Below are 115,343 nucleotides of genomic sequence, written 5' to 3'. Positions count from 1 at the left end.
CAGGTATGCCGCCTGGGACTCCTGTTCGCTGAAGATCGCCACCAACACGTTGGCACCGCTCACTTCGCTCCGGCCGGAGGACTGCACGTGGAATACCGCACGCTGCAGTACACGCTGGAAGCTGAGCGTCGGCTGAGTATCGCGCTCCTCTTCGCTGGTGGGCAGCGTTGGTGTGGTTTGTTCGATAAAGGCTTCCAGCTCCTGGCGTAACGCGGCCAGATCCACCGTACAAGCCTCGAGCGCTTCGCGCGCGGCAGGGTTGCTGAGTAACGCCAGCAACAGGTGCTCCACGGTCATAAACTCATGTCTGTGCTCGCGCGCTCTGGCGAAAGCCATGTTGAGACTGAGTTCCAATTCTTGATTGAGCATAGGCACCTCCCCAATAGATTGCCTTTTCAGGCTTTTTCCAGCGTACAGAGCAACGGATGCTCATTCTCCCTTGCGTAACGGTTCACATGGACCACCTTGGTTTCCGCGACCTCAGCGGTGAAAACACCGCAGATCGCCTTGCCTTGATAGTGGACCGTGAGCATCAGTTGCGTTGCACGTTCAATATCATAAGAAAAGAACTTTTGCAGAACGTCAATCACAAATTCCATCGGTGTGTAATCGTCGTTGTTAAGTATAACTTTATACATTGACGGCGGTTTTACCGCATCGATTTGTTTTTCTTCAGCCAAGTGTTCAATATTTAGCCAATCGTTGCTATTGCCCATTGCTGCTCATCTTCTCTGCCATGCCTCAGTATATGGGGCCATGTTCGGGTTATTCAAACGGGAGTATCAAGACTATTTTACCATCTTCGCGGTTAACGTGCCGCAGCACAACGCGATTAATCACCCTTATCGCGGCCACAATCTGTTACCAAACCATGTCAATAGCGTTAACTACTTCAAACTTTGGTGAACTGCCCGACGCGGTCATTGGCCGATCCCTTGACGTGTTGATCATTTGCTCTAGAGTGTAATTTTGTGAGTTGTTGGTCTTTTGACCAGTTGGTACTCACCTGGATCAGTTATTCATCTCATTTTAAAAATAGCATTGCGAGGGATGTAGCAACATGGAGACGGGTACTGTTAAATGGTTCAATAACGCCAAAGGGTTCGGCTTTATCTGCCCGGAAGGCGGCGGTGAAGATATCTTCGCGCATTATTCAACAATTAAAATGGATGGCTACCGAACGTTGAAAGCGGGCCAACAGGTCAGGTTCGACGTACATCAAGGGCCGAAAGGGAACCACGCGAGCCTGATTATGCCGCTGGAAAGCGAGGCAATGGCCTAAACGCTCCCCTTCAGCCACTTCTGCACTGTCAACTCAAAATGCCAGCCGCCATACGGCTGGCATTTTATTTTTGCCGTTACTCGCGCGCCAAGGCGTCAATCGGATTCAAGCGAGCAGCACTGCGTGCCGGCAGATAGCCGAACACCACGCCAATACCGGTGGAACACAAGAACGCACTTAGCAAGGCGACCGGCGGGAAGCTGATCTGCCAGCCCGGCATCACCAATTGCACCAGCAGGCCAATCGCGAACGACAGCGCGATCCCCAGCGCGCCCCCCACCAGGCAGACCAGCACCGCCTCGATCAGGAACTGTTGCAGGACATCGCCAGAGCGCGCCCCCACCGCCATGCGAATGCCGATTTCACGCGTCCTTTCCGTTACCGAGACCAGCATGATATTCATCACCCCAATCCCGCCAACCACCAGCGAAATCACCGCCACCAGGGTCAGGAACAGTTGCAGCGTGCGGGTGGTTTTCTCCGCGGTTTGCACCAGGCTGTCCATGTTGTAGGTGAAGAAGTCTTTCTTGCCGTGGCGCAGCGTCAGCAACCGCGTCAACTGCTGTTCCGCTTCCTGGCTGTTATAGCCCTCACGGATACGCACGGTGATCGAGTCAAAATAGTCATTGCCCATCAGGCGATTGGCCATCGTGCTATAGGGCACCCATACGCTCAGCGCCTTGCTGCTGCCGAACATCGACTGCTTTTCCTTGGCCACACCAACCACCGTGGCTGGCATATTGCCGATCAGGATCACCTCACCCACCACGTTTTTTTTATGCGGGAACAGCCGCCGCTGGGTATTGGCGTCGATCACCACCACCTGCGCCTGGGATTGCACCTGTAGGGCATCGATGCCTACCCCCTGGGAAAGCGTCATGCCGTAAACTCGGAAAAATTGTTCACCGACGCCCGCGACGTTGGCGGCCACATCAATATTGCCAAACCGTAGCCGCATGCTGCTGCTGATATTCGGCGAAAGCGCACTGACATAGGGTTGTTCACGCAACGCGCTTAGATCGCCATACTTCAACGCCTGGCGGAAGCTGGGATCGTCATCACCAAAGTCTTTGCCGGGATAGATGTCCACGGTGTTGGTGCCAATGGATTTGATGTCTGCCAGGATCATCTGCTTGGCCGCGTCGCCGATCACCAGGATTGAGACCACCGAGGCAATGCCGATGATGATCCCCAACATGGTTAACGCCGTGCGCATCTTGTTGGCTGCCATAGCACGCCAAGCCATCACCAACGCCTCACGGAAACGGCCAGCTACCTGCTGCCAGGAAGGCGCTGGCGCAGCCATATCCAGCATTTTGGCCTGCGGGTTACCCTGCGCCTGTGGCCGAGAGTCGGCGATGATTTCACCGTCGCGGATTTCGATAATCCGCTCTGCCTGCTGCGCTACCGCCGGATCGTGCGTGACGATAATCACCGTGTGCCCCTGCTCGCGCAGTTGCTTGAGGATCGTCATCACCTCTTCACCGGAATGGCTGTCGAGCGCACCGGTCGGTTCATCCGCCAGGATCACCTGACCACCGTTCATCAAAGCCCGCGCAATACTGACACGCTGCTGCTGCCCCCCCGAAAGCTGGCTTGGCCGGTAGGTGATACGTTCCCCCAGCCCCAGACGTTGCAACAAGGCCGCCGCCCTTTCGCGCCGTGCTGCCTTGCCCAGCCCGGCATAAACCGCAGGCACCTCCACGTTATGCGCCGCACTCAGATGGGGTAGCAGATGATAGCGTTGGAAGATAAAGCCAAAGTGCTCGCGCCGTAGCTGGGCCAGCGCATCGCCATCAAGCGTTGCCACATCCTGCCCGGCCACACGGTAAGTCCCGGCGCTGGGCTTGTCCAGGCAGCCGAGAATGTTCATCAGCGTCGATTTACCGGAGCCAGAAGCCCCCATAATCGCCACCATCTCACCAGCGTTGATGCGCAGACTGACGTTTTTCAGCACGTCTATGGTCTGGTCGCCGGAGAGGTAGCTACGCCGGATATCACTCAGTTCTAACAGTGCCGTCATCAGCTGGCCTCCGCGCCGCCGCGGCTGACAATCACTTCTTCACCGGCCTGCAACCCACTGACAATCTGCACATCCACATTGTTGCGAATGCCGATCGTAACTTCGCGCTTCTCTTCCTTGCCCTGTTTCAGTACCGAAATGTGGTAACGGTTATCGGCGATCTGATCCCCCAATGCCGCCAGCGGGATCACCAGCGCATCGCTGACGCCAGCCAGCTGAATATGCACCTGCGCGGTCATTTGCAGACGCAGCAAGCCCTGTGGGTTTGGCACTTCGAAACGCGCATAATAGAAAATGGCATTGTTGACCTTCTCTGGCGTGGGCTGAATGTCTTTCAGCTCGCCGTCAAACCGTTTGCTCGGATCGCCCAGCACGGTAAACCAGGCTTTCAACCCCGGCTTGAGGTGGATCACGTCCGCCTCGGAAACCTGGGCCTTCACCATCATGCTACTCATGTCTGCCAACGTCAGAATGTTGGGCGCTTGCTGCGCGGCGATCACCGTCTGGCCCTGCAAGGTGGTGATCTGAACCACATCACCGTCCATCGGCGCTTCGATACGGGTATAAGCGAGATTGATCTTGGCGGTATCCAGGCTGGCCTGATTTTTGGCGATCTGTGCTCTGGTGGTTTCAACCTGCGCTTTTTTTACCGCCAGCTCAGTGGTGAATTTATCCAAATCCTGGCGCGACACCGCCTGCACCTTGGCCAGTTCGCGGTTACGCTGCAAGGTCACCGCCGCAAGTTGTTGCTCTGCCAAAGCCTGTTGCAGCTGGGCTTGCAGTTGCTGCAGCGTGGCTTCGCCTTCGCGAATGCTGTTTTGTGCCTGTTCGGGATCGATAATGCCGAGCAGTTGGCCTTTTTGCACCTTATCGCCAATCTCGACCTTCAGGCTCTCCAACTGTCCGCTGACCTGAGCCCCCACATCAACCTTACGCACCGCGTCCAGTTGGCCGGTTGCCAATACGCTTTGCTCCAGATCGCGTTTAGCGACCTTGACGGTTTTAAACTCCACCGGAGCCGGATGGCTAAAGTGCCAATAAGCCACAACGGCAAGCACCACCAGAACGGCGCACACCAGCAACCCACGTTTCTTACTTTTGAATAACCACGTCAATGTTTGTTCCTACCTATTTCCTGTCATTCTCAGGCTGCCAACCATGGCAACCCAAGTAAATTAGCATGTTGCGTTTCCGATAACTAAACCAAGGCTCAACGTATTTCGAGCAAGGCAATTTTGCCGTACCGTATTGAACTTCTGTTTAGTGAAGCCTTGATGAAATAGTCATTTAGACACAGACCAGGATTTCATCATGTCTCAGCTCAGCTATCCACTCATATCGGCCAAACCGGCCAGCCAACTGATGACGGCACTGATCAACGGCGAGAAAGTGCCCAGCAATGCCTGGAAAAAAACGTCATTCCGCCTTAAGTTTCTTGGCCGTTCGCTACTGTGCTGGCCCACGACTCGCAGCCTGCTCAATACGCTGGCCGCCAACCCGCTGCTGGATGAGATTTTAAGCGCACAACCCAATCTACCCTGCAAACTGCATCGCCCCTATCTGGCGAACAACATGAGCCGCATCGACCGTCTTTTTGCCCTGCGTGATCACTACGATCTGCTCTCTCAACGCATGCCGCTGAAGGTGCACCTCGGCCAACTGGGTAGCCATCCCTTTACCTTAAGCCGTGCACAGGACAAAAATGGCGAGCAGATCTGCCTGCAACTGGCCTCTCTGGACCACTTGAATAAAGAGGGTGAAACGACCCTGCTGTTGCGCAATAGCCAAGGGATCATGCTGGCTGAAATGACCTTCACCTTGATGAATTACCAGCAACAACCCACGTTATTTATCGGCGGTATGCAAGGCGCCAACTCCACGGTGCCGCACGCTGAGATCCAGAATACGACCAAAGCCTGCCACGGCCTGTTTCCAAAACGCCTGGTGTTGGAAGGCATTTGCCACCTGGCCCAACAGCTGGGGATCCGGCAGTTGATCGCGGTAGGCAACACCACCCATATTTACCAGAACTGGCGCTACCACCACAAAAAGAAAAGCCAGCTGCATGCCGATTACGATCAGTTCTGGCTTTCCATGGGCGGCAAGCAACTCGATAACGGCTATTTCCTGTTACCCGAGCACATTGGCCGCAAGCCGATGGAAACCATCGCCAGCAAAAAACGCGCGGAATATCGCCGCCGTTACCAGTTACTGGATGAGCTTCAAGAGGGGATTAGCAAACACTTTTGTTAATCCGCCCGGCCCCGCGCCAGCCACATCACGCGGGAGAACATTTTCTTCAACAACGGTGGCACCGAGTCGGTGCCCCACGCCCCGGCCTGCATGGCCACCTCAATCGCCAGATCGGGTTTTGAAGTGTGATGCACCGCCTTGAGGATCACCTTACGCACCGGCATCTGTACCTTTAGCGGTACCGAAGCCACCCGGTGATAAACCGAGCTGAATCCTTCCCGATACATGAAATGTTCCATATCCGGCGCAGGCAGTGCGGTCAAACGATCGCGCTCGTTATCCTCGTGGTTATCCAGCATGCTGCGCACGGCATTGGCATATTTCTTCCCGGCTTCGTCGCCATCCACCAGGGCGTGCCATTCAATGCCCATGCGCCGGGCAAACTTCAGCAAGGGTTTCAGCCCGCATTGGGCAAACTCAATGACCCGCACACCTTCGGACTCGAAACGATAGCCACACTGGCGCGCCAGTTCGTTAAGCAGCCAGACCTCGGTTTCCCCTTCCACCAGCAGCCAGCAGCGGGCAAACAGCGAGGCGGGCCGGTTAAAGCGGATATGGAACGCTATGCGCCGCCCATCCTCCGCACTTAGCCCCTTTGGCCCGAGGCGATAGGTGGCAACCCGGGCCGATTCGCGCACCAGGCGGCAAATATGCTCCACCGGCACCAGCGACACCAGCTCGCTGGAGTTGGTGGTGGTAATACGTTGCAACGGCATCTGGTTGAGCAACCCCCAGGCTACCGACAGCATGATGGGATGCAAGCGCGTTTCCGGGTCTTCTACCAGCAATAATGGCCGTGCATGGGGATCGAGTTTTACGTTTCCCTTGGCCTGCAGTAACGTAGAGAACATCCCCAGCAGGATCAGTCGCATGCTGCGGCTGTTAGGTTCGGCAATCATGCGGTTGATGCTGTCTAGCGATCGCCACGCCTGTTGTTCCGGCTGGCGACGATGGCGAGGCCCGGCAATCTGCGAACCTTGCTCGGCAAAATAGTGTTCAAGCAGTTGCTGCATCGCCGCCAGGCCCTGCCGTAGTTCGGCGTTAGTCAACTTTTGCGGATTGCGCACCAGTTCGCGCGTCAGTTGATCCAACTGCTGTGCCAAGGCTTCGTTATCGGCAGGGAGACGATCGCTGAGTGAGCTGGGCCGCAGGCGGCGAATAAAGCGCGCATCACGCAGCCGCAGCACCGGATGAATACGGATCAGGGCGTGCACCAGTTGATCGATATGGTGCAGGTGCAATGCGTTGCCCTCGGCATCAAGAAAACGCCGCCAGGTGCATACCGTGCCATCATCGTCTAATTCCCCCACGCAGCAGTAGTGGATGCGGCTCAGGTTATCTTCCCCCTTCGACCACAGCGGCGAAAGATGGCGATAGCGCGGCAGATGCGCATGGCCGGTATCCTTTTCACAAAAGGTGAAGATAATCTGCAAATGGCGATCTTTGGCCGCCTCGTCGCCAGGTGGGAAGTAGAAATCTTTGGCTTCAAAGCGGTACAGCGTCTGTTCGGGGGCCAGCAAAAAGGTCATGGCGTCCAGCAGGCTGGACTTGCCCCAGGCATTTTCCCCAAGTAGCACGGTATTATCATCCAGCGTCAATGAAAGCCGGTTGATACCGCGGAATCCTACAATCTCAATACGCTCCAGGTACATCTGCTGACTCCTTTATTCGCCTGATACCTTGAGGATGAGCAATAAAGCCATTACAGGTCAAGCAGACATTGCCACCGCGTGCTGCAAACCGCGTAAATCCGCCACTTTACTCCGCCGCCCATTTTGGTTAGCGTGTTAGGTTTGCCGTATTCCCTCCAGATTAAAGGACGCTTGTTTCACATGTATTCAGGACTGCTGATTATACTGATACCGCTAATTGTCGGTTATCTTGTCCCCTTGCGTAGCGTCACCCTGATCCGGGCCATTAACCGGCTGCTGAGCTGGATGGTGTATGTGATCCTGTTCATTATGGGGATCAGCCTGGCATTCCTGGAAAACCTCAGCAGCAACCTGATGCTGATCTTTCAGTACACCCTGGTGTTTTTTCTGTGCATTTTCTGCGCCAATCTTCTGTGGTTATCGCTGTTTGAACGCCGCCGCCCCTGGCACAGTACTCACAAGCAAGAAACATTGCCTTCACGCCTGCATATGGCGTTGGAATCCCTGAAGCTCTGTGGGGTGGTGGTGGGTGGCTTTGCCTTGGGACTCACCCAGTGGCACTGGCTGCAATTTGCTGGCCAAGGCAGTGAATACGCCCTGCTGTTTCTGTTGCTTCTGGTGGGCGCACAGTTACGCAACAGTGGGATGACGCTACGCCAGATTGCCCTCAATCGCCGTGGCATGATGGTCGCCGTGGTGGTGGCGCTCAGTTCGCTGGCGGGTGGTGCAGTGGCCGCACTGCTGCTGGGGTTGCCGCTGAAAGCCGGTTTGGCGATGGCTTCGGGTTTTGGCTGGTACTCCCTTTCCGGCATCCTGATCACCGACGCCTATGGCCCAGTGATGGGCAGCGCCGCCTTCTTCAACGATCTGGCTCGTGAGCTGGTGGCAATAATGCTGCTCCCTACGCTGGTGCGCCGTAGTCGCTCCTCTGCGTTAGGTTTATGTGGTGCCACTTCGATGGATTTCACCCTGCCGGTTCTGCAACGCAGCGGCGGGATAGAAATGGTGCCTCCCGCCATCGTGCACGGATTCTTGCTGAGCCTGTTGGCTCCGGTGTTAATCGCCCTGTTCTCCTGATACCCACGGGCGCGGCTCGCCGCGCCTGCTGTCAAAGCGTAATAATTCCCATCCGCACGCCAACTTGTTCTAAATCAAACTTTGTTAAAGTTGTATCACAAAAGCCTTTTTAAGGTTGCGTCATCGATCTATGCTTCAAAACAAGCATTATAAATGCAACTTTAAAAAAGGAAGCGATTATGTTCTGTGTGCAATGTGAACAAACCATCCGGACACCGGCAGGTAACGGCTGCTCCTACGCTCAAGGGATGTGCGGCAAAACGGCAGAAACCTCCGACCTGCAGGATCTGTTGATAGCGGCGCTGCAAGGGCTCTCTGCCTGGGCCTTGCAGGCGCGTGCATTGGGTATTATCGATCATGATGTCGACAGTTTCTCCCCACGCGCCTTCTTCTCTACGCTGACCAACGTTAACTTCGATTCCGAACGCATTATCGGCTATGCACGTGACACCATTGCCCTGCGTGACTCGCTGGCGGTTCGCTGCCGCCTGCTCGACGCCAGCGTGCAGGTCGATCATCCGCTGGCCCAGCTGCAACTGGCTGGTAACGATATGCCTGCGCTGTTACAACAGGCCGCGCAGTTTGCCCTCAATAAAGATAAAGCCGAGGTAGGCGACGATATCCACGGCCTGCGGATGCTGTGCCTGTACGGCCTGAAAGGGGCCGCCGCCTATATGGAACATGCCCATGTGCTGGGCCAGTTCGACAACCAGATCTATGCCGATTACCACGCCTTCATGGCCTGGCTGGGTACCCAACCGAGCGATCTGGACACCCTGCTGAACAACTCGATGGCCATCGGCAAAATGAACTTCAGCGTGATGGCTATTCTGGATCGCGGCGAAACCGGTGCCTTCGGCGATCCGCAGCCGACCACGGTCAACGTGCGTCCAGTGGCAGGCAAGGCGATCCTGATCTCCGGCCACGATCTGAAAGATCTGCGCTTGCTGCTGGAACAGACCGCAGGCACCGGCGTCAACGTTTATACCCACGGCGAAATGTTACCGGCCCATGGCTATCCAGAGCTGAAAAAATTCCCGCACCTGGTGGGTAACTACGGCAGTGGCTGGCAAAATCAGCAGACCGAATTTGCCAAATTCCCGGGTTCGATCGTCATGACCTCCAACTGCATTATCGATCCGAACGTCGGCAACTATGGCGATCGCATCTGGACGCGTAGCATCGTTGGCTGGCCTGGTGTCAACCATCTGGAAGGGGATGATTTCAGCACCGTGATCGCTCAAGCTCAGCAGTTGGCTGGCTTCCCTTACAGCGAAATCGAACAACTGATCACCGTCGGTTTTGGCCGCCAGGTACTGCTCAGCGCCGCCGATACCGTGGTTGATCTGGTAGTACAGAAAAAACTGCGCCACGTATTTCTGGTGGGTGGCTGTGACGGCAGCCGTGACGAACGCAGCTATTTCACCGATTTTGCCCGCAGCGTGCCGCAAGATTGCCTGATCATGACGCTGGGGTGCGGTAAATACCGCTTCAACAAGCTGGACTTCGGCACGCTGGAAGGGCTACCGCGCCTGCTGGACGTTGGCCAATGTAACGATGCCTACTCCGCCGTGATGCTGGCGGTCAAACTCGCCGAGAAAGTCGGTGGCACGGTCAACGATCTGCCGCTCAGCCTGGTGCTGTCGTGGTTCGAGCAGAAAGCGATCGTCATTCTGCTGACGCTGCTGTCGCTAGGGGTGAAAAATATCGTCACCGGCCCAAGCGCCCCGGCCTTCCTGACCGACAATCTGTTGGCGGTGCTGAATGAAAAATTCGGCCTGCGTTCGGTCACCACCGTAGAGCAGGATATGCAAACCCTTCTCGGCTAAGGCCGTTGTTCCGGGGCTGCCCATCGCGGCGGCCCCGTTTGTTTTGAGGTGCCCCATGAGCCAACCCAGCCCACTTTGCCCCAACCCGATGCAGGTGCACTCGCTGCAACAGGAAACCGCCGACGTCTGGACGCTGAACCTGATCAATAACGACTTTTATCCTTATCAGCCCGGTCAGTTTGCATTGGTCAGCATTCGCGACAGTGCAGACACGCTGCGAGCCTATACCCTCTCCTCTTCGCCCGGCCTGAGTCCTTTTATCAGCATCAGCGTACGTTGTCTGGCGGATGGCCTCGGCTCACGCTGGCTGACGCAAGAGGTCAAACCTGGCCAAACGCTCTGGTTATCAGACGCCCAGGGAGAATTCAGCTGCGTGCAACACCCCAGCGATCGTTACCTGATGCTGGCTGCCGGCTGTGGCGTCACGCCGATCATGTCGATGTGCCGCTGGCTGGTGGTGAACAAGCCGCAATGCGATATCCGGGTGATCTTTAACGTCCGCACCCCGGCCGATGTGATTTTTGCCGAACAGTGGCAACGGCTATGCGCCGCCCATCCGCAATTGCAACTGACATTGATGGCTGAGCAGGATGCACTGCCCGGCTTCCTGTCTGGCCGCATCAATGAACAGGTGCTGCAACAGGCCGCGCCGGATATCGCCTCACGTACCGTGATGACCTGCGGCCCGGCCCCATACATGCAACAGGTTGAGCAGCTTTGTCTGGCGCTCGGTGTCCCCGCTGCCAACTTCCATCAGGAACAGTTCCACACCTCGGCAAAGCTGGATGATGGGAAAAACGAACAATTAACATTGCGCATCGGTCAGCCGCTGCGTGAATTCCGCGTACCGGTCGGCAGCACCTTGCTCGCCGCTTTAGAAGCCCATAAATTACCGGTCAATGCCGCCTGCCGGGCTGGCGTTTGCGGCTCGTGCAAAACCCGTATTATCGACGGCCAATACACCACCACCAGCACCATGACGTTAACCCCGGCGGAAATCGAGCAGGGTTACGTGCTAGCCTGTAGCTGCCAGCTACAAAGTGACGTCACCCTCGCCTGAAGCTTTGCCCCATCTTCCCGATGGGGCACATATCGGTAAGCGTATTCCCTGATGCCCTTCTACACTTTCTGTTTGCCTTTAATCGGGCGAGTACCCCTCATTTTGGATAATGACAGGAGGAACTATGAAGCAAACAGTAGCCACGCTGATCGCCAAAACGTTGGAACAGGCCGGGGTAAAACGGATCTGGGGCGTCACCGGCGATTCGCTCAACGGCTTGAGTGACAGCCTGCACCGGATGGGAACCATCGCCTGGATGGGCACCCGCCACGAAGAAGTCGCCGCCTTTGCCGCCGGTGCCGAAGCGCAGCTCACCGGCCAACTGGCGGTCTGCGCAGGCTCCTGCGGCCCGGGCAACCTGCACCTGATCAACGGCCTGTTCGATTGCCACCGCAATCACGTTCCGGTGCTGGCTATCGCTGCCCATATTCCTTCCAGCGAGATCGGCAGCGGCTACTTCCAGGAGACTCACCCGCAAGAGCTGTTCCGCGAATGCAGCCACTACTGCGAGCTGGTGTCCAATCCAGAGCAACTGCCGCGAGTGCTTGAGATCGCCATGCGCAAAGCGATCCTCAACCGGGGTGTCTCAGTGATCGTGCTGCCTGGAGATGTCGCCCTGCAAATGGCGCCAGAAGATGCCAGCATGGTGTGGCATACGCCTGCGCACCCACTGATGCAGCCACCGATGAGCGAACTACAAAAGCTGGCAGAAACGCTGAACAGCGCCAAAAATATCACCCTGATGTGCGGCAGCGGTTGCGCCGGATCGCATGACGAAGTCGTCAAACTGGCCGAACTGCTGCAGGCCCCGATTGTGCACGCCCTACGCGGTAAAGAGCACATCGAATGGGATAACCCTTACAGCGTCGGCATGACCGGGCTGATCGGTTTCTCCTCCGGCTACCACGCCATGATGAACGCGGATACCTTGGTGCTGCTAGGCACTCAGTTCCCTTATCGGGCGTTTTATCCTGGCAATGCCAATATCATTCAGATCGATATCAACCCCGGCAGCATAGGCGCTCATTGTCCGGTTAATATGGCGCTAATGGGCGATATCAAAACGACGCTCAGCGCCTTGCTGCCGCAGCTGCAAGCCAAGAGCGACCGCAAGTTCCTGGATAAAGCGCTGGAGCATTACCGGGAAGCGCGTAAAGATCTCGACGGATTGGCTACAGCTAACGATGACCAGCCGATCCACCCACAATATCTGGCACAGCAAATCAGCAACTCAGCCACGGATGACGCCATCTTCACCTGCGATGTCGGCACGCCGACGGTGTGGGCAGCTCGGTATTTGAAAATGAACGGCAAACGCCGCCTGCTCGGTTCGTTCAACCATGGCTCAATGGCCAACGCCATGCCGCAGGCGATTGGTGCCCAGGCCACCGAACCGGATAAGCAAGTGATCGCCATGTGCGGTGACGGTGGCTTCACCATGCTGATGGGGGATTTTCTGTCGCTGGCGCAGTTGCAGCTGCCGGTCAAGGTGGTGGTATTCAATAACAGCGTGCTGGGCTTTGTGGCAATGGAGATGAAGGCCGGTGGCTACCTTACCGACGGCACCGATCTGCACAACCCGGATTTTGCCGCTATCGCCAATGCGGCAGGCATCAAAGGCATTCGGGTAGAAAAGGCCTCCGAGCTGGACGCGGCATTGCAGGAAATGCTGGCCCATCCTGGCCCGGCCTTGCTCGACGTGGTCACTGCCAAACAAGAGCTGGCGATGCCGCCGCAGATTAAATTCGAACAGGCTAAAGGGTTCAGCCTGTATATGCTGCGCGCCATCATCAATGGCCGGGGTGATGAAGTTGTCGAACTGGCTAAAACCAACTGGCTGCGTTAATCGCTTCTGGGGGCAATGAAGTTGGTTGTCCCCTGCATTTTCCGCTTTTGCCCCGCGCTAATCCGGTTATGATGAAAGCCACTTCCTCATCAGCTACCAAGGACCCGTATGCTTATCGATTTACGCAGTGACACCGTTACCCAACCTAGCGCAGAGATGCGCACCGCCATGGCTCAGGCTGACGTCGGCGACGACGTGTATGGCGACGATCCCACCGTCAACGCCCTCCAGGCTGAAGCGGTCAGACTCTCTGGCAAAGAGGCGGCATTATTCCTGCCTACCGGCACCCAGGCCAACCTGGTAGCCCTGCTGAGCCATTGCCAGCGTGGTGAGGAATATATCGTTGGCCAGCAGGCGCATAACTACAAATATGAAGCCGGTGGTGCCGCCGTACTGGGCAGCATTCAGCCACAGCCGATCGAAGCCAATCCCGATGGCACGCTGCCGTTAGATAAAGTCGCCGCCGCCATCAAGCCTGATGATATTCACTTCGCCAAGACTCGTCTGCTAAGCCTGGAAAACACCATCAGCGGCCGCGTGCTGCCGCTGGAATATCTGCAACAGGCCTGGCAGTTCACCCGTGAACACAAACTTGCTCTGCACATTGACGGCGCGCGCATTTTCAACGCGGCGGTGGCACTTAACGTACCGCTGAAAACCCTCGCCCAGTATTGCGACACCTTCACCATTTGTCTGTCGAAAGGCCTGGGTGCACCGGTCGGCTCCCTGCTATGCGGTAGCGAAGAGTTTATTCAACGTGCCAACCGCTGGCGTAAGATGACCGGCGGCGGTATGCGCCAGGCCGGTATTCTGGCGGCGGCCGGGCTCTATGCGCTGGAGCACAACGTCGAGCGGCTGAAAGAAGATCATGACAACGCCAAATGGCTCGAACAACAGCTACGTGACATTGGCGTGGATATTGCCGAACCGGGCGCACAAACCAACGTGCTGTACCTACGCCAATCCCCGGAGCTGGCGGCCAAGCTCGGCCCCTGGATGCGCGAACGTGGTGTGTTGATCAGCGCCGGGCCGTTAACCCGTATCCTGACGCATCTGAACGTTAGCCGCCAGGATCTGCAAAAAGTCGTCGATCTATGGCGGGAGTTCTTGCAGCAGCACGCTTGATTTTTTGCAGTAACACCGGGAGGCCCCGCTTCCCGGTTCTCGCCAAACCCGTTATCTCAGCCTAGTTTCAAAACCTGAAGGGATATCATCTATGAGTCATAAATTGCGCCAGACGTTATTAGCTCTCACCCTCGCTAGCAGTGGAATGATGTTTACCTTGCCAGCCAGCGCCGCCTCAGCGCCGGCCCAACAGCAGACACAGGCTCCCGGCTATTACCGCATGATGTTGGGTAACCTGGAGGTGACAGCGCTGTACGACGGCTATGTCAAACTGGACGCCAAGCTGTTCCATGGTGTCAGCGAGCCGGATATGCAAAAGCTGTTCGCCCGCATGTTTACCGACAGCAAGTCGGGCATACAGACGGCGGTTAACGCGTTTCTGGTGAATACCGGTACGCATCTGGTTTTGGTCGATGCCGGTACCTCGCAGTGTTTTGGACCGACGTTGGGTGCTATCAAAAACAACCTGCGCGCGGCAGGTTATCAGCCAGAGCAGGTTGATATGATATTGCTGACGCACCTGCACCCCGATCACGCCTGCGGCATCACCGATCAGGGCAAAGCCGCCTTCCCTAACGCTACTGTCTATGCCTCCAAGGCCGATGGCGATTATTGGCTGAGTAAAGAGATAGCGTCCAAAGCCCCGAAAGACACGCAGCCGATGTTCAAAATGGCCCAGGACGCCGTGGCCCCTTATGCCGAACAGGGCAAGCTGAAACTTTATAGCCCTGGGGAGCAGTTACTTCCTGAGTTGGAGGTGATAGCGACACCGGGCCATACGCCTGGGCATACCTCATACCTGTTCAGCTCCGGCGGCCAGAAACTGCTGTTGTGGGGGGATATCGTCCACAGCCACTCTTTGCAGTTTGCCAAACCTGAAGTCGCGGTGGACTTTGACACGGACTCCAAACAGGCGATCGCTACCCGGCAGAAGGTGTTTGCCGATGCGGCTGAAAACAAGCTGTGGGTTGGCGGAGCGCACTTACCGTTCCCTGGCCTGGGCCACGTACGCGTCGAAGGCAAAGGCTATGCGTGGGTGCCGGTTGAATATGCGCCGGTGGTCGTTGGCGAGAAGAAACCTTAACGTAGATTGTTGACAACGGGCGGCGCATGCGGCGCCCGTTTAATGACGCATAGTGCGGTAACTCAAACCACCATCCGGCCATAGAGCCAGTAACCCACAACCAGTATCAGCAGCAGGTTCAGCACTACGCTGAGAATAAAATAGGTTTTGAACGGCTGTTTCTGTGTTTTATGACGGAACATCCGTTGCCCGATAATGGCCCCTATCCAACCGCCCAGCACGCCGAACAGCAGCAGGGTGATTTCCGGCACCCGTTGCCAGCCTTTGCAGGCGGCCAGCTTATCGACGCCGTAGATCAGCAGGGTTAGCAAGTTTACCAGCAGCAGCCACGTCCACAGCGGAGCGGGAAAACACAGGCTGCCAGCCAGAGCAATTAGCAGCAGCAAATAACACAGGGAATTGATTTTCATCGGGCATGGGCTCGTTGCTTGATCGCCGCGTAGTGTGAACCGCCCTCCGTGCAGATGCAACTATTGATACTCATACATAAAGTGCATTTATCCCGCTAATTTGGCATCCTGTCGTTCATGCTCACATTAACATCAATAAACTAAGGCAGCGCAATGACCTCCCAACGTATTCTGGTTCTTGGAGCCAGCGGTTATATTGGCCAACACCTGATCCCCCGTTTGACCGAGCAGGGCCACGAAATCACCGCCGCAGCACGCCGTATAGAATGGTTGGAAGAGCAAAACTGGCCGCACGTAAGCTGCCGCTACGTGGATGTCTATCGCCCAGAAACGCTAACGGCGGCGCTATGGCAGATCGATGCCGTTTACTACCTGATCCACGGCATGGGCGATGGCGATGATTTTATCGAAAAGGAGCGCCAGGCGGCGGAGAACCTGCGCGATGCCTTGCGAGGATCCAACGTTAAACAGGTTATTTTCCTTGGTGCACTGCAACCAGAGGGCAATAGCTCCCCCCACCTCATCGCCCGTAAACTGACCGGCGAAATCCTGCGTCAAAGCGGCATTCCCGTCACCGAATTGCGCGCCAGTATCGTGGTTGGCCCTGGTTCAGCCGCGTTCGAAATTATGCGCGATATGGTCTATAACCTGCCGATCCTGACGCCACCGCGTTGGGTGCGGTCAAAATCGTCCCCGGTCGCACTGGATAACCTGCTCACTTACCTGACCGAGCTACTGCAACATCCGGCGCAGGAAAACCGGATTTTTGACGTGGCCGGGCCGGAGTACATCAGTTACCAAACCCTGTTCGAGCGCTTTATCAAGATCAGCGGCAAAAAGCGCTGGCTGATCCCGGTGCCGCTGCCGACACGCTTTATCTCGGTATGGTTTATCAGCATGATCACGTCTGTGCCAACCTCGATTGCCAGCGCGCTCATTCAGGGGCTGAACCATGACTTACCTGCCGATGGCAAACCGCTGCAATCCTTGATCCCACAGCCACTACAAACCTTTGATGAGGCCGTGAAGGAAACGCTACGCCGCGAAGACGAGGTGGTCGACTCTGCCGACTGGGGTTACGATCCTGAAGCCCGAGCCCGCTGGCGCCCCGGTTACGGTTTCTACCCCAAACATGCAGGCTGTGAACTGGATACCCAGGCCTCCAGTGAAGCGCTATGGCACGTCGTGCAGCAGTTGGGCGGCAAAGAGGGATACTTCTACGCCAACATTCTGTGGCAAATCCGTGCCCGCATGGACGATATGTTCGGCAACGGCGTCGTTTATGGCCGACCGCAGCGTGACACCCTGGAAATCGGCGATCTGGTCGATGGCTGGAAGGTGATCACCAAGAAGCCATTACGGCAGCTGGCATTAATGTTCGGGATGAAAGCTCCGGGGCTTGGTCGCCTGACCTTCAGCATCAAAGACCTGGGCGATCGCCGCCAACTCGATGTCCGCGCCTGGTGGCATCCTGCCGGTTTCAGCGGGCTGTTATACTGGTTTGTCATGATGCCCGCCCACCTGTTTATTTTCCGTGGCATGGCCAAACGGATTGCCCAATTGGCCGAAGAGTACGATAACCAGCGTCCTCATTAGTCGAATTCTCGATCAACCGCACAGTTTGCTGCTGCGGTTAGGTCCTTTCTCATTGCATAGCGCACAAAATCACGAAAGAATGGCACCTTATTTGCTGGGGCGCGCTAAAACGCCCTCAGCATCCTGATTTTTGGTGAGAACAGAGTGAGTTATGAAGGTATTGGTCACCGGTGCAACCAGTGGGTTAGGCCGTAACGCCGTTGAATATCTCCGCCGCCAAGGCATAAAAGTACGTGCCACCGGGCGCAATCAGGCCATGGGTTGCCTGCTGGAAAAAATGGGTGCCGAATTCATCCATGCCGATCTCACCAACCTGATCTCTTCACAGGCCAAAGCCATGCTGGCGGATGTCGACGTGCTGTGGCACTGCTCCGGTTTCACTTCCCCATGGGGCACGGAAGAAGCCTTCGAACTGGCCAACGTCCGCGCTACCCGCCGTTTGGGGGAATGGGCTGCGGCCTACGGTGTAGAACGGTTCATTCATATTTCGTCGCCGGCAATTTACTTTGATTATCACCATCACCGCAATGTGGATGAAGACTTCCGCCCGATTCGTTATGCCAACGAGTTTGCCCGCAGCAAGGCCGCCGGGGAACAGGTGGTGCAACAGTTGGCGCTGTCCAACCCGCAAACCCATTTCACCATCCTGCGCCCACAGGGGCTATTTGGCCCACACGACAAAATCATGCTGCCGCGCCTGCTGCATATGATCAAACATTACGGTAGCCTGCTGCTACCGCGTGGCGGGGATGCACTGGTCGATATGACCTATCTGGATAATGCGGTACACGCCATGTGGCTGGCCACCGTGAAGGAAGAGACTCCTTCTGGCCGGGCCTACAACATCTCCAACCAGCAAGCCTGCACGCTACGCACCGTGCTGCAACAGCTGATCGATGAGTTGGGCATGAAGTGCCGCATCCGCTCGGTGCCCTACCCGATGCTCGATATGATGGCTCGTGGCATGGAAAAGCTGGGCAGTAAAAGCGATAAAGAACCCGTGTTGACCCATTACAGCGTCGCCAAGCTCAATTTCGATCTGACGCTGAACACCACTCGCGCACAGCAGGAACTGGGTTATCAACCCGTGGTTTCGCTTGAAGAAGGCATTAGCCGTACCGCTCGCTGGTTGAAAGAGCACGGTAATCTGCACGGGCTATAACCCCCTCACCCCAACCCTCTCCCACAGGGAGAGGGAGCTAAGAGTCCCTGCACATTTGGCAGTAAAAAGATAATCTCAGCAAACTCGAACGGTCCACTATGGGAGAGCGTGAGGGCATTTCTTTTGGCGTTAGCGCATAGCTCCGTATTTGCTTAGCAACGCCTCTATAATCGCCTCGCTTTCTGCATCTGGCTCACCGCGATAATCGCTGGGCCGGAAATGCATCTGAAACGCCGCTACCAGATTCCGCTGCTGCTTGGCATCCCATGTAGGATCAACGCCATAGCCGTAGCGCGCCAGCTTTTCCAACAGTGATGCCATCGCCACCGGCTCATGCTTATCACGACCTGCCAGGTAACGTTCCACCTCCCGCTCATCCGGCCAGGCACCAATACCTGCCTGCGCCAGCTGTTGCCATGGGAAGAGTGGACCAGGATCCTGTTTGCGCTGCGGGGCGATATCGCTATGCCCTACGACGTCCGTCGGTTGCAGCGCGTAACGCTGAACAATATCGCGGCTAAGTTGGATCAGTAACGCAATTTGCTCTGGCGTATAAGGCTGCCAGTCTGTCTCCAGCAAGTTACGCGTAAAGCCCCGGTTGACGATCTCAATACCGATCGAGGTATCGTTCAAATTGGTACGCCCACGCCAGTTGCTGGCACCCGCATGCCAAGCTCGCAGCTCTTCGGGCACCAGTTGATACGCCACCGGTTTACCGCCCTGCAGTGGCGGATGGGCGGGCAGCAAGTAATGGGCGCTGACGTGCTCGTCCGTCAGCGTTTTCAGCGAGGAGTGAAAGTCTTCTGCGGTGTAATGCATCACCAGGAAACGAATACGCTGATCGGCCCCCGGTGCCTGATGCAGGGTTTCCAACTGATAGCTACCGTGATCCACCAGCGTGCTGGTGGATTGCTGTTGGCACCCCGTCATAACGCCAATGGCGGCGATCCACAACCACTTGGCCACAGTATGCTCCTTTCCGCAGTGATGCGCCGCCATCAGGGGATGACCGAGTCTGGTACAGTCTCAGCCGCTTGCAAGGTTTGCATCAGCTTGCGTCTATCGTAATAACACTTGCCCCACGACGCCAGGCAGGACGCCCCTAGCGCGCCTTCAATCGAATCATACATGGGATCGAACTCGCCGCTAAAGAAACTAAACAACACCCTTCCCAGCGTGGCGGCTCCCCCAATCAGCAACCAGGTCATCACCTGGGTTAGTTGGCTGATTTTCAGTTGCAGTTCACTGCTTCCCTGCTCGGTATTTTCATTTCACTTCCTGGTTATCTCACGTTATCCCCGTTTAGCGGCTGACTTTTACCGCGGTGCCACTGACGCTGACCATCAGCATGGTGCTATCTTTACCCACGGTTTGATAATCGATATCGATGCCGACTACCGCGTTAGCCCCCAGTTCTTTGGCCTGCTCCTGCATCTCCTGAAAGGCCAGCTGACGTGCCTTGCGCAGCTCTTTCTCGTAGGCACCGGAACGGCCACCAACGATATCACGCACACCAGCAAAAAAATCGCGGAAAATATTGGCACCCAGAATCGCCTCGCCGGTAACTACGCCGCAATATTCGGTGATGGTAAACCCTTCCAGGGTGTGGGTAGTGGACAATTGCATCAAGAACTCCTTATAAAATCAAATCATTGCTGTGGTAGGACAGCTAATTTAAGCGGATGTTCTGTGGCACAATGGCACACAGCACCAATGCAAGGACCAAAAACGCCTTTATACTGTAGGCTAGTCCCGTGGTTTTCGGTCTTCATGGTTGAGAGACTTTTACATAAGGTTATGAGATGAAAACAAAAACGCTTGCTGTTGTTTTACCCTTGGCCCTGTTCTTAAGCGCCTGTACCACCGTCGAACCGGCCTTTAAGGATGTTGGCGTCCGCACTGGCGCCTGCGTGGACGGTGGCCCGGATACGGTAGCCCAGAAATTCTATGACCTGCGCATTCAGCAAGGCCCAAGCACCGCTCTGCCGGACAGCAGCCGTCTGGCACAGTTGCAGCCTTACCTGAGCCAGGTGCTGTATCAGGATCTGGTCAGTGCCGCTCAGCACCCTGGCAAACACACCATCACCGGCGATCTGTTCTCTGGCAATGCCCAGGGGCCAACCAGCGCATCGGTTGCCAGCGCCTCCACCATTCCTAACACCGATGCCAAAAACATCCCGCTGCGTGTACAGCTGACCCACCAGAAAGAAGGTGCCAGTGCAATCAACTGGCAGGACGAAGTGCTGATGGTCCGTGAAGGCACCTGCTGGGTAGTTGACGACATCCGCTTCCTCAACATCCCGCCGCATGCCGCCAGCGGTACGCTGCGTCAGGTTCTTGAGAACCAGTAACACCAAGATGGCAGCCGGGTGTATCACCTTCCCGGTTGCCAATTTCCCCCTCATAAACGCTCAAAATTCCATCGCCTTGAGAAAAATAGCTAGCTATCTCACAGAGTACGCGACAAATCCGCCATTCAGCCAGCGCTCACGGTATCTTCTGCTATTATTTAGTCATTCTGCGACGTACTAATAAATTTTAACTCACAAAGATTGCATAAGTATTCTGTGGAAGTTACCATTCCCGGCATCAATGTCTATTCAATTTCAGCGCATGAGTATTCAACTAAAAGATATCAACTGCTTTTATGGCGCACATCAGGCGCTGTTTAACATTACACTGGATTGCCCTGCTGGCGAGACTCTGGTGCTGCTTGGTCCAAGCGGCGCGGGTAAGAGTTCGCTGCTGCGGGTGCTTAACCTGCTGGAAATGCCACGCTCTGGCCACCTGCAAATCGCGGGCAATCAGTTCGACTTTAAACAGTCACCGGGGGAGAAATCCATCCGCGAACTGCGCCAAAACGTGGGCATGGTGTTCCAGCAGTACAATCTCTGGCCGCATTTGACCGTGGTGCAAAACCTGATCGAAGCGCCCTGCCGCGTACTTGGCCTGACCAAGGCACAAGCGATGGCGCGTGCCGACAAGTTGCTGACCCGGTTACGCCTGACCGATTTTGCCGACCGTTTCCCACTGCATCTCTCCGGTGGCCAACAACAGCGCGTAGCCATTGCCCGTGCGCTGATGATGGAACCTCAGGTGCTGCTGTTCGATGAACCTACGGCCGCACTGGATCCGGAAATTACCGCGCAGATCGTCAGCATCATTCGCGAGTTGGCGGGCACCGGTATTACTCAGGTGATCGTCACCCATGAGGTTGAAGTCGCGCGTAAAACCGCCAGCCGCGTGGTGTATATGGAAAATGGCCATATCGTCGAACAGGGCGATGCCAGCCACTTTGCACAACCGCAAACCGTAGAGTTTGCCAATTACTTATCACACTAATAGCGATATTTGCTGTTCTCAGGGAGTTTGCGATGAAAAAACTACTAATCGCCGCCGTTCTGGCTGGCATCAGCGTTTCTGCCTCAGCAGCCGAAACTATTCGTTTCGCTACCGAAGCTTCCTACCCTCCGTTCGAATTCGTCGCGGCGGATAACAAGATCCAGGGCTTCGACGTCGATCTGGCCAACGCTCTGTGTAAAGAGATGCAGGCCGAGTGTACCTTTACTAACCAAGGCTTCGACAGCCTGATCCCAAGCCTGAAATTCAAGCGTTTCGATGCCGTGATGGCCGGTATGGATATCACCCCTGAGCGCGAAAAGCAGGTGCTGTTCAGCAAGCCTTACTACGATAACTCGGCCCTGTTTATTGCCGAGAAAGGCAAAGTGGCCGACGTGGCCGCGCTGAAAGGCAAACGCGTTGGCGTGCAAAACGGCACCACGCACCAGAAATTCCTGACCGATAAACACCCGGAAATCACCACCGTGGGCTACGACAGCTACCAGAATGCCATTCTGGATCTGAAAAATGGCCGTGTGGATGCGGTGTTCGGCGATACCGCCGTGGTTAACGAGTGGCTGAAAGAAAACGCTGCGCTGACCGCCGTGGGCGATAAAGTGACCGATAAAGACTACTTCGGTAGCGGTCTGGGCATTGCCATGCGCCTGCAAAATACCGAACTGCAGGGCAAATTCAACGCCGCCCTGGATAAAATCAAGCAGGATGGGACTTACGAAACCATCTACAAAAAATGGTTCCAGCAGTAATCATCATCCATGAATGAAATCCAACCTTTAGCTAGCGCCGCCGGGATGACCGTCGGCCTTGCCGTTTGTGCCCTGGTCCTCGGCCTGATCCTGGCGATGCTGTTTGCCGTCTGGGAGTCATCCCGCTGGAAAGCGGTCAGTTGGCTCGGCACCGCCTGGGTGACCCTGCTGCGCGGCTTGCCAGAAATTCTGGTGGTGCTGTTTATCTACTTCGGCTCTTCACAACTGCTGATGATGCTGTCCGACGGCTTCGTCCTGAACTTCGGCCTGTTCCAGTTACCGGTGCAACTGTCCATCGACAATTTCGAAGTCAGCCCGTTCCTGTGCGGCGTTATCGCCCTGGCCCTGCTCTATTCTGCCTACGCGTCGCAAACGCTGCGTGGGGCACTGAAAGCGGTGCCACTGGGTCAGTGGGAATCCGGCCAGGCTCTCGGGCTAAGCAAGACGGCTATCTTCTTCCGCTTGATCATGCCGCAAATGTGGCGTCACGCGCTGCCGGGGCTGGGCAACCAGTGGCTTGTGCTGCTGAAAGATACCGCGCTGGTGTCGTTGATTAGCGTTAACGATTTGATGTTGCAGACCAAAAGCATTGCCACCCGCACTCAGGAGCCGTTTACCTGGTATGTGATTGCGGCAGCAATCTATTTGGTTATCACCCTGCTGAGCCAGTACATCCTTAAGCGGATCGAGCTGCGCACCACGCGTTTTGAGCGGGGGCCTGCCTGATGCTTGAATTCATCCCCGAAATCCTCAAAGGCTTGCATACCAGCCTGTCGCTGACGATCGTCGCACTGATTGTTGCCTTGCTGATGTCGCTGGTGCTGACGGTGATCCTGACGTTAAAAACCCCGGTGCTGACGCAGTTGGTGAAGGTCTACATTACGTTGTTCACCGGTACGCCGTTGCTGGTACAGATCTTCCTGATTTACTACGGCCCTGGCCAGTTCCCGGCGATCCGTGAATATCCCTGGTTGTGGAACCTGCTGTCGCAACCTTGGCTCTGCGCGATGATTGCCTTGGCGCTGAACAGTGCGGCCTACACCACCCTGCTGTTCCATGGGGCGGTACGCGCTATCCCGGCGGGCCAATGGCAATCCTGTGAAGCGCTGGGCATGTCACGTAAGCAAACGCTGCGTATTCTGCTGCCGTATGCCTTCAAACGTGCCTTGTCATCCTACTCTAACGAAGTGGTTCTGGTGTTCAAGAGCACCTCGCTTGCCTATACCATTACGCTGATGGAAGTGATGGGCTATAGCCAACTGATGTACGGCCGGACTTATGACGTGATGGTGTTCGGTGCCGCTGGCATTGTGTATCTGTGCGTGAATGGCCTGCTGACGTTATTGATGCGTTTGGTTGAACGCCGCGCTTTGGCTTTTGAACGTCGTAATTGAATCAAGCCTCGCTGAACTAGCCCTGCCATGCGCAGGGCTTTTTTATGACCGAAAATAATTTTCTAGTCATTTATATTGAATAGTCATTCACTAAATGGCATTGTTATCGGCATAGCCACTCACAATGCCCTTGGGGCGTTGTCAGAAAAAAAGGTGGCGAGACAACAATCAAATTTACGACAGGAGCCGTACCGATGAAAAAGCTGTTACTTGCCGCCACCCTTCTCGCCGGGATCACCTTTAACGCTGCCGCCGCAGACACCATCCGTTTCGCCTCTTCAGCGACCTACCCGCCGTTTGAATCTCTGGATGCCAATAACCAGATCGTCGGTTTTGATATCGATTTGGCCAAGGCCTTGTGCAAGCAAATGCAGGCCGACTGCACCTTTACCAACCAGGCCTTTGACAGCCTGATCGCCGCGCTGAAATTTAAAAAATATGACGCGGTGATTTCCGGTATGGACATCACACCAGAGCGTAGCAAGCAGGTAACCTTTACCCAGCCCTATTATGCCAACTCGGCTATCGTCATTGCTCAGAAAGGCAAGTTCACTACGCTGGCGGATTTGAAAGGCAAAAAGCTGGGGATGGAAAACGGCACCACGCATCAAAAATACATGCAGGACAAGCACCCGGAAATCAATACCGTGTCTTATGACAGCTACCAAAACGCCGTGCTGGAGTTGAAGAATGGCCGTATCGATGGCGTGTTCGGTGACACTGCGGTGGTTAATGAATGGCTGAAGAATAACCCGGAACTGGCTGCCGTAGGCGAGCATGTAACCGATGCACAGTACTTTGGCACCGGCCTGGGCATTGCCGTACGCCCGGACAATCAGGCACTACTGGCCAAGCTGAATGCTGCGCTGGATGCGATCAAGGCGGATGGGACCTACAAGGCGATCAACGATAAGTGGTTCCCACAGTAATACCCTCCGTTAGACTAAAGGCCCTCACTGGAGGGCCATTATTTCCGCACCAGTAGCGTCAACACTTCGTAATGGGCAGTATGCGGGAACATATCAAATAGCTGCACGCGCTCAACTCGGTAATCCGGCAGCATCGCCAAATCCTTCGCCATACTTAACGCATTACAGCTGGAATAAAGAATATAACCCGGCGCCATGCGGTTGAGATAATCACACAGCTCGTGGCCAATCCCCCGGCGCGGCGGGTTCACCAAGACCAACTCCGGAACTTCCCCCTCAGCGGTAGCAAATCGGGTCGAATCCAGCGCCTGGAAATCCACCTGCTGCAAGCCGAGGGTTTGCGCGGACTGTTTGGCACAGGCTATCGCCTCGGCGCTGATTTCAATGCCGGTCAGCCTGGTTTGCGGCTGTGCGCAATGCAACCCGAAGCCGCCAACGCCACAGAACAGATCCCACATGCTGGCGATACCTAGCGCCCGTACCCAATCCCGTGCGGTGGCATACAGCTGGCTGGCCACCTGCGGATTGGTTTGAAAAAAGCTCTGCGGGCGAATGTATAACGGCACCTGGTTGAATCGCTCTTCCAGCGCCTGCTGTTCGGTCAGCGGGATTTCATGCTCACCTTCCATGATCGCCATGTGTACTGGCTGAATATTGGCGGCGATCACCTTCAACTGCGGCAACTGTTCTTGTAACCAAGGCAAGGCCGCACGCAGTTGCGCCAGCTTGCTTTCGGAACGCAGCACAAAGCGCAACATCAGGCCGCCGCTGAAGGTGCTTTCCGTCAGTAGTAAATATTTCAGCTCGCCACGTTTGCGCGCCACGTTATAAGGCGTTAACCCGGCACGAGGGATAAACTCTTTTAATACCGCGAAAATCGGAGCAAAGCTGGCCGGGTACAACGGGCAATCACACAGGTCTACCGGCGTGCCATCACGGTGCAACATGCCAAGCAACGGCCGCTCAACGCTACCGCTGACCACCATTTTCGCCTTGTTGCGAAATGCACTTTCTTCACCCGTCACCGGTTCTAACCACTGCGCGACATCGCGATCCGCCAGCAAGGATTGCAGATGATGTTGTTTTTCTTCCAGTTGCTGGGGATAAGGTTTTTCCAGCCACTGACAGGAACGGCAGGTGCCCGCCGAGTACAAAGCGCAATGCATGAATAGTAACCGTTAACTCAGGATGACCAATGAGGGCGCAGATTGTACCACCCAACGCGGATAAAAACTTACTTACCAGGCAGTAGAAGATAAAACGCCGCCCGGTCAGGCGGCGCTTAAAGCTCGATTAATCTTCAGTAGTATCAGCCACGAGCGGCCCTTTGCAGTTCACGCGCGCGCTGTTTTTCCGCCCGCGCCATAAACCACCAAGCAATAAACCCGATGATCCCCACCACCAGCAGGATCAGCGTTGCCAAGGCGTTGATCTCCGGGTTAACCCCCATACGCACGCTGGAGAATACCAGCATTGGCAAGGTGGTAGCCCCAGGCCCGGCCACGAAGCTGGCAATCACCAGATCGTCCAACGAGAGAGTAAACGCCAGCATCCAGCCCGAGATCAGCGCCGGGGCAATCATCGGTAAGGTGATCACGGAAAACACTTTCAGCGGTGTAGCACCCAGATCCATCGCTGCCTCTTCTATTGAACGATCCAGCTCACGCAAGCGCGAACTGATAACGACCGACACATAGGCAGTACAGAAGGTGACGTGCGCCAACCAGATGGTGAACATCCCGCGCTCAGAAGGCCAACCAAAGGTATGCCCCATCGCCACAAACAGCAGCAGCAGCGACAAACCGGTGATCACGTCTGGCATAACCAGCGGTGCGGTGAGCATAAAGGCAAACCCGGTCGACCCCCGGAAACGCCCAAAGCGCACCATCACCATCGCGGCAATGGTGCCGAGGATCACCGCCGCCGTGGCGGAAGCCGCCGCAATGGTCAAGCTCAGACCAACCGCGCTGATCATCGCCGAATCATGGAACAGTTCGATATACCAACGGAACGACCAACCCGCCCATACGGTAACCAGCTTGGAGCTGTTGAACGAGTAGATCACCAGCATCAGCATCGGTGCATACAGGAAGGTGAAACCAACCACCAGAATCGCTATGCGCCACGGTGAGCGCACTACCGGCAAGTTATTCATCCCTGCCCTCCCATTTCCTTGTTCTGGTGCTTGTGGAACCAGAGAATAGGTACAATCAGCAACAGCAGCATCACGGTAGCAACCGCCGAGGCGACCGGCCAGTCACGGTTATTGAAGAACTCCTGCCAGAGCACGCGGCCAATCATGATGCTGTCTGGCCCGCCGAGCAGTTCCGGGATCACAAACTCCCCCACCGCCGGGATAAACACCAGCATCGAGCCGGCAATAATACCGCCACGGGTTAACGGCATGATCACGCTGAAGAAGGTTTTCAACGGCTTGGCCCCCAGATCCAGCGAGGCTTCAACCAGCGAGTAATCAAGGCGCGTCAGCGCGGTATAAATTGGCAACACCATAAACGGCAGATAGGAATAAACGATGCCGATATACACCGCCAGATTGGTATGCAGGATCACCAATGGCTGATCGATTACCCCCAGCCACATCAGGAAGTTGTTCAACACCCCGTTGTTCTTCAGTATCCCCATCCAGGCATACACGCGGATCAGGAATGACGTCCAGGAAGGCAGGATCACCAACAGCAGCAGGATGTTGCGGGTCGACGGTTTACTGTGCGCCACCGCCCACGCCAGCGGATAGCCGATCACCAGGCAGCACAGCGTTGAAACCGCCGCGATCTGCAAGGATTGCAGATAGGCATCGATGTATAACGGGTCATCGGTCAGTTGCAGGTAGTTGGCAAAGTTCAGCGCAATATCGAGTTTGCCGTCTGCCCAACTCATCAGATCGGTATAAGGCGGTACCGCCAAAGCCAGCTCAGACAGACTGATCTTGAACACGATCAGGAACGGCAGCATAAACAACAGCAGCAGCCACAGCAGCGGTAGCGCGATCACCAGTTTGCGGCCATGGGCCATCTGCAAACGTTGGATAAACGCCTTAATCGGGCCGGGTACTTTTGCCGGAGGCTCCGGCGAACGTTCAGAAAGCAATGTCATGATAGTTACTCCTCACTTTCTCAACTACACCGTCAGAACCACACAGCTGTCGGTGTCCCAACATAGGCGCACTTCATCACCCCAGGTCGGCATGCCTTTGCGGAAGCGATGGCCGTTCTGCAACTGCGCACTGATCATCTGCCCGCTAAGCAACTTCACGTGGTAGATCGACAGATCGCCTAGATAGGCGATGTTCACCACCTCACCCACCGCAAAGTTGCAGCCGTCTTCCGGCACTTCCTCACACAGCATGATCTTTTCCGGGCGCAGAGCGACCTGAATAGGTACACCGTCTACCACCGATGAATCAGGATCGACCTTAAGCGCATGCCGTAAACCCGGACTTTGCAGGATCAATGCATCGTCTCGCCGCTCCTGCAACACGCAATCGAACACGTTGACCGAACCGATAAACTCGGCGCTGAAACGGCTGTTCGGGTGCTCGTAGATCTCTTCCGGCTCACCGATTTGCACAAACTTGCCGCGGTTCATGATGGCGATACGGCCAGCCATGGTCATCGCTTCTTCCTGATCGTGGGTGACCATGACGCAGGTCGCGCCCACGCGCTCCAGGATATCGACCACTTCCAGCTGCATGCGATCGCGCAGTTTTTTATCCAACGCGCCCATTGGTTCGTCCAGGAGCAACAGCTTTGGTCGTTTTGCCAAACTACGTGCCAGTGCCACACGCTGGCGTTGCCCCCCGGAGAGCTGGTGCGGCTTACGCTTGGCGTATTCCTGCATATGCACTAGCGTAAGCATTTCGGTGACGCGCTCGTTGATTTCCGCGCGCGGCATTTTGTCCTGCTTGAGGCCAAACGCAATGTTCTGCTCCACCGTCATATGGGGGAACAGCGCATAGGACTGGAACATCATATTGACCGGGCGTTGGTATGGCGGCACGTGCGACATGTCCTGACCGTCGAGGACAATTTGCCCTTCCGTCGGCTGTTCAAAACCGGCCAACATGCGCAGCAACGTCGATTTTCCACAGCCAGAAGGCCCCAACAGCGCAAAGATTTCGCCCTTGTAGATCGTCAGGCTGACGTCTTCTACCGCATTCTGGCCGTCAAAGGTTTTGGTGAGGTTACGGATTTCCAGCAGAGGGGTGAACACCTTCTGCGATTTGGCTAGCGGACGAGGGATAACGTCGTTCAATCGGGGTGCTCTCCGGCTAAAGCAGTACGAACAACCACAGCAATTGCCATGGCCCAAAATGGCAATGCAGGCGGGTTAACCCCGCCTGCCGATCATCAGAATCGGGTATTTACTTCCCGCTTTTAACTTTAGTCCATGCCCGCGTAACTACACGGTCAAGTTTTGGCGACTGTACGTTCAGCGTATACAGTTTGGCGCGAATATCTGCCGGCGGGTAAACGTTCGGGTTATCACGCACCTCGGCATTCACCAGCGGCGTGGCGTCTTTCACCGCGTTGGCATAAAACACGTGATTGCTGATATCCGCGATCACCTCTGGCTTGAGCAGGAAGTTCAGGAACTGGTAGGCCGCATCTTTGTTTTTGGCATCGGCTGGCATCGCAAACATGTCAAAGTAGGTCAGCGCCCCTTCTTTTGGGATGGAGTAGGCCACATTGACGCCGTTTTTGGCTTCCTTGGCACGGTTGGCTGCCTGCATGATGTCGCCAGACCAGCCAATGGCCACGCAAATATCCCCGTTAGCCAGATCGTTAATGTACTGGGACGAGTGGAAATAGCGGATATTCGGCCGCAGCTTCATCAACAGATCGTTGGCCGCACCGGTGTAATCTTCCGCACTGGTGCTGTTAGGATCTTTACCCAAATAGTGCAAGACGGTGGCATAGACTTCGCTTGGCGCATCCAGGAAGGAGACACCACAGCTTTTCAGCTTCTCCAGGTTTTCTGGCTTGAGGATCAGATCCCAGCTATCGACCGGGGCATCTTTACCCAGCACCGCTTTGACCTTATCGACGTTATAGCCAATGCCGGTGGTCACCATCATGTAAGGGATACCGTACTTATTCTCTTTGTCGTTATGCGCAACCAGTTGCAGCATCTCGGGATCAAGGTTTTTGTAATTAGGTATCTTGCTCTTGTCCAGCGCTTCAAAAATACCGGCTTTGGACTGGCGCTCAAGGAAGTTGGAGGAAGGAACCACCAAGTCATAACCGGTGCTGCCCGCCATCAGTTTGCCTTCCAGAACCTCGTTGGAATCAAAGACGTCATACACCACTTTGATACCGGTTTCTTTCTGGAATTTGGCCAGGGTATCCGGCGCAATATAGTCGGACCAATTGTAGATGTGCAGCGTATTGTCTGCGGCCGACGCGGTGAAGCAAGCCGTCATCAGCAAGCCGCCAACCACACCCGATAACCACTTTTTACGTTGGGTGACCATCCGTAACTTCCTCCAAAACAAGGGGTAAATTTGTATCCTGAGAGGATACAACGCCTTTGATTAGCCGAGCGCAATCGTTGCGATCGCGAGTGAATAGCTATGCAGTTGATTGCATGCGATTTTCTCACCTGCCAGCCCACGAGGTCACAAACAGGAGCGTGAGCCTTTAGCAAGATCAGCAGCATAACCGGAGTTGCCAGACGGTGCCAGCCTCCAGGGTAAAAAACGCCGTTTATCGATTAATTATGCACGGGTGCTGTATGTGATGCGGTAATAACGCCCTAAAAGACGATAAATATCTGGCAATCAGGGGAGATACGCAGGATATCTGTTTGTGGGGAAAAGTTCGGGCTGCGTGCCGCCAGATCTGCGGCACACATAATGTACAGCGAAGATTAATGCAGCATCGGTTGGCTGGCTACGGTAGCCGGGTTCTCTTCTTCCTCACCCATAAACAGCAGATCGTTCGCCCTGGCTTCCAGGATCACCATCGAGATCTGTTCTTCGCCCTGTTGCATAAAGTGGGCAAACTGCTCATGGGCCACGCCCACGGCAATGCTCAAAGACTGGCAAACGATCAGCTTTGGCAAGTTATCGTCTTGAATATCAACAAAGGCCTTGATGGTCAGCGAACTGGCATTGATTTGACTGAGATCGGCCACCAGCGGGATCAGTGCAGTTGGCTTCACTTCGGCCAACGCGGAAAACAGGATCACATTATCCACCAGATCGAGCTTGGCATCGAATACGCCGTCAAAGTTTTGCATGTGCGGCAGGTGTAACGCCTGGCAAGAGTCACATTCAAAAAACGAGATCCCCAACTGATCCAACCAACGTCGTAATAACGCTAAATCGGGGACGATGAGTGAATCCATAAATTACCAGCCTCACAGGGTTCAAAGACATGAAAAGGCGCATAGCTTACGGAATATTCAATCGAGATGCCACGATCAAAGCCGCTTAATTCACTAATACGGTCACATCGCACAACATGTCCGCACCTGCTATCCCCCGTATACGCTTGGCGCGACAGAGGAAAACGCCATTTATCACCCGCCAGATTTCAGACGAAAGCCAGGCCGGGCTCGTTGCTCAATATACTCGATCATCATGCCGGCAATATCCAACCCGGTGGTGGTTTCAACGCCTTCCAACCCCGGTGACGCATTCACCTCCATCACCAGCGGGCCACGATCGGCACGGAGGATATCAACCCCGGCAACATCCAATCCCAGCGTCTCCACGGCCTTGATCGCCGTAGCGCGTTCCTTGCCGGTAATATGCACTCTTCGAGCGGTGCCGCCACGGTGCAGATTCGACCGAAACTCCCCAGGCTTTGCCTGGCGTTCAATCGCGGCTACTACCCTGCCGCCAACGACCAGGCAGCGAATATCACAGCCATTGGCTTCACGGATATACTCCTGCACCAGGATATGGGCGTTCAGGCCACGAAAGGCGTCGATCACGCTCTCCGCCGCCTGGCGAGTTTCGGCCAATACCACGCCGATCCCCTGCGTCCCTTCAACCAGCTTCACCACCAGCGGTGCGCCGCCCACCAGTTCGATCAAATCACCGGTGTCATCCGGTGAATGCGCAAAGCCGGTAATGGGCAGATCAATCCCCTGGCGCGCCAGCAGTTGCAGCGAACGCAGTTTGTCGCGCGCGCGGGTAATGGCCACTGACTCATTGAGTGGATAGCTGCCGAGCAGTTCAAACTGGCGCAGCACGGCAGTGCCATAAAAGGTAATAGCGGAACCAATACGCGGGATCACCGCATCGTAATGTTCCAACCGGCGGCCACGATAATGAATGCTCGGTGCCGCCGGGTTGATATTCATATAACAAGACTGCGGATCGATAACATCGATACGGTGCCCACGCTGCTCTGCAGCCTCACGCAGTCTTTTACATGAGTACAGCGAACCATCGCGCGAAAGAATGGCAATTTTCACTCGTCACCCCTAAAGGCGTTGATCACCTGCATTGGCAGGCATTCCCCATAGCCGCGTTTAGTCTTGCGGTCCCTGGTCTTGTTTATCTTTTGGCGGGGTACGCCGATCGTTCTGCGGCGGCTGGCCACCGCGCAGTAGCGGGCCGAACCCTTGAACTACGCGCCAGACCAAAAACGCGGCTGCAGGAACCATCATGAAGACGCCTAGAAAGATCATGCCAACCGCCGCCTGCTGCGAAGCCAGCATACCCGGTAAGCGGACGTAGTCATGAATACTCAGATAAGAGAGTATCAACAGCACCATGCCCAATCCTTCAAGCACCAGCACAGAACGCGGTAAGTCACCGAATGAACGCATATTTTTTTCTCCAGACTCACTGTGTCCAGTGTAGTAAATTCGCCATCGCTGCAACAGCTCTAGTTGATTAATCGGTTCTATAAATCAGACCAAGAGGCAGATCCTGCTTTTTTTTAGCTCAGCCAACGGGCATAGTAAGCGCCATGACGTGAGTGATTGCGCAACTGAAGTCTTTTTATGACGGAAGGAATGTCGTTACAATAACGGTTAATGATTAATAACAGACTAGGAGTGTTACATGTTTGCTGTAATCTTCGGGCGTCCGGGCTGTCCTTACTGTGTCCGTGCTAAAGAGCTGGCAGAGAAATTGACTGAAGAGCGTGACGATTTCAACTTCCGTTATGTTGATATCCACGCCGAAGGCATCACCAAGGCCGATTTGGAAAAAACCGTGGGCAAACCGGTAGAAACCGTGCCGCAAATCTTTATCGATCAGACCCACATTGGCGGCTGCACCGATTTTGAAGCCTACGCCAAAGAAAACCTGAACCTGTTCCAGTAAGCTTCAAGCTCGAACAAAAAAGGCCACCGAACTCAGGTGGCCTTTTTTACGATTAGGGTTTTTGCTGCCGATAGAACTGTTGCCACGCATGGAACACCATGCGCATTAATAAATACAACATCCCACCCAACACACACCAGAATACGGCGCTGACCGCATAAGCCAACTCCTGCCAAAACGAATGGCCGGGGGTCAACCAAAAGTGGCGAATGAGTAAACACAGCGGTACCGCACACAGTGCGCCAAGCAAGGGACACAGAATACGCTGCTTGCTCGACAAATAGCTGGCGATAAAACCGGGAATAATAAACAACAGCAGGCCGGTTTCACCATGATGCTCGGATTCTGTCACGCCGACGGCACCGCTCTTCAGGCCCAGAAAAACCAGACTAAACAGTAGAAAACAGCTAAAAATGCCCACCCAGTATCGATAACTTACCATCCACCTCTCCCCTCCATACCCGAAAATGACGGATATCGCGATGTGACCGCTGACTACATCGTAAAACACAGCCTATCGCACCGACCCTGCGACACACAGCCGAAATCGACAGCGCTGGCTGAACTTTTTCCTTGGTCAAAAAGGGTTAAATACGTATGCCGACACAGCTTTATGCTGGCTGTCATACGTGATAGCGACTAGAATAAGCGCCGCCATTCGATGGTTCGGATCGCCTTCCGATGGTTGGTTGTTATCTAAGCTTTATCCATATACTCTATGGCTGAATCTAACTCTTATAGTGTTCTTTATCAAGAACTTACTGGTAAACAATAAGTTATCCCCCGTGAACATAAACGTCGCAAGTTTGTTAAACGGTAACTACATCCTGTTACTGTTTGTGGTACTCGCCCTGGGGCTCTGCCTCGGAAAGGTTCGTCTTGGCTCCGTTCAACTCGGTAATTCCATTGGCGTTTTAGTGGTCTCGCTGTTGCTTGGCCAGCAGCACTTTGCCATTAACACCGAAGCGTTAAGCCTCGGTTTCATGCTGTTTATTTTTTGCGTCGGCGTTGAAGCGGGTCCCAATTTCTTCTCAATTTTTTTCCGCGACGGCAAAAACTACTTCATGCTGGCGCTGGTGATGGTCGGTTCAGCGATGGTGATCGCCATCGGACTCGGTAAGCTGTTCCACTGGGATATCGGCCTTACCGCCGGTATGCTCGCCGGTTCGATGACCTCCACACCGGTATTGGTGGGTGCAGGCGATACGCTACGTAATACCATCACCAGCGGCCCGGCACTGCTTGCAGCCCAAGACCATCTGAGCCTGGGCTACGCCCTGACCTACCTGATTGGCCTGGTCAGCCTGATTTTCGGCGCTCGTTATCTGCCAAAACTGCAGCATCAGGATCTCTCTACCTCTGCCCAACAAATTGCCCGTGAGCGCGGCCTGGATACCGATAGCCAGCGCAAGGTTTATTTGCCGGTGATCCGCGCCTATCGCGTTGGCCAGGAACTGGTCGCCTGGGCAGACGGCAAGAACCTGCGCGAGCTCGGTATTTACCGCCAAACCGGTTGCTACATCGAACGAATTCGCCGCAACGGCATTCTGGCCAACCCGGACGGAGATGCGGTGTTACAGGTCGGGGATGAAATCTCACTGGTCGGCTACCCTGATGCTCACGCACGCCTGGACCCAAGCTTCCGTAACGGTAAGGAAGTGTTCGACCGGGATCTGCTGGATATGCGCATCGTAACCGAAGAGATCGTGGTCAAAAACAGCAATGCGGTAGGCAAGCGCCTGAGCCAGTTGAAGCTGACCGATCATGGCTGCTTCCTCAACCGCGTGATCCGCAGCCAGATTGAAATGCCGATCGATGACAGCATCGTGTTGAACAAAGGCGATGTGCTGCAGGTTAGCGGCGATGCCCGCCGGGTAAAAAGCGTGGCAGAGAAGATCGGCTTTATCTCCATTCATAGCCAGGTTACCGATCTGCTGGCGTTCTGTGCCTTCTTTATCATCGGCCTGCTGATCGGCCAGATCACCATTCAGTTCACCAGCAGCTTCTCCTTTGGTATCGGCAACGCCGCAGGGCTATTGATGTCCGGCATCATGCTGGGCTTCCTGCGTGCCAACCACCCGACCTTTGGTTATATCCCTCAGGGCGCGTTGAATATGGTGAAAGAGTTCGGCCTGATGGTGTTTATGGCTGGTGTGGGCCTGAGCGCAGGGGCAGGTATCGGCAATACCCTTGGCGCAGTAGGTGGCCAGATGCTGATCGCAGGCTTGATCGTCAGCCTGGTACCGGTAGTGATCTGCTTCCTGTTCGGTGCCTACATTCTGCGCATGAACCGTGCCCTGCTATTTGGTGCCATTATGGGGGCACGTACCTGCGCCCCGGCGATGGAAATCATTAGTGACACTGCACGTAGTAATATTCCTGCGTTGGGATATGCAGGCACCTACGCCATCGCTAACGTGTTGTTAACCTTGGCAGGCTCGCTCATCGTGGTGATCTGGCCAGGACTAATGGGGTAGCAAGGCGATCTGAGAAGTGCCGCTACGGCGAAATATTTTTTTATTTTTCTAGCAACGGGTAGAACTTTTCGATCGGGACATAGTCTGAATTAGTGCCACTGCTTTTCTTTGATGTCCCCATTTTGTGGAGCCCGTTAGTCCCGCCTTTTTAGGTTCAAGATTAGCGGGTTTTTTGTTGCCTGAAATTTACGCCTGACCTTCCCCCATTGATTTACACATCGCGATGTTAGTAATGAGACGCTGAAGGCCATTTGGACGCTAGCTAGTACGATCCATGAGATTTGGTGACCCAAATAAGCGGGGAGAAAGTTCAAATGGCTCCAGCCCGAAGAGAGCATGCGCCCAAGTCGGTGCTACGCGTTATCGGGCTTGAACGTAGAGCTATCCGCCTTGATCACGGGCTTTCGGGACTGCGACGGTGCCACAATCAACTGAGGGGCACAGCCTAAAATCCGTCGCCACTCAGACTCTGATGTAAAATAACGGCCTTATTTGATGTTCTGAAGAATGCTTTTCGGTACCCAGCCAATATCTTGATCCGAGAGTCGCTGGCACCATACCCAGCCATTTAAGAATTTTATCGCCAGCAACTCATCTCCTTCATTAACATCAAGTTCTTTGGCCGTATAGTCATCTTTCGCTATACCATGGCCAGGTTTGTCGCTTCGTTCTATCAGCTGTTCTGGCACCCATCCACCGGAATGATTAGCTATGGTACAGAAATACCAATTATCCCAACCTTCATCGCCCTCATATATGTCCCCTATCGTAAGCGAAGTTCCAGTTGTGAACGTTATAGGATCTGGATACTCACTTCGATGTCGCCCAGTTGCGATAAATTTCATGTTGTTCCTCATAAAACATCACCTACCTTCTTCCGATGCTTTCAATTATCTGTATGCATATACAGTTTGCAACTATTAATTTCATTGCAAGCTGATCACGCGAAGCTTGCTTAAACCTTAAATAAATCAACTGATTGATATATATAAATTTAATTCATTCGACGCACTGACACTTCCAACACCGAACGTTAGGGTAAGGCAATCGCGGACTATTAGGTTATATTCTTTCCCAGGCCGACAACCTCCACTACACCGGCCTGTAAATCTTTCCATTCATGCATCAGCAAGCATCAACATTTAACCCAGCTTATATTGATGCTGGTTGGGCAGATGACATAGATGATGTGATACGCTCAGGTACGCCTTATACTCAACCCTGTCGGTACGACACATAAATGCCGATCAGCACGTTTACACCAGCAGCATATTACTCATTGAGCAAAGTATCCAAAAAGAAATTAACGCATTTCTATATTAATGCAATATAAAATACCGAATGCAGGAGTGCGTGAAAGCTGGAGGAGACTTCTGTTACAAATAACGTTATCCGCAACATCATATTTTACACTAACAGAATTTAACCTATCGAGGTTATTGACAACACTATTCTTTTAATGACAACGTAGTGAAGCACCGAGGCATTGTCGCTCCATAAAGGGCGTCTGACATCGGTTATAAATATCATTTACACTATGGAGGTGAGCATGTAAAACCAACACAATAACAGCACCAGAAATAAAACACCGAATTTTAGCAGTTTAATGATTATTTATGTGTCATTTCACAATCCCAAAAGGATTTATAGGATTGCATCATGAAAATGAGTTTCTTAGCTTACCTTTTTCTAGTTTTAACCAGCTTCTTTTTTAGTGAGCACTTAAGTGCAGCTAGCACAGGCACGCTTACGGTGAAGTTTGGTCAGACAACGGAGGATACGTTCAAGATAACTCACCCTGAAGCGGTAAATGTGGGGTTTAACAGCGAACTGAAAGGGAATATCTATAAAGAAACACCCGATAACAATAAGGACAAACGAAGTGATATCGTTTTTGAAAGTACTAAAGATGTTTTTGTCTTGTTTGATGAGAATAAAAATTTAGCGGCATTACACTTACAACTGAAAACCGATCAGTTTAGCGTTATCAGTGCAATTCTAGCTAAAAAATACACCACCGCCGTAAAGAAAACCTCGTTTATCGGCAGTGACTATATGGAACTCTACAACGCCGGTGTTTTGATTTATTTGATGGATCCTTTCTTCTTTTCCAATACCTCACTCTTCTTTATAAGAACCGATGTGAGAAATAAAATCCTAAAAAACATCCCCACTAACCTGCTTGATGATGAGCTCAAGGTACTGAACTACCTTGTGGAGAAAAGCTTTCAATCAACAAAGTAATCAGATAAGTGCCCCTGCTATAATGCTGAACAATACCATAACAGAATAGCGGGCGGAGTTAAAATCAGCATCCAATCACCAGAAAAGCTAAAAAACACAATAAGATATACTTGATCTTGGGTGTGGCAATAGCGTGCTGGCGAGAAGCAATGATTCGGCCTCTATATCCATGGGCGAATCACTGCTCTGACCTAATTATTGTGATGCCTTTCACTCTCAACGCCATTCAGATCCAACGTTTCCCCATCAATGTTTTTCGAGCGGTACTACGAGCATATCAACCGCAATATGGTTGATCGTGCGGCGCGTACTGGATATCAAACGGCTCCACATATCGTGGTGGTGACCAAAAATCACCAAATCAATCCCCTTCTCACGGATGGCACTATTCAGCGCTTCACTGAGTTCACCACGGCCAATGATCACTTCACTGATGGGATACTCCGCCTGCTGCTGGATAGCGTTAAGCATATTCTTAACTCGTTCGGAGAAGGTCTTATCGGCATAGTTGAATTCGCCACTACCAAACTCGCTGTAGTGGTTAGCTTGCTCATCGATATAAATCAACGACAGCTTGGCCTGCAGTGTGTCAGCCAATTCAGCCCCCTTTCGCACTAACAGCTCGGCATCGTCACTCAGATCGGTTGCAATAACGATATGTTGATAAGTCATATTGTCGGCTCTCCTAATTACCTAATACCCAGCCTGATAACCTACCTATTAATTCTAGTCTAGCCTGAGAGTGGTTGCTTATCCTCTTGTCATTTTACTGCTGGAACAATCCATCTCGGCACCAGGCACTACTGCAAAATCTGTAGGCAGCGCCCCAACGTTGTGAGCCAACTGCGGTCTCGGTTAACCGATTCACCTTTATCTCCTCTGCCCCATCTTCCATTACAAAAAAGTTCAGAAAATAAAGAAAATATAAGATGGTGTGATATACCCGGGAACTCCTTATACTCGGCCCTGTCGATAAGAAAAATCACCTGACCACCAACGACCACCCCTTTCCCCTCACATTCGACGCTTACTCTCAGATTAATCCAAATTAAGGCTTAATCATTTACCCATGATTGGCCTTGAGTGCCGGAAACGCCACGCGCCATCATCAGGATAACGCAATGTCAATTTCTTCCTCTGCCCGGGTCGCAAGCAATAGCTTGGTTGAACCGGGGGCGATTATCGGTGCGCGCGTCAGCATTGGCCCTTTCTGCATCATCGCAGCCGGCGTCGAGATTGGTGATGACACGGTAATAGCCTCCCATGTAAGCATTAACGGCCTCACCCGGATTGGCTGCAATAACGTTATCGGGCAGTTTTCCATCATCGGCGAAGTGAATCAGGATTTGAAATATGCTGGTGAAGCTACGGACGTGGTGATCGGCGACAGAAACAGGATCGGCAAGAATGCGACCATTCATCGCGGCACCACTCAAGGCTATCGGCGGACAACCATCGGTAATGACAACCTGTTCTTAAACAACGTCCACATTGGCCATGATTGTATTGTCGGCAATACTACGGTTATCGGTGATAACTCGGGGCTGGCCGGGCATGTTGAGCTGGATGATTTTGTGCAGATCGGCAATATGTGCGCGATACATCAGTTTTGTCTGCTGGGTGCCCATGCGCATATCGCCCATCAGTCCGGCGTGGTGCAGGATGTTCCACCTTTTGTCAGTGCCAGTGGCAACCACGCGGCCCCCATCGGGGTAAACGATTCAGCGGCAGCTTTCCAATCACTTAGTGAGCAGCAACAGCAGGTGATCCAAACCCTGTATAACATGCTTTATCACAATGCGTTGGCGATCAATGAGGTGAAACAGGAAGTGCAGCGCTTGAGCGAAACCTATCCGCTACTGCAATGGTTTACTTCTTTCTTCTCACGCTCGGCGCGCGGTATTATCCGCTAGGCGCTGCCATTGAATATTCAGATGGGCGCCGCATGCGGCGCCCCTACGTAGCGGAGTCTACAGTCGTTTATTTCGTTACCGCACGGCCAGTATTTTCGCTGGCAGACCAGATGCGATAGCGCACCTCGACGTCCTTCGGCACGTAAACCACGATCGGCAAGCGGCTGTTATAGCGCTGCATCGCGGCATCCCCCAGATGAGCGGCAACGAACTCCTGACGCTTGGTATTATCCGGGCAAGCCATCATGGTAGAGGCCGGAGCCGAGAGCTTCGGCAGTACAAAATAGTCGTAACCCCAACCGGCCAGCGTTTTACTCTCCAGATTGCCGCCCATCATGTGGCGGTTGCAATCCACTTCCAGCGTTTGGCCAATCAGCAGCTCAACCTTAAAGTTTTCTTCATTCTCCTGCTTGGGTAAATAAATGACCTGCCGGCTCATGCCCGGCTCCGCTTTCGGGAACGGTGCTACTTTTTCCAACGGCTGCATATTGAGATCGTCAGTACTTGCGGTGGTTGCAGCAACGGCGTTGACAGACGCGGCCATCAGCAGGCTGGTCACTACCATAGAAAGCTTGTTCATTTTTTATCCTTACAATTCATAACCTAAATACCTAATTACGCTAGCATACTTTACGCCGTTAAATTATAGGTCAATTCTGGATATCGTCCCCAAGCCGCTCGCCATCCATTAAGGTTTTCTTAAGACGGAATGATTACAGTAGCCTGATCCATTGCCGCCTATGAGCCTTCGTGTGAACCCATCAAACGCCAAACAATCGTCATTAAATCAATCCTCAACGACTAGCCAAATTCAGACTGACGCCCTTTACTCCTTGCCCGCATCCTTTTACCGTTGGCAAGCCTTTGGGCTGTTGGTGGCTGCACTGTTGTTTATCTGGCTGTCACGCAATGAACAGCTGGATTGGGCAGTCAGTAATTATTGGTATGACGCCGCCAGCCAGCGTTTTCCGTGGCAGAACAACTACTGGCTGGATCTGATCAACCATCGGTTGTTAAAGATTTCGGTGATCGCCGGAGCGGTGCTGGCGTTGTTTTGGGGAATTTATCGCCGTAACGCAAGGCTGATCGTCGCCATGCTGTTGATCGGCACTGGGCCGTTGGTGGTGGGGATCCTGAAGGCCACCAGCGCACACTCATGCCCTTGGGATCTGCTGGAGTACGGTGGCAAAGCAATGTCATTTCCACTGTTTGGCACCACGCCAGCGTTTCCGGGGCCTGGCCGTTGCTTCCCCGGTGGCCACGCTTCCAGCGGCTTCGCCGTGATGGCGCTGTTCTTTCTGTTTTATCCGCAACGCCCGCGCCTGGCTTACTGGTGCTGGCTGGGCGGCATCACGCTTGGCATGCTGATGGGCTTTGGCCAGATCATGCGGGGCGCACATTTTCTTTCCCATAACCTGTGGGCCGGGTGGTGGGTTTGGTTCAGCCAGGTGGCTGTTTATTGGTGTATTAGCGGCTATTTCCGCCGTAAAACGAGGTAAGACTTAATGGAGCAGTTGAACTATCTTCTTTTCGCCTGGATCAATGCCACTCCGGCCAGCCCGGAATGGTTAATCGATCTTGCCACTTTCATCGCCCGGGATCTGATCGCCATTATCCCTCTGCTGATTGTTGGCCTGTGGTTCTGGGGGGCACATGGCCAACTGGCAGCACAGCGAGAAGTGGTAGCCAAAACGACCATTGCCCTGTTATTTGCCATGTGCGCTTCGGCCGCTATCGGTGCGCTGTTGCCCCATGAGCGCCCGTTTGTCACCGGTATCGGCTATACCTTCCTGGCGCATGCACCAGATAGTTCTTTCCCCAGCGATCATGGTACCGCCATCTTCACCTTCGCCCTGGCCTTCTTGTGCTGGCATCGCGCCTGGTCCGGACTTTTGCTGATGGTCGTGGCAATCGCCATTGCCTGGTCCCGGGTATTCCTCGGCGTGCACTGGCCACTGGATATGGTGGGCGGTTTCCTGGTGGGTTGCGTAGGCTGTCTGTTTGCCCAATTGGTGTGGAACCTGTTTGGTGATGCCATCGCCCAGCGTCTGACCCGCCTGTACCATTTCCTGTTTGCCTTCCCGATCCGTAAAGGATGGGTCAAGGAGTAATACCTGCCTGCGGGGGCTTGCCCCCGCCAGCTATAGCATACCGGTCGTCACGCGGAACTCCCGCATCTCCCCCGCTTTTAACATCACCGCCATTGGTATCGCTGCAACCTCTGGGCTGCAACTGGCTGGCTGAACAAATGCTGTCGCTCGCGAGTTGGCTCGTGGCCGCCGTAAGACGGCATAGCTGAATTGGCCGGTGGCAAAACGGGTTACATACCTTCTGCCGCACGGCGCCAGCATAAAGAACTCGGCCTGATCAACATATAGCGAGAGATCGTCAGAACAAATGACCTGCTGCGGATTATCACGGATATTGAGCGCACAGCCCGGCAGATTTTGGCGGAAAACGGCACCTTCCTCACAGGCATAGTTCATATGGCACATATAACTTAATGGCTGAGCCTGCTCGGCCAGGTTGTCGATCACCATTTCAATACTGAACTGTGTGCTGTTGGCGGCTAGCTGAACGGCCGGTTGGATGCGGCAAGGGCCATCGGCAGTGCGGGCTCGTATAGCGATCGCTTCCTCTTCGACTTCCAGCCAGACATCAATCACCGGACCATGATTAGCAGGCAATCCTTGGTGAGAGGCAAAACAGCCACGGGCATCATTACGTCGAGGCTGCAGCTGGCTGGCTTTTGCTTTGAGAGACTGGCCATCAAACACCGCATCCCAAATCATCAAATCCTGGTAGGGCAACAACGTTAAGGTACCCCGCTGATTTTGCAGCACCAACGCGGCGATATCACCAGGAAACATAAACGCGGTCACCGTAAAACCAGCGCCGCGATACACTTCATTCGGCTCTATGCCGAACAATCCAGGGCTCAGATTAATGATCGTCTTCATCTTCTTTCCTCAGGGGGCAGCCGTTGCACAGTGAACGGATTTGTCAATATACAGTCTATGTTATTTAAATAACATTTTCCAGCAAACACTGTGTTAGACGTTGCTGTAAAACTCCAGTTCTCCCTAAAAATTACTGTTAATACAGCTTGAAACATCAATGTTAGAAATGTTAGGATTATAACATCACTAACACCACAGAACGTTTTTACCCCCATAGAGGAAATGACCATGACTACTGAACAGATTGATTACGCTCGCTATATCGACCATACCCTGCTGGCTATGGACACCACGGACAGCCAGATCAACCAACTGTGCGAAGAAGCGCGTCAGCATAATTTCTATGCCGTTTGCGTTAACTCGGGTTATGTCCCGTTGGCCGCTCACCTGTTGCAGGATAGCAACGTTAAAGTATGCTCGGTTATCGGCTTCCCTCTGGGGGCTGGTTTGACCGTCTCCAAGGCTTTCGAAGCCAAAGCTGCCATTGCCGCTGGCGCCCAGGAAATCGACATGGTGATCAACGTCGGTTGGCTGAAAAGCGGCCTGAATGACGAAGTGAAGGCCGATATCGCCGCGGTGCGTGAAGTTTGCGCGGCTATCCCGTTGAAGGTAATATTGGAAACCTGTCTGCTCAGCGATGAACAAATCGTTGTAGTTTGTGAAATGTGTCGTGAACTGGATGTCGCTTTCGTTAAAACCTCTACCGGTTTCAGCACAGGCGGCGCTCGTGAAGACCACGTCAAACTGATGCGTGCTACCGTAGGCAGCGAGATGGGTGTCAAAGCCTCTGGCGCAGTGCGCGATCGCGCTACCGCAGGGAAAATGATTGCCGCCGGTGCAACACGTATCGGCACCAGCTCGGGCGTTGCGATCGTTTCTGGCGATGCGGCTGACACCGGTAGCTACTGATTTTCGCTAGCTCTATCTAGGTATAGCGACATCTAATGCGGGGTTGTGCCCTCAGTGCGAACTGGGTCTGCACAACTCCGCATTATTGTGTTGGAGCGAACGAAAGAAACTTTTGGCTCCTTTATCCCTTTCGGCCACACTTGAGAAACTTGGGGTATAAACCTGTAGGAAAAACTGATGGAAACCCGGCGCGACGAACGTATCAACCGGCTAGTTCAGGCTCTAAAGCGTTCTGACAAGATCCACTTAAAAGAAGCAGCCGCACTGCTCGGCGTCTCGGAAATGACCATCCGGCGCGATCTCAGTGCCGAACCTGCTGCAGTGGTCTTGCTTGGGGGTTATGTCGTAGCCGATCCGCGTATCAACGGGGTCACCAATTATTTTGTCTCCGACCAGAAAGCCAAACAGGTGGCGGAAAAGCGCCGTATTGGCATGTTGGCGGCACCGCTGGTCAATGAAAATGACACGGTGTTCTTTGACTGTGGCACCACCACCCCGGCCATTATCGACGCCATTGCCGATGAACTCCCCTTTACCGCCATTTGCCACTCACTCAACACCTTTCTGGCGCTGCAGGACAAGCCCAACTGCAAGGTGATCCTGTGCGGCGGTGAATTCAAACCGAGCAACTACATTTTCACCGCTGTTGGCCAACATAATGAGTTGGACCACATCTGCCCTAACGTGGCCTTTATTTCAGCGGCAGGCATCACTTTGCAGCACGGCGCAACCTGCTTCAACCTTGATGAACTGGCGATGAAACACAAAGCGTTGGACAAGGCGCAGCAAAAGATCCTGGTCGCCGACCACAGCAAATTTGCCCAAACCAAGCCTGCCTGCATCGGGCCGCTGGCATTGTTCGATAAGGTGATCACCGATCGCCAGCCTGACCCCGAGTTCATCGAGTTTTTCGACCAACACGCGGTCACTTTGCGTTTCTGATCTTGGCCTCACTGCCGATTTTATGCCGTGTCCCTGGTGCTACTTGAGGGACGCGGTTGCAAATTCTTCGTTAAACTCAGGCTTTTTTTTAAGCAATTAAACTTAAAATATTCCTATTGGCCGATAATTACAGGTTAATGGATTGCAACAACTTGCTCGCGTTATTATTCTGCGCAGAACATTATTGCAGTAATTTGCATCAAATCTCCCCCGGATAAAATGGCTCCTTACCTTCAGCAGCCTCGTTATGCTGACTTTTGTTTAAAAATTATCAGCTATTTTTAATCAAATTATCAGGATTTATCCTTATTCATATGATGATTAAGATCGTCTTATTACGGTCATCCGTTTCTAGCCACAGAAACAATCAAAATCATTAAATAAGTTTAAAAACAATAAGATAAGTTTTCCCCTCACAATAACCAAACGTGATCTAAATCACTAAAATAGCTTAATCCGGCATTTTCGCTAGATCCAAACCAGCACATAAAATATATTGCTCGCCCTGCCACACAAGACAGGTTTTTATCCGGTTAAACATCATACAAACCGGATAAAGGTTGTGGGATTGGTGAGAGCGGTTGCAGCATGATGTTTTGCACAAACGCGTAACATTTGCATGAAAATTTACAATAATAGCCTTTAACCGCACACATCACGCATTTGGGAGCAAGATCACGGTTGTTTCTGCTGTAAATCGTTATCTTGCCGCCAACAAAATCGGTGGGCAGTTGCTCCTCCGACAGAAACATCGGCGTTGACCCCGTTAACAGCAGAAACCATTTGGACAGGTTAGCAACATCATTAGCCTGGTAAACAATTCAGAGGCGTAATTCAACCTCTAGTTGTAACAACTGATTTTACCACTGGCGGGATAGCAACTTATTTCACCAGCGGATTTTAAACTTAAGTTTTTCTTTTTATTTTAAATTATCGTGTTCACCTCGGAGATATTTATGGACACTACACAGACCGGCACTATCGCCTCTGCAGCCTCAGGTTCCAGCACGGCCTGGCGTAAATCAGATACCATGTGGATGTTGGGCCTCTACGGCACTGCCATCGGCGCTGGCGTCTTGTTCTTGCCAATCAACGCCGGTATCGGTGGTTTGATCCCGCTGATCATCATGGCCATCATCGCCTTCCCGATGACCTTCTTCGCCCACCGTGGCCTGTGCCGTTTCGTTTTGTCCGGCAAAAACCCAGGTGAAGACATCACCGAAGTGGTAGAAGAACACTTTGGTATCAGCGCAGGTAAACTGATCACCCTGCTCTACTTCTTCGCCATTTACCCAATCCTGCTGGTTTATAGCGTTGCGATCACCAACACCGTGGACAGCTTCATCACCCACCAATTGGGTATGGCCTCGCCACCACGCGCCATCCTGTCGCTGATCCTGATCGTTGGACTGATGGGCATCGTGCGTTTCGGTGAGCAAGCGATCGTGAAGACCATGAGTATCCTGGTATTCCCGTTTGTTGGGGTGCTGATGCTGCTGGCGCTTTATCTGATCCCTAACTGGAGCAGTGCCATCTTCGAAAACGTCTCACTGGCCGGTTCTGGCGGCAGCCTGGGCCACGGCCTGGTGATCACCCTGTGGCTGGCAATCCCGGTTATGGTGTTCTCGTTCAACCACTCACCGATCATCTCCGCCTTTGCTGTAGCAAAACGCGAAGAGTACGGCGTGGACGCTGAGAAGAAATGTTCCCGCATCCTGGGCTACGCACACATCATGATGGTGCTGACCGTGATGTTCTTTGTTTTCAGCTGCGTGCTGAGCCTGTCCCCGGCGGATCTGGCCGAAGCCAAAGCGCAAAACATCTCCATCCTGTCTTACCTGGCTAACCACTTTAACAACCCGGTTATCGAGTACATCGCACCAGTCATCGCCTTTATCGCCATCACCAAATCCTTCCTGGGCCACTACCTCGGCGCTCGTGAAGGCTTTAACGGCATGATTGCCAAATCGATGAGAAGCCGTGGCAAGACCATCACCACCCACAAGCTGAACCGCATCACTGCCATCTTCATGCTGGTGACCACCTGGATCGTTGCCACGCTGAACCCAAGCATTCTGGGCATGATCGAGAACCTGGGTGGCCCAATCATCGCGATGCTGCTGTTCCTGATGCCGATGTATGCGATCCGTAAAGTGCCTGCCATGCGCAAGTACAGCGGCCACATCAGCAACGTATTTGTGGTCGTGATGGGCCTGATTGCCATCTCTGCCATCCTGTACACACTGTTCGGTTAATAGCGCTCAGCCGGTGCCTTATGGCACCGGCTATCTCGAATCTCCCCTCCTACCCCGCCGCGAACTCAAGCATGACCCATATGCCCCCTAAACGGCAGGCTGAGGGAATTAACTTCAAGAAGGAAGCGAGACTATGGTCAGCGTTTTCGATATTTTCAAAATTGGCATCGGCCCTTCCAGTTCCCACACCGTCGGCCCGATGAAAGCCGGTAAACAGTTTATTGATGATTTGCAGGCTGCCGGGCAACTCCACGATACAACGCGGGTGGCGGTTGACGTCTACGGCTCACTGTCACTGACGGGTAAAGGGCACCATACCGACATCGCGATTATTATGGGCCTGGCGGGTAATCTGCCCCATGATGTGGACATCGACAGCATCGCCGGCTTTATTCGTGATGTAGAACAGCGTGGCCGCCTGTTGTTGGCAAAGGGTGAGCACGAGGTCGATTTTCCACAGCTTGGTGGCATGAACTTCCATAGCACTAACCTGCCGCTGCACGAAAACGGCATGTCGATCAGCGCCTATGCTGGCGATCGGTTACTGCACAGCAAAACCTATTACTCCATCGGCGGCGGATTTATCGTTGATGAAGAAAACTTCGGCCAATCGGCCAACAATAGCGTCGCGGTCCCCTACCCTTATCGCTCCGCAGTGGATTTGCAGCAGCACTGCAAAGATACCGGGCTTTCGCTTTCCGGGTTGGTGATGCAGAACGAACTGGCATTGCGCAGCAAAGAAGAGATCGAAGCGCATTTTGCCGACGTCTGGCAGGTGATGCGTGCAGGTATCGAACGCGGTATGAATACCGAAGGGTTGCTCCCTGGCCCAATGAAGGTACAACGCCGTGCTGCCGCCCTGCGCCGCATTCTGGTCACTGGTGACAAGAACAATATCGACCCGATGAACGTAGTAGATTGGATCAATATGTTCGCGTTTGCGGTTAACGAAGAGAACGCTGCGGGTGGCCGGGTGGTGACGGCGCCCACCAACGGTGCCTGCGGTATCATTCCAGCGGTGCTGGCATATTACGACCAGTTTATCCGCCCGGTGAACACCAACTCCTACAGCCGTTACTTCCTGACTGCCGGTGTGATCGGCACGTTGTACAAGATGAATGCTTCAATCTCCGGTGCCGAAGTGGGCTGCCAAGGGGAAGTCGGCGTGGCCTGCTCCATGGCGGCAGCGGGTCTGGCGGAGCTGATGGGCGGCAGCCCGGCGCAGGTTTGTATCGCCGCAGAGATTGCCATGGAGCACCATCTGGGGCTGACCTGTGATCCGCTGGCAGGACAGGTTCAGGTGCCTTGTATCGAACGTAACGCGATTTCTGCCGTAAAGGCAGTCAATGCCGCACGTATGGCACTGCGTCGCACCAGCGAGCCGCGTGTGTGCCTGGATAAGGTGATCGAGACCATGTACGAAACCGGCAAGGACATGAACTCCAAATACCGCGAGACATCTCAGGGCGGGTTGGCCATCAAGGTTGTAGCGTGTAATTGATCTGGCAGAAGGGGCCACTGTTGGCCCCTTATCAAACAAAGATTAGCCGAAAATACCGCCAAACCACTGGGTCAGTTTCATCATCACAAAGTCCCACATGCGGCTAAAGAAGTTCCCTTCTTTCACTTCCTGCATCACCACCAGCGGGTGCTGATCGATAGTTTTGCCATCCAGTTGGAAATCGATGGTGCCCACCACCTGATTTTTCGCCAGCGGCGCTTCCAGCGTCGGTTGGTTAAGCTTGTAGCTGGCCTTCAGGTTTTTCATCTGCCCTTTGGGAATAGTGACGGCGGCATCCTTCGCCACGCCCAACGGCACCTCGCCCACGTCGCCAAACCACACTTTCTGCGTTACAAAGGCTTTATCGGCCTTGATCGGCGTTGCGGTTTCATAGAAACGGAAGCCCCAGGTCAGCAACTTCTCGCTTTCGCTAAAGCGCACACGGTCGCTCGGAGCCCCTAGCACCACCGAAATCAGGCGCATTGGGCCATCGGTGGCCGAGGCGACCAGGTTATGCCCGGCCCCGCCGGTGTAACCGGTTTTGATACCATCCACGTTCAGGTTGGTACTCCACAGCAGGCGGTTACGGTTTATCTGGCGGATCTTGTTGAAGGTGAACTCTTTTTCTTTATGCAACGCGTACTCATCGGGCACGTCGCGGATCAGCGCCTGGCTCAGCAACGCCATATCACGTGCGGTGCTGTACTGCCCTTCGGCATCCAGGCCATGCACGGTCAGGAAGTGGGTATTTTGCAGACCGAGGGACTTGCCATAATTGTTCATCAAGCCAACGAACGAATCCTGGCTACCCGCCACGAAATCCGCCAAGGCGATGCTGGCGTCGTTACCTGACTGAATGACGATGCCTTTATTGAGTTCCGATACCGGCACCTGATCGCCGGGTTTGATAAACATCAAAGAAGAACCCCGCAGCACCGGGTTGCCGGTTGCCCAGGCATCTTTGCCCACGGTGACCAGATCGTCCGGTTTGATTTTACCGGCTTTCATCGCCTGGCCAATCACGTAGCTGGACATGATTTTAGTCAGACTCGCGGGATCCAGGCGTGTATCCGCATTGCCTTCTGCCAGGATCTTGCCGCTGTTGTAATCCATCAATACATAGGCTTTCGCATCGACCTGCGGTGCGGCCGGAGCCTCTGCTGCCTGTACGGTAGGCACAACCAACAACATGACACCTACACTGAGGGCCAATTTACCAAGAGGAGTAGAACGGTTATTTTTCATCATGACGTCGCCAGAGTGTCCATTCAAACCATTGAAATAGCGTTAACTTTCAAACATGTTCACGTTTTCAGCCAACCAGCGAGAGTGGCACCAGGCCGCGCTGCCAACCGCGAAATACCCAGCGGCTCCCATTTGGGCCAACGCGGCACCGAAAGTGCCCTCGTTGTGAGTTTATTAGATTGCTCTTATTTTTGCAGGGTTTAGGCTGATTTTTCTGCATTTTTACATAACTGTACGTTACCGCAGAGAAATTGGTTGGAAATCAGGCTATGTGCCAGGTTATGCAAACTTTCAACAAACCGTCGCCGCACTGTCATCAAAGTTACTTATGCTCTGCGCATTTCACCGTGGCAACTGGCTCGACGCCGCGAGTATCCGTTATCCTGTAGCCGCAGCATTCCTTGCCGGAGAAATATTGATGGATTTAGCCCTGTTCGACCTGGATGAAACCCTGATTGATGATGACAGCGCCAGCCTGTGGGTTCGCTGGCTGGTGGCCGAAGGGTTCGCCCCGGCAGAGTTGGAACGCCAAGAGCAGCTGTTGATGCAATCCTATTATCAGGGCCAGCTGTCGATGGAAGATTATATGCAGGCAACGCTGGTTCCGCTGGTGGGCCTGAGTACCCAGACCGTCGCCGGTTGGGTGCAGCGCTATATTCGCCGGGATATCCTGCCCCGCGTCTACCCCGCGGCACGCGAACGCATGCAATGGCATCGCGAACGGGGCGACTGCATTCTGGTGATTTCAGCAACCGGTGAACACCTGGTTGCCCCCATCGCCAAGCAACTGGGAGCCGATGGCGCGCTGGCTATCGGTGTCGAAGTGGCAGAAGGCCGTTTTACCGGCAATACCTACGGCACCATGACCTATCAGCAGGGTAAGGTCATCCGCCTGCAACAATGGCTGCAGCAACACCCTGATCTGCAATTTGCCCATAGCCACGGCTATAGCGACTCCATTAACGATAAAGCCATGCTGGAATACGTCGACAGCGCCACCGTTATCAACCCGAATAGCGATCTTGGCGCGCTGGCAGAAAAGCACGGTTGGGAAGTCTGCCACTGGGAACGCTGATTTCAAGGTGACAAAAACGGCTTTGTAGCGTAGGTATGAGGGTTACTTTTATCCGTCGATGAGGAGGTGCTTTGTGCTGACCATTTGGGGCCGTGAGAATTCTACAAACGTCAAAAAGGTGCGCTGGTGTGCCGCAGAGTTAGGGCTAAATTACACCCATATCAACGCCGGAGGTGCCTACGGTAAGGTTAACGAAGAGCCCTATCGTTCGCTTAATCCCAACGGCCTGGTGCCGCTGTTGCAAGATGGGGATTTCGTGTTGTGGGAATCCAATACCATTGTGCGTTATCTGGCGGCCAAGTTCGGCCAGACGCCATTCTACCCGCAGGATCTCCAGGCTCGTGCTGCGGCAGAGAAATGGATGGACTGGAACACCTCAACCATCACCGCCCCCTTCCGCAACGTGTTCTGGGGCATGGTTCGCACTCCGCCCGAAAAGCGTGATATGGCCCTGATTGAGGCTGGCATTGCTGAACTGGAGCAACACTTTGCGATCATCGAACGCACATTGGCTGAGCAGCCCTACCTCTCAGGCCAAGAGTTCGGCATCGGCGATATACCGCTCGGCAGCTTTGTTTACGCCTGGTTTTCCATGCCGATCGAACGCCAGCCTAGCCCGCATATGGAACGCTGGTATCAACGGCTGTGCGCACGCCCTGCTTACCAGCACGCGGTGATGATCCCACTCACTTGATTGCCAAGGTGTCCCAGATGGGGCACTTCTTACAACGCAGGGACGCAAAAGCATGTCATTGTTTTATTTACAGGTACGCAGAAACCATCTGACCCTGAAAAGCCTCGATACTCAGAAGACCGCCTCTAGAGTTGGCCCTTTCAGCACTCAACGGCTGCTGGTCGGCCAGTTTTTTATTGCCGAATACTGCCTGTATAATCTGGTACCAGAGTTTTTCCCTGGCTTTCTCAATCAGCTTAAGCGCCGCCATTTGCGTCATGACATAGTGATCCATGCAATGGAAATGCTGGAAGGCGGCGTAAGCCAGGTAGAGCAGCGGATCCTGCAGGAAATTACCGTTGCAAGCTTTCCCAAAGGATATCACTCAGTATATGCGGACCCGCATCCCCTGAGTGATGATACGGTAAAACGCATTTTATTAATGAATTCTGACCAGGTGCTTACCGCCGCCGATCTTAAACTCACCTAAATTTCAATATGTTGCATTTTTCCTTTGCTGTGCTTAAGTTAGTTGAACCATCCAGGAGGCATAATGAAAATCACCGTAACAGACGCACTACAGCCAGAAGATACCGAAGAGATTCGCAATCATTTGAAGACTTTTAACCACCAATTTGTGGGCGATATCCTGAACAAAAACATCGGGGTTTTTGTCTTGGATGATCAGGGGAATAAACTCGCTGGGTTAACCGGCAGTACCGTAGGCAGTTGGTTAAGCATCGATCTGTTGTGGGTTTCTGAGACATTACGCGGCGAAGGTGTAGGCAGTAAGCTCATCAAGAAAGCAGAACAGCAGGCAATAGCGGATGGCTGCAAATTTGCGCGTGTAGATACTTTCAGTTTCCAGGCTCGGCCATTCTACGAAAAACAGGGTTACCAATTGCAAATGACATTGCACAATGCGCCGGTAGAGCATGAACGCTATTTCTTCACCAAAACCCTCACAGACTGACAGGTAACGCGATGGAAACCCAGGCAATGGTAATCAACTGCGTAGCGTACAAGGCCGGAAAACGGCTGACCGACGTGACGATTGAGGATATCAGTGAAGTGGTCAAGGAGCCGGACACTTTTATCTGGCTGGGCTTGTGGCAACCGGAAGACGCGTTTATGCGCAAGATCCAGGAGGAATTCGGCCTGCACGATCTGGCGATCGAAGACGCCTTATGTGCCCATCAACGGCCGAAAATAGAAACCTACGGTGACTCGCTGTTCATCGTGGTGAAAACCGCACAGTGGATGAAAGAAGAAGTCGAATACGGTGAGACCCACTTTTTCGTTGGTAAAAACTTCCTGATCAGCGTGCGCCACGGTGCTTCCTCCAGCTATGCCCCAATCCGCGCCAAGGCAGAGGAAAACCCCAAGCAGCTTTGCCATGGACCTGGCTTTGCGCTGTATTCGGTATTGGATTTTATCGTCGACAACTATCGCCATATCGTCGGCAAGTTCGAAACGATGATCGAAGACATCGAGTCCAACATGTTCAGGTCGGAGTTTGACGAAACCGCCATCGAAAACGTCTACAGCCTGCGCCGCCACCTGCTCGGCCTGCGGAATGCCGCCCTGCCGATGGATGAGATCTGCAACCAGCTGATCCATCTGCATGAGGATGTGATCCCTAAAGAATTACGGGCCTACGTTCGCGACGTGCAGGACCATACCCGGCAGGTCGCCAGCACGCTAGATGATATGCGCGAAATGCTGACCAACGCCATGCACGTCAATCTGGCATTGGTGACCGTCAAGCAAAACGAAGTGGTTAAGCGATTGGCAGGCTGGGGGGCGATCCTGGCCATTCCAACGGTGATCTTCAGCCTGTACGGCATGAACTTCGCCGATATGCCCGAGTTGAAGTTCCCCTGGGCTTACCACACCACGCTGGGCGTCACCGTCGCCGGTTGCTTCTTCCTGTACCAAAAACTCAAGCGTTCCGGCTGGTTATAGATCGCCATCAAAACGGCCTATACTGCCAGGGTCGAGACTGCTGCTGGCAACGTTACGTTGGGGCGCTGCATGCGCCCGTCTGGCTTTGTCATCAATCTGGGCCGTTTTTGTTTACGCCGCCAACATATAACGGTGTAATTTCCCGTTGCCCAAGTGTAAAATCCGCCCGTTTCTATTTTGGATTGAGCTATGTCACAAACTATGACCCCAAAAGCCCCCCGTGTCGGCTTTGTCTCACTAGGTTGCCCGAAAAACCTGGTTGATTCTGAACGGATCCTGACTGAACTGCGTAACGAAGGTTACCAGGTAGTGCCCCGCTATGATGATGCTGAGCTGGTGATCGTGAACACCTGCGGCTTTATCGACAGCGCCGTTCAAGAGTCACTGGAAGCAATCGGTGAAGCCTTGAACGAGAATGGCAAGGTGATTGTGACCGGCTGCCTCGGTGCCAAGGAAAACCAAATTCGTGAGGTGCACCCGAAGGTCCTGGAAATTACCGGGCCGCACAGCTACGAACAGGTTTTGTCCCACGTTCACCAATATGTGCCGAAACCGGAGCATAACCCCTTTACCAGCCTGACCCCGGCGCAAGGCGTGAAGCTGACGCCAAAGCACTACGCCTACCTGAAGATTTCCGAAGGCTGTAACCATCGCTGCACCTTCTGCATCATCCCATCGATGCGTGGTGACTTGGACAGCCGTCCGATCGGCTCCGTGCTGGATGAAGCCAAACGCCTCGTGGAATCTGGGGTGAAAGAGCTGCTGGTGATCTCACAAGATACCTCGGCCTACGGCGTCGATGTCAAACACCGTACCGGTTTCTGGAACGGCCAGCCGGTAAAAACCAGCATGGTCAGCCTGTGTGAGCAGCTTTCCAGCCTGGGTGCCTGGGTGCGTCTGCACTACGTTTACCCTTACCCACACGTGGATGACGTGATCCCGCTGATGGCAGAAGGCAAGATCCTGCCTTATCTGGATATTCCACTGCAGCACGCCAGCCCGAAAATCCTCAAGCTGATGAAACGCCCTGGCGCGGTTGAACGCACGCTGGAGCGCATCAAGCGCTGGCGCGAAATCTGCCCGGACCTGACGCTGCGCTCCACCTTTATCGTTGGCTTCCCAGGGGAAACCGAAGAAGACTTCCAGATGCTGCTCGACTTCCTGACCGAAGCCAAGCTGGATCGCGTTGGCTGCTTCAAGTTCAGCCCGGTAGAAGGTGCTGCCGCTAATGAACTGGCCGACCCGGTGCCAGAAGAAGTGAAGGAAGAACGCTTCCATCGCTTTATGCAGCTGCAGCAACAAATCTCCGCCCAACGCTTGCAAGATAAGATTGGCCGCGAAGTGCTGGTGCTGATCGACGAAGTGGATGAGGAAGGTGCCATTGGCCGCAGCATGGCGGACGCACCGGAAATCGACGGCGCGGTTTACCTCAACGGTGAAGCCAATGTCAAAGTCGGCGACATCGTCAAAGTGAAGATTGAGAACGCCGACGAGTACGATCTCTGGGGTTCCAAGGTCTGATTTCGACCACCGCGGAAAACAATAAAGGGGTTAGCAGTAATGCTAACCCCTTTATTTATTGTTGAACTACCAGCTAGTTACTTTTCGTCTGGCAGAGCATAAGCAATGACATAGTCACCCCGCTCTGCGGCCTGACGAGCACCACCCGCGCTGATGATAATGTATTGCTTGCCGTTCTTCGGCGAAACAAAGGTCATTGGGCCGGACTGGCTGCCCACAGGCAGACGCTCTTTCCAGATCTCTTTCCCGGTTGCCGTATCGAAGGCACGCAGGTAGAAATCCTGAGTACCAGCAAAGAACAGCAGACCAGATTGAGTAGACAGGCTAGCACCCAGCGTTGGCATGCCAACTTCCATCGGCATACGCATTTTGATCCCCAGCGGCCCCGTATCCTGCACCGTACCTACCGGAACCTGCCACACCAGCTTGCCAGACTTCAGGTCTACCGCTGACATGGTGCCAAACGGCGGCTTCTGGCATGGAATGCCCAGTGGGGAGAGGAAGCGTTCACGGATCGCACCAAACGGCGTACCGTCCATCGGAACCAGACCCATTTCGATGCCGCTGGCGCCGGTCGGCACCTTGCTGCGTGGCACCATCGAGTTGGCCAGCCCCAAACGCATATCGTTAACAAACATGATGGCATTGTTCGGATCCACCGAAACGCTGCCCCAGTTCATCCCGCCCAACGAGCCAGGATATTGTAGAGCACGGTCGATACCCGGCGGTGTATAGACGCCCTGGTGACGCATCCCTTTGAACTCGATACGGCACAGCAGTTGATCGAGCGGCGTTGCGCCCCACATATCTGACTCGGTCAGCGTCTGGTTGCCAATATTCGGCATTCCCACCGAGAACGGCTGGGTCTTGGAGTAACGTTCGCCAGGCACATTGCCTTGCGGCACTTCACGCTCTTCCACTTTCGCCACCGGCTGACCGTTCTCACGGTTGAGCATAAAGATCATGCCCTGCTTACTGGTTTGCACCAGCACGGGTGTCGTACCACCCTTGCCATCTGGCAGATCGTACAGTAACGGCTGGGAAGGCAGGTCAAAGTCCCACAGGTCATGGTGCGTGGTTTGGAAATGCCAACGCACTTTGCCGCTGGTGGCATCAACAGCCACAATGGAAGAACTGTATTTATCATCCAGCTCGGTACGCTCGCCGCCAAAGAAGTCAGGCGTGGCGTTACCGGTCGGTAGATAGATCAGATTCAGTTTGGCGTCGTAGGACATTGCGGACCACACGTTCGGCGTACCGCGCGTATAGGTTTCACCCGCTGGTGGCAGCTTGGTAATGGCCGGGTTACCCGGATCCCATGCCCAGGCAAGTTCACCAGTATGCACATCATAAGCACGCACCACACCAGGAGGTTCGCCGGTAGAGAAGTTGTCCGCCACGCGGCCACCGACCACCACCAGGTTACCCGCCACCAATGGGGTTGAGGTTTGCTGGTAATAACCCGGTTTAACTTCGCCCATGCCCGCTTTCAGATCGACGGTGCCGTTATCACCAAAGTCGGCGCAAGGTTTGCCGGTATCGGCATCAATGGCAATCAAACGCGCATCGATGGTTGGCAGGAACAGACGGCGTTCGCACATGGCCGGGGCCGAAGCGTTAGCGGCAACCACTGGCGATGAGGCAGGCTGAGCCGCATTGTCGTAATAACCCAGGCCACGGCAACGCTGCCAGTTAGGGGCTGAGGCTTTAGGATCGAAGGACCACAGTTGTTTGCCGGTATCGGCCTCCAACGACAGCACTTTGCCGTAGGCAGTACAGACATACAGGGTATTACCGATCTGCAGCGGAGTATTCTGGTCTTCTGCACCGGAACCGTTGCTTTGTGGAATATCGCCGGTATGGGCAATCCACGCCACCTTCAGCTTGCTGACGTTAGACTTGTTGATCTGATCCAGCGCGGCAAAACGGTCACCGTGGGTGGTATTCCCCCAATGTTCCCAGTTTTTCTGCTCACTACCGGCAGCCACCGGTTTAACCGGAATATCTTCCTTGGCCGCCACCAATGGCGTAGGCACAAAGGTGTAACCAAATCCGGCCACCAGCGCAACCGCCAGCAACCCAGCCAAAGAATAGCTGACGAAGCCGCGAACCGGATGACCGGCACGTTTCTTCAACCATGGATAGGCCAACGCGGCCAGGAAGGCCAGCACGCCGAACATAAACAAGCGTGAGAACAACGGCCAGAAATCCAGGCCAACGTCCCACAACGCCCAAATCAGGGTGAATACAAAGGCCAGCGCATACACCCATATGCCCGCAGGTTTGAGCTTGATCACCAGTACCGCAGCGATCAGCATCATCACTCCCATCAGCCCAAAATAGAGGCTCCCTCCCAATGAAGCCAGGTAAACGCCGCCGATTGCCAGCGCGAGGCCGATGACGCCCATCAGCCCCCCCAGCAGCCACATCAAGTAATTCCCTATACTTCGTTTATTGCCTGTCTTTGCCATATTCACTTTCTCCCACCGCTAGCAACGCGCAAATTTTGGCGCACTCACTGGTGTAATAAATAACCATCCCAAGATAACAACTCAACGGGGGTTAGGTTCCCCGCTGTACTACTGCTTACTACTCAAATGAATAAGCAACACTCATGCCCCCACCCCAGTTTCTGCCTGGAGCGGGTTCGAAATAGCGGCCATTGCCTTCGTTGACAATCACCGAGCCGACGTACTGGCGATCAAACAGATTGTCCACCCGGCCAAAAACGGTAAATTGCCAGTTCCCTACCGGGTAGCGATAACCGGTATTCAGCGCCGCCACGGTGTAGGACGGTGCCTGCTGTGAATTCTGATCGTTGGTCTGGATATCGCTCATGTAGCGCAGTTCAGCACCGGCGAACCAACCCTGCGGCGGCGACCAGGCCAGCGAGGCGTACCCCATATTGCGGGCAATCCCCGGCAGGCGGTTGCCCTTCGGCACCTGCTTTGCGGCAGAACAGATGTTGTCACCGCAGACATCATCACGGTAAGTGGCATCCAGCAGCGTCCAAGCCATTTGCAGACGCCAGTCGTAGCTGAACTGTTGATCCAGCGCTAACTCCAGCCCACGGCGACGGGTTTGCCCCGCATTCTTGTAGCTGGTGCGCCCGTTGCTGCTCTCATCAACGACAATTTCGTTTTTGGTATCGGTTTGGAACAGCGCCGCGCTGAACAGGCCGTTGCCTACACGGGTCTTGCTTCCCAGCTCAACGGTATCGCTGGTAGCAGGTTTTAGACCGAGATTGAGCCCCGCCACGCCACCTGGGCGATAAGAGAGTTCATTGATGGTTGGGGTTTCAAAACCACGCCCGGCGGAAGCATACACATTCCAGGCCTTGGTCAACGCATAGTTGAGCGAGCCTACTGGCAGCCACTGGTGATAGCGGGCATCGCCACTGTCATCACCATTACTGCCGGTAATATAGCGATCGTTGGAGTCGAAATTGACGGTGCTGAAGCGTACCCCAGCATCCAGCGTCAAACGTTGGGTCAGGTTCCAGGACGTTTGCAGATAAGGGTCCACATTCCACATTAGGTTGCGTTCATCCCGCCGTAGATTCCCCTTGGCCCCCAATTCGTTAATACCGTTGACTACCGTGAAATTCTCATAGCCTTTGCGCTGCTCGGTCATGGTTTCGTAGTCGAGCCCGCCCGTCACGCTGAAGGGCAACGTGGCGATTTCACCGCGATGAGTCCAGCGAGTATCGATGCCCTGGTAATGACGCGCCAGAGAGATCACTCCGCCGGGATGTTGTTCACTACGCTGCTGTACGGCTACAGGAATTGACTGATACTGCGTGGTTTCCCGCTCACCGGCGTAAGTCATGATGCTCAGATCGTCATTGGCGCTCATCTGGCGTTCATAGCGTAACCCGGCCTGGGTCTGAGAAATGGTTTTACGCGTGTTGTATTGATCTGCTCTTGGTGCCTGGCGCGGATTGTCGTGCCATTCGGCTTCGGTTAAACCACCGGGATCGTCGGCATTAATATCCACCGAGTTAAACAACAGCGTCAGCGTGCTGACATCATCAATGCGCACACCCAAACGCGCGTTACCCAGGTTCTTGCGTGCCCCACTGTGGTCGCGGAAACCTTCGGTGGTAAAACGCGTCGCGGAGACGGCGTAGTTCACGTCACCTGCGTGCGTGCCATCGCCGGTTGCACCGCTGGCTTTCATGCCGTAGCGCCAGGTGCCGTCACTACCGCTATACATGCCCGCTTCAATCTTGTCCGGCTGTTGGCCGGTTTCGGTCTCTACGTTGATGACGCCGCCGGAAGCGTTGCCATACAGAGCGGAAAATGGCCCACGCAGGACCTCCACCTTATCCACTGAATTGAGATCGATATTCGACGTTTGCCCCTGACCATCCGGCATGGTGGCAGGAATACCATCCACATAAATACGTACGCCGCGTACTCCGTACATTGAGCGCGAGCCAAATCCACGGATTGACAGTTGCAAATCTTGCGCATAATTCTGGCGATTTTGAATTTGCAGCCCCGGCACGCTGCCCAGCCCTTCGGAGAGATTAATCTGCGGCCTGGCCTGACGAAGTTCATCGCCATTAAGCACGCTAACCGCAGCCGGAGTACTCAATTCTGAAAGACCGCTGCGCTTGGCCGTAACCACCATGGAAGATGGGTCCACTGCCCGATCGCTGGCCTGTACGTTTACCGTCATACACAGAGCGCAAGGTAACAGCGCAGAAATGGCGATAGGTGAGATCGCTGTATTTTTTTTATTAATAAAATTCATGTAAAAACTGCCATTAGACGCTTGAGAGGATAGGTACCTTTTAGAAAAAACCGAGCGTATGTTAATACTTATCGCAACAATTTGAAAATAGCGGAGAGAAAATCAAACTTCCGTTAACTCGAATTTTACACGAATGATAAATATAGATGATGTTTATCAGGAAAGGGAATAGGAAGGATTTAGATTATTACTTTCAATATCAATGCGTAAAATTAATTTCCTTGTAATTTAGTCGAGTTTAATAATCAAACTGACAGATTAAAAATAAGCAAAGTTATTTTAGAGGGATACTGCCCCGCAAGCTGCGGGACAGTTTGATTGTGTTAACCGATCGGCATGCGATTCGGGTCTGGGTATTGATATTCAAACCCCAGCTCGTTACAGATACGGCTACCGTCCACCAGCCGCCCTTCTTGTTCATCTTCTTGCGCAAACTGCGGAGGTTGCAGATGCAATTGCTCGGCTAGCGCCGGGTAGAAATCACGTTTGAGCGGATGGCCTGGCGCACAAAGATTATAGGTGTGCCCGCCCTTCGGCAGCTTCAGTAGCAGTTGAATGGCCGCGATTACGTCATCCTGATGCACCAGATTGACCCCGTGCGAACCGCCCTTGACGTCAACCTTACCCGCCAGGAAACGCCCTGGATGCCGATCCCCACCCACCAGCCCTGCCAAGCGCAAAACGTCCACCGACGTGTTGGGCAATTGATGCAGCCAAAGCTCCAACTCTTCCAGCACCCGGCCAGCCGACGTCACCGGCTTGAGCGGCGAATCTTCCCGAACGGTGCCGGTGGTTTCACCGTAAACCGAGGTGGAGCTGGTAAAGATAATATGCGGCACACCAAACGCTATCGCGCTGTCTACCAGCATACGTACGGCATCAAAGTAGCTTGCGCTCCCCTCGACGGTGCGGCTGGCTGGCAGAGTGATCACCAACGCATCCGTGTACAACAGCTGTTCCAGATCGTGAGCTTCGCAAATCAGCTCCGGCGTCAGTTCTAGGCGATAACATTCGATACCACTCATCCGCGCGGCTTCTACCCCATCCGGAGTAGTTTTACTGCCAACCACTTCATACCCGTGGCCCATTAACGATAAAGCCAGCGGCATCCCTAACCAACCCAGACCCACAATGGCGACTTTTTTCATCAGTATGCCCCTAAGAATCGACTAACAAGCCCAACTTCACCGTTGCAGAGGACCCCTTGCCACACCGCAGGCGATAGTCGGATACTCCCCTAGGCTACGCCACCGCGCTGGTGGTTACAATCGGTTAACCTTAAGGTTGAGTAAAGCTGCGTCCGGCTAATAACTCAGTCGCTTTCAATAAATTAAATTCATAACCACAAAAAAGGGTTGCAAGTTATACAACGGATAGTTTAGCTTAATTAGCACCTCAGCACTGGCTGACCCAATTTTAAAGAGAAATGACATGACTCGCGTTCAGTTCAACCACCATCATCACCATCATCCTGACTAGTCTTTCAGGCGATGTGTGCTGGAAGACGATTCTCGAATCTTCCAGTGGCGCGTAGAACGAACTAAACGCAAGAAAGAGCCCTCGGAAGATATCTTCCGAGGGTTTTTTTTGGCTCCGGACAGACAGAAAATATAATTTTAATAACAAATTCATAAAATTACAGATTAAACAGAGGTTACCATGTTGGACAAAACACGTTTACGTATCGCCATGCAGAAATCAGGCCGCCTGAGCGAAGAGTCTCAGGAATTGCTGGCCCGCTGCGGCATCAAGATCAACCTGCAGCAACAACGCCTGATTGCCTTCGCCGAGAATATGCCGATCGATATCCTGCGTGTACGTGATGACGATATCCCTGGCCTGGTGATGGATGGCGTGGTGGATCTGGGCATCATCGGTGAGAACGTGCTGGAAGAGGAACTGCTCAACCGCCGTGCTCAGGGCGAAGACCCGCGTTACTTCACGCTGCGCCGCCTGGATTTTGGGGGTTGCCGCCTGTCGCTGGCCACCTCGCTGGATAGCGAATACTCCGGCCCGCAAAGCCTGCAAGACTCCCGCATCGCAACCTCTTACCCGCACCTGCTAAAGCAATACCTCGATAAACAGGGCGTTCGTTTTAAATCCTGCCTGCTGAACGGCTCGGTGGAAGTGGCTCCGCGCGCAGGCTTGGCAGACGCTATCTGTGACCTGGTGTCTACCGGTGCCACCCTGGAAGCCAACGGCCTGCGTGAAGTGGAAGTGATTTACCGCTCGAAGGCCTGCCTGATCCAGCGTGACGGTGAAATGCCGGAAGCCAAACAACAGTTGATCGACCGCCTGATGACCCGCATCCAGGGCGTGATCCAGGCGCGCGAATCCAAATACATCATGCTGCACGCGCCAAGCGAACGCCTGGATGAAATCGTCGCGCTGCTGCCGGGTGCCGAGCGCCCTACCATTCTGCCACTGGCAGGCTCTCAGAACCGCGTAGCGATGCACATGGTCAGCAGTGAGACCCTGTTCTGGGAAACCATGGAAAAACTCAAAGCCCTGGGTGCCAGCTCCATTCTGGTGCTGCCAATTGAGAAGATGATGGAGTAACGCCATGCCAAACTTCAATACCGTCGTCAATTGGGGCAGCTGCAGCGCGGAACAGCGCGCGGAGTTGCTGATGCGTCCGGCCATTTCGGCTTCGGACAGCATCACCCGCACGGTGCGCGAGATCCTCGATAACGTGAAAGCCAATGGGGACAGCGCGCTACGTGAGTACAGCGCCAAGTTTGATAAAACCGAAGTCGCGGCATTACGCGTAACGGCAGAGCAGATTGACCAGGCCTGCGCCCGTCTGGGTGACGAGATCAAACAGGCGATGGCCGTAGCCGTCGCCAACGTGGAAACCTTCCACAATGCACAACAACTGCCAGCGGTGGACGTAGAAACCCTGCCCGGCGTGCGTTGTCAACAGGTGACCCGCCCAATCGATTCGGTGGGTCTGTATATTCCTGGTGGCTCAGCACCGCTGTTCTCCACGGTATTGATGTTGGCGACCCCGGCACGCATTGCCGGTTGCCGCCGCGTGGTGCTGTGTTCACCACCGCCGATCGCCGATGAGATCCTGTATGCCGCCAAACTCTGTGGCGTGCAGGAAGTGTTCCAGGTTGGAGGCGCGCAGGCGATCGCCGCCATGGCGTTTGGCACGGATTCGGTACCACGGGTAGCGAAAATCTTCGGGCCGGGCAACGCCTTCGTCACCGAAGCCAAACGTCAGATCAGCCAACGGTTGGACGGTGCGGCCATCGATATGCCTGCTGGCCCTTCCGAAGTGCTGGTGATCGCAGACAGCGGCGCAACCCCGGCGTTTGTCGCTTCCGATCTGCTGTCTCAGGCCGAGCATGGCCCGGATTCACAGGTCATTCTGTTAACCCCAGACGCCACGATGGCCGAAGCGGTCGCCATGGCGGTTGAGCAACAGCTGGCACAACTGCCACGGGCAGAAACCGCTCGCCAGGCTCTGGCCAGCAGCCGCCTGATTGTGGCGAAGGATTTGGCCGAGTGTGTCGCCATCAGCAACCAGTACGGCCCTGAGCACCTGATTATTCAGACCCGCAGCGCGCGCGATCTGGTGGACAGCATCACCAGTGCCGGCTCGGTGTTCCTTGGTGACTGGTCGCCGGAGTCCGCCGGGGATTATGCTTCAGGCACCAACCACGTGCTGCCAACCTATGGCTATACCGCCACCTGCTCTAGCCTGGGGCTGGCGGATTTCCAAAAGCGCATGACGGTACAGGAACTGACGCCACAAGGCTTTATGACCCTGGCCCCGACCATTGAGATCCTGGCTGCCGCCGAGCAACTGGTCGCCCACAAAAACGCCGTGACCCTACGCGTCGCCGCGCTGAAGGAGCAAGCATGAGCATCGAAGAATTAGCACGCAAAAACGTGCGCGAGCTGACCCCGTATCAGTCGGCCCGCCGCCTTGGTGGCAAGGGTGACGTCTGGCTGAATGCCAACGAATACCCGATTGCGCCAGAGTTCCAACTGACCGCCCAGACCTTCAACCGTTACCCAGAATGCCAACCCGCACTGGTGATTGAGCGTTACGCTGCCTACGCCGGGGTGAATAAAGAACAGGTGTTGGTCAGCCGTGGCGCAGATGAAGGTATCGAATTGCTGATCCGTGCCTTCTGCGAGCCAGGCCAGGACGCTATCCTGTTCTGCCCACCGACTTACGGCATGTACGCCGTCAGCGCCGAGACGTTTGGCGTAGAGCGCCGTACGGTCGAAGCCAAACAAGATTGGCAGCTCGATCTGCCTGCCATTGCTGCCAGCCTGGATAACGTCAAGCTGATCTACGCCTGCAGCCCGAATAACCCGACCGGTAACCTGCTCGATCCCAACGATCTGCGTAACCTGCTGGAACTGGCCAAAGGCAAAGCTATCGTCGCCATCGATGAAGCTTATATCGAATTCTGCCCGCAGGCGTCGGTTGCTAGCTGGCTGAGCGATTATCCGCACCTGGTAGTATTACGCACGCTGTCCAAAGCCTTCGCCCTGGCTGGCCTGCGCTGTGGCTTTACCCTTGCCAATGAGGACGTGATCGCCCTGCTGCTGAAAGTGATTGCCCCGTATCCGCTCTCAACCCCGGTGGCCGATATCGCCGCCCAGGCGCTGAGCACCGAGGGGATCCGCGTTATGCGCCAGCGCGTCACCGAGATTGCCGCCAACCGCAGCTGGCTACAGCAGGCGTTACAAGACTGCGCCTGTGTCGAGCAAGTCTTCACCAGTGACAGCAATTACCTGCTGGTTCGCTTTACCGCCTCAAGTCATGTCTTTAAAACCTTATGGGATCAGGGCATTATCTTGCGAGACCAAAATAAACAGCCTGGCCTGTCCGGTTGCCTGCGGATCACCATCGGCACCCGTACCGAATGCCAGCGCGTCGTTGACGCACTCAATACTCTGCCCGGCGCATAGGAGCCAACGTGAGCCAAAAATATCTCTTTATTGACCGTGACGGCACGCTGATTGCTGAACCCCCGGAAGATTTCCAGGTCGACCGCCTGGATAAACTGGCGCTGGAGCCGGAAGTGATCCCTGCCCTGCTGGCCTTGCAGCAAGCCGGTTTCACCCTGGTGATGATTACCAATCAGGACGGCCTCGGCACCGCCAGCTTCCCGCAGGAAACCTTCGATCCACCGCACAACCTGATGATGCAGATCCTCAGCTCACAGGGCGTCAAATTTGACGATATCCTGATCTGCCCGCACAAGCCGGAAGACCATTGCGAATGTCGTAAACCGAAGGTCGCCATGGTCAAAGGCTATCTGGAGCCGGGCGTGATCGACGTGGCCAACAGCTATGTGATTGGCGATCGTCAAACCGATATCCAACTGGCGGCCAATATGGGTATTCAGGGGCTGCTGTATCAGCGTCAGGCGCTGGGCTGGCAGGCCATCACCCAACAACTGACCAAACGCGATCGCTATGCGCACGTTAACCGCGTGACCAAAGAAACGCAGATTGACGTTAAGGTCTGGCTGGATCGCGAAGGCGGCAGCAAGATCAAGACCGGCGTCGGCTTCTTCGACCACATGCTGGATCAGATCGCCACCCACGGCGGCTTCCGGATGGATATTCAGGTGAACGGCGATCTGTACATCGACGATCACCACACGGTAGAAGACACCGGATTGGCGCTGGGCGAAGCTCTAAGTAAAGCCCTGGGCGACAAACGCGGCATCGCACGCTTCGGCTTCGTGTTGCCGATGGATGAATGCCTGGCCCGTTGCGCACTGGATATCTCCGGTCGCCCGCACCTGGAATATAAAGCCGAGTTCAACTACCAACGCGTAGGCGATCTTAGCACCGAGATGATCGAGCACTTCTTCCGCTCGCTGTCTTACACCATGGGCTGCACCCTGCACCTGCGGACCAAAGGCAAAAACGACCATCACCGCGTCGAAAGCCTGTTCAAGGTGTTTGGCCGCACGCTACGCCAGGCGATCCGCGTTGAGGGCAATACGCTGCCTAGCTCGAAAGGAGTGCTGTGATGAACGTGGTGATCCTGGACACCGGCTGCGCCAACCTCGCCTCGGTCAACTATGCGGTGCAACGCCTGGGCTATCAGCCACAGGTGAGCCGCGATCCAGAGATCGTGCTGCGCGCCGACAAACTGTTTCTGCCTGGTGTGGGTACTGCACAGGCGGCGATGGACCAGTTGGAACAGCGCGACCTGATCGATCTGATTAAAGCCTGTACCCAGCCTGTGCTGGGGATCTGCCTGGGCATGCAGTTGCTGGCAGCCAGCAGTGAAGAAAATGGGGGTATCAAAACGTTAGGGATTATCGATACTCCGGTAACACAGATGACCGATTTTGGCCTGCCTTTGCCCCATATGGGCTGGAACCAGGTTACGGCGCAGGCCGGCGATCATCTGTTCCGCGGCATCGAGGATGGTGCTTACTTTTACTTCGTTCACAGTTATGCGATGCCGATATGCTCAAGCACCATCGCTCAGGCGAACTACGGCGAGCCCTTCACCGCCGCCGTACAAAAAGACAACTTCTTTGGCGTGCAGTTTCATCCAGAGCGATCTGGCAACGCCGGGGCGCAACTGTTGAAGAACTTTCTGGAGATGTAGGCAGCATGATTATTCCCGCTTTGGATTTGATCGACGGTAACGTAGTGCGCCTGCATCAGGGCGATTACGGCCAACAGCGCGACTACGGCAACGATCCGCTGCTGCGTCTGCAAGACTATCAGCAGCAAGGGGCGCAAGTTTTACACCTGGTTGATTTGACCGGGGCCAAAGACCCGGCGGCTCGCCAGATCCCGCTGTTGCGTAAACTGCTGGCCGGGGTAAGCGTGCCAGTACAGGTTGGCGGCGGTATTCGTAACGAACAAGACGTTGCCGCGCTGCTGGAAGCCGGAGCCACGCGCGTGGTCATCGGCTCCACCGCAGTCAGGCAGCCAGAGATGGTACAGGGCTGGTTTGAACGCTACGGTGCCGATGCCATGGTGCTGGCGCTGGACGTACGCATCGACGCCGCAGGCCGCAAGAACGTGGCTATCAGCGGCTGGCAGGAAGACTCGGAGGCCACGCTGGAACAGGTGGTTGAGCAATATCTGCCGTTTGGCCTGAAGCACGTGCTGTGCACCGATATCTCACGCGACGGTACGCTGAAAGGTTCTAACGTGGGGCTGTATCAGGAAGTGTGCCAACGTTATCCGCAGATCGCCTTCCAGGCTTCTGGCGGCATCGGCAACCTGGACGATATCGCCCAGTTGCGTGGCAGTGGTGTGGAAGGGGTGATCGTCGGACGCGCCCTGTTGGATGGTAAATTCAGCGTTGAGGAGGCTATCGCATGCTGGCAAAACGGATAATCCCTTGTCTGGACGTCAAGGACGGGCAAGTGGTCAAGGGCGTGCAATTCCGTAACCACGAAATCATTGGCGATATCGTGCCGCTGGCCCAGCGCTACGCGCAGGAAGGCGCCGACGAACTGGTCTTTTACGATATCACCGCCTCCAGCGATGGCCGGGTGGTTGATAAAAGCTGGGTATCACGGGTTGCGGAAGTGATCGATATTCCGTTCTGCGTGGCCGGGGGCATCAAGAGTGCCGAAGACGCCAGCCAGATCCTCTCCTTTGGGGCGGACAAGATCTCCATCAACTCACCTGCACTGGCCGACCCAACGCTAATCAGCCGCCTGGCAGATCGCTTTGGCGTGCAGTGCATCGTGGTCGGGATCGACACCTGGTATGAAGCCGCAACCGGCAAATACCACGTCAACCAATATACCGGCGATGAAAGCCGCACCCGAGTCACCGAGTGGCAAACCCTCGATTGGGTGCAGGAAGTGCAAAAGCGTGGCGCTGGGGAGATTGTGCTCAACATGATGAACCAGGATGGCGTACGCAACGGTTACGATCTGGAACAGCTGAAGCGGGTACGTGAGGTGTGCAAGGTGCCACTGATCGCCTCCGGCGGTGCCGGTACCATGGAACACTTCCTGGAAGCCTTCCGGGATGCCGACGTTGACGGCGCGCTGGCGGCTTCGGTATTCCATAAGCAAATCATCAATATCGGCGAACTGAAACGGTTCCTGGCAGAGAAAGGCGTGGAGATACGCGTGTGTTAACAGAACAACAGAAAGCTAAGCTGGATTGGGCAAAAACCGACAACCTGATGCCGGCAATCGTACAACATGCCGTTTCCGGCGAAGTGCTGATGCTGGGCTATATGGATCAGGCAGCTCTAGACGTGACCGAGCAAACCGGCAAGGTGACGTTCTTCTCACGCACCAAGCAGCGCCTGTGGACCAAAGGCGAAAGCTCAGGCAACTTCCTTAACGTGGTCAGCATTACGCCAGACTGCGATAACGATACCCTGCTGATCCTGGCCAACCCAATCGGCCCAACCTGCCATTTGGGCAACGACAGTTGCTTCCATCCGGCAAGCAGCGATTGGGGCTTCCTGTACCAGCTTGAGCAATTGCTGGCTTCGCGCAAAACCGCCAGCCCGGATAGCTCATACACTGCCAAGCTGTATGCCAGCGGCACCAAGCGCATTGCGCAGAAGGTGGGTGAGGAAGGCGTAGAAACCGCCCTGGCCGCAACGGTGAACGATCGCGAAGAGCTGACCAACGAAGCTTCCGACCTGATTTACCACCTGCTGGTGCTGTTGCAGGATCAGGAGCTGGATTTGAGCAAGGTGATTGGCCGCCTGCGCGAGCGGCACGAAAAGAAATAATCCTGTTTTGCAGGTAATAAAAAAGCCGCCGGGCGTTAACCTCGGCGGCTTTTTTTATCGTTCAACGTGCGAGGTTATTCCATCCATTCGGTATGGAACACGCCTTCTTTGTCGGTACGCTTATAAGTGTGAGCACCGAAGTAGTCACGCTGCGCCTGGATCAGGTTGGCAGGCAGCACCGCAGAGCGGTAGCTGTCGTAGTACGCGATCGCCGCAGAGAAGGTTGGCGTTGGGATGCCGTTCTGCACCGCATAGGAAACCACGTCACGCAGCGCCTGCTGATACTCATCGGCGATTTGTTTAAAGTAAGGTGCCAACAGCAGGTTGGCGATGTCGGCATTCTCAGCGTAGGCATCGGTGATCTTCTGCAGGAACTGAGCGCGGATGATGCAGCCGGCACGGAAGATCTTGGCAATTTCGCCGTAGTTCAGATCCCAGTTGTTTTCCTTGGAGGCCGCTTTCAACTGAGAGAAGCCTTGCGCATAGGAAACGATTTTACCCAGGTACAGAGCGCGACGAACTTTCTCTACAAACTCGGCTTTCTCGCCGCTGAAGGCTGCAACTTTCGGGCCGGTCAGGACTTTAGAAGCCGCTACGCGCTGGTCTTTCAGAGAAGACAGGTAACGTGCGAACACAGACTCGGTGATCAATGACAGTGGCTCGCCCAGATCCAGAGAGCTCTGGCTGGTCCATTTGCCGGTGCCTTTGTTGGCCGCTTCATCGAGGATCACATCAACCAGGTATTTACCCTCTTCGTCTTTCTTGGTGAAGATGTCTTTGGTGATGTCGATCAGGTAGCTGTTCAGTTCGCCCTTGTTCCACTCGGCGAAGGTGTCAGCCAACTGCTCGTTGTTCAGATTCAGCGCCTGCTTCAGCAAGGAGTAGGCTTCTGCGATCAGCTGCATGTCGCCATATTCGATACCGTTGTGCACCATCTTCACGTAGTGGCCAGCACCGTCGGCACCGATATAGGCTACGCATGGCTCACCTTCGGCCACAGCGGCGATTTTCTTCAGGATTGGTGCCACCAGCTCGTAAGCTTCTTTCTGGCCACCAGGCATGATTGAAGGCCCTTTCAGCGCCCCTTCTTCGCCACCGGAAACGCCGGTGCCAATAAAGTTGAAGCCCTGAGCAGACAGCTCGCGGTTACGACGGATAGTGTCCTGATAGTAGGTGTTACCACCGTCGATCAGGATATCGCCTTTATCCAGGTGCGGAGTCAGCGAGGCAATGGTCTTGTCCGTAGCTTCGCCCGCTTTTACCATCAGCAAAATGCGGCGCGGTGTTTCCAGCGATGCAACAAACTCTTCGACGGTGTAGTGCGGCACCAGGTTTTTGCCCGGGTTCTCTGCGATAACTTCGTCAGTCTTGTCGCCTGAACGGTTAAAGATAGAAACGGTATAGCCACGGCTTTCGATGTTCAAAGCCAGATTGCGGCCCATCACCGCCATGCCGACAACGCCGATTTGCTGTTTGGACATTAGGAACTCCTGTCTGAGGATGACACCTGTATCACGGCTCTTGGCCAACAGGTTTTTGATGTGGCCAACATGTTAACTCAGGATTGTGTTCGCTGGGTAGTGATTGGTGCGATAGGTCACATAATTGCATAAAGAGTGTACTTGGGCGATTGACTTCAAGTTCTCATCTACTGGACGCCTGATTAGCCACTACTTTTTCATAAAGTGTTTTTCAAAGAAGTGCCATGAAAGCGAAGCCATCACTAATGTTAAGGCTAAAACTAGCGTGAGCGACTGCCCATGGGATAGCCAATCAAGTTTTTTGACAGATAGCAGAATGGGTAGATGCCAAAGGTAGATGCCATAAGAGATAGTGCCACAATAATAAAGTGGATATAAAACTCTCTTAAGAATCGGTGTTACTTTAAGAGAACACAGAGACAGAATGATCATGCCGAATGCTGATGCCAACAACGTTCGGAAAAATACCACCATCCATGGATAGTTCCAGAATGATGCATATTCTAGATAAATTGATAGGGCTACTGTTGTTAAGAGCGCCGCAATAGCCATCAAAGAGACCGTAGAGTATCTTCGATTAGACACTATTTTCACCCCAAGATCAGAGGTTATCAATCTGGCCAAAAGGATACCAATGGCAAACTCATCAAGCATCCCTGGGAGTTGGGTGGCACTAACAAATAATTTAAACACACCAAGAGGTTGATCTAAGTTTATCAATGAAAAAGCAGCAAATCTCCACGCATATGATACGGTCAAGGCAGACAGCAATAACACCCACCAAGGAACACGCTTCAGCCAACCAGCAAACAAAGCAATGAAAATATAAAACTGCATCTCCACACCTAAAGACCAGTTGCTTCCATTGATTGCCCCATGCAAATTGTAATTAAGATTATGAATAAACAGAAGGTGAGTAGATATATTTAATGCAAAATCATTAAAAAGTAGCGTAGGTGATATGAAAATAACAAACACTATTAACGTCAAGTAATGTAATGTAATGGGACAATTCTACGCAATCGCCTTTTCATAAAGGACGGTATGAATTTTTCAGTCCCATTGTTCTCCAGTTGTTTAAAAGCAGACATGGCGATAACAAAACCGGAAATCACAAAAAACATGTCAACGCCCATCCAACCAAATCGGAACCAAAGAAGAGGTCCGCTGGTAGGAAATGATGACCAATTGAAGTGCTCGATCACATGGTAAACAACGACAGATATTGCAGCGAAACCCCTTAAAATATCTATAGAGTCAAAGTGATATTTGACATTTATCTTTTCGGCTTTGGCCACAGACATTTTTATTATTACCTTTAATAAGAGAACCAACAAGGAACGATATGTTATTTTTATCGATTACACCTAAAGTAAGAAGATACCTAACAATACCGAGTTAGTTTACTTATCATCCTCAACACGAGCAAATTGCGGCATGTTATTTTCAGCTCTAGGGAGTTTACTTAAACAACGATTATTTAAATCCTTTCTTTGTTGGTCGAAGAACCATCCCCACTTATTGAAGTATTTCACGGCAGAAATAATATGGTAAGCTAAAAAACGCTTATCTCTGTAAGAACGTCGCTGTGACTCGTGAACAACAACCGAGTCAGGACAATAGCTTACCCTGTGGTTTTCGCAAATTCTCCTTGACAAATCAACATCTTCAAGGTAGAGAAAGAAGCGCGTATCAAAATAACCAACGTCACGAACAGCCTTATTACTCACTAACATAAAGCAACCAGAAAGCGAAGGTGCGAAGAACGGTTTACTATAATCCGCAGAATGGAGTTCGTAGTCTTGATTCAGCGAACTGGTAAATTGAGAGATAAATCTCCGCATAAATAATTGATAAGGTGATGGCAATGTTTTACACGCATGTTGTAAACGCCCATCAGGGTAAACAATTTTGGGAACAGCCAAGTCAATATTACCTTGTAGGCAAAATTGATATAGCTTATCCACTTCACCTTTCTCAAAATCAATATCTGGATTACAAATTAAAAAATGGCCTGTGTGCTCTTCGAAGCGAGAAAATACCTGATTATGGCCAGCACCGAAGCCTGCATTCTCCTGAACGCGAATAACTTCAATTTTGGGATTATCCAGTTCTAGCAACCAGTGGCAATACGCGCCATTATCTACAATAACCAGCTTTGAAACACTCTCCTCCTCTAACAAGGAGGTTAAGGTTCTGCTTACAGATTGATACTCATGTCGATACAACACAAGAGATGCAATTATTTTCACTTAAAACACCAAATTAAGTACGTGGGTATTCCGGCGAACACATAACGACTCCATCATGTTACCTCCTAAAAATCCACTAAATGTATCATCCGAAAAATCATATATCAGCCAGTATCAATAGTATTTTAAAATCAGTCAGTTAAAAACCTTTCATCGTCAGAAAAAGAAAAAAGCCCTGTATTTTATAAACGTTTGGTTTAATACAGGGCATAGATAATTGATCAGATATTTTAGTTCAGAAAGCGGCGCTTGATGCCTTTAATACCTTCATTTTTAAGCACTTCCCAACCTCTTTTACCTAGAGTCATACCAACCCGTGGATTTGTCAGGGAACGCTTTATCATACTCACAAACCGATCTTTATCGAATTCAGCATTACCACCACGGAAACCAGGGGTCAGAACAATACTGAATTGGCGTAAAGCTTCATCTTTGGTTTGTGGGTCAAACAGCTCAGGATACTCTTTTGCACCTTGCGTAATCCACCATTGATTATAGGTAGTGACGTCAAAAGGCGTTGGGAAAGCATTCTGTAGGTCAATTCGTTCGCGGTAAACGATACGTTGCGCTTTAGAAATTGCCGAGCCGTCAGAGTGCTGACCATATGCCCAAACCACCTTAGCTAATGGATCCTGAGCCAAGTTCTTGGTTTGATCGTCATACCAATCAATAAGTTTATGCACATCAGAGTTTTCACCCGCATTTTTGGATGCCATGATCCTATGCGCACCACTGTCGAAACCGGTAAAGTGGTAGAAGCCTAGCGGTTCACCATCGACAAAATAGTTACCTTGAGGATCAATAGTAAATTCACGGGTGGTCAGGTTCCATGTCGCAACGTTGTGACGGCTAGAACGCATAATAGCAACATCAGTAAAGAATGCAGGTACCAGATCAATCCAGCGCTGGTCAGTAAACAAACCATTAGGAATGTCCGCGCGGCAGAAGTGATAGATACGCTCCCCCCACCATTTAGCGAATGACAGGCCTACATCTGTCGCGGCAACTGCGCAGAATCCAAGGTTGTAAACACCGTGTTTCAGGCTGCAAATTTCATTATCCATTACCGCTGACAACGAAGTCTCTGGCTTGGTTTGATGTGGAGTCAACACCACATTCGCTGAATCAAGAGCTTCCAGGATATCATCCAGGCGTGAGAAAACCACCGTGTCTGGATCAAGATAGATAACTTTCTTGCAGCCTGGTAACTGTAACAATCGCGCTAACATGAAAGGCTTGATGGCCGTCGCCAGTTCAACGATGGTATGGCAATAAGCCCAACCTTTCCAATCAGGTATATCCAATTCAGAAACGGAAACAACTTCATCAAAAGGCTCGTTGCTCAAGTCAATTTCGGGCCTTTTTTCATCGGCTAAAGCAAGATGAATAGTCCATTCTGGGTGATATTTCCTGATGGACTGAAAAAGCATTCTCACTTTAGGAATGTAATTGAATGCCGCACTGGTAAAAACATGAACTTCAGACATATCTGCCTCATTGGATTGAATATACTTGCCGGTGAAATTTTACCAACTCTTGCAATACGATTCCAGCTGACATAGAAGACAAGACTAAACCATCTTGATAAGTTCTAAGGCGTTCAGCTGGCGCTCCCAGATCAAAACTAGCAACAGGATAACCTAGCTCCATCATTTCCTGAACCACATAAGAAAACGTTTCAGGCCAAATAGATGGGAATAAAATTATATTAACACCATGCTTTTCAAGTAAACTTGGCAACTCATCATGCTTGTATGCCCCAGTTTGAGTAACAATATCAGCAGGACAGGATGATTCAACGGTACCAACAATAACTATTTCCGCAGGGTATTGCTTATCTTTTATTTCTTGAGCCAACTCCTTAACAATTTGCGCCCCCTTATGATAACCGATTATTCCGACGACACCTATTTTCAACTGCTGTGTCTGCTGTATATTCGCCTTAGCTGGGAGGTAATCTACAGTATGAGGAATAACAACCGCATTCTCTTCTTGGATCTGCGGGTAAACACGCCGATAGAGACCCAGAGTGTTTTGAGAAAAAGTAACAATTTTGTCAGAGGCGATCATCAATCCCCCCCACTTGTCCCGCCACTCTTCGATATCATTTGATTCAAATAAAGTAGTGAATCCAAAGGTATTGTTACGTAAACATGAAGCACAAACTGACGGATCCGGTATGTCACAATACTTCCCTTGGTCGTTAATCAGGAAGTGGGAAGGACATAACGGGAAGAGATCATGGGCCTGAGTCATCAGTTGAGCATTAGTTTTCATTTTTAAGCCGATAAGAAAACCTGGTATTTCTTCCGGATTTGTAAATGAAACACCTGTATTATAGACAATCTCTTTTATATTTACGAAGGCAAGCAAGTCATAGATAAATTTATAACCAGGTATTTTAAACTTAAACTCGCCTTTTTCACCGCGAACGATTAACTTATAAGATAATGTAGTTATATCAAAAGAAAGCACCAGTGCCGAGTAACCAACACTCATTTTTTCTTGAATCAATCGATTTCTATAATGGTTAACCCCACCACCCAAATCATGATCGATTAAAAAGATGACTCGTTCTCTTTCTGCAGGGTTGAGAAATGCAACAATATCATTAGGTGAACCAAGGTTTTTACTCGGAGTTTTATTTTTATACCGACTGAATTTTTCATATAATAATGAAAATTTGCCAGATTTTATCAACATGAAGGCACGTTTTAGCAACACCGTAAACTGTTTAAAAATCAGTTTCTTCGATGTTGCTCCGCCACTATCCACATCTATAGTTACATTTAGACAACTGTCTGGTATCTCAACGCTTTCAGTCGAACCATCTGAATAGGTACATAACAATTTTAGATCTACAATCTTAGCTTCTGAACCAAATGAACCATAAATAATATATCCAGAATGCTTGGCTTGTTCAAAGCTTGAAAAATAAGCACCTACATCATCCCTGCACTTCCCATAGTCGATTTTCAGAACATTATCAGTATCACTTTCGGGCAAAGATAAACAAAGCTTGGTAATACTTTTATCTTCATGAAAAATCCATCCATAGCTGAAGATAGTTCCATTTTGTTGTACAAAGTAATCGATCGACCAATGCAGTTTACTCATCTCAGTTCCTATTACCTTTAATGAGTCTGGAGAATTTCCCTAAAACTCCAGACTGATACATCTGTAACTCAGCTTCCAACTTATGAATTTTATCTAATCGCTCATATGCAAAACGTTCAGCAATATCTTTTGCATTGTGCAAAGCTGCAATTTCAGCGAGCCTGTCATGAGCCAGTTTTTCAGCAATGTCTTTGGATTGCTGCTGGCTGGCAATCACTTCTTTCGCTTGGTGCAGGCTCTCTTTTATCTGGGTAAAAGACATGGAAACACATTCAGCATCATTCACCTCATAGAGACCGGGTAAAACATGTTCCGGGTACCAGGTTATGAGTGAACTTTCCTGTTCTCCCGTTGAGAAAGCATGTAATGCAGACTCTAACTGGAGATAATCGTCAAGCAAGGATTTATCAGCAGAGAAAGACAAAGCCTCAAAAAGCTGCTGGATGAACTCCCCCCGTGTAAGAGAAGAGCCAGAATCAGGAATTGCAAAGCAAGAAATCTTACCTAGTAGGGACAAGGCCGCACGGAAAACCAAGTGGCCAACGGTTAACCCTTCTTTTGCCAACCATTCACGTTCAAAATAGCGAGGTTGCCCTTCTGCATCGATGACAAAGTTGGACGGAATTGCATCCAGATAAGTCGGAGGTAACATGGTACTCTGGGTAAATTCATCATAACTCACCCCTTCACCACGCAGTGCTATTTCCAGACACTCGATATAATAACGGAAATAGCCAGCTACGTACTCCATTGACCACCCCGGAGTCGTCACAATCTTGATAAACTCTGTCGATAATGAGGGGCCTTTGATATAGGTTTCATAACCATCAAGTCTAAAGCCGATAAGTTTATCATCCGGAGCCAAGACGTCACTCAGCAACTCTCTTTTAACAACAACCTGATTTTCCGCGGTATATTTAAAAACCGTCTTTTTGCTAAATGGACGGTGCCTTTCCCCACCATAATGCACAGCAAGCAGATTTTTATCAAAAACCTCCGCAGCGGTATTACTGGCAACCAATAGGAAAGAGTTGCTCATTTCAACCGCTAGTTTGTTATTGAAAACAACAGGCCATGCTAGCTCAGGAATTAAATGCAGCTTCTCTGGCAACTGCATATCGGCGCGAACTGACTGAGTGGCAAAAACAGAGGCATCAAACTCATCACTGTTGGCACCTGCCTCCGTTACCACCGATACAGGCAGTTTATAATCAGGGAAAGGCAATAACGTCTGTACTGAAGATAACCCTACCGTTGCAAGCTTCTCTAGCAAGACATGATGACCGTAGGTTTCAGCCTGCTGCTTCGTATAGCGACCTTCAATGCCATACATAACCTGCCCAATATGATCCTCCCGCGCACCAGCAAAATATTTGAGTCCCAACTGGTTTTCGATCGCGATCAATAATTTACCATCAGGTTTGAGACGCGCTTTGATGTTGTTAAGCATGCTGATGGCGCTATCACTACCTTGGCTGAACAAATTGGAGTATTCAAGTACGCCAATCAAGGTAATCACATCAAATTTATCTTCACATTCAAAGTCGTCGAAACGTTCACTGACAACGGTTACATTGGCCAGGTCCAGCGTTCTGGCTCGTGCTATTGCAGCACGTCTTAGGCTACCTTCAAGAGCAAGAACCTCGGCTCCCGACTCTCCCAAGAAACGAGTAATCGCACCACAGCCGGCACCTATCTCAAGTATTTTGACGCCTGGGGTGAAGAGCGAATTTAATGGCCGCAGTAAATTAGAACGTAAGCTGGAAAAATGATAGGTGGTTACCCAATCAGAACACTGTGCTCTTAGTTCCGGAGATGATACGCTTCGATCTTTAGTATTGTTGACGATATTTAATAGTAGATTTTCTTGAGCATCGCCATCGCTATAAGGAATACCAGTGTAATCAATACGAGCCCAGACGCCTGAAGCTTCGCGAAAAGAATAAAGGTTAGTATCTAAAAACATAATTATTTACCAAATGAAGAGTTAATTTTTAGGTTTAGTTCTAAGTTTGTCATCCCTGAAAAAGATTCCACAGTTGGCACAAGGAAATGAATTACATCGTATCGCCTATCATGCGGTACCACCTCATTATCCTTCATAGAGGCGATCCCTAAAGAAATGAAATAATCACCAGCGCCTAGTTTGTTATCGAATTCAAATTCAACAATTGAGTGGGTATTTTCCCGACCATGTTGAAGGGTATCTTCATTTAGCAAATGTGAATTTGTATTATATACAGTCACTCCTTCCTTGGTTTTCACTGCAAAACCAATGATAGGGTTATGTATATTCTTTTCGAAATAAATTGAACACCGAATTTTTATCTTTTCGTCAGCATAAACAGTTGCAGGGTTAAGGCGTTCACCAGCAAATAATTGATAATCTAACCAGGAAGCGGCACGATCACCCCAGCGATATTCGTTTTTATTATAATTAGCCTTGGTATTAAAGCAGTCTGCATCCAAGCTCAAACCCGACGCAACAGATGACGCTGAGTTTTGGGTATTGTTACCTTGGGCACTAGCTTCAGTTACCACATCATCTTTGGCTGGACTCTGGGTTTTGCCAAACAGTATATCCATATACTTATTGACAGCAACTTTAGGAGAACCTTGATACAACTTATTTCCACCACTAAGAAGAACCGCTTTGTCGCAATGCGTGACAATCTGCTCACCAGAGTGGGTCACTAGCAGGATACTAGTTCCATTATTCTTCAACTGTCTTAAACGGTCAAAACACTTCGCTTGAAACTTAGCATCGCCAACGGCCAAAGCCTCATCGACAATAAGGATATCAGGATCGACTTGTGCCTGCACTGCAAAGGCCAGCCTGACCACCATACCGCTAGAGTAGGTTTTGACCGGCTGTTCAATAAAGTCTCCGATATCAGCAAAGGCGGCAATAGCATCGAATTTATTATCGATTTCCGATTTGGAAAGACCCAAAATTGCAGCGTTAAGATAGATATTTTCTCTTCCGGTAAACTCGGGGTTGAATCCTGAACCTAACTCAAGTAGGGCAGCTATTCGGCCTGTTGTCTCCACAGTACCACTGGTCGCAGTCAACGTACCGCAAATAACCTGCAAAAGGGTAGATTTGCCACTGCCATTTTTGCCAATAAGACCAACGGTCTCGCCTTTCATAACGTCAAAAGAGATACCATTTAACGCCCAGAATTCTTTATAGTAATTTTCTGATTCACTAGTGATAAGGCGTTTTAATTTCGGCAATACAAACTGTTTTAATCTGTCATGCGGATTATTATAGACATAGAAACATTTTCTTATGTCTTTAATGCTGATAGCTATATTATCAGAGGACATCTGCAAATCCCTTTCTCGTTTTTTGGAAAACAAAAAAACCGAACCAGGCAAAAACCAAGCAACCGACTAAATAGATGATATAACTAACCAAAGAAGGAGTAACACCAAAATACATGACATCTCGGAATTGTGCGATAGCAGGTGCTAAAGGATTAAGATTTAGCAGCGGCCTATACTTTTCTGGAATAGCGGTAATTGGATAAAATATAGGCGATAAGAACATAAGTGCAGTGACCAAAATCGTAATCATTTGCCCTACATCTCGCAAAAATACGCCTAAAGAAGACAGCAACCAACCTACACCGGTAACAAAAATGAACAATGGTAATAATATAACTGGAAGCAGAAACACAGTAATATGTGGAATGCCAGCTTCAAAAGTATAAAAGATCAGCCAAACAACAATACTTATTGCTGCATGAAACAATGCGGAACATGCGCTAATTATGGGTAGTATTTCTAATGGGAAAATCACCTTCTTGACATAGTTTACATTAGATAATATTAATCCTGGTGATTTTATTGCGCATTCGCTGAAAAAGTTAAAAACAATCAACCCGGCAAATAACACCAATGCAAACTCAGCTCTGGAGGTACTCTCTGTACTCCAACGCGCGTTAAAGATAAAACTAAAGACAAAAGTATAAACCACCAGCATAAAGATAGGGTTAAAGAAAGACCAAAGAATGCCAAAAACCGAACCTTTATATCTGCCAGACACTTCTCTTTTGGTTAGATTAAGAATAAGTTTTCTATGCAGCCAAAAGCTCGATACTATAGCGATTGGTGATGAACTGTTGCTTTTTTTCATCAAAATATTCCAATAATTATTGCTGAACTCACACAGATTACCTGGAAATGGTTCACATGGGTTTATATATCGAATTATAATTGGTCATTCATAAACCTGAAATGCATATGAGTAATTTCCTATAGACGATAATTGGTTGGTTGTATCTCCGCCCTTTACCACAATAGAGGACACTTGCCATGTTCATTAATTCCCCACAGTTTGTGCCATTTAAAAAAGGAATCAATACTCAGTAAAACGAAAAACCACTAGTGCAAACAATGGGAATAGTCAATAAGAAAAATCCCATTAATATAGCATGTTGAATATTGCGTCAACGTCATGAAAATCCAGTATTTTCAACCAATATCTCCATCAGATTGCCCAAAAAAAGGCACGCTACCGCCCTTGGCATGCAGTAGCCAATAGATATATCTTACCTTTAGAGTGGATTTTTCCCCGAAGAGGGACAGACTACTTGCCATAACAGCTAAAATAGACTATCTGGGTTCGTCCACACAAAACTTCGGGCCATATGCTACCACCATATCGATTAAAACACCTTTAGATTCTTGATAGTTTCAGTATGTTCTTAATTGAATAGCGGTAAAAACAACCAGCTCACTAGCAATGATATGGACCAACGGCTTTTATTGAGTAAGGAAACGTCTTCGAATAGGTGTTCAGTGGACAAATGATAGGGGGATGCAGGGAGGGATATTATTGAATATAATCATAAGGATATAGGTTACTAGATGTTTTGAGATCGGTATCTTAAACGTAGTCGGCTGTGCCCAGCCGGTTCGCTGGGCACGACGCAATGCACTTACTAACTTTCTATGCTAGATCCGAACAGCTCTTGACTACATTGCCGACTCTATCTTGCCACTGGGATAGCACAACTCCACACGCTTTGATTTTTTCGCAATTTAACAGCGAATACTTCGGTCTTTGTGCTGGAGTTGGGTATTGATCGGTGGTGATAGCGTTAACCTTAGGGCTACGGGTCAAAAGGCCTTGCTCACACGCAGAAGCGAAGATAAATTCGGCGAATTCGTTCCAGGTAACATCTTTGTCACCGCAGAAATGATAAATGCCACCTTCCGCATCAGCTTTCAGCAAGTCGATGATGGCGGCAGCAATATCACCAGCGTAAGTTGGGCAACCGCGTTGGTCTGATACAATGCCCAAAACGTCGCGATCTTGCGCCAGACGCAGCATGGTTTTCACGAAATTGTTGCCATACTCACTGAATACCCACGCGGTACGGATAATGATAGCTTCTGGCTGGGTAACCATGACAGCAATCTCACCATCGAGTTTAGTCTTACCATAAACGCCTAACGGGTTGGTTGTGTCATTTTCGCAGTACGGCGTATCAGCGAGACCATCAAAGACATAGTCTGTTGATACATGAACCAGTCGGCAATTGGCAATTTGGGCTGCCAAAGCCAGGTTTTTAGGCCCTTGTTCGTTGATCAGCTTAGCCATTTCACAATCATTTTCCGCTTTATCTACGGCGGTATAAGCTGCAGCATTCACTATCACATCAGGCAGGAAGGTAAGTGTGGTCTGCTTAACCTTCTCGAAATCAGTAATATCTAAAGAATCACTGTCGGTTGCTAGTACTTCCCAACCTGCAGGTAGGCGATCGATAAAGCAACGCCCTAATTGCCCATTGGCGCCGGTCAACAAAACCTTCATTGGCCTAGCTCCTTAAACAGTTTGCCAATTTTATCTTTTTCAGAGAGTAGTGGATTCTCTAATGGCCACTCGATCCCCACCGCTGGATCGTTCCATAACAGACAGCCTTCATGTGCAGGATTGTAATAGTCCGTACATTTATATTCAAAGTCTGCGACATCAGAAAGTACAACAAAACCATGAGCCAAGCCCGGTGGGACCCAAAACTGGGTTTTGTTTTCTTCGGAAAGGATCACCCCTTCCCAAGCACCGTACGTTGGAGAGCCTGGACGGATATCAACCGCGACATCAAACACTTCACCACGCACCACTCGTACTAATTTACCCTGAGGATTTATCTTTTGGAAATGCAGGCCACGCAGCACACCGCGTGATGAACGCGAGTGGTTATCCTGAACAAAATCCAGATCGATATCTAACATTTCCTGGTAACGTCTCTTTTCAAACGTCTCAAGGAAAAAGCCTCGTGCATCGCCAAATACCTTGGGTTGAATAATCTTCACACCATCGATTTTGGTATCTGTGACTTGCATTCTATTTCTCCAAACTCAGTTGCAATAAATACTGCCCGTACAATGTCTTACTAAGCAGTTTAGCCTCAGCCTCTACTTGCTCACGAGTCAGCCACCCTTTGCGGTAGGCGATCTCTTCCAAGCAAGCAACCTTGAACCCTTGGCGATTTTCGATCGTGTGTACAAACTGGGAAGCCTCAATCAGGCTATCGTGAGTACCGGTATCCAACCACGCAAAACCGCGCCCAAGCAACTCAACGCTGAGAGCCTCTTTATCCAGATACATCTGGTTGAGCGTGGTGATCTCTAATTCACCACGTGAAGAGGGTTTGACCTGCTTCGCCATCTCAACAACATGATGATCATAGAAGTAAAGCCCGGTAACGGCCCAATTGGATTTTGGTTCCGCTGGCTTTTCTTCCAAAGATAATGCCCGGAAGTCATCATCAAATTCCACGACGCCAAAGCGTTCAGGATCCATTACCTGGTAGCCAAATACGGTTGCCCCCTGGTTACGCTCAACGACAGACGTCAACTTCTTGCCAAAACTCTGGCCAAAGAAAATATTGTCGCCTAATACCAGAGCACAACTGTCCCCATTGATGAACTCTTCACCAATCAGAAATGCCTGCGCTAATCCATCTGGGCTAGGTTGAATTGCATAGCTCAATGAGATGCCAAAACGACTTCCGTCGCCGAGTAACCGTTTAAATGACGGCATATCCTCTGGCGTGGAGATAATCAGAATGTCGCGGATCCCCGCCAGCATCAATACTGAAAGCGGATAGTAAATCATCGGCTTATCGTAGATCGGCAAGAGCTGCTTTGAAACACCACGAGTAATAGGATAAAGACGTGTGCCTGACCCACCCGCTAAAACAATACCTTTCATTTTCACACCTTAAATTAGCGGGTTAGACCCAGACGTTCCCCGGCATATGAACCATCTTTAACACGGCTCCACCAAGCTTGATTAGCCAGGTACCACTCAACCGTCTTTCTAATACCGCTCTCGAAGGTTTCTTGCGGCTTCCAACCCAATTCACGATCAATTTTCGAGGCATCAATGGCATAGCGCATGTCATGACCAGGGCGATCGGTAACAAAGGTGATCAGGTCTTCATACTTAGCCAGGTTACCTGGCTTATTCGGCGCCAATTCATCTAGCAAACGGCAGATCGTTTGCACGACTTCGATATTTTTACGCTCGTTATGGCCACCAATGTTGTAGGTTTCACCTACTTCACCTTCACAGACCACTTTGTACAGTGCTCGTGCGTGATCTTCGACATACAACCAATCACGTACTTGAGTACCGTTGCCATAGATCGGCAACGCTATACCTTCAAGAGCGTTAAGAATTGTTAGCGGGATCAGTTTTTCCGGAAAGTGGTAAGGACCGTAGTTGTTAGAACAATTCGTTACGATAGTTGGCAGACCATAAGTGCGTAACCAAGCCCTGACAAGGTGATCGCTTGAGGCTTTCGAAGCTGAATAAGGGCTGCTTGGTGCATAAGGTGTGGTTTCCGTGAACAGGTCATCGGTACCGTGCAGATCGCCGTACACCTCATCAGTGGAGATATGATGGAAGCGGAATGCCTTCTTGGCCTGCTCACTTAACGTTTGCCAGTACTGGCGGGCCGCTTCCAACAGGGTATAGGTACCCACAATATTGGTTTCGATAAATGCGGCGGGACCATCAATGGAACGATCGACGTGGCTTTCGGCTGCCAAGTGCATCACAGCATCAGGCTGGAACTCGGCAAAGACACGGTCCAGTTCCTGACGATTACAGATATCCACCTGCGCGAACTGGTAACGTTCGCTGCTTGCTATTGGCGTTAAAGACTCGAGATTGCCAGCATATGTCAGGCTATCTACGATCAAAATTTGGTCTTGGGTATCGTTGATGATGTGCCGCGCAACGGCGGAACCAATGAAGCCAGCGCCACCGGTAATGATAATTTTCATATAACCCTCTAAACAGCCAAGCGTGGCCCATTGCAGCCACGCCAGTGTCTATGATTTCAAATTAACCAAACGTTACTCTGTAGTAACTTGGCTATAGTGACCTTAGAATCCAATCACTTAAAAATCAATAAATTAAAGTATTACTTATGTTAAAGAAGCGTAATATTGTACAAGAACCAACATTCATTCACCATCAGAATACAGGCATGAAAATAAAACGCGGCTATCAGCGATAGCCTTTTGGGTTCTTACTTTGCCAGTTCCAGGTATCGCGCATCATAGTGTCAATACCTCGAGAGACCTCCCAACCAAGTTCTTTCCTGGCCAGGTTGGCGTCGGCCCAGAACGCAGGCAAATCACCATCACGACGCGGCAAGATCTGATAAGGGATAGCGACGCCGGAGGCTTTCTCGAAAGCATGCACCATCTCCAGCACCGAGAACCCAACACCAGCCCCAAGATTATAAGCTTTGAACCCTTCGACCTTCTTCAAATGATCCATGGCCATCAGGTGGCCTTCAGCCAGATCCATCACGTGGATGTAGTCACGCACACCTGTACCATCTTCCGTTGGATAATCACCGCCGAAAACACCCAGTTTCTCCAGCTTGCCGATAGCAACCTGCGAGATAAAAGGCAGCAGGTTATTAGGGATGCCATTAGGATCTTCGCCGATCAGGCCAGACTCATGGGCACCGACTGGGTTGAAGTAACGTAATGCAATAATCGAGAACTGCGGCTCTGCCTTAGCAAAGTCCTGCAAGATTTGCTCAACCATCAGTTTGGATGTGCCATACGGGCTAGTTGTACCGCCAATAGGCGTGGTTTCAACGTAAGGTACTGGGGAGTTTGCCCCATAGACAGTGGCGGAGGAGCTGAAGATAAACTGATGAACTCCGGCACGACGCATTTCATCCAGCAGCACAAGGGTGCCAGAGACGTTGTTCTGATAATACTCTAAAGGTTTGCGGGTTGACTCCCCTACCGCTTTGAGGCCAGCAAAGTGGATCACCGCCGAGATACGGTGACCATCGAAAATGCGATTCAGACACTCCGGATCTTGAATGTCGCCTTGGTAGAAGATGGCTGCTTTACCTGTTAGCTGCTCCACACGGTGCAGTGACTCTTCGGATGAGTTCGATAGGTTGTCTAAGACGACAACCTCTTCTCCACGCTCCAGCAGGGCCAGAACGGTGTGGGAACCGATGTAGCCGGCTCCGCCGGTGACTAGAATTGCCATCTGAACTCCTTGCAAGCGCCTGATGCGCTGAAAATGAATATTTTGAGCTGCTATTCTAACCTTCCGGCCACTAAGAGTATTGAGTCATGATAAAAATTTTACTCAAAAAAAAGGCCACATCTCTGTAGCCTTCTCGAAGTCTTCCGTGTCAAAGCCATTCACCATGCCCACTGCGCCCATTATAGTTGCGTGGAAGGCATTACCATTACTTAGGCTGAATAGTGATAATCTCGTCAATACGATCCTTCCACGGTGACAAGATGACACCTTGGTTTTGTATTTTTTCGCAGTTAAGGACGGAGTACTTTGGCCTTCTGGCTGGCGTGGGATACTGTGACGTCGTAATCCCATTAACAATCGGTGCCTTGGCTAAAACGCCTTGCTTGATTGCTGCTGAAAAAATAGCTTCAGCAAACTCACTCCATGCCACAGTTTCATCGCCACAGAAATGATAGACCCCACCTGCTGCATTTCTCTGCAAGAGCTCGATAATTGCCTGAGCAATATCGCCTGCATAGGTAGGGCAGCCAAACTGGTCGGATACCACACCTAAAGTGTCACGATCCTGCGCGAGCCTTAGCATAGTTTTAACGAAATTATTTCCGTACTCACTAAAAACCCAGGCTGTACGAATAATCAACGCATTCGGTAGGTGGTGGCTAACCGCAATTTCGCCGTCCAGTTTAGTTTTGCCATACACCCCTAGCGGGTTAGTGGGTGCGGTTTCAATATAGGGAGTAATAGCCTCACCATCAAAAACGTAATCCGTAGAAACATGTACCAGGCGAGCCCCAACTTCATTGGCCGCCAAAGCCAAATTCTTCGGACCTACTTCATTAATCAATGCCGCGATTTCATGGTCAGTTTCTGCTTTATCAACAGCAGTGAATGCCGCAGCATTCACGATAACATTCGGTCGATAATCAACTACAGCACTTTTTACCTTAGCAAGATCAGTGATATCAAGCACATCTGCATCAGTTGCCCACACATCCCACCCGGCTGGTAAGCGATCCTGGAAGCAACTTCCCAGTTGCCCTTTCGCGCCAGTTAGTAAGATCCTCATAGTACTAGATCCTTGAATAACTTGCCGACTTTATCTTTTTCGGACAACAATGGATTATCGATCGGCCATTCAATACCAACCTGTGGATCATTCCATAGCAGACAGCCTTCATGTGCTGGATTGTAATAATCGGTGCATTTATATTCGAAATCTGCAACATCGGAGAGCACAACAAAACCATGAGCCAAACCCGGCGGAACCCAGAACTGGGTTTTGTTTTCTTCGGAGAGGATAACCCCCTCCCAAGCACCGTAAGTTGGAGAGCCAGGGCGGATATCCACCGCAACATCAAACACTTCACCACGCACAACACGAACCAGTTTGCCCTGAGGATTTATCTTTTGGAAATGAAGGCCGCGCAATACACCGCGCGCAGAACGCGAATGGTTATCCTGAACAAAATCCAGGTCAATATCTAACATTTCTTGATAACGTTTCTTTTCAAAGGTTTCGAGGAAAAAACCGCGAGCATCACCAAATACTTTCGGCTGGATGATTTTAACACCATCGACTTTTGTGTCTATTACCTGCATTTTATAACTCCCCAATCAGATGCGACAAATACTGGCCGTAAAGTGTTTTGCCAAGTAATCTGGCTTCTTCAGCAACTTGTTCACGAGAAAGCCAGCCCTTACGGAATGCGATCTCCTCCAGACAAGCGACCTTGAAACCCTGACGTTTTTCAATGGTATGAATAAACTGAGATGCTTCGACCAGGCTGTCGTGAGTGCCGGTATCTAACCAAGCAAATCCTCGCCCAAGCAACTCGACATTCAGCTTACCAGCATCCAAGTACATTTGATTAAGCGTAGTGATCTCTAACTCACCACGGTGGGATGGTTTAACCTGCTTTGCCATTTCAACGACTTCATTATCGTAGAAATATAACCCGGTAACAGCCCAGTTGGACTTAGGCACAGCTGGCTTTTCTTCAAGGGACAATGCGCGGAAATTGTCATCAAACTCAACCACGCCAAAACGTTCAGGGTCCATTACCTGATAACCAAACACCGTAGCACCAGCATTTTTTTCAACCACATTTTCAAGTTTTTTACCGAAACTTTGGCCGAAATAAATATTATCGCCCAAAACTAATGCACAACGTTCACCATTGATGAACTCCTCACCAATCAGGAAGGCCTGAGCCAGCCCATCAGGGCTTGGCTGGATTGCATAGCTCAGCTTAATACCAAAGCGACTTCCGTCGCCCAGCAAGCGTTTGAACGAAGGCATATCTTCGGGAGTAGATATAATTAAAATATCGCGGATCCCGGCCAGCATTAACACCGAGATCGGGTAATAAACCATTGGTTTATCATAAATCGGTAGCAGTTGTTTAGAAACACCACGTGTAATCGGATACAGACGAGTGCCTGAACCACCCGCGAGTACAATTCCTTTCATTTCAAATTCCTAAATTAAATTAACGGGTTAAACCCAGACGTTCACCAGCATATGAACCATCTTTAACACGGCTCCACCAGGCTTGGTTAGCAAGATACCACTCAACCGTTTTTCTAATACCGCTCTCGAAGGTTTCTTGCGGTTTCCAGCCCAGTTCACGGTCAATTTTTGAGGCATCAATCGCATAGCGCATGTCGTGACCAGGGCGGTCAGTCACAAAGGTGATCAAATCTTCATACTTGACCAGTTTGCCAGGCTTATTTGGAACCAATTCGTCCAGCAACCGACAGATGGTCTGCACCACGTCTATATTCTTACGTTCGTTATGACCGCCAATGTTATAGGTTTCCCCGACTTCACCTTCACAAACAACCTTGTACAAAGCCCGTGCGTGATCTTCTACATACAACCAATCCCGAACTTGAGCACCATTACCGTATACCGGTAAAGCTTTACCCTCGAGCGCATTGAGGATCGTCAACGGTATCAACTTTTCAGGGAAGTGATAGGGTCCATAATTGTTTGAACAGTTGGTCACAATAGTCGGTAAGCCATAGGTTCTTAGCCAAGCTCTGACAAGATGATCGCTTGAGGCTTTCGAGGCTGAGTAAGGACTACTTGGCGCATAAGGCGTTGTTTCCGTGAACAGGTCTTCCGTCCCGTGTAAATCGCCATAAACCTCATCGGTTGAGATATGATGGAAACGGAAAGCTTTTTTAGCCGAGTCATCCAAAGCTAGCCAGTACTGACGCGCGGCTTCTAAAAGAGTATAGGTGCCCACAATATTCGTTTCGATAAATGCGGCAGGCCCATCAATGGAACGATCAACATGGCTTTCGGCTGCCAGGTGCATAACCGCATCAGGCTGGAACTCGGCAAATACACGGTCTAATTCTTGACGATTACAAATATCTACATGTTCAAATTTGTAGCGTTCGCTGGTAGCGATAGTGTCTAAAGACTCTAGATTCCCGGCATATGTCAGGCTATCTAAAATCAATATTTGATCCTGGGTATTATTAATAATATGACGTGCGACGGCTGAACCAATAAAACCAGCGCCACCAGTAACTATAATTCTCATACTAGCCCTCTATAGATATTCGTAAAATATTGAGCAAAAACTGGAAGCTATAGCAAAAATTAAATAATCTCGCTTGTATTAATCCTTTTTTTCCTGATTATGTGGGAGAGATCAACAAAAGGCTTCTCAATATATTGATAAGTATATACTGAAAAAAACACTACCAGCATAAGCGAGAAAGGCATATAGATAAAAAACTCAACCCAACCATTCATTTTATTTACATCAAACAAGAAAATGAAAATGACGAAGAATACTATTCCATGCATAAGATATATACTGTAGCTTATCTCACCAAGTCGAATGGAAGACTTTAACTTTAAAAGGCCAAAGAGAGAGTTGCCAAATATAATTGGCATAAGAAAAAACAGAATTAATATGTCGCTTAAAAAAACAGAATAATGAGGCGTTATAAATATCACAAAAACTAGTGACAAAATGGATATTACACTCCAGATAGAGGTTGACATCATCCCGCTTAGCTTCTTATTATTCAAACTTTGGACAAAAGCGATTCCGCCTCCAAATATGAAATAAATTAAATAATGAGATTCGAAACCAAAGCCGTTAATATTAAAATAAGAAATCCCAACACCTACGATAAGTGAAGTAATTGCTAACGTACGCTCTTTCAATAAAATAGCAAGAATAGGTAGTGTCAAATAGAATACCCACTCATACTTTAATGTCCAAGTAACACCTGCCGTTATTCTCCTAGCATCTGTATCTCCATTTATTGAATAGCCGACATATAACAACCACCGACTGACCTCCTTGAATAACTCAAAGAAGGATACATACAATACACCTTCACTTAAAACAAATGTAAGTATAATGGTTACTAATACAGACAAAAGATAAAGTGGTGTTATCCGAAGAAAGCGCGAAAGGTACAATGGAGACCATTGTGTTTTGATATGGAGCCGATTATCTCTAAGGATTTTACCTAAGAATAAATAACCTGTTATTATAAAAAAGGCTGAAACCGCAACCTTACCTAAACTATTTATATATTGTACTTCAGGTGGTAGCCACTTTCCTGTTTTAATCCAAAAATAAAAAATATAATAATGATGAACTGCTACCATCAATGCAAGATAACCTCGAGCACCATCTATACAACCAGCTCGATTACCGATTGGCAATTCAATTTTTATTAACCGTGAATTAATGATTTTCATAAATAAAACGCAAAAAATCATCGCGATTATGACAAGAAAACCAAAATAAAACTCAATCGACATCAGATACTCCGCTTAATCCATACTGCATAAAACGCAGCATGTTTTTAAACTCTAGAGAAGTGAGGGAAGTCCAATATAAGGTCAGTTAACTTAATATGCTGATTTATTTATAAAGCCTTTAAATACCGTAAGAAATATGATTTTGAGATCAAGGAAAATACTCCAATTTCTTATATATTCTAGATCAAACTCAATACGTTTTTCCATTTTGTCTAGAGTATCTGTTTCGCCACGCCAACCATTTATTTGTGCCCATCCCGTGATGCCAGGTTTTACTTTATGTCTAAGCATATACCCTTTAATTAAAGTCCGATACTGCTCATTATGAGCAACGGCATGAGGGCGCGGCCCTACAATTGACATATCGCCTAATAATACATTGAAAAACTGGGGCAATTCATCTAGAGAAGTCTTTCTTAATACTTTGCCGACTGATGTAATTCGTTTGTCGCCCATTGTAGCTTGCGTAATTACGCCACTATTCTCCATTACATTCATACTTCTGAACTTCCAGACGCTGATAGGCTTTCCGTCCATACCATATCTCGTTTGCTTGAATAAGACAGGCCCATCAGAAGTGAATTTAACCATACATCCAATTATTACAAGAACAGGTGAAATAAATGCAATAATAACACTCGATACAACGATATCCTCAGTTCTTTTAAGTATTTTATTTAATCCATTCATGGGAGTGTCGAATAGAGAAACCATAGGCACTCCATTTATCTCCTCAGTTCTAGATTGTAAAATATTAAATGTTAATACGTCTGGAATTAAAAAGACCGAGCACGTTGTATCCGTGAGCTCTTCAACAACTTTTTGAATAATGGCCTCATCTTTCATTGGTAAAGAAATATAAACATTCTCAATTACTCCAGCCCTAGCCATTTCAACCAAAGTTTTTACATCTCCACCGTATGAAATTTCTGAAGGTAGATTCAATGGTAAATCACCAAAAACGCCAACTAAGTTAAAACCTAGCCAAGGAGACTTTATGAAATGAGTAGCAAGGTTGATACCGACTGGTAATGTCCCAAGAATTGCCACATTTTTAGTATTATATCCAATACGTCTTAGAAAACCGATTACATAACGAACGGAATAACGGCTGAAAAAGAGACCAATAGATACTAGCACGTACCATTTTAGATAAAGAGAAAACGTAACATCAATAAACTCAAAAAATGAGACAATACCAGCAGTTAATAGCAAACATAGCGACCAGTTTTGATACATTAATCTCATTTCCACATAAAAACTGACTCCTCGCCATGAACGATAGGAGTCAGTCATTCCACTTAGCATTTGAAATACGACCAAGGACGATAATATCATCAACCAATGTTTGTAAATAAAACTTTCATTACTAAACAAACAAACAATATACAATGCTAAAACCATTACAAAGATATCAGTGAATCTTTGTATTATAGATATAATTGATGTATTTGTTCTAAACGTATTGATTTTATATTTCATTGAGCAAACCTATTGACACCATTTCCTTGGAGTTTAACCTCTAAATCAAATACTATAAAGGGTGCGTTCTCAGGAAAAATAATTAACCAGGATAAGTAGTTGTCCTAAATTTACTTTGCCTCACGGCTTTTCTATAGCCAAGAAAATATCTAATTACACAATAACAGCATAATGAATTCACCATCAATTTCTATTTTATGAATTATATAGATGACTAAAATAAATTTGAAATTATAATAGACAAATTGGCTTGCTGGTGTTGTTTTTTATTTCAAAAAAAGAAAGTTACAGTCTCATTCTTTAATGACTTCTTAATGCAAACCATATGAAATTTGGCTAGTGCAAACAATTTAAATTATTTCTAATGTTATTGCGCCATTTTAGAGGCTATAACAAGCCTCATTTTATAAGCCATGATGATAATAGCTTTTCATATTCACTCAATACCTCACGCCAAGTAAAGCGTTCATTAAATCTTTCGACAGATGAAGCCTTCATTCGTGCAACCATGTTCAGATCTGATGTAATTAAATCAATTTGCTCAGAACATTCACTATCACTAGAGAAAAATAGCGTTTCACTGCCAACAACCCAACGATTAAAATGATTGTCATGAGCAATAACAGCATTCCCTGCTCCCAAGGCTTCGACAAGAGAAGGGTTTGTCCCACCAACTCTGTGTCCGTGCACATATGCCAATGAAAAATATCGTAGCGCAGACACAATCGAGGAGTCATAGATTGCCCCTAAAAATAATACATCTTCACTAGCAGAGTCTTTTACTAATTTATGATAGTTATTGTTGTCATTATAGTTGCCAAGCACAACCAATTTAATGTCTCTTTTCTTACTAGAAAAACCCTTTACAATTTCAAGAATGGAATTCTCTGGCTCAGCACGCGCAATTACCATCAAATATTTGTGTGGGGCAATACCATAACGTTCGAGAACGTCGACTGGGGCATTATCTATATGTAGAGCGCCATAAGGTATCATTGTTACTTTATCGCTTTTAACCCTGGTTTCTAAGTGCTCTTTTATTCGAGGATGATCGGCAATTAGGTGACTGCCAAACCAACAACCAAATCGTTCATTGAGCCAAAACCAACTTTTTGCTATAGGTCCCCATTTGTCTCTCTTCCACTCAATTCCATCCATATTAATTATATTTTTTCTGCGGGAAAGATAGTGCAAGATATTAAAAATTGCCGTGTTATATCCCAGAGTTAGTAACAAATCATCACTTTTAAGTGAGTGCAGGATGGATTTTAGATCAAAAACAATCGTCCCCAAAGCCCCTTTTTGTGTTACAGGAATGTGGATCAATTTAACCCCGTTCCACATCGATTCGTATGTATCACCGCTATCCTCCTGGCAATAAACCGTTACTTGCCAGTTGTTATTCACCAAGTATAGCGAAAGGTACTCTGCAAAAGTTTCAAAACCACCATGTGCCGCAGGTATTCCCCTAATGCCTAAAATTGAAAGCTTCTTCATCCGACTAAATCCTATTTATAAAATGACAAATTTTTGACTGGTAAATTTCGACCGAAAACTTTGCTTCGTAAGTCAAACGAGAGTTTCTGCTCATAGTAAGATAGTCGATTGGAGAAAGTCTCTCAATAATTGTTAATATCTCAGCAAGTGAATCTTCATTTCCAGGTTCAAATAAGTAACCATCGAAACCATGAGTGACAATCTCTTGCAAACCGCCATGATTTGCAGCAATTACTGGCTTTGATGCTGAAAATGCTTCGGCAGCTACTCGGCCAAAAGGTTCCGGTTTTGTCGATGGCACAACAATGTAGTCTGCCCATTTAAAATAAACACTTGGATCATTTACAAAAGGAATAAATTCAATATTTCTTTCTAATGAATATTTTACAACTTTTTCGTTTAGCTCTTTTTCTAAATATTCATAACCTGTAAATGAACTACCTACAATCTTGAGCTTAAGATGGCAGTACTGGTCCTTATTTAGGTTGGAAGCTATTGAATCAATCAATAATTCGTGCCCCTTCCATGTGTTGATCCTACCGATTAAAAGTAATTTACTACAGTTATCTTCACTGTCCTGCTTTTCCGTAATAGGTAGTCTATTGAGTGCATAATTAAAATCGTCAACGCCATTATAAATAACCTCTCCAGGCAAATTAAATGCTCTTTTTGTAGCCTCAGAGTTAAATATTAGATAGACCCCTGACACTCTAAAAAGAAGTGAAAAGAATTTAATTTGCTTAGTTGATGGGATCTCCCTTACATGGCAAACTATTTTTTTATGGGAAAATCTGAAGAACGTCGCGGCAAGAATGGCAGAAACCATTACAACGGTATTAATGTATATTGCATCATACCGCCTGAACTTAAACGTATTATGCAAAACTGCTTTTGCGAGCTTAATCAAATATGAAAATGGCTTTTTAAGTTCCTGTTTACGTAAAATGCCATCGGCATAATAATTTATATCAAGGCCTTCTTTTTCTATAAGAGTGGATAACTCACCTTCAAAAGGTAAAACAACGTCAACTTTATTTTCTTTTTTCAACCCAATAATTGCAGAAAGAAAACTTCTATCAGAGCCGTAAAGCTCTGCACTTTGGTGGAGACATAATATCCTTCGTTTCATCAAAAACCACCTACAAAATAGATCATAACGCACAACAGATATGAATAAGTTACTTGTTTGCCAAACAAAGAGATTTAAGCAAAGTAATTATTATCATTCAGTCCGAGTTCATACTTTTAAACCCGTGTCTCATATGCACAACCATCATTGGGAACAAAATGGCATTAACCAATGTCACCGCAGAGAATATTGATATCGCTGCACCTACACTTTCAAAGATGTTAGATAAAATAAATGCACTAAATGGTACTGAAAGAATAACACCATAGATCACAATGTTCATTTTCTTTACGTCAGCTATGACCTGAAAATAATAACCACAAGCAGAGGTGCTACAGTTTATTGCATACCCAAGCATCACAATTATTGCAGGTAGTAACATTGAATTATCTAGATAGGTAAAATAAACCAAAAAGAGAAGACAACAAAACACGTAACCACTGGAGAATACACTCAGAATTATAGTATTTGTTTTGACGATTTTCTGTATTTCATCCCATTTTCCATATTTTAACATCCCAGCCATCTGTGGAGTTGATACACTATTTATAGCAACAGAAATAAATGACGTAATCATAGCAAAGCGTTGGATTAAATTAAAAACAGAGGCAAAAACAGGCCCAAGGACGAATGAGGAAATCAGGTATGGCATCCAACCAAGTAACTGGGTGCCAAACGCTGAGAAAATAAATTGGTTATTCTTTTTCAACCTTGCCATATGCAACTTCATAGATAGATACTTTCTATTTATAATAATTGGATAAGCTATTATTTTAGAGAACCTCATCGAGATCATAAAAATAAATAATGCAGATAGATAAAATGAAACAACTAAAGGAAAAACCCCTATATCCATATCTAACGTCATTGTGCCGAATTTCATAACAAGATAAAGAATTAAGAATGCCAAAGGCTGTAGAACGTTAAGACCTAATGTTTGAGTTATTACTTTTTTCTTAGCCTGGAATATGTAAAAAATGATTGATGCCGAACTTGTCAGGGGTAATGTTAACCCTATGCTAATAATCAGCAGTATCTCTGTAGATATATCATTACCAAACCATGATAAGGCATATAGCCAGCCTAATACTAAAAACAATATCGATAGCGGAACTGACATGAAAAACGAACAAAAGAAGCTATCGTTAAATTCGTTATGCCGTTTCGTGAAATTATAATTATGGTAATTCCTGACTAAAAAAATGTCAGCACCAAATCGGCTCAGTACATTAGTTATTTGAAATAGCGTATAGGCTATAAAAAACATTCCCGAAACGTTTGCATTCTCTAATTTTAGTACAGTCAACTGTAATACAAGCACAGTCACAGCACCAAGAATACGCGATAAAAAAACACGCAGCTTGTAGTTATTAAACAATGAGATCGTTCGTGTTATTATCATATTATAAATGTTCTAAAAAAAGTTTAGCATAACGTATATCTTTGCTTCTGATAATTTGCTTAATTGCAAAAAAATATGTAAACAGTTTCACTCTAAGTTTATAAAGCGGAATATCATCAAAAACATATTTTTTAGAGCTTAATAAATTACAATGCCTTCGGTACTTTTCTTTAAATGGTATACTAATATCTCTTAAGGCTGATTCATGTTGCATAATCACGGGCATAATATAGACACCCAGATTCAACTTTGATACTTCTCTAAAAAATCTCGTATCGACACCATAGAAGCTTAAGCGCTCATCAAAGGTCGGTATCAACTCCTTATCTTTAAAACTGATTACAGTACCACTCATCATCGCAACTAAATTACTGATTTCGGAAACGCCGTTGCTAATATCTTTAAGAGCGAAGCCTCTGACCCCCTTTACAAATCCTGGGGATATCATTGTGTTATTTAAAAAAATCTTCGGTATTGCAACTTTTGCATTACTTTTTGATTTGATAAAATCCTGAACGGCTTGAGCATATGAACAATCAATAACTGAGTCATCATCGAGAATAACAACCCACTCTAATTTATCTTTATTCTTATCAATTACCGTATTGTAAATTACCGATAATTTTTCGTTATTCCCTGTATGATAATACTGGAGATTATCTATTGACTCTGATAATTCATTGCTAATGGTGAAGCCGGCTTTTGAATTATCCCAAATCGCTAGTGATGGCATTAGCCCATAATTGCTAAATATTACCTTTCTATAGCTGTTTATTGTCTTTGTTTTTTCTGGTTCTTTAGAATAAACAACACAGATGAATAATACGTTTTCCACTTAACCTCCTATTCAACAATCCTGGTCATTTATTTATCTTTAAATACTTCACTTATTTTTTCCAAATATGAAAAACCATATTTTTTTGTTGGCTCAATATATGAACCTTCACCATACTCATTCCAGCAGCAAATAATAACGGTATTCAGTGTGTTTGCCGGGTTAGCATCCAAGATCTTTTTTGCCTCTTTTAGATGTGTATAAAATTGGTTTGGTGTACTGTATGAGTTATCGTGCTGTGAATCTTCACTGCCTCCCCAAGGACGTTTATCCCAGCCCGACGTCAACGGGATCACATAAGGTAACTTGGTATGTTTTAAGATTTGCTCCCAAGTGAATTCATACCCATCAGTAAGTTCTGGATAGCTTTTTGACAAAGGAATAATGCTTTTTGCTTTATTATTCATCATACCAAGGTGATAGTTGTACGCACTGATAGCGTTATATGATTGTTCAGGAAGAGTTGTAGTTAAGGCGTTGACATTAGCATCCGAAGAACCAATAAAATATATACCTTTTAAACCAGATTGAATTGCTTTATTTCTTGCCCTATCTAAAAGTTCTTTCGGTTTAGCGCCAAACGAAGCCGCATCTTGTGCAAGCATTTCGGGAGAGAAAATATACACAACAGGCATTTCTTGTATTTTTAGGTATTTTTCATTCTTAAAATAATGCGCTATCCAATAGTCAACTATTTTATCAAACTCACTATAGCTCTCTGGTGTACCCGTGTGATTTGCCCATAAGAGAGTAAATTTAACATTTGTTCTAATGGAAGTGACAGATCTGAGATATGAGTCAATAGCATAGGTTCGGTTTTGGGTACCCGTTCCCTTGTCCCAATACCAATCATACGCTATAAATTTTACATTATATTTATCCATCCATTGAAGTTGTTTTTTGGTGACAGAGTCATCCCCTTCTTTGTACCAGCCCAATAGCGGTTCACGCTCTGGAAATAGTTTAATTTTCGACCAGGCATCAACATGCTGACGGTTCCAGCCAGGATAGTAATAAACACCTACATCAGTTGCTTTACTAGATAATGAAGTGAATACAACAAGCGATAGAATAAAAATGGATAACTTATGCATAAAATTCCTTATGATTCTTATAAACCATAATACTGTTATCACAACTGACAATAAAAATATATAACCATAGCTTTACTAGATTTATATCCTTGCTGAATCATTACTTATACTTCTGAAGTAATAATAAATGAAGCAAACCATGAACATCATGTTTTGTAATGTATCCATAATACCTGTTGATATAGTGAATATTATATAGCCAACAATAAATCCGAGATACATTTTTCTAGCTGATGCATTGCTAATATATAGCGCAACTTTCTTATATAACGCAATAAAAAATAAGGAGTAAGCGATTAACCCTAGGCCCCCTTGATCAATCATTAACCTAAAAAGAATACTTTCAGAATTGTATAAGTCTTCTTCCTGTTCTGAGGAAACAATGTTCCTAGTTGCATCGAGTCCATTTCCCCAGACTGGAGAAATTAGCAAATATTTCATTGATACTGCTAATTGTCCCCCTCGCATGGCTAAATCAGACCCATTCATATCTTGCCCAACTTCTGGGTTAAATATGTTAACTACCGAGTAGACTTTATCTCGAAATACATCCGATACGGAGAATGTGATAACGAATATCATTAATAAAACAATTATACTTTTTAATGACTTTGCCAAACCTTGCATTGTCGCAAATATCAAGACAGCGATACCAAAGAAAATCAGTGGACTACGAGAGTTTGTTAATAATACGGAAAGCATTATGACCACAGTAATTATTATTATTTTTAAATAGTCTTTTATGATAAATTTCTTCTTACTGAGCTTGATCGTATAGTATGTTAATAAGCCAATGACTAACAGTGCACCATAAGTAATCGGATGAGATATCGTTCCTTGGGCACGAATACCACGCAAAGTATCGGCATAAGTCCTTGCTAGCACTCTTCCTGTTTGCGTTGTCGACTCAATGAATTCAATATATGGGTTATAGTTAATGAGGTAACAAACTGTCCCATAGATAGCAAGTAAACAATAAAAAGCCGTATATTTTTTTGCTAAAGAAATTAGCTTCTCTGTGGGCAACACACTAATATAGTGACAGAATATGTACATTGGTGCAAAAACCTCAAGAACCAATGTAACTAATGTTAACAAGCCTGAATTATTGCTAGTGATATTTAAAATAACGGATATTGAACTGGCAGCCAATAGCAAAACTATCACTTTATTAAATGGAATATTCCGTACTCTTAATCGTCCTGTCAATGCAACTCGGAATGCATATGCGATGATCAGTGATAAACATAGGAATTTATATAAACTAATGACTGGTAAAGCCGGTGTATCTATTAGTAATAATGCTTTTGGTGTTAACAGCGTCCATATTGGTATAAGAAGAACTGACATTCGAAAAAAGAAAAATATCGATAGACAACCGACTAATGAAAATATATAGACCATGTTATATATAAAACCTCAATGACTCATGAGCATTGCCCATCTGAATCAACCACAGCAATGCATAACAAAATCAAGTTAGCACTGCTGTGGGATATTCGATTATTTACTACTATTCTTTACTATTATATTCATAATGATAGTAACCATAACTATACTCTGCTGACGCTTTTCTTACCACAGCATTCAGAATAGTCCCTTTAATTTCAATCCCATTCTGCTCGAAACGTCTATAGCTTACTTCAACTTCTTTTACTGTATTACCGTCAGCTTTTGCAACAAGCAACGTCGTTCCTACAAGACGCCCTATTATCGCTGCATCTGTAACTGCCAATATAGGTGGCGTATCTACGAGAACTAGCTCATAGTTTTCAGATGCCCATTCCAAAAACTTTGAAAATCTGTTACTCATTAACAACTCAGACGGATTTGGCGCAATTAATCCTCGTGAAATCATATCCAAATTATCAACTTTTGTTTTTTTCACGATCCCAGCATAGTTATCCATATTTACTGATAGTATATTAGAAAGGCCAACATCGTTCTTTTCATCTAGAACATCATGAAGGTACCCTTTACGAATATCACCATCAATTATTAACACCTTCTTGCCTGTTTGCGCGATAACAGTTGCAAGGTTAGTTGTAACAAATGTTTTCCCTATACTTGGACTGGTCCCCGAGATCATCAGAATATTATTTTTCGCATCAATCATCGCAAAGTGTAGCGTGGTTCTAAGGCTTCTTATTGCCTCAACCGCAATGTCAGTTGGATTACCTAACGCTAAAACTTTATTTGACTTGGTATTAGTTTTCCTTCCTTTAAATCGTAGCAGTTTTTTATCCGCTTCAACCTGCCACTCCGATAAAGGTATACTAGCATAAACATTAATCCCTCTCTCTTCTAACTGCTCAGGGCTATCGATTCCTTTATGGAAAATGATCTTGAGCATAACAATAACACATGAAATTACCAATCCCATAATTGTGCTTACTAGGACCAGCATTAATTTCTGTGGCTTTACTGGCTCGGGGAATGTTACTGCGGCATCAATAATTCTAACATTACCGATAGTACTCGCTTTATTAATACTTAACTCTTGCTGTTTGTTCAAGAGTTGCATATATACTTCTTGTCCAGACTGTACATCTCTCGTTAAACTCAGTATTTCTTGCTGCGTTTTCGGCATTGCGCTAACTTTTTTACTGAGTTTTTCTTTTTCTTTCTCTAAAGTATCCTTCTTTTCTAATAATGCTTTGTATGATGGATGCTCCTTAGTGTACAGCTTAGATATTTCTGCTTCTTTGAAAGTCAATTCGTTTAATTGAGTATCAACTGCGACCATGGTGTCAAGAACAGACTTGGCTTCCAACGAAAGATCGACTGAATCATTTTGTTGACGGAAAGAGTTCAACTTTCCTTCAGCTGTATTCAAAGCGTCCTTTACTTGCGGTAGTTGTTCAGTCAAAAACGTTAAACTTTTACCTGCCTCTTCAGATTTCCTCTCTATATTTTGCTGTAGATAATTATCTGTTATGCTTTTTAACGTTTTCTTTATTAATACAGGATCCTCACCTAACAATGTTAACGATAGCACACCAGTATCTTTACCTTTGTCTGCGATTGTTAGACTATCAAGAATATCATCCCTAACATCGAGCTCTGATTTTTTCACAATCGTAAATGCATCACCTACTTCTGCATCAACGTCGCTTACTCTGATGGTTACATCCCCAGACATTACCGTATCACCAATTTTTCCATTAATAATGGAGTCATCAGGTAATGTTATTTCATAAGTTTCCTTTCCTGTTATTTCTAATACCATTTTTTTATCTAAAAAATCAACAGGAACGCTTAATATTGGAACAGAAATTAAAGCTTTTTTATCTTTCTCTAATCGAGCTATTCCCTTTCCAAAAATAGGAAAAAATCTCTGTGATACTATTGTGGTTAAATTCAACTCTTCGATTGTTTTTCCAATTACCATTCTAGATTTGATAATTTCAATTTCAGGAGCTGATGGGGATTGGCTATTAGGTAATATCTGTGATATATCCTTTAATAAGGATGTCCCGACATTCTGTTCGATCTGTACTAATGCTTCTGCTTTATATACAGGTGTCGCCAGTATCACATACATAACACCAATAACAGAGAAAAATGTGGTGACCCCGAGAATGAGCCAGCGATAATCTATAAACGCCCCAACCAGACGAGTAATATCTAATTCATCATCGTTATCCCGCGACTGCTGCACAGGTAATTTATCTTTCATCATTTAAAACCTAAATTAACGATTAAGTTTATCCGCCCAAGCTAAAGCTGAGGAATTTAACTGGCTATACACATATTCAAAAACTTCCTTACTCTTCCGGTAAGGATCACCAATTGGCTCTTGGTTATTCCAATGCCCAAATAACATTACCTTCCCTCTTACTTCAGGAGCAATATTGCATACTGTCTCTAAATGTTTTGGCTCCATTACAAGAATTAAGTCGTATTCCAAACATTTTTTTCGGTTCAACTGATTAGCAATATGCCCATCAAGTGATAAACCATTTTCCTTCGCAACTAATGCTGACATTTCATCTGCTGGTTTGCCAACTAGCGCGGCAACACCTGCAGATGCAACTCTTTTCTCAGGCATTAATTTTTTGAGTAACCGCTCTCCGATAGGAGAGCGGCAAATATTCCCAACACAAACGACTAGAATAGAATCAAACATATTAATTCCACTGATTGATGAAGCGTACAGTTTCCGTCATATCATGTACACCGGTGATAGTCGGAACTAGCTGACTAATAACTCGGTTCCAACGTACAACAGGCGCAGTTGTGACATAAACAATGTCATAAGGTTGGAGTTGGAACTCTGTCCCCATAACCAAAGCCGAAGCATCTGCAGCATTCAGCTGGAAAATATTAGCAATCTTATTCCCTTCAGTACCGCGCAACGGGCGAATAACAAACACCCCAGTTGCATCAGACATCGCTTGATCCATACCCTCGGCATTACCCAGAGCTTCGGTTAGCGTCATACCACTTCGATCCATCCGCAACGTTGACTGTTTTTTCACTTCCCCCATAACAAAGACTTTTAAGTCATCATTGCGGGGAATATAGAGAATATCGCCAGGATAGAGTAAATGGTTTTGCGTGAGGTCGCCTTTTTGCATTAGCGCTTGAAGAGAAATACGCTGCTCTTTACCATTATGCGTTAACACCACATTGCGCCAATCCGCGTTTTCGGAGAGACCGCCCGCATTATTGATAGCATCCATAACGGTCAACGGCACGTTTGTTATCGGCTGCTGGCCTGATTTTTCTACCTCACCAGTTACATAGGCTTTTTGTGAGCGGAAAGAAGCAATACTCACATCTACTTGTGGGCTTTCTATATATTGCGCCAAACGGCTAGCTATATCGTTGCGTACCTGACTAGCCGTCTTCCCTACAACCTTCACCTTACCAATGTACGGGTAGAAGATTGTACCGTCAGCATTCACCCAGTTACCGGTGTCACTAGCACTACGGTATTGGCCTGCCGGAGTAGTCAACTCCGGATGATCCCAAACGGTCACCATCAGCACGTCGCCCACACCGATACGGTACTCATAGCTCTGCAGATCACGTTCCAAGGCTGGGTTGGTTTGCGCGATGACCGGTTTTGGTCGCATTTTCTCAACCAGGCTCGGCGTCATCGGGTAGATATTGACCAGCTTATTCAGGTTAAAATCGCTGTCTTCCTGCTTAACAACGTTTTTCCCGCTGGTAGAGAGGTGTGAGCCAGGTACTACGGTACAACCGCTGATCACACTGATTGATACCAGGAGCGGTATCAGCTTCCATTGTTTCTTTGCCATCGAATTTTCATCACTTTCAAAGTAAGTAAACTTGCAACGCTAAAGACCTGGCCAACCATGGCCGCTTGGGGGTGGTGCTTAGCAAAATTTTTTGTTTGCGCTATGTACGGCAGTCCTGCGATACATGCATGAAAGCACTCATTGAGCAAACGTTGAGTCTGGGTTTGCTAAGATGTCTCTCAAACTCGTAGTGACTGGCGCATGCACCAGGAGTGTTTTCATGTGCGAACGAACGCGGGCAAGTCAAAAGGCCCGCTGAGATTTCCGCAGGCCTCTAACTATAAAGATTTTTCCGCTCTTTTTCAGTACAAATTACTACAGTTTTAGCTGCTCGGCCCATTCGCGGAAGGCTTCGCCCTGCGTGGGGTGGCGTAAGCCATAGGTCACAAAGGCTTGGAGATAGCCTAGTTTTTCACCGCAGTTAAACGATTCCCCTACCAGTTCCATCGCTTCTACCGTCTGTTGTTTCATCAGGTCAGCAATCGCATCGGTCAGTTGAATTCGGCCCCAGGCGCCTGGCTGTGTTTTTTCCAAAATCGGCCAGATGTCGGCAGAGAGCACATAACGGCCAACAGCAGAATAATTGGATTTCAGTTTCACTTCACGGCTTGGCTTCTCAATGATCGACGTCATGCGTGAGCTCTCCCCTGGTTGCAGGGTCGTGGTCTCACATTCTGCCACCGAGTAGTCATACAGCACGTTTTCATCCGCAGGCTGCACCAGTACCTGGCTCAGCCCATTCTCTTCGAAGCGGGCAATCATATGCGCCAGGTTGTCTTTGTGCATATCCGCCTTGGCGTCATCCAGCAGCACGTCCGGCAGCACCACCACGAAAGGTGAATCACCTACCAGTGGTTTGGCACACAGTACCGCATGCCCCAATCCTTTCGGTTGCCCTTGGCGGATGTGCATCAGGGTTACGCCCTTCGGCGTGATGGATTTAACTTCATCCAGCAGCTGACGCTTCACGCGCGCTTCAAGCATCGCCTCAAGCTCATAAGACGTATCGAAATGGTTTTCGATCGCGTTCTTGGAGGAGTGGGTAACCAGAATGATTTCCTTGATCCCGGCAGCCACGCATTCGTTGACGATATATTGGATCAACGGCTTATCAACGATCGGCAGCATCTCTTTCGGGATCGCCTTGGTCGCAGGCAACATGCGCATACCCAAACCAGCAACAGGAATGACGGCTTTCAACTTCATCGACATGGTGTTCCTCTTAAAATCTCGTGGTCGTGCTAACCGGCTCAGGCAATTACTTGCTGTTCAGGGTCTGTTTCATCCACTGGGTGAAGTTTTCGCCTTCGGAAGGGTGGCGCAGGGCATACTGGACAAACGCCTTCATATAGCCCAGTTTGTCACCACAATCGTGGGATTTGCCGCTCATATGGAAAGCTTCTACCGTTTCCTGCTCCATCAACATGGCAATAGCGTCGGTCAGTTGGATTTCATCACCAGCACCCGGGGGAGTTTTCTCTAACAATGGCCAGATATCGGCAGAGAGAACATAGCGCCCTACTACGGCCAGGTTAGAAGGTGCATCTTCCCGTGCAGGCTTCTCTACCACCGCAGTCATTGGCGTACTTGCACCAGCGGCTAACGCCACGCCGCCGCAATCGACCACACCGTATTTGGAAACGTCCTCTTCCGGTACTGGCTCAACCATAATCTGGCTAAAGCCGGTTTGCTCAAAACGCTGGATCATTTTGGCCAGGTTTTCTTTCTGCAGATCGGCAGTAGAGTCATCCAATAACACGTCTGGCAACAGCACCACAAATGGGTTATCCCCAATCATTGGTTGAGCACATAACACCGCATGCCCCAATCCCTTGGCTTGCCCTTGACGTACCTGCATCACCGTTACATCTGGCGGGCAGATACTTTGAACTTCGGCAAGCAGTTGGCGTTTTACCCGAGCTTCCAACGTCGCTTCCAGCTCAAAGGAAGTATCAAAGTGGTTTTCGATCGCGTTTTTCGATGAGTGCGTGACCAGTACGATATCCTTGATACCCGCCGCAACGCATTCACTCACGATGTACTGAATCAATGGCTTATCGACCACAGGCAGCATTTCTTTAGGGATCGCCTTGGTTGCAGGCAGCATACGGGTGCCCAAACCTGCTACTGGGATAACGGCCTTCAATCTTTTTTGCATAAATTTCTTCCACCGACAAATAACAAGTAAGTGTAACAGAGCCAGGATAAGTGGTAGAGCCTTACGTTCAAATGAATTTTTAACTATAAAAATCAATTAATTAAAATATTAAAGTGACGTTTTAGGCACGCTACCGCCCTTGGCTTGCAGCTACCAATGCACTGTAGACAATGTTTGAACTGACGAGCGTGCAGCCGACTCCACGCTCGTAGATGAACCTGAGGTTCTGTTCAGAATTTAATGAGAGGCAAGTCGCAGAGTAAGGAAAAGGCAGAGCCTTCCTGGCCAAGTGGTCAGTCTTGCTATCATTTATAGGATGCTAAGATTCTTATACTATTGACCCGGTGAAACAAGTCTTAGTGGCTGCATTAAGACCTTTTCAGAATAAGACTACTAGGGATACTCGATTTTTAAGATTTTACTCGTTTAGCTAATTTACAACAAATTGATTATAAAGATAATTATCTAAGTGCAGGATTTATAAGCAGCTATTTGTTCCCTGTTTTCTGCTATCAGCCCCCTTATTGACCAGATCCTGACGCTGTTTAATTATTCTACTGGCATAGATTACCCGCACCTCGTGCGGATTTAGTGTTGAAATCCCCTCCCTCAGCGTCCATCATTCTCAAAGCGGCATAAGCCGTCGAACTAAAAGGTGAAATTAGGCGTATGGAATGGATCGCAGATCCAACAATTTGGGCCGGCTTGGCCACCCTGGTTGTACTGGAAATCGTACTGGGCATTGACAACCTGATCTTTATCGCCATTTTGGCGGAGAAATTACCTAAGAAACAACGTGATAAAGCCCGCATTGTCGGTCTTTTACTGGCGCTGGTGATGCGCCTGTTGCTGCTGGCCTCGATATCCTGGCTAGCCACCCTGACCAAACCGCTGTTTGTGGCCATGGGGCACGCTTTCAGTGGCCGCGACCTGATAATGCTGGTCGGGGGTATCTTCCTGCTGTTTAAAGCTACTATGGAGCTGAACGAGCGGCTGGAGGGTAAAGACGAGGAACACCATGGGACACGCAAAGGTGCGCGTTTCTGGCCAGTGGTCGCGCAGATTGTGGTACTGGATGCCGTCTTCTCGCTGGATTCGGTGATCACCGCAGTCGGGATGGTCGATCATTTGGCCGTGATGATGATCGCGGTGTGTATCGCCATTGGTTTGATGTTGCTGGCCAGCAAACCGCTCACGCGCTTTGTGAATGCTCATCCCACCATTGTTATTCTGTGTCTCAGCTTCTTGCTGATGATTGGTTTCAGCCTGGTGGCCGAAGGCTTTGGCTATGCGATTCCGAAGGGCTATCTCTACGCAGCGATCGGTTTCTCGGTGATGATCGAAGCCTTGAACCAGTTTGCCCAGTTTAACCGCCGCCGTTTCCTTTCCAAGGTGCGGCCTTTGCGTGAGCGTACCGCAGAAGCCGTATTGCGCATGTTAAGCGGCAAGCATGAAGAGGCCGAGATCGACAGCCATTCGGCACATCTGCTGGCAGACAGCTATAACGAGAATGGTGAAATCTTCAACCAGCAGGAACGCCATATGATCGAGCGGGTGCTGGGCATGGCACAGCGTACCGTCAGCAGTATCATGACTTCGCGGCACGATGTGGAATACCTTGGGCTTAACGGCCCGCTGGATAAATTGACGCAGCTGTTGGAGAAAAACCAGCATACGCGCATCGTGGTAACCGAAAATAGCGCCAGCGATGAGCCATTAGGGGTGATCCACACCATTGATGTGCTGAAACAACAGTTGCAGCAATCACCGCTGGATCTGCGGGCCTTGGTGCGCCAGCCGCTGATCTTCCCGGAACAGTTAACGCTGCTGTCTGCGTTGGAGCAGTTCCGCCAGGCCAAAACCCACTTTGCGTTTGTGGTGGATGAGTTTGGTTCGGTCGAAGGGGTGGTGACGTTAACCGACGTGATGGAAACCATCGCCGGTAATCTGCCTGAGGCCGATGAAGAGGTGGATGCACGCCATGATATCCAGCAAACCAGCGAAGGTTGCTGGATTGCCAATGGCCATATGCCGCTGGAAGATCTGGTGCTGTATGTGCCACTGCCGATAGAAGAAAAGCGGGAATATCATACCTTGGCAGGCTTGCTGATGGAGCATTGCCAGCGCATTCCACGCGAAGGTGAGCAACTGAAGATTGGCGACTATCTGTTTGAACCGTTGGAAATCAGTAGCCACCGCATCGTGAAGGTGAAGATCACGCCGTTAGTGACACCTAACGAAGAGGACGAAGAGTAAATCTTTACTGGGCACCCACTTGAGGTGCCCAGCATTGATGTCAAACGGGCACAGCATGCCTACATAGCTTACAGGTGCACTGGCACCAGCAACTCCGTCGCCACAATCACCACCACCAGCCCGACAATCACCGGTACCGAGGTACGTTTCACTACTTCGAACGGTGAGATTTTTGCCATACCAGAAACCGCTACCACTACGCCAGAAACCGGCGAGAGCGTACGGCCCAGGTTGGAAGCTTGCAGCATCGGGATCACCAGGTAAGCCGGGTTAACCCCCATCTGTGCCGCCAGTTTCGGGATCAGCTCAACAAACGCATAGAACGGCGCATTACCAGAGCCGGTCGTCATCGCCGCCAGCATGGTGATCACCACCAGCACCAACATCATGATGATACCGCCGGTACCAAACGACTGTGCCAGGCTGATCAAGCCGCTGATGAAGCCAACGGTGCTCAAGCCTTGGGCAAACACCCCAGCTGCCACCAACAGCATCACCACGCTGGCAAACGCATCGGCCATGCCACGGTAAGCCACTTCTAAACCGGCGAACACCGTTTTGGCGTTGAAGCTACGGATAAACTCGATCACCGCAGCCATGAACATACAAATCACCAATACGGTAATGATGTGCAGCTCCGGCCCCCATTTACCATCAAAGACCAGTACCCCCAGGATCGGGGTAAACGGCAAGATGGCGTAAAAACCGGGCGCATTGGTAGTGATTTCACTCACGTCCATGATGTGGTGCTGTTCGTTGGCTTTACGGTCGAGATAGCGTTGCCAGAAGAAGTGGGCAATCGCCATACAGATAATGGCAGCGATAGAGATCGGCAGCGTGGTTTTGAAGGCGAAATCCACCAGCGGCATTTCGGCCGCCTTGGCGGCCAGCACCACATCACCCGAAGTAGGCGAAAGGATAATGGCTGCAGGAGAAGCACAGATAGCTGCCGCCGCACCGCGGCTGATCCCCACGTTAACCATCAGCGGGAACAGCGTTGCCATCAATAGCACGCCAAGCCCTGTCGCCGAAGAGACGGCCAGTGACATCAGGCAGGCAACAAAGTAGGCCGCAATCATCAGTAAATAGGGGGAATTGATCATCTGCAATGGACGGGACGCCAGCTTGACCACCACGTCATTGGCGCCAATGTGCGTCATGTAAGCGGCGAAGCCACACAGCATCATGATCATCATGCCGAGATCGCCACCGCGGCTCATCAGCAGGATTTTGACATATTCGAAAATATCGGTGGCGCGCCACCCGGTCGACGTCGCACTCGCGGGCAGCAGATTTTTGCCCATAAAGGCACTCACCGCCAGCAGCACCAGGCCGCCAACCATTAACACCCCAGTGGCAGAATAGCCCTTGATGATGTAACGGCCAACGAACACCGCTACCAAGGCTCCAATCAGAAGTTCCATTATTATTCCTCGATTTAATTATTTTACTTCAGCTCATCGCCCGATAGCAGCCGATTGACGCCACACTCTGCCGAAAAGCACTACAAGATATTATGACATTCATCAATGTTACAGGGGGAAACTATCAACAAATCGTGAAATTCCCAGCCAGGTCGCTTTGGCGATAACCTTCCACCGGGCGGGTAGATGTCGGAAGCCGCAGCCAGACAGCCCAGAGCAAGCAAACTGACCATCAAACAGGAAAATAATTGATTTAATTTCAATAAATTAAATGACTCATCTCTCCCCTATCTTACATACAGCCGACATAACATTGTGATCATGATCTGAATTTGTAGAATCTTTACGTCAGATGTTAACGATGTGTGAGTTTGATCAAACAAATGTTTTCTCCAGTTTGGTTATATGATCGCCAATGTTCACGTTGTCATTTTCAGTAAAGAGTTTAACTTTATTATCAACATCATGAAAAATATAACTTAAATAAATATTAACCTTTTTATTTCCCTAAAAATGACAACGTCAACATTGGTTTCGTATCGCTATCTAGCATGATAATGGAGAGGAAAATGAGTCAGTTACCCGAAAAGATGAGCGCGGTGGTTTGCCATGGCCCGCAGGATTACCGGTTTGAACAAGTCCCTACCCCGCTACCTAAAGCCAAAGAGTTGGTGATCAAGGTCGAAGGCTGCGGGATCTGTGCCGGCGATTGTAAATGTAAAAACGGTGCCCAGATGTTTTGGGGTGAAAACCCTTGGGTAAAACCGCCGGTCGTGCCCGGCCACGAATTTTACGGCCGTATTGTTGCCATGGGAGAAGGTACAGAGCAGAAGTACAAGATCGGCGAACGCGTCATTGCCGAGCAGATCGTGCCTTGCTGGGAGTGCCGTTACTGTAAGTCCGGCAGCTATTGGATGTGTGAGACGCACAATATCTACGGCTTCCAAAAGGATGTGGCCGAGGGGGGAATGTCGGAATACATGCGTTTTTCCGCCAACGCCATCGTGCACAAGATCCCGGAAAGCCTCAGCCATGAAGATGCCGTGCTGATCGAGCCGATGGCCTGCGCCATCCACACCGTTGCCCGTGGGGATATCCAGCTAGACGACGTCGTAGTGCTGGCCGGTGCCGGGCCGTTGGGTCTGTGTATGGTGCAAGTTGCCAAGCTGAAGACGCCGAAAAAGCTGATCGTGATCGATGCCATCGACGAGCGCTTGGAGCTGGCAAAAGCCTTCGGTGCCGACGTAGTCATCAACCCGCTCAAGGAAGATGCCGATAAAATCGTCAAGGCGTTAACCGGCGGCTACGGTTGTGATGTTTACATCGAAGCAACCGGCGCACCGATTGGGGTTACCCAAGGATTGCAGATGATCCGTAAGCTCGGCCGCTTTGTCGAGTTCAGCGTGTTTGGCAAGGAAACCACCGTTGACTGGTCAATCATCGGCGATCGCAAAGAATTGGATATTCGCGGTGCGCACCTGGCACCTTACAGCTATGAAATTGCCATCGATCTTTTTGAACGCGGTCTGGTGACCTCCAAAGGCGTGGTGACCCACAGCTATTCATTAAAAGAATGGGATCAGGCATTCGCCCTGGCCGATTCAACGGATTCCATCAAGGTTATTTTAGTTCCTTAATATTGAGTGATTAGTTTTAAGCAAACAATAATAACGCCCTTTGATGGCGAGGCCGACTTCTGGCCGATAACGACCTAATTATTATAAATAACACTGAAAGAAAAATACCGCCCCTACAACAGGAGAATAAACTATGTTTTCATTATTCAAGAAAACCTTACCCGTGATGCTCGCCGGCGGCATGCTGCTGGCCAGCCAATCGGCATTAGCCAAACAGATCACCATTGGCGTTTCATTCCAGGAAATGAATAACGACTATTTTGTCTCCATGAAACAGGCATTAGAGCAGGCCGCCGGTGATATTGGTGCCAAACTGTATATTGCAGATGCCCATCATGACGTCTCAAAGCAGATTAATGATGTGGAAGATATGCTGCAAAAGAAAGTCGATATTTTACTGATTAACCCGACAGATTCGGTTGGCGTGCAGTCGGCGGTGATCTCGGCCCACAAGGCCGGAGCGGTGGTCGTGGCGATCGATGCCCAGGCCGAAGGCCCGTTGGACTCCTTTGTCGGTTCGGAAAACTATGATGCCGGTTTCCAGGCAGGTGAATACCTGGCCAAATCCCTGGGCAACAAAGGCAAAGTGGCGATCCTGGACGGTATCCCGGTGGTGCCGATCCTGGAACGCGTCCGTGGTTTTGAAGACGCCATTAAAAAGCACCCGGAAATGAAGATTGTCACCAAGCAGAACGGTAAGCAAGAGCGTGATACCGCACTGACTGTGACCGAAAACATGCTGCAATCTACTCCCGACCTGGCCGGTATCTTTAGCGTCAACGACGTAGGTGCCCTGGGCGCATTGGCAGCCATTGAGAGTAACGGTGCCAAGGTCAAATTGGTCAGCGTCGATGGCCAGCCTGAAGCGATTAAGGAGATCCTGAAACCGAACTCACCGTTTATCGCCACCTCCGCGCAGTTCCCACGCGACCAGGCACGTATTGCCTTGGGGATTGCTCTGGCCCGCTACTGGGGTGCCAACGTACCAAGCACCATTCCGGTGAAAGTGAAGCTGATCGACAGCAGCAACGCCAAAGGCTTTAGCTGGTAAATGCCCGGCCTCGAGTTTGATGACCACGCGGCAATGCTGCTGAATGTGTAGTTTGCCTCAAACCAACTCATTGATTATCAAAGCGGGCGCAGAATACGGCGCCCCTACAACACAACGAGCCGGTTGAGGTTTGTACCCGACCTATTGATTTCGCAACGGTAGGTATAAAACCCGGAGGAGTTAACCGTGACGGCGTTATTAGAATTAAAACAGATCAAGAAGTCCTTTCCGGGCGTGAAGGCGTTGGACGGTATTGACCTCACCATTCAACACGGCCAAATACACGCCTTGCTTGGGGAAAACGGAGCCGGTAAATCGACGTTGGTGAAAATCCTGTGTGGTATTCACCAACCGGATTCTGGCGAAATAATCATGGAGGGCACCAGCCGCCAGTTTGATAATTATCGGCAGGCCATTAACGCCGGAGTGGGGATCATATTTCAGGAATTCTCGCTTATTCCTTATATGAACGCCCTGGACAATATTTTCCTCAATCGGGAAATCAAGAACCGCTGGGGATTATTAGACCGTAAAGCCATGCGAAAAAAAGCCGAGGCTATTTTCAAACGGCTGACGGTGAATATCGATCTGGATTGCCCAGTGGCGCAGCTGAGCGTGGCGCAGCAACAGTTTGTCGAGATTGCCAAGGCGCTGTCGCTCGACGCACGCGTACTGGTGCTGGATGAGCCTACCGCCACCTTGACGCCGGGAGAAGCCGATCACCTGTTCAGCGTCATGAACGATTTGAAACTGCTGGGCGTCGGCATGATTTTCATCTCGCACCACCTGGATGAAATCTTCACCATCTGCGACCAGATCACCGTCTTGCGCGACGGCACCTATGTGCAAACGCTGCCCACGGCCGATACCAACGTGGATGAACTGGTGAAGCTGATGGTCGGGCGCAAAATCGAAAATGCCTTCCCGGTGAAATCGCACCCTGTCGATACCTCGGTTCGCCTGCTGGAAGCCAGCATTCAGCGCACCAAGCATCAGCAGGAAGATCGCTTCCACCTGTTCAAAGGCGAGATCCTGGGATTTGCCGGATTAGTGGGCTCGGGCCGTACAGAGACAGTCTCCGCATTGATCGGTGCCAGCGCCTGCTATCGCAAGCAGGTCACCCTTGGCGGGCAACCAACCACCCTGCGGAACCCGGCTTTGGCATTGAAGCAAGGCATTGGCCTGCTGCCGGAAAGCCGTAAAACCGAGGGGCTGGTGCTGCCCTTTTCCGTGGCACAGAACATCACCCTCAACCGCCATGAGCGGTTCGGCAAGATATTCGTTAACGCCCGCAAGGACGACGATATCGTTCAGCGCCTGATCCGCGCGGTAGGCGTGAAAACCCCGGACGCGGATACCGCCGTCAGCACCCTGAGCGGCGGCAACCAGCAAAAAGTGGTCATTGCCCGCTGGCTGAACAATGACTGCAACATCCTTATTTTTGATGAGCCTACCCGTGGCATTGACGTCGGCGCCAAATCCGAAATCTATCAGCTGATGCAACAGCTCACGCAGAAAGGCATTTCTATCATCATGATTTCATCCGAGTTACCGGAAATCATCGGCGTTTGCGATCGCGTGCTGGTGTTCCGTGGCGGCCACATTGTTGCCGAATTGGCAGGGGATGAAATCGAGTCTCATAACATCATGCTTCATGCAACCGGGAGTGCATTATGATCGGAATTGAACAATCCCCACCTACCCACGCGGCCCAGAAGCAGAGCCTCGGCAAGCGCTGGGAGAAGTTGCTGCACCACCCCGCGATGCTGCCTTTTATCGGCTTCGCCATTCTGTTCCTGCTGATGAGCGGGCTTAATGACAGCTTCCTGACGGTCAACAACCTGACCAACGTAGCACGCCAGGTGTCGATCAACGCCATTATTGCGGTGGGCATGACCTGCGCAATCCTGACTGGGGGCATCGATCTCTCGGTCGGGCCGGTGATGGCACTGTCCGGTTCCATTGCGGCTGGCTTGATGCTGGGAGGGATCCCTATTCCTCTGGCGATGGTCGCCGCGTTGGCGATCGGCGCCCTGTTTGGCCTGGCCAACGGCGCCTGCATTGCCTATCTGCGCATGCCACCGATTATCGTCACCCTGGCCTCAATGGGTATCGCCCGTGGTTTGGCACTGCTGTACACCGGCGGCTACCCGATTTCTGGCTTGCCGGACATGTTCTCCTTCTTTGGCCGCGGTTCCGTACTGGGTATTCAAGTACCGGTGCTGATCATGGTTGGCGTTTATATTCTGGCCTACCTGATGCTTAACCATCTGCCGTTTGGCCGCTATGTCTACGCCATTGGCGGCAACGAAGAGGCCGCGCGCCTGAGCGGTATTCGCGTACCTCGCTACAAAGTCCTGGTGTATGTGGTGAGCGGGACAACAGCCGCACTGGCTGGGTTGGTACTCACCTCACGCCTGATGAGCGGGCAACCCAACGCCGGTGAAGGTTTTGAACTGGATGCCATCGCCGCCGTAGTGCTTGGTGGGGCCGCCATCTCCGGTGGCAGAGGCGCCATTATCGGCACGCTGGTCGGCGCCATGATGCTTGGCGTACTGAATAACGGCCTCAACCTGATGAGCGTATCGCCTTACATCCAGAACGTGGTCAAGGGTGGCATTATCCTCGCCGCTATCTACCTCAGTTCCAGCCGCCGCAAATAAGCTAGGGAGAACCGATATGGGATATTTTCTGGGCATTGATATTGGCGGCACGCTGATCAAGGCAGGTCTATACCGGGCTAACGGTGAGGAAATTGCCGTAGCGGAGTGTGATGGGGAAACCGTTTCCCCGCAGCCCAATTTCTCTGAGCGCGAGATGGAGGTTTTGTGGTGTGACCTTTGCCAAACCATTCGCCAGGTACTCAGCATCGCGGATATAACCGGCGAGCGAGTGCGTGGCGTGAGCTTCTCATCACACGGCAAAGGGCTATATGCCATTGATAAAAAGGGCCAGCCGGTCCGCAACGGCATTGTTTCTTCGGATACTCGTGCCGGGGCGATGGTGGTTGAGTTACAGCAGCAAGGTATCGAAGCCGTCACCTACCCGCGTAGCCTGCAACCCATCTGGAACAGCCATCCGGCAGTACTGTTACGTTGGTTGAAACAGCATGAGCCCGCGCAATATGAGGCGATTGATCGGGTGCTGATGGCCCATGACTACCTGCGCTTTCGCCTGACGGGTGAAGCGACGGCGGAGATCACCAACATCTCCGGCAGCAACCTGTTCAACCAGCAAACGGCCGACTACGACCCAGTATTGATGGCAGCTTTCGGCATTGAGGAAGTGGCCGATAAAACCGCGCCGCTGCTAGGTTCCGCCGAGCTTGCCGGGCAAGTGACCGCCACTGCCGCCGCCCAGTGCGGATTACCCGCAGGAACGGCGGTTTATGGCGGCCTGTTTGATGTGGTTGGTGCGGCCTTATGCTCAGGAGTGGTCGACGATCGCACCCTGAGTGCCGTGGCGGGTACCTGGTCGATCGCCACCTGTGTAACGGAGGACCTCCTCCCCTCCTCCCATCCCTTTGCCTGGGGGCGTTATTGCATGGAGGGCCGCTATTTTGTTCACGAAGGCAGCCCAACCTCGGCGAGTAATCTGGCCTGGTTCTTACGGCAGTTTTGCGACAACGACCATCAGCGCTATGCGCAGTTTAACCGTTGGGTACAAGAACGCAGCAAGCAACCGAGCGACATCACATTCCTGCCCTATCTGTTCGGCTCCAACCTCGGTAGCAATCTGCCGGGCGGGCTGATTGGCCTGAGCGGGCACCATGACATGGCCGATATCGTGCACGCGATCTATCAGGGCATCGTGTTCTCTCATCTGGTTCATCAGGATCGCCTCGTGGCGCTAAATCCCCGCGTAGAGCGTATTCGCATGACCGGCGGCCCCACGCAGTCCGACGTCTGGATGCAGATGTTTGCCAACGCCGGTAATTTGCCGCTGGAGGTGGTGGACATCCAGCAAAGCGGCTGCCGGGCTGCGGCGATCTGTGCCGCCGTTGGCGCCGGGGAATACAGCAGCTTTACCGAGGCCGTGCAGGTCATTCAACCTGAAGTCCACACCTATTATCCCGAGGCGGCGGCTAACCGACGCTTACGCGATCGCTTTGCGGGCTACCTGAATATCGCCCAAGCATTAAATGAGGCTAACCAGCATGCAAACCACTAATACCGTCTCACTTGGGCTGTACGAAAAAGCCTTGCCAGCGGATCTTGATTGGGCACAACGCCTGGGTATCGCCAGCGAGTTGGGTTTCCAGTTTATGGAGATCTCCATTGATGAGCAGCCGGAACGTCAGCAGCGCCTGGACTGGGATCGTCAGCAGCGGCTGGCACTGATCAACGCTCGTTTTGACAGCGGTATCACGGTGCCCAGCATGTGTTTATCCGCCCATCGTCGTTATCCGTTTGGCAGCCATGATGCCGCCATCCGCCAGCAGGCGCGCACGTTGATGGAAAAGGCGTTGGATTTCGCCGTCGACGTCGGGATCAGGAATATTCAGCTAGCGGGGTATGACGTCTATTACGAAACTGCCGATCGCCATACGCGCCAGCGGTTTATCGAAGGTATGCAATGGGCGGTAGAGCTGGCGGCCAAGGCACAGGTGATGCTGTCCGTGGAGATCATGGATACCAC

At 50.2% G+C, this 115,343-nt stretch carries 106 protein-coding genes and 1 other annotated feature (2 of these 107 cut by a window edge); of the genes, 48 read left to right on the top strand and 58 right to left on the bottom strand.

What is annotated here, in order from left to right; all coding sequences use genetic code 11:
• Both clpA and clpS read right to left on the bottom strand, forming a co-directional pair.
• Positions 1 to 369 carry the 5' end (the start) of an ATP-dependent Clp protease ATP-binding subunit ClpA gene (clpA, locus tag KGP17_RS09455; protein WP_024529873.1) on the bottom strand. It extends 1,911 nt beyond the left edge of the window, so the window shows 369 of its 2,280 coding nt (coding positions 1–369); its start codon is at positions 367 to 369; its stop codon lies beyond the left edge, outside the window.
• Between the two features lie 26 nt (positions 370 to 395).
• Entirely contained in the window at positions 396 to 716 is a 321-nt protein-coding gene (gene clpS, locus KGP17_RS09450; protein ID WP_021804950.1) for an ATP-dependent Clp protease adapter ClpS, read from the bottom strand.
• A gap of 344 nt (positions 717 to 1,060) precedes the next feature.
• Here clpS and cspD point away from each other — a divergent pair, with 344 nt between their 5' ends.
• Positions 1,061 to 1,282, top strand: a complete 222-nt coding sequence (gene cspD, locus KGP17_RS09445) for a cold shock-like protein CspD (protein WP_021804952.1) — start codon at positions 1,061 to 1,063, stop codon at positions 1,280 to 1,282.
• 76 nt (positions 1,283 to 1,358) lie between these two features.
• Here cspD and macB read toward each other — a convergent pair whose 3' ends face one another.
• Both macB and macA read right to left on the bottom strand, forming a co-directional pair.
• Complete coding sequence (gene macB, locus KGP17_RS09440; protein ID WP_059200378.1) at positions 1,359 to 3,305, bottom strand: macrolide ABC transporter ATP-binding protein/permease MacB; 1,947 nt, start codon at positions 3,303 to 3,305, stop codon at positions 1,359 to 1,361.
• On the bottom strand, positions 3,305 to 4,420 hold the full coding sequence (macA, locus tag KGP17_RS09435; RefSeq protein ID WP_024486524.1) for a macrolide transporter subunit MacA: 1,116 nt from the start codon (positions 4,418 to 4,420) through the stop codon (positions 3,305 to 3,307). Before macA ends, macB begins: the two co-directional genes overlap by 1 nt.
• 196 nt (positions 4,421 to 4,616) lie before the next feature.
• Between macA and KGP17_RS09430 the strand changes: the two genes are divergently transcribed.
• On the top strand, positions 4,617 to 5,558 hold the full coding sequence (locus KGP17_RS09430) for a VirK/YbjX family protein (RefSeq protein ID WP_223499218.1): 942 nt from the start codon (positions 4,617 to 4,619) through the stop codon (positions 5,556 to 5,558).
• Here KGP17_RS09430 and KGP17_RS09425 read toward each other — a convergent pair.
• Positions 5,555 to 7,210: an ATP-dependent endonuclease gene (locus KGP17_RS09425; RefSeq protein ID WP_021804956.1), complete on the bottom strand. Its 1,656-nt coding sequence runs from the start codon at positions 7,208 to 7,210 to the stop codon at positions 5,555 to 5,557. The genes KGP17_RS09430 and KGP17_RS09425 overlap by 4 nt on opposite strands.
• A 180-nt stretch (positions 7,211 to 7,390) precedes the next feature.
• Between KGP17_RS09425 and KGP17_RS09420 the strand changes: the two genes are divergently transcribed.
• The 6 genes from KGP17_RS09420 to KGP17_RS09395 all read left to right on the top strand — a co-directional run bounded on the left by KGP17_RS09420 (position 7,391) and on the right by KGP17_RS09395 (position 15,231).
• Complete coding sequence (locus tag KGP17_RS09420) at positions 7,391 to 8,287, top strand: lysine exporter LysO family protein (RefSeq protein ID WP_059200376.1); 897 nt, start codon at positions 7,391 to 7,393, stop codon at positions 8,285 to 8,287.
• 179 nt (positions 8,288 to 8,466) lie between these two features.
• Positions 8,467 to 10,116: a hydroxylamine reductase gene (hcp, locus tag KGP17_RS09415; RefSeq protein WP_059200375.1), complete on the top strand. Its 1,650-nt coding sequence runs from the start codon at positions 8,467 to 8,469 to the stop codon at positions 10,114 to 10,116.
• A 55-nt stretch (positions 10,117 to 10,171) separates the two neighbouring features.
• Positions 10,172 to 11,176: an NADH oxidoreductase gene (gene hcr, locus KGP17_RS09410; protein ID WP_223499217.1), complete on the top strand. Its 1,005-nt coding sequence runs from the start codon at positions 10,172 to 10,174 to the stop codon at positions 11,174 to 11,176.
• A 124-nt stretch (positions 11,177 to 11,300) separates the two neighbouring features.
• Positions 11,301 to 13,022 (top strand): ubiquinone-dependent pyruvate dehydrogenase, encoded by a 1,722-nt coding sequence (gene poxB / locus KGP17_RS09405; protein WP_179247817.1) that lies wholly within the window; start codon positions 11,301 to 11,303, stop codon positions 13,020 to 13,022.
• 108 nt (positions 13,023 to 13,130) lie between these two features.
• Positions 13,131 to 14,147, top strand: coding sequence for a low-specificity L-threonine aldolase (gene ltaE / locus KGP17_RS09400; RefSeq protein ID WP_024486198.1), 1,017 nt, complete (start codon positions 13,131 to 13,133; stop codon positions 14,145 to 14,147).
• 91 nt (positions 14,148 to 14,238) lie between these two features.
• Positions 14,239 to 15,231 carry an MBL fold metallo-hydrolase gene (locus KGP17_RS09395; protein ID WP_223499216.1) on the top strand — a complete coding sequence of 331 codons (993 nt, stop codon included), beginning with the start codon at positions 14,239 to 14,241 and terminating at the stop codon, positions 15,229 to 15,231.
• 62 nt (positions 15,232 to 15,293) lie between these two features.
• On the opposite strand, the gene KGP17_RS09390 is transcribed toward KGP17_RS09395, so the two are convergent.
• Positions 15,294 to 15,641 (bottom strand): DUF1294 domain-containing protein, encoded by a 348-nt coding sequence (locus KGP17_RS09390; RefSeq protein WP_223499215.1) that lies wholly within the window; start codon positions 15,639 to 15,641, stop codon positions 15,294 to 15,296.
• Positions 15,642 to 15,794: 153 nt separating this feature from the next.
• On the opposite strand from KGP17_RS09390, the gene KGP17_RS09385 reads away from it, so the two are divergent.
• Positions 15,795 to 17,237, top strand: a complete 1,443-nt coding sequence (locus tag KGP17_RS09385) for a DUF2867 domain-containing protein (RefSeq protein WP_223499214.1) — start codon at positions 15,795 to 15,797, stop codon at positions 17,235 to 17,237.
• Positions 17,238 to 17,388: 151 nt separating this feature from the next.
• Positions 17,389 to 18,399 carry an NAD(P)-dependent oxidoreductase gene (locus KGP17_RS09380; RefSeq protein ID WP_037375026.1) on the top strand — a complete coding sequence of 337 codons (1,011 nt, stop codon included), beginning with the start codon at positions 17,389 to 17,391 and terminating at the stop codon, positions 18,397 to 18,399.
• Between the two features lie 129 nt (positions 18,400 to 18,528).
• On the opposite strand, the gene KGP17_RS09375 is transcribed toward KGP17_RS09380, so the two are convergent.
• The 3 genes from KGP17_RS09375 to KGP17_RS09365 all read right to left on the bottom strand — a co-directional run bounded on the left by KGP17_RS09375 (position 18,529) and on the right by KGP17_RS09365 (position 20,025).
• Positions 18,529 to 19,329: an N-acetylmuramoyl-L-alanine amidase gene (locus tag KGP17_RS09375; protein ID WP_305801185.1), complete on the bottom strand. Its 801-nt coding sequence runs from the start codon at positions 19,327 to 19,329 to the stop codon at positions 18,529 to 18,531.
• A 68-nt stretch (positions 19,330 to 19,397) separates the two neighbouring features.
• Positions 19,398 to 19,610, bottom strand: coding sequence for a hypothetical protein (locus tag KGP17_RS09370; RefSeq protein ID WP_223499212.1), 213 nt, complete (start codon positions 19,608 to 19,610; stop codon positions 19,398 to 19,400).
• A gap of 91 nt (positions 19,611 to 19,701) precedes the next feature.
• The gene (locus KGP17_RS09365) at positions 19,702 to 20,025 is read right to left on the bottom strand and encodes a heavy metal-binding domain-containing protein (protein ID WP_021804966.1); all 324 of its coding nucleotides are present in this window, start codon (positions 20,023 to 20,025) and stop codon (positions 19,702 to 19,704) included.
• 176 nt (positions 20,026 to 20,201) lie between these two features.
• Here KGP17_RS09365 and KGP17_RS09360 point away from each other — a divergent pair, with 176 nt between their 5' ends.
• From KGP17_RS09360 to KGP17_RS09335, 6 genes are all read left to right on the top strand, one after another.
• Positions 20,202 to 20,750, top strand: a complete 549-nt coding sequence (locus KGP17_RS09360) for a lipoprotein (RefSeq protein WP_223499211.1) — start codon at positions 20,202 to 20,204, stop codon at positions 20,748 to 20,750.
• 262 nt (positions 20,751 to 21,012) lie between these two features.
• Entirely contained in the window at positions 21,013 to 21,741 is a 729-nt protein-coding gene (gene artP / locus KGP17_RS09355; RefSeq protein ID WP_094982923.1) for an arginine ABC transporter ATP-binding protein ArtP, read from the top strand.
• 32 nt (positions 21,742 to 21,773) lie between these two features.
• Positions 21,774 to 22,505, top strand: coding sequence for an arginine ABC transporter substrate-binding protein (artJ, locus tag KGP17_RS09350; RefSeq protein WP_021804969.1), 732 nt, complete (start codon positions 21,774 to 21,776; stop codon positions 22,503 to 22,505).
• A 9-nt stretch (positions 22,506 to 22,514) separates the two neighbouring features.
• Positions 22,515 to 23,231, top strand: coding sequence for an arginine ABC transporter permease ArtQ (artQ, locus tag KGP17_RS09345; RefSeq protein ID WP_021804970.1), 717 nt, complete (start codon positions 22,515 to 22,517; stop codon positions 23,229 to 23,231).
• Positions 23,231 to 23,899 (top strand): arginine ABC transporter permease ArtM, encoded by a 669-nt coding sequence (gene artM / locus KGP17_RS09340; protein WP_179246422.1) that lies wholly within the window; start codon positions 23,231 to 23,233, stop codon positions 23,897 to 23,899. Before artQ ends, artM begins: the two co-directional genes overlap by 1 nt.
• Positions 23,900 to 24,093: 194 nt before the next feature.
• Positions 24,094 to 24,828 carry an arginine ABC transporter substrate-binding protein gene (locus KGP17_RS09335; RefSeq protein WP_021804972.1) on the top strand — a complete coding sequence of 245 codons (735 nt, stop codon included), beginning with the start codon at positions 24,094 to 24,096 and terminating at the stop codon, positions 24,826 to 24,828.
• 38 nt (positions 24,829 to 24,866) lie between these two features.
• Here the strand turns inward: KGP17_RS09335 and rlmC are convergent, their stop codons facing one another.
• The 8 genes from rlmC to KGP17_RS09295 all read right to left on the bottom strand — a co-directional run bounded on the left by rlmC (position 24,867) and on the right by KGP17_RS09295 (position 32,628).
• Complete coding sequence (gene rlmC, locus KGP17_RS09330) at positions 24,867 to 25,994, bottom strand: 23S rRNA (uracil(747)-C(5))-methyltransferase RlmC (RefSeq protein ID WP_223499210.1); 1,128 nt, start codon at positions 25,992 to 25,994, stop codon at positions 24,867 to 24,869.
• A 143-nt stretch (positions 25,995 to 26,137) separates the two neighbouring features.
• A complete protein-coding gene (gene potI, locus KGP17_RS09325; protein ID WP_021804974.1) occupies positions 26,138 to 26,983 on the bottom strand; it encodes a putrescine ABC transporter permease PotI in 846 nt (281 codons plus the stop codon).
• Positions 26,980 to 27,942, bottom strand: a complete 963-nt coding sequence (gene potH, locus KGP17_RS09320) for a putrescine ABC transporter permease PotH (RefSeq protein ID WP_223499209.1) — start codon at positions 27,940 to 27,942, stop codon at positions 26,980 to 26,982. Before potH ends, potI begins: the two co-directional genes overlap by 4 nt.
• A gap of 24 nt (positions 27,943 to 27,966) precedes the next feature.
• Positions 27,967 to 29,100, bottom strand: coding sequence for a putrescine ABC transporter ATP-binding subunit PotG (gene potG, locus KGP17_RS09315; protein ID WP_021804976.1), 1,134 nt, complete (start codon positions 29,098 to 29,100; stop codon positions 27,967 to 27,969).
• Between the two features lie 109 nt (positions 29,101 to 29,209).
• Positions 29,210 to 30,319: a spermidine/putrescine ABC transporter substrate-binding protein PotF gene (gene potF / locus KGP17_RS09310; protein WP_094982876.1), complete on the bottom strand. Its 1,110-nt coding sequence runs from the start codon at positions 30,317 to 30,319 to the stop codon at positions 29,210 to 29,212.
• Between the two features lie 395 nt (positions 30,320 to 30,714).
• Positions 30,715 to 31,194 carry a YbjN domain-containing protein gene (locus KGP17_RS09305; protein WP_021804978.1) on the bottom strand — a complete coding sequence of 160 codons (480 nt, stop codon included), beginning with the start codon at positions 31,192 to 31,194 and terminating at the stop codon, positions 30,715 to 30,717.
• Between the two features lie 174 nt (positions 31,195 to 31,368).
• Entirely contained in the window at positions 31,369 to 32,271 is a 903-nt protein-coding gene (gene rimK / locus KGP17_RS09300; protein WP_094982877.1) for a 30S ribosomal protein S6--L-glutamate ligase, read from the bottom strand.
• 57 nt (positions 32,272 to 32,328) lie between these two features.
• The gene (locus KGP17_RS09295) at positions 32,329 to 32,628 is read right to left on the bottom strand and encodes a YbjC family protein (RefSeq protein ID WP_021804980.1); all 300 of its coding nucleotides are present in this window, start codon (positions 32,626 to 32,628) and stop codon (positions 32,329 to 32,331) included.
• 238 nt (positions 32,629 to 32,866) lie between these two features.
• Between KGP17_RS09295 and KGP17_RS09290 the strand changes: the two genes are divergently transcribed.
• The gene (locus tag KGP17_RS09290; RefSeq protein ID WP_021804981.1) at positions 32,867 to 33,130 is read left to right on the top strand and encodes a GrxA family glutaredoxin; all 264 of its coding nucleotides are present in this window, start codon (positions 32,867 to 32,869) and stop codon (positions 33,128 to 33,130) included.
• Positions 33,131 to 33,182: 52 nt separating this feature from the next.
• Here the strand turns inward: KGP17_RS09290 and KGP17_RS09285 are convergent, their stop codons facing one another.
• Positions 33,183 to 33,572, bottom strand: a complete 390-nt coding sequence (locus KGP17_RS09285) for an inner membrane protein YbjM (protein WP_021804982.1) — start codon at positions 33,570 to 33,572, stop codon at positions 33,183 to 33,185.
• A 343-nt stretch (positions 33,573 to 33,915) separates the two neighbouring features.
• Here KGP17_RS09285 and KGP17_RS09280 point away from each other — a divergent pair, with 343 nt between their 5' ends.
• The gene (locus KGP17_RS09280; RefSeq protein WP_037375189.1) at positions 33,916 to 35,607 is read left to right on the top strand and encodes an aspartate:alanine antiporter; all 1,692 of its coding nucleotides are present in this window, start codon (positions 33,916 to 33,918) and stop codon (positions 35,605 to 35,607) included.
• Positions 35,608 to 36,095: 488 nt separating this feature from the next.
• Here KGP17_RS09280 and KGP17_RS09275 read toward each other — a convergent pair whose 3' ends face one another.
• Positions 36,096 to 36,452 carry an SH3 domain-containing protein gene (locus KGP17_RS09275; protein WP_223499208.1) on the bottom strand — a complete coding sequence of 119 codons (357 nt, stop codon included), beginning with the start codon at positions 36,450 to 36,452 and terminating at the stop codon, positions 36,096 to 36,098.
• Between the two features lie 814 nt (positions 36,453 to 37,266).
• Here KGP17_RS09275 and KGP17_RS09270 point away from each other — a divergent pair.
• On the top strand, positions 37,267 to 37,851 hold the full coding sequence (locus KGP17_RS09270) for a hypothetical protein (RefSeq protein WP_094982878.1): 585 nt from the start codon (positions 37,267 to 37,269) through the stop codon (positions 37,849 to 37,851).
• 246 nt (positions 37,852 to 38,097) lie between these two features.
• Here the strand turns inward: KGP17_RS09270 and KGP17_RS09265 are convergent, their stop codons facing one another.
• The gene (locus KGP17_RS09265) at positions 38,098 to 38,523 is read right to left on the bottom strand and encodes a universal stress protein (protein WP_223499207.1); all 426 of its coding nucleotides are present in this window, start codon (positions 38,521 to 38,523) and stop codon (positions 38,098 to 38,100) included.
• A gap of 449 nt (positions 38,524 to 38,972) precedes the next feature.
• On the opposite strand from KGP17_RS09265, the gene lpxA reads away from it, so the two are divergent.
• Positions 38,973 to 39,764 carry an acyl-ACP--UDP-N-acetylglucosamine O-acyltransferase gene (lpxA, locus tag KGP17_RS09260; RefSeq protein ID WP_115159834.1) on the top strand — a complete coding sequence of 264 codons (792 nt, stop codon included), beginning with the start codon at positions 38,973 to 38,975 and terminating at the stop codon, positions 39,762 to 39,764.
• Positions 39,765 to 39,831: 67 nt separating this feature from the next.
• Here lpxA and eco read toward each other — a convergent pair whose 3' ends face one another.
• Positions 39,832 to 40,344, bottom strand: a complete 513-nt coding sequence (gene eco / locus KGP17_RS09255; protein WP_094982881.1) for a serine protease inhibitor ecotin — start codon at positions 40,342 to 40,344, stop codon at positions 39,832 to 39,834.
• Positions 40,345 to 40,504: 160 nt separating this feature from the next.
• Between eco and KGP17_RS09250 the strand changes: the two genes are divergently transcribed.
• Together KGP17_RS09250 and ybjG are read left to right on the top strand one after the other, a co-directional pair.
• Positions 40,505 to 41,263 (top strand): phosphatase PAP2 family protein, encoded by a 759-nt coding sequence (locus KGP17_RS09250; protein WP_223499206.1) that lies wholly within the window; start codon positions 40,505 to 40,507, stop codon positions 41,261 to 41,263.
• 6 nt (positions 41,264 to 41,269) lie between these two features.
• Positions 41,270 to 41,875, top strand: a complete 606-nt coding sequence (gene ybjG, locus KGP17_RS09245; RefSeq protein WP_223499205.1) for an undecaprenyl-diphosphate phosphatase — start codon at positions 41,270 to 41,272, stop codon at positions 41,873 to 41,875.
• A gap of 30 nt (positions 41,876 to 41,905) precedes the next feature.
• Here the strand turns inward: ybjG and KGP17_RS09240 are convergent, their stop codons facing one another.
• Entirely contained in the window at positions 41,906 to 42,724 is an 819-nt protein-coding gene (locus KGP17_RS09240; RefSeq protein WP_223499204.1) for a hypothetical protein, read from the bottom strand.
• Between the two features lie 228 nt (positions 42,725 to 42,952).
• On the opposite strand from KGP17_RS09240, the gene deoC reads away from it, so the two are divergent.
• The 4 genes from deoC to KGP17_RS09220 all read left to right on the top strand — a co-directional run bounded on the left by deoC (position 42,953) and on the right by KGP17_RS09220 (position 48,331).
• Positions 42,953 to 43,633, top strand: a complete 681-nt coding sequence (gene deoC, locus KGP17_RS09235; RefSeq protein ID WP_021804992.1) for a deoxyribose-phosphate aldolase — start codon at positions 42,953 to 42,955, stop codon at positions 43,631 to 43,633.
• A 177-nt stretch (positions 43,634 to 43,810) separates the two neighbouring features.
• Positions 43,811 to 44,575, top strand: a complete 765-nt coding sequence (gene deoR / locus KGP17_RS09230; protein ID WP_021179953.1) for a DNA-binding transcriptional repressor DeoR — start codon at positions 43,811 to 43,813, stop codon at positions 44,573 to 44,575.
• A 956-nt stretch (positions 44,576 to 45,531) separates the two neighbouring features.
• Positions 45,532 to 46,830: an HAAAP family serine/threonine permease gene (locus KGP17_RS09225; protein WP_021179954.1), complete on the top strand. Its 1,299-nt coding sequence runs from the start codon at positions 45,532 to 45,534 to the stop codon at positions 46,828 to 46,830.
• A 133-nt stretch (positions 46,831 to 46,963) separates the two neighbouring features.
• Complete coding sequence (locus KGP17_RS09220; protein ID WP_094982883.1) at positions 46,964 to 48,331, top strand: L-serine ammonia-lyase; 1,368 nt, start codon at positions 46,964 to 46,966, stop codon at positions 48,329 to 48,331.
• Positions 48,332 to 48,373: 42 nt separating this feature from the next.
• On the opposite strand, the gene KGP17_RS09215 is transcribed toward KGP17_RS09220, so the two are convergent.
• Positions 48,374 to 49,579 (bottom strand): serine hydrolase, encoded by a 1,206-nt coding sequence (locus KGP17_RS09215; RefSeq protein WP_037375034.1) that lies wholly within the window; start codon positions 49,577 to 49,579, stop codon positions 48,374 to 48,376.
• Positions 49,580 to 49,994: 415 nt separating this feature from the next.
• Here KGP17_RS09215 and KGP17_RS09210 point away from each other — a divergent pair, with 415 nt between their 5' ends.
• The 6 genes from KGP17_RS09210 to rimO all read left to right on the top strand — a co-directional run bounded on the left by KGP17_RS09210 (position 49,995) and on the right by rimO (position 54,810).
• Entirely contained in the window at positions 49,995 to 50,651 is a 657-nt protein-coding gene (locus KGP17_RS09210) for an HAD family phosphatase (protein WP_223499203.1), read from the top strand.
• Positions 50,652 to 50,724: 73 nt separating this feature from the next.
• Entirely contained in the window at positions 50,725 to 51,345 is a 621-nt protein-coding gene (locus KGP17_RS09205; protein WP_223499202.1) for a glutathione S-transferase family protein, read from the top strand.
• Between the two features lie 52 nt (positions 51,346 to 51,397).
• Positions 51,398 to 51,814: a YjaA family stress response protein gene (locus KGP17_RS09200; protein ID WP_094982887.1), complete on the top strand. Its 417-nt coding sequence runs from the start codon at positions 51,398 to 51,400 to the stop codon at positions 51,812 to 51,814.
• A gap of 63 nt (positions 51,815 to 51,877) precedes the next feature.
• Positions 51,878 to 52,297, top strand: a complete 420-nt coding sequence (locus KGP17_RS09195) for a GNAT family N-acetyltransferase (protein ID WP_121606432.1) — start codon at positions 51,878 to 51,880, stop codon at positions 52,295 to 52,297.
• Positions 52,298 to 52,308: 11 nt separating this feature from the next.
• Positions 52,309 to 53,289, top strand: coding sequence for a magnesium and cobalt transport protein CorA (locus KGP17_RS09190; RefSeq protein WP_021179961.1), 981 nt, complete (start codon positions 52,309 to 52,311; stop codon positions 53,287 to 53,289).
• Between the two features lie 189 nt (positions 53,290 to 53,478).
• Positions 53,479 to 54,810, top strand: coding sequence for a 30S ribosomal protein S12 methylthiotransferase RimO (gene rimO, locus KGP17_RS09185; RefSeq protein ID WP_021179962.1), 1,332 nt, complete (start codon positions 53,479 to 53,481; stop codon positions 54,808 to 54,810).
• 77 nt (positions 54,811 to 54,887) lie between these two features.
• Here rimO and KGP17_RS09180 read toward each other — a convergent pair whose 3' ends face one another.
• The 3 genes from KGP17_RS09180 to KGP17_RS09170 form a co-directional block, all read right to left on the bottom strand.
• Positions 54,888 to 57,281 (bottom strand): glucose/quinate/shikimate family membrane-bound PQQ-dependent dehydrogenase, encoded by a 2,394-nt coding sequence (locus KGP17_RS09180; protein WP_223499201.1) that lies wholly within the window; start codon positions 57,279 to 57,281, stop codon positions 54,888 to 54,890.
• A gap of 118 nt (positions 57,282 to 57,399) precedes the next feature.
• Positions 57,400 to 59,493 carry a TonB-dependent receptor PqqU gene (gene pqqU, locus KGP17_RS09175; protein WP_223499621.1) on the bottom strand — a complete coding sequence of 698 codons (2,094 nt, stop codon included), beginning with the start codon at positions 59,491 to 59,493 and terminating at the stop codon, positions 57,400 to 57,402.
• Positions 59,494 to 59,891: 398 nt separating this feature from the next.
• On the bottom strand, positions 59,892 to 60,716 hold the full coding sequence (locus KGP17_RS09170) for an SDR family oxidoreductase (protein ID WP_024528609.1): 825 nt from the start codon (positions 60,714 to 60,716) through the stop codon (positions 59,892 to 59,894).
• A gap of 283 nt (positions 60,717 to 60,999) precedes the next feature.
• Between KGP17_RS09170 and hisL the strand changes: the two genes are divergently transcribed.
• The 9 genes from hisL (at position 61,000) to hisIE (ending at position 68,278) form a co-directional block, all read left to right on the top strand.
• Complete coding sequence (gene hisL, locus KGP17_RS09165) at positions 61,000 to 61,047, top strand: his operon leader peptide (RefSeq protein WP_100396937.1); 48 nt, start codon at positions 61,000 to 61,002, stop codon at positions 61,045 to 61,047.
• Positions 61,023 to 61,158, top strand: a sequence feature (His leader region). Its footprint overlaps the gene before it by 25 nt.
• Before the next feature lie 69 nt (positions 61,159 to 61,227).
• Complete coding sequence (gene hisG / locus KGP17_RS09160) at positions 61,228 to 62,127, top strand: ATP phosphoribosyltransferase (protein ID WP_021179966.1); 900 nt, start codon at positions 61,228 to 61,230, stop codon at positions 62,125 to 62,127.
• A gap of 4 nt (positions 62,128 to 62,131) precedes the next feature.
• Positions 62,132 to 63,439 (top strand): histidinol dehydrogenase, encoded by a 1,308-nt coding sequence (hisD, locus tag KGP17_RS09155; RefSeq protein ID WP_223499200.1) that lies wholly within the window; start codon positions 62,132 to 62,134, stop codon positions 63,437 to 63,439.
• Entirely contained in the window at positions 63,436 to 64,500 is a 1,065-nt protein-coding gene (hisC, locus tag KGP17_RS09150; protein WP_223499199.1) for a histidinol-phosphate transaminase, read from the top strand. The genes hisD and hisC overlap by 4 nt, the downstream gene beginning before the upstream one ends.
• Before the next feature lie 8 nt (positions 64,501 to 64,508).
• On the top strand, positions 64,509 to 65,576 hold the full coding sequence (hisB, locus tag KGP17_RS09145; RefSeq protein ID WP_021179969.1) for a bifunctional histidinol-phosphatase/imidazoleglycerol-phosphate dehydratase HisB: 1,068 nt from the start codon (positions 64,509 to 64,511) through the stop codon (positions 65,574 to 65,576).
• A complete protein-coding gene (gene hisH, locus KGP17_RS09140) occupies positions 65,576 to 66,166 on the top strand; it encodes an imidazole glycerol phosphate synthase subunit HisH (protein WP_021179970.1) in 591 nt (196 codons plus the stop codon). Before hisB ends, hisH begins: the two co-directional genes overlap by 1 nt.
• Positions 66,167 to 66,171: 5 nt before the next feature.
• On the top strand, positions 66,172 to 66,909 hold the full coding sequence (gene hisA, locus KGP17_RS09135; protein WP_179249717.1) for a 1-(5-phosphoribosyl)-5-[(5-phosphoribosylamino)methylideneamino]imidazole-4-carboxamide isomerase: 738 nt from the start codon (positions 66,172 to 66,174) through the stop codon (positions 66,907 to 66,909).
• Positions 66,891 to 67,667, top strand: coding sequence for an imidazole glycerol phosphate synthase subunit HisF (hisF, locus tag KGP17_RS09130; RefSeq protein ID WP_021179972.1), 777 nt, complete (start codon positions 66,891 to 66,893; stop codon positions 67,665 to 67,667). The genes hisA and hisF overlap by 19 nt, the downstream gene beginning before the upstream one ends.
• The gene (gene hisIE, locus KGP17_RS09125; protein WP_021805010.1) at positions 67,661 to 68,278 is read left to right on the top strand and encodes a bifunctional phosphoribosyl-AMP cyclohydrolase/phosphoribosyl-ATP diphosphatase HisIE; all 618 of its coding nucleotides are present in this window, start codon (positions 67,661 to 67,663) and stop codon (positions 68,276 to 68,278) included. The genes hisF and hisIE overlap by 7 nt, the downstream gene beginning before the upstream one ends.
• A 74-nt stretch (positions 68,279 to 68,352) precedes the next feature.
• On the opposite strand, the gene gndA is transcribed toward hisIE, so the two are convergent.
• From gndA to galU (KGP17_RS08975), 31 genes are all read right to left on the bottom strand, one after another.
• A complete protein-coding gene (gndA, locus tag KGP17_RS09120; RefSeq protein WP_021805011.1) occupies positions 68,353 to 69,759 on the bottom strand; it encodes an NADP-dependent phosphogluconate dehydrogenase in 1,407 nt (468 codons plus the stop codon).
• Positions 69,760 to 69,948: 189 nt separating this feature from the next.
• A complete protein-coding gene (locus tag KGP17_RS09115) occupies positions 69,949 to 70,737 on the bottom strand; it encodes an acyltransferase (RefSeq protein ID WP_256444959.1) in 789 nt (262 codons plus the stop codon).
• A gap of 8 nt (positions 70,738 to 70,745) precedes the next feature.
• On the bottom strand, positions 70,746 to 71,063 hold the full coding sequence (locus tag KGP17_RS27905; RefSeq protein ID WP_256444958.1) for an acyltransferase: 318 nt from the start codon (positions 71,061 to 71,063) through the stop codon (positions 70,746 to 70,748).
• A gap of 99 nt (positions 71,064 to 71,162) precedes the next feature.
• Positions 71,163 to 72,011, bottom strand: a complete 849-nt coding sequence (locus KGP17_RS09110) for a glycosyltransferase (RefSeq protein WP_223499198.1) — start codon at positions 72,009 to 72,011, stop codon at positions 71,163 to 71,165.
• Between the two features lie 230 nt (positions 72,012 to 72,241).
• Positions 72,242 to 73,498, bottom strand: coding sequence for a glycosyltransferase (locus tag KGP17_RS09105; protein WP_021805014.1), 1,257 nt, complete (start codon positions 73,496 to 73,498; stop codon positions 72,242 to 72,244).
• A 7-nt stretch (positions 73,499 to 73,505) separates the two neighbouring features.
• A complete protein-coding gene (locus KGP17_RS09100; protein WP_223499197.1) occupies positions 73,506 to 75,128 on the bottom strand; it encodes a glycosyltransferase in 1,623 nt (540 codons plus the stop codon).
• Between the two features lies 1 nt (position 75,129).
• Positions 75,130 to 77,094: a bifunctional 2-polyprenyl-6-hydroxyphenol methylase/3-demethylubiquinol 3-O-methyltransferase UbiG gene (locus tag KGP17_RS09095; protein ID WP_223499196.1), complete on the bottom strand. Its 1,965-nt coding sequence runs from the start codon at positions 77,092 to 77,094 to the stop codon at positions 75,130 to 75,132.
• 2 nt (positions 77,095 to 77,096) lie between these two features.
• Positions 77,097 to 78,458 carry an ABC transporter ATP-binding protein gene (locus KGP17_RS09090; RefSeq protein ID WP_115159853.1) on the bottom strand — a complete coding sequence of 454 codons (1,362 nt, stop codon included), beginning with the start codon at positions 78,456 to 78,458 and terminating at the stop codon, positions 77,097 to 77,099.
• On the bottom strand, positions 78,448 to 79,269 hold the full coding sequence (locus KGP17_RS09085) for an ABC transporter permease (protein ID WP_021805018.1): 822 nt from the start codon (positions 79,267 to 79,269) through the stop codon (positions 78,448 to 78,450). Before KGP17_RS09085 ends, KGP17_RS09090 begins: the two co-directional genes overlap by 11 nt.
• An 816-nt stretch (positions 79,270 to 80,085) precedes the next feature.
• On the bottom strand, positions 80,086 to 80,952 hold the full coding sequence (gene rfbD / locus KGP17_RS09080; RefSeq protein ID WP_021805019.1) for a dTDP-4-dehydrorhamnose reductase: 867 nt from the start codon (positions 80,950 to 80,952) through the stop codon (positions 80,086 to 80,088).
• On the bottom strand, positions 80,949 to 81,485 hold the full coding sequence (gene rfbC / locus KGP17_RS09075) for a dTDP-4-dehydrorhamnose 3,5-epimerase (RefSeq protein ID WP_021805020.1): 537 nt from the start codon (positions 81,483 to 81,485) through the stop codon (positions 80,949 to 80,951). The genes rfbD (KGP17_RS09080) and rfbC (KGP17_RS09075) overlap by 4 nt, the downstream gene beginning before the upstream one ends.
• 1 nt (position 81,486) lies before the next feature.
• Positions 81,487 to 82,356 (bottom strand): glucose-1-phosphate thymidylyltransferase RfbA, encoded by an 870-nt coding sequence (gene rfbA / locus KGP17_RS09070; protein WP_021805021.1) that lies wholly within the window; start codon positions 82,354 to 82,356, stop codon positions 81,487 to 81,489.
• 14 nt (positions 82,357 to 82,370) lie between these two features.
• On the bottom strand, positions 82,371 to 83,435 hold the full coding sequence (rffG, locus tag KGP17_RS09065) for a dTDP-glucose 4,6-dehydratase (protein ID WP_021805022.1): 1,065 nt from the start codon (positions 83,433 to 83,435) through the stop codon (positions 82,371 to 82,373).
• A 226-nt stretch (positions 83,436 to 83,661) separates the two neighbouring features.
• Positions 83,662 to 84,675: a UDP-glucose 4-epimerase GalE gene (gene galE, locus KGP17_RS09060; RefSeq protein WP_223499195.1), complete on the bottom strand. Its 1,014-nt coding sequence runs from the start codon at positions 84,673 to 84,675 to the stop codon at positions 83,662 to 83,664.
• 205 nt (positions 84,676 to 84,880) lie between these two features.
• A complete protein-coding gene (rfbD, locus tag KGP17_RS09055; protein WP_021805024.1) occupies positions 84,881 to 85,741 on the bottom strand; it encodes a dTDP-4-dehydrorhamnose reductase in 861 nt (286 codons plus the stop codon).
• Positions 85,738 to 86,274: a dTDP-4-dehydrorhamnose 3,5-epimerase gene (gene rfbC, locus KGP17_RS09050; RefSeq protein WP_223499194.1), complete on the bottom strand. Its 537-nt coding sequence runs from the start codon at positions 86,272 to 86,274 to the stop codon at positions 85,738 to 85,740. Before rfbC (KGP17_RS09050) ends, rfbD (KGP17_RS09055) begins: the two co-directional genes overlap by 4 nt.
• A gap of 1 nt (position 86,275) precedes the next feature.
• A complete protein-coding gene (rfbA, locus tag KGP17_RS09045) occupies positions 86,276 to 87,145 on the bottom strand; it encodes a glucose-1-phosphate thymidylyltransferase RfbA (protein ID WP_021805026.1) in 870 nt (289 codons plus the stop codon).
• Positions 87,146 to 87,164: 19 nt separating this feature from the next.
• The gene (gene rffG / locus KGP17_RS09040; RefSeq protein WP_223499193.1) at positions 87,165 to 88,229 is read right to left on the bottom strand and encodes a dTDP-glucose 4,6-dehydratase; all 1,065 of its coding nucleotides are present in this window, start codon (positions 88,227 to 88,229) and stop codon (positions 87,165 to 87,167) included.
• 59 nt (positions 88,230 to 88,288) lie between these two features.
• On the bottom strand, positions 88,289 to 89,473 hold the full coding sequence (locus KGP17_RS09035) for an acyltransferase (RefSeq protein ID WP_223499192.1): 1,185 nt from the start codon (positions 89,471 to 89,473) through the stop codon (positions 88,289 to 88,291).
• A 90-nt stretch (positions 89,474 to 89,563) separates the two neighbouring features.
• Entirely contained in the window at positions 89,564 to 90,955 is a 1,392-nt protein-coding gene (wcaJ, locus tag KGP17_RS09030) for an undecaprenyl-phosphate glucose phosphotransferase (protein ID WP_223499191.1), read from the bottom strand.
• 399 nt (positions 90,956 to 91,354) lie between these two features.
• Positions 91,355 to 92,452: a DUF1972 domain-containing protein gene (locus tag KGP17_RS09025; protein WP_021805030.1), complete on the bottom strand. Its 1,098-nt coding sequence runs from the start codon at positions 92,450 to 92,452 to the stop codon at positions 91,355 to 91,357.
• 4 nt (positions 92,453 to 92,456) lie between these two features.
• Positions 92,457 to 93,581: a glycosyltransferase family 4 protein gene (locus KGP17_RS09020; RefSeq protein ID WP_021805031.1), complete on the bottom strand. Its 1,125-nt coding sequence runs from the start codon at positions 93,579 to 93,581 to the stop codon at positions 92,457 to 92,459.
• A gap of 97 nt (positions 93,582 to 93,678) precedes the next feature.
• Entirely contained in the window at positions 93,679 to 94,959 is a 1,281-nt protein-coding gene (locus KGP17_RS09015; protein WP_223499190.1) for a lipopolysaccharide biosynthesis protein, read from the bottom strand.
• 25 nt (positions 94,960 to 94,984) lie between these two features.
• A complete protein-coding gene (locus KGP17_RS09010) occupies positions 94,985 to 95,818 on the bottom strand; it encodes a hypothetical protein (RefSeq protein ID WP_223499189.1) in 834 nt (277 codons plus the stop codon).
• 29 nt (positions 95,819 to 95,847) lie between these two features.
• On the bottom strand, positions 95,848 to 96,912 hold the full coding sequence (locus KGP17_RS09005) for a glycoside hydrolase family 99-like domain-containing protein (protein WP_223499188.1): 1,065 nt from the start codon (positions 96,910 to 96,912) through the stop codon (positions 95,848 to 95,850).
• 81 nt (positions 96,913 to 96,993) lie between these two features.
• Positions 96,994 to 98,316 (bottom strand): O-antigen ligase, encoded by a 1,323-nt coding sequence (locus tag KGP17_RS09000; protein ID WP_021805035.1) that lies wholly within the window; start codon positions 98,314 to 98,316, stop codon positions 96,994 to 96,996.
• A 109-nt stretch (positions 98,317 to 98,425) separates the two neighbouring features.
• On the bottom strand, positions 98,426 to 100,594 hold the full coding sequence (locus KGP17_RS08995) for a polysaccharide biosynthesis tyrosine autokinase (RefSeq protein WP_021805036.1): 2,169 nt from the start codon (positions 100,592 to 100,594) through the stop codon (positions 98,426 to 98,428).
• 12 nt (positions 100,595 to 100,606) lie between these two features.
• Entirely contained in the window at positions 100,607 to 101,041 is a 435-nt protein-coding gene (locus tag KGP17_RS08990) for a protein-tyrosine-phosphatase (RefSeq protein WP_037375041.1), read from the bottom strand.
• A 1-nt stretch (position 101,042) separates the two neighbouring features.
• A complete protein-coding gene (locus KGP17_RS08985) occupies positions 101,043 to 102,179 on the bottom strand; it encodes a polysaccharide export protein (RefSeq protein WP_223499187.1) in 1,137 nt (378 codons plus the stop codon).
• A gap of 315 nt (positions 102,180 to 102,494) precedes the next feature.
• A complete protein-coding gene (gene galU / locus KGP17_RS08980) occupies positions 102,495 to 103,391 on the bottom strand; it encodes a UTP--glucose-1-phosphate uridylyltransferase GalU (protein WP_021805038.1) in 897 nt (298 codons plus the stop codon).
• 46 nt (positions 103,392 to 103,437) lie between these two features.
• Positions 103,438 to 104,337 carry a UTP--glucose-1-phosphate uridylyltransferase GalU gene (gene galU, locus KGP17_RS08975; protein ID WP_021180603.1) on the bottom strand — a complete coding sequence of 300 codons (900 nt, stop codon included), beginning with the start codon at positions 104,335 to 104,337 and terminating at the stop codon, positions 103,438 to 103,440.
• Positions 104,338 to 105,006: 669 nt separating this feature from the next.
• Here galU (KGP17_RS08975) and KGP17_RS08970 point away from each other — a divergent pair.
• Positions 105,007 to 106,593 carry a TerC family protein gene (locus KGP17_RS08970; RefSeq protein ID WP_071680823.1) on the top strand — a complete coding sequence of 529 codons (1,587 nt, stop codon included), beginning with the start codon at positions 105,007 to 105,009 and terminating at the stop codon, positions 106,591 to 106,593.
• A gap of 68 nt (positions 106,594 to 106,661) precedes the next feature.
• Here KGP17_RS08970 and dcuC read toward each other — a convergent pair whose 3' ends face one another.
• The gene (dcuC, locus tag KGP17_RS08965; RefSeq protein ID WP_094982915.1) at positions 106,662 to 108,020 is read right to left on the bottom strand and encodes an anaerobic C4-dicarboxylate transporter DcuC; all 1,359 of its coding nucleotides are present in this window, start codon (positions 108,018 to 108,020) and stop codon (positions 106,662 to 106,664) included.
• A gap of 566 nt (positions 108,021 to 108,586) precedes the next feature.
• Here dcuC and KGP17_RS08960 point away from each other — a divergent pair.
• The 6 genes from KGP17_RS08960 to KGP17_RS08935 form a co-directional block, all read left to right on the top strand.
• The gene (locus KGP17_RS08960) at positions 108,587 to 109,654 is read left to right on the top strand and encodes a zinc-binding dehydrogenase (RefSeq protein ID WP_059200315.1); all 1,068 of its coding nucleotides are present in this window, start codon (positions 108,587 to 108,589) and stop codon (positions 109,652 to 109,654) included.
• A gap of 133 nt (positions 109,655 to 109,787) precedes the next feature.
• Positions 109,788 to 110,705 (top strand): ABC transporter substrate-binding protein, encoded by a 918-nt coding sequence (locus tag KGP17_RS08955; protein WP_021180599.1) that lies wholly within the window; start codon positions 109,788 to 109,790, stop codon positions 110,703 to 110,705.
• Positions 110,706 to 110,891: 186 nt separating this feature from the next.
• Positions 110,892 to 112,382 carry a sugar ABC transporter ATP-binding protein gene (locus tag KGP17_RS08950; RefSeq protein WP_021805042.1) on the top strand — a complete coding sequence of 497 codons (1,491 nt, stop codon included), beginning with the start codon at positions 110,892 to 110,894 and terminating at the stop codon, positions 112,380 to 112,382.
• Positions 112,379 to 113,368, top strand: coding sequence for an ABC transporter permease (locus KGP17_RS08945; RefSeq protein WP_021805043.1), 990 nt, complete (start codon positions 112,379 to 112,381; stop codon positions 113,366 to 113,368). Before KGP17_RS08950 ends, KGP17_RS08945 begins: the two co-directional genes overlap by 4 nt.
• A 16-nt stretch (positions 113,369 to 113,384) precedes the next feature.
• Entirely contained in the window at positions 113,385 to 114,875 is a 1,491-nt protein-coding gene (locus KGP17_RS08940) for an FGGY-family carbohydrate kinase (protein ID WP_223499186.1), read from the top strand.
• Positions 114,862 to 115,343 carry the 5' portion of an L-ribulose-5-phosphate 3-epimerase gene (locus KGP17_RS08935; RefSeq protein ID WP_166734589.1) on the top strand. Its footprint extends 388 nt past the window's final position, so 482 of the gene's 870 nt are visible here — the first part of the coding sequence; the start codon lies at positions 114,862 to 114,864; its stop codon lies beyond the right edge, outside the window. The genes KGP17_RS08940 and KGP17_RS08935 overlap by 14 nt, the downstream gene beginning before the upstream one ends.

This window comes from Serratia sp. JSRIV001, assembly GCF_019968745.1.
Lineage (GTDB): Bacteria > Pseudomonadota > Gammaproteobacteria > Enterobacterales > Enterobacteriaceae > Chania > Chania fonticola_B.
The sequence above is the reverse complement of the archived record's forward strand: the minus strand, read 5'-3'. Positions and strand labels throughout refer to the sequence as shown.

Coding starts and splice junctions, on each gene's coding strand:
- clpS (WP_021804950.1), bottom strand. CDS start 716: ATGGGCAATAGCAACGATTGGCTAAATATTGAACACTTGGCTGAAGAA.
- cspD (WP_021804952.1), top strand. CDS start 1,061: ATGGAGACGGGTACTGTTAAATGGTTCAATAACGCCAAAGGGTTCGGC.
- macB (WP_059200378.1), bottom strand. CDS start 3,305: ATGACGGCACTGTTAGAACTGAGTGATATCCGGCGTAGCTACCTCTCC.
- KGP17_RS09430 (WP_223499218.1), top strand. CDS start 4,617: ATGTCTCAGCTCAGCTATCCACTCATATCGGCCAAACCGGCCAGCCAA.
- KGP17_RS09425 (WP_021804956.1), bottom strand. CDS start 7,210: ATGTACCTGGAGCGTATTGAGATTGTAGGATTCCGCGGTATCAACCGG.
- KGP17_RS09420 (WP_059200376.1), top strand. CDS start 7,391: ATGTATTCAGGACTGCTGATTATACTGATACCGCTAATTGTCGGTTAT.
- hcp (WP_059200375.1), top strand. CDS start 8,467: ATGTTCTGTGTGCAATGTGAACAAACCATCCGGACACCGGCAGGTAAC.
- hcr (WP_223499217.1), top strand. CDS start 10,172: ATGAGCCAACCCAGCCCACTTTGCCCCAACCCGATGCAGGTGCACTCG.
- poxB (WP_179247817.1), top strand. CDS start 11,301: ATGAAGCAAACAGTAGCCACGCTGATCGCCAAAACGTTGGAACAGGCC.
- ltaE (WP_024486198.1), top strand. CDS start 13,131: ATGCTTATCGATTTACGCAGTGACACCGTTACCCAACCTAGCGCAGAG.
- KGP17_RS09395 (WP_223499216.1), top strand. CDS start 14,239: ATGAGTCATAAATTGCGCCAGACGTTATTAGCTCTCACCCTCGCTAGC.
- KGP17_RS09390 (WP_223499215.1), bottom strand. CDS start 15,641: ATGAAAATCAATTCCCTGTGTTATTTGCTGCTGCTAATTGCTCTGGCT.
- KGP17_RS09385 (WP_223499214.1), top strand. CDS start 15,795: ATGACCTCCCAACGTATTCTGGTTCTTGGAGCCAGCGGTTATATTGGC.
- KGP17_RS09380 (WP_037375026.1), top strand. CDS start 17,389: ATGAAGGTATTGGTCACCGGTGCAACCAGTGGGTTAGGCCGTAACGCC.
- KGP17_RS09375 (WP_305801185.1), bottom strand. CDS start 19,329: ATGACGGGGTGCCAACAGCAATCCACCAGCACGCTGGTGGATCACGGT.
- KGP17_RS09365 (WP_021804966.1), bottom strand. CDS start 20,025: ATGCAATTGTCCACTACCCACACCCTGGAAGGGTTTACCATCACCGAA.
- KGP17_RS09360 (WP_223499211.1), top strand. CDS start 20,202: ATGAAAACAAAAACGCTTGCTGTTGTTTTACCCTTGGCCCTGTTCTTA.
- artP (WP_094982923.1), top strand. CDS start 21,013: ATGAGTATTCAACTAAAAGATATCAACTGCTTTTATGGCGCACATCAG.
- artJ (WP_021804969.1), top strand. CDS start 21,774: ATGAAAAAACTACTAATCGCCGCCGTTCTGGCTGGCATCAGCGTTTCT.
- artQ (WP_021804970.1), top strand. CDS start 22,515: ATGAATGAAATCCAACCTTTAGCTAGCGCCGCCGGGATGACCGTCGGC.
- artM (WP_179246422.1), top strand. CDS start 23,231: ATGCTTGAATTCATCCCCGAAATCCTCAAAGGCTTGCATACCAGCCTG.
- KGP17_RS09335 (WP_021804972.1), top strand. CDS start 24,094: ATGAAAAAGCTGTTACTTGCCGCCACCCTTCTCGCCGGGATCACCTTT.
- rlmC (WP_223499210.1), bottom strand. CDS start 25,994: ATGCATTGCGCTTTGTACTCGGCGGGCACCTGCCGTTCCTGTCAGTGG.
- potI (WP_021804974.1), bottom strand. CDS start 26,983: ATGAATAACTTGCCGGTAGTGCGCTCACCGTGGCGCATAGCGATTCTG.
- potH (WP_223499209.1), bottom strand. CDS start 27,942: ATGACATTGCTTTCTGAACGTTCGCCGGAGCCTCCGGCAAAAGTACCC.
- potF (WP_094982876.1), bottom strand. CDS start 30,319: ATGGTCACCCAACGTAAAAAGTGGTTATCGGGTGTGGTTGGCGGCTTG.
- KGP17_RS09305 (WP_021804978.1), bottom strand. CDS start 31,194: ATGGATTCACTCATCGTCCCCGATTTAGCGTTATTACGACGTTGGTTG.
- KGP17_RS09295 (WP_021804980.1), bottom strand. CDS start 32,628: ATGCGTTCATTCGGTGACTTACCGCGTTCTGTGCTGGTGCTTGAAGGA.
- KGP17_RS09290 (WP_021804981.1), top strand. CDS start 32,867: ATGTTTGCTGTAATCTTCGGGCGTCCGGGCTGTCCTTACTGTGTCCGT.
- KGP17_RS09285 (WP_021804982.1), bottom strand. CDS start 33,572: ATGGTAAGTTATCGATACTGGGTGGGCATTTTTAGCTGTTTTCTACTG.
- KGP17_RS09275 (WP_223499208.1), bottom strand. CDS start 36,452: ATGAAATTTATCGCAACTGGGCGACATCGAAGTGAGTATCCAGATCCT.
- KGP17_RS09270 (WP_094982878.1), top strand. CDS start 37,267: ATGAAAATGAGTTTCTTAGCTTACCTTTTTCTAGTTTTAACCAGCTTC.
- KGP17_RS09265 (WP_223499207.1), bottom strand. CDS start 38,523: ATGACTTATCAACATATCGTTATTGCAACCGATCTGAGTGACGATGCC.
- lpxA (WP_115159834.1), top strand. CDS start 38,973: ATGTCAATTTCTTCCTCTGCCCGGGTCGCAAGCAATAGCTTGGTTGAA.
- eco (WP_094982881.1), bottom strand. CDS start 40,344: ATGAACAAGCTTTCTATGGTAGTGACCAGCCTGCTGATGGCCGCGTCT.
- KGP17_RS09250 (WP_223499206.1), top strand. CDS start 40,505: ATGAGCCTTCGTGTGAACCCATCAAACGCCAAACAATCGTCATTAAAT.
- ybjG (WP_223499205.1), top strand. CDS start 41,270: ATGGAGCAGTTGAACTATCTTCTTTTCGCCTGGATCAATGCCACTCCG.
- KGP17_RS09240 (WP_223499204.1), bottom strand. CDS start 42,724: ATGAAGACGATCATTAATCTGAGCCCTGGATTGTTCGGCATAGAGCCG.
- deoC (WP_021804992.1), top strand. CDS start 42,953: ATGACTACTGAACAGATTGATTACGCTCGCTATATCGACCATACCCTG.
- deoR (WP_021179953.1), top strand. CDS start 43,811: ATGGAAACCCGGCGCGACGAACGTATCAACCGGCTAGTTCAGGCTCTA.
- KGP17_RS09225 (WP_021179954.1), top strand. CDS start 45,532: ATGGACACTACACAGACCGGCACTATCGCCTCTGCAGCCTCAGGTTCC.
- KGP17_RS09220 (WP_094982883.1), top strand. CDS start 46,964: ATGGTCAGCGTTTTCGATATTTTCAAAATTGGCATCGGCCCTTCCAGT.
- KGP17_RS09215 (WP_037375034.1), bottom strand. CDS start 49,579: ATGATGAAAAATAACCGTTCTACTCCTCTTGGTAAATTGGCCCTCAGT.
- KGP17_RS09210 (WP_223499203.1), top strand. CDS start 49,995: ATGGATTTAGCCCTGTTCGACCTGGATGAAACCCTGATTGATGATGAC.
- KGP17_RS09200 (WP_094982887.1), top strand. CDS start 51,398: ATGTCATTGTTTTATTTACAGGTACGCAGAAACCATCTGACCCTGAAA.
- KGP17_RS09195 (WP_121606432.1), top strand. CDS start 51,878: ATGAAAATCACCGTAACAGACGCACTACAGCCAGAAGATACCGAAGAG.
- KGP17_RS09190 (WP_021179961.1), top strand. CDS start 52,309: ATGGAAACCCAGGCAATGGTAATCAACTGCGTAGCGTACAAGGCCGGA.
- rimO (WP_021179962.1), top strand. CDS start 53,479: ATGTCACAAACTATGACCCCAAAAGCCCCCCGTGTCGGCTTTGTCTCA.
- KGP17_RS09180 (WP_223499201.1), bottom strand. CDS start 57,281: ATGGCAAAGACAGGCAATAAACGAAGTATAGGGAATTACTTGATGTGG.
- pqqU (WP_223499621.1), bottom strand. CDS start 59,493: ATGACGGTAAACGTACAGGCCAGCGATCGGGCAGTGGACCCATCTTCC.
- KGP17_RS09170 (WP_024528609.1), bottom strand. CDS start 60,716: ATGAAAAAAGTCGCCATTGTGGGTCTGGGTTGGTTAGGGATGCCGCTG.
- hisG (WP_021179966.1), top strand. CDS start 61,228: ATGTTGGACAAAACACGTTTACGTATCGCCATGCAGAAATCAGGCCGC.
- hisD (WP_223499200.1), top strand. CDS start 62,132: ATGCCAAACTTCAATACCGTCGTCAATTGGGGCAGCTGCAGCGCGGAA.
- hisC (WP_223499199.1), top strand. CDS start 63,436: ATGAGCATCGAAGAATTAGCACGCAAAAACGTGCGCGAGCTGACCCCG.
- hisH (WP_021179970.1), top strand. CDS start 65,576: ATGAACGTGGTGATCCTGGACACCGGCTGCGCCAACCTCGCCTCGGTC.
- hisA (WP_179249717.1), top strand. CDS start 66,172: ATGATTATTCCCGCTTTGGATTTGATCGACGGTAACGTAGTGCGCCTG.
- hisF (WP_021179972.1), top strand. CDS start 66,891: ATGCTGGCAAAACGGATAATCCCTTGTCTGGACGTCAAGGACGGGCAA.
- gndA (WP_021805011.1), bottom strand. CDS start 69,759: ATGTCCAAACAGCAAATCGGCGTTGTCGGCATGGCGGTGATGGGCCGC.
- KGP17_RS27905 (WP_256444958.1), bottom strand. CDS start 71,063: ATGTCTGTGGCCAAAGCCGAAAAGATAAATGTCAAATATCACTTTGAC.
- KGP17_RS09105 (WP_021805014.1), bottom strand. CDS start 73,498: ATGTCTGAAGTTCATGTTTTTACCAGTGCGGCATTCAATTACATTCCT.
- KGP17_RS09100 (WP_223499197.1), bottom strand. CDS start 75,128: ATGAGTAAACTGCATTGGTCGATCGATTACTTTGTACAACAAAATGGA.
- KGP17_RS09095 (WP_223499196.1), bottom strand. CDS start 77,094: ATGTTTTTAGATACTAACCTTTATTCTTTTCGCGAAGCTTCAGGCGTC.
- KGP17_RS09090 (WP_115159853.1), bottom strand. CDS start 78,458: ATGTCCTCTGATAATATAGCTATCAGCATTAAAGACATAAGAAAATGT.
- KGP17_RS09085 (WP_021805018.1), bottom strand. CDS start 79,269: ATGAAAAAAAGCAACAGTTCATCACCAATCGCTATAGTATCGAGCTTT.
- rfbD (WP_021805019.1), bottom strand. CDS start 80,952: ATGAAGGTTTTGTTGACCGGCGCCAATGGGCAATTAGGGCGTTGCTTT.
- rfbC (WP_021805020.1), bottom strand. CDS start 81,485: ATGCAAGTCACAGATACCAAAATCGATGGTGTGAAGATTATTCAACCC.
- rfbA (WP_021805021.1), bottom strand. CDS start 82,356: ATGAAAGGTATTGTTTTAGCGGGTGGGTCAGGCACACGTCTTTATCCT.
- rffG (WP_021805022.1), bottom strand. CDS start 83,435: ATGAAAATTATCATTACCGGTGGCGCTGGCTTCATTGGTTCCGCCGTT.
- galE (WP_223499195.1), bottom strand. CDS start 84,675: ATGGCAATTCTAGTCACCGGCGGAGCCGGCTACATCGGTTCCCACACC.
- rfbD (WP_021805024.1), bottom strand. CDS start 85,741: ATGAGGATCTTACTAACTGGCGCGAAAGGGCAACTGGGAAGTTGCTTC.
- rfbC (WP_223499194.1), bottom strand. CDS start 86,274: ATGCAGGTAATAGACACAAAAGTCGATGGTGTTAAAATCATCCAGCCG.
- rfbA (WP_021805026.1), bottom strand. CDS start 87,145: ATGAAAGGAATTGTACTCGCGGGTGGTTCAGGCACTCGTCTGTATCCG.
- rffG (WP_223499193.1), bottom strand. CDS start 88,229: ATGAGAATTATAGTTACTGGTGGCGCTGGTTTTATTGGTTCAGCCGTC.
- KGP17_RS09035 (WP_223499192.1), bottom strand. CDS start 89,473: ATGTCGATTGAGTTTTATTTTGGTTTTCTTGTCATAATCGCGATGATT.
- wcaJ (WP_223499191.1), bottom strand. CDS start 90,955: ATGAAATATAAAATCAATACGTTTAGAACAAATACATCAATTATATCT.
- KGP17_RS09025 (WP_021805030.1), bottom strand. CDS start 92,452: ATGAAGAAGCTTTCAATTTTAGGCATTAGGGGAATACCTGCGGCACAT.
- KGP17_RS09020 (WP_021805031.1), bottom strand. CDS start 93,581: ATGAAACGAAGGATATTATGTCTCCACCAAAGTGCAGAGCTTTACGGC.
- KGP17_RS09005 (WP_223499188.1), bottom strand. CDS start 96,912: ATGCATAAGTTATCCATTTTTATTCTATCGCTTGTTGTATTCACTTCA.
- KGP17_RS09000 (WP_021805035.1), bottom strand. CDS start 98,316: ATGGTCTATATATTTTCATTAGTCGGTTGTCTATCGATATTTTTCTTT.
- KGP17_RS08995 (WP_021805036.1), bottom strand. CDS start 100,594: ATGATGAAAGATAAATTACCTGTGCAGCAGTCGCGGGATAACGATGAT.
- KGP17_RS08990 (WP_037375041.1), bottom strand. CDS start 101,041: ATGTTTGATTCTATTCTAGTCGTTTGTGTTGGGAATATTTGCCGCTCT.
- KGP17_RS08985 (WP_223499187.1), bottom strand. CDS start 102,179: ATGGCAAAGAAACAATGGAAGCTGATACCGCTCCTGGTATCAATCAGT.
- galU (WP_021805038.1), bottom strand. CDS start 103,391: ATGTCGATGAAGTTGAAAGCCGTCATTCCTGTTGCTGGTTTGGGTATG.
- galU (WP_021180603.1), bottom strand. CDS start 104,337: ATGCAAAAAAGATTGAAGGCCGTTATCCCAGTAGCAGGTTTGGGCACC.
- KGP17_RS08970 (WP_071680823.1), top strand. CDS start 105,007: ATGGAATGGATCGCAGATCCAACAATTTGGGCCGGCTTGGCCACCCTG.
- KGP17_RS08960 (WP_059200315.1), top strand. CDS start 108,587: ATGAGTCAGTTACCCGAAAAGATGAGCGCGGTGGTTTGCCATGGCCCG.
- KGP17_RS08955 (WP_021180599.1), top strand. CDS start 109,788: ATGTTTTCATTATTCAAGAAAACCTTACCCGTGATGCTCGCCGGCGGC.
- KGP17_RS08945 (WP_021805043.1), top strand. CDS start 112,379: ATGATCGGAATTGAACAATCCCCACCTACCCACGCGGCCCAGAAGCAG.
- KGP17_RS08940 (WP_223499186.1), top strand. CDS start 113,385: ATGGGATATTTTCTGGGCATTGATATTGGCGGCACGCTGATCAAGGCA.